Source organism: Streptomyces sp. NBC_01520, assembly GCF_045040375.1.
GTDB lineage: Bacteria > Actinomycetota > Actinomycetes > Streptomycetales > Streptomycetaceae > Streptomyces.
This window is the reverse complement of record NZ_CP109404.1, coordinates 2,870,222-2,983,377: the sequence shown is the minus strand read 5'-3', so window position 1 is coordinate 2,983,377 and position 113,156 is coordinate 2,870,222. Positions and strand designations below refer to the sequence as shown.

97 protein-coding genes, 10 tRNA genes and 3 pseudogenes (2 of these 110 running past the window's edge) are annotated in these 113,156 nt (G+C 70.9%); 44 read left to right on the top strand and 66 right to left on the bottom strand.

Features of this window, described 5'->3' with window-relative positions:
• On the top strand, positions 1-353 hold the end of the coding sequence (locus tag OG524_RS13465) for a hypothetical protein (protein ID WP_405810363.1). Its footprint begins 997 nt before the window's first position; the window shows 353 of its 1,350 coding nt (coding positions 998-1,350); its start codon lies off the left edge, out of view; the stop codon is at positions 351-353.
• 124 nt (positions 354-477) lie between these two features.
• Here the strand turns inward: OG524_RS13465 and OG524_RS13460 are convergent, their stop codons facing one another.
• From OG524_RS13460 to OG524_RS13445, 4 genes are all read right to left on the bottom strand, one after another.
• A complete protein-coding gene (locus OG524_RS13460) occupies positions 478-1,095 on the bottom strand; it encodes a HEPN domain-containing protein (protein WP_405810361.1) in 618 nt (205 codons plus the stop codon).
• An 11-nt stretch (positions 1,096-1,106) separates the two neighbouring features.
• Complete coding sequence (locus OG524_RS13455) at positions 1,107-2,330, bottom strand: DUF262 domain-containing protein (protein WP_405810359.1); 1,224 nt, start codon at positions 2,328-2,330, stop codon at positions 1,107-1,109.
• A gap of 36 nt (positions 2,331-2,366) precedes the next feature.
• Positions 2,367-5,504 (bottom strand): DUF3427 domain-containing protein, encoded by a 3,138-nt coding sequence (locus tag OG524_RS13450; protein WP_405810357.1) that lies wholly within the window; start codon positions 5,502-5,504, stop codon positions 2,367-2,369.
• 206 nt (positions 5,505-5,710) lie between these two features.
• On the bottom strand, positions 5,711-6,634 hold the full coding sequence (locus OG524_RS13445) for a TetR/AcrR family transcriptional regulator C-terminal domain-containing protein (protein WP_405810355.1): 924 nt from the start codon (positions 6,632-6,634) through the stop codon (positions 5,711-5,713).
• Positions 6,635-6,748: 114 nt separating this feature from the next.
• Here OG524_RS13445 and OG524_RS13440 point away from each other — a divergent pair, with 114 nt between their 5' ends.
• Entirely contained in the window at positions 6,749-8,314 is a 1,566-nt protein-coding gene (locus tag OG524_RS13440) for an MFS transporter (protein WP_405390593.1), read from the top strand.
• Positions 8,315-8,377: 63 nt separating this feature from the next.
• Here OG524_RS13440 and OG524_RS13435 read toward each other — a convergent pair whose 3' ends face one another.
• The 5 genes from OG524_RS13435 to OG524_RS13415 form a co-directional block, all read right to left on the bottom strand.
• Positions 8,378-8,920: an SMI1/KNR4 family protein gene (locus tag OG524_RS13435; RefSeq protein WP_405390594.1), complete on the bottom strand. Its 543-nt coding sequence runs from the start codon at positions 8,918-8,920 to the stop codon at positions 8,378-8,380.
• Between the two features lie 9 nt (positions 8,921-8,929).
• Positions 8,930-9,886, bottom strand: a complete 957-nt coding sequence (locus OG524_RS13430) for a hypothetical protein (protein WP_405810353.1) — start codon at positions 9,884-9,886, stop codon at positions 8,930-8,932.
• A 92-nt stretch (positions 9,887-9,978) separates the two neighbouring features.
• A complete protein-coding gene (locus OG524_RS13425) occupies positions 9,979-10,179 on the bottom strand; it encodes a DUF4287 domain-containing protein (RefSeq protein ID WP_405390596.1) in 201 nt (66 codons plus the stop codon).
• 202 nt (positions 10,180-10,381) lie between these two features.
• Entirely contained in the window at positions 10,382-11,389 is a 1,008-nt protein-coding gene (locus OG524_RS13420) for an SEC-C metal-binding domain-containing protein (protein WP_405810350.1), read from the bottom strand.
• Between the two features lie 171 nt (positions 11,390-11,560).
• Positions 11,561-12,970, bottom strand: a complete 1,410-nt coding sequence (locus OG524_RS13415) for an MFS transporter (protein WP_405810348.1) — start codon at positions 12,968-12,970, stop codon at positions 11,561-11,563.
• 150 nt (positions 12,971-13,120) lie between these two features.
• On the opposite strand from OG524_RS13415, the gene OG524_RS13410 reads away from it, so the two are divergent.
• The 3 genes from OG524_RS13410 to OG524_RS13400 all read left to right on the top strand — a co-directional run bounded on the left by OG524_RS13410 (position 13,121) and on the right by OG524_RS13400 (position 14,909).
• A complete protein-coding gene (locus OG524_RS13410; protein ID WP_405390599.1) occupies positions 13,121-13,651 on the top strand; it encodes a winged helix-turn-helix transcriptional regulator in 531 nt (176 codons plus the stop codon).
• Between the two features lie 57 nt (positions 13,652-13,708).
• Complete coding sequence (locus tag OG524_RS13405; RefSeq protein ID WP_405390600.1) at positions 13,709-14,050, top strand: DUF6412 domain-containing protein; 342 nt, start codon at positions 13,709-13,711, stop codon at positions 14,048-14,050.
• Between the two features lie 88 nt (positions 14,051-14,138).
• On the top strand, positions 14,139-14,909 hold the full coding sequence (locus OG524_RS13400) for a YidC/Oxa1 family membrane protein insertase (RefSeq protein ID WP_405390601.1): 771 nt from the start codon (positions 14,139-14,141) through the stop codon (positions 14,907-14,909).
• 73 nt (positions 14,910-14,982) lie between these two features.
• On the opposite strand, the gene OG524_RS13395 is transcribed toward OG524_RS13400, so the two are convergent.
• Entirely contained in the window at positions 14,983-15,327 is a 345-nt protein-coding gene (locus OG524_RS13395; RefSeq protein WP_405390603.1) for a hypothetical protein, read from the bottom strand.
• A 282-nt stretch (positions 15,328-15,609) separates the two neighbouring features.
• Between OG524_RS13395 and OG524_RS13390 the strand changes: the two genes are divergently transcribed.
• The gene (locus OG524_RS13390; protein ID WP_405390604.1) at positions 15,610-16,470 is read left to right on the top strand and encodes a fumarylacetoacetate hydrolase family protein; all 861 of its coding nucleotides are present in this window, start codon (positions 15,610-15,612) and stop codon (positions 16,468-16,470) included.
• Positions 16,471-16,576: 106 nt separating this feature from the next.
• On the opposite strand, the gene OG524_RS13385 is transcribed toward OG524_RS13390, so the two are convergent.
• Together OG524_RS13385 and OG524_RS13380 are read right to left on the bottom strand one after the other, a co-directional pair.
• Positions 16,577-17,056 (bottom strand): heme-degrading domain-containing protein, encoded by a 480-nt coding sequence (locus OG524_RS13385; RefSeq protein WP_405390605.1) that lies wholly within the window; start codon positions 17,054-17,056, stop codon positions 16,577-16,579.
• Entirely contained in the window at positions 17,053-18,159 is a 1,107-nt protein-coding gene (locus tag OG524_RS13380) for a Gfo/Idh/MocA family oxidoreductase (RefSeq protein WP_405810344.1), read from the bottom strand. The genes OG524_RS13385 and OG524_RS13380 overlap by 4 nt, the downstream gene beginning before the upstream one ends.
• A 56-nt stretch (positions 18,160-18,215) precedes the next feature.
• On the opposite strand from OG524_RS13380, the gene OG524_RS13375 reads away from it, so the two are divergent.
• The 6 genes from OG524_RS13375 to OG524_RS13350 all read left to right on the top strand — a co-directional run bounded on the left by OG524_RS13375 (position 18,216) and on the right by OG524_RS13350 (position 24,355).
• On the top strand, positions 18,216-19,346 hold the full coding sequence (locus tag OG524_RS13375) for an ROK family protein (protein WP_405390607.1): 1,131 nt from the start codon (positions 18,216-18,218) through the stop codon (positions 19,344-19,346).
• 520 nt (positions 19,347-19,866) lie between these two features.
• A complete protein-coding gene (locus OG524_RS13370; RefSeq protein ID WP_405390608.1) occupies positions 19,867-20,757 on the top strand; it encodes a hypothetical protein in 891 nt (296 codons plus the stop codon).
• Between the two features lie 195 nt (positions 20,758-20,952).
• A complete protein-coding gene (locus OG524_RS13365; protein WP_361884762.1) occupies positions 20,953-21,747 on the top strand; it encodes an HAD-IIA family hydrolase in 795 nt (264 codons plus the stop codon).
• 82 nt (positions 21,748-21,829) lie between these two features.
• The gene (locus OG524_RS13360) at positions 21,830-22,399 is read left to right on the top strand and encodes a hypothetical protein (protein WP_405810342.1); all 570 of its coding nucleotides are present in this window, start codon (positions 21,830-21,832) and stop codon (positions 22,397-22,399) included.
• 1 nt (position 22,400) lies between these two features.
• Positions 22,401-23,075 (top strand): class F sortase, encoded by a 675-nt coding sequence (locus tag OG524_RS13355; RefSeq protein WP_405390611.1) that lies wholly within the window; start codon positions 22,401-22,403, stop codon positions 23,073-23,075.
• 266 nt (positions 23,076-23,341) lie between these two features.
• Positions 23,342-24,355 carry a glycoside hydrolase family 6 protein gene (locus OG524_RS13350; RefSeq protein WP_405390612.1) on the top strand — a complete coding sequence of 338 codons (1,014 nt, stop codon included), beginning with the start codon at positions 23,342-23,344 and terminating at the stop codon, positions 24,353-24,355.
• A 699-nt stretch (positions 24,356-25,054) separates the two neighbouring features.
• Here OG524_RS13350 and OG524_RS13345 read toward each other — a convergent pair.
• Positions 25,055-25,128, bottom strand: a tRNA-Lys gene (locus OG524_RS13345).
• Between the two features lie 169 nt (positions 25,129-25,297).
• Here OG524_RS13345 and OG524_RS13340 point away from each other — a divergent pair.
• The 3 genes and pseudogenes from OG524_RS13340 (at position 25,298) to OG524_RS13330 (ending at position 29,049) form a co-directional block, all read left to right on the top strand.
• A pseudogene (locus OG524_RS13340) lies at positions 25,298-26,553 on the top strand (peptidoglycan-binding protein).
• Positions 26,554-26,590: 37 nt separating this feature from the next.
• Positions 26,591-28,297: an SPFH domain-containing protein gene (locus tag OG524_RS13335; protein ID WP_405810339.1), complete on the top strand. Its 1,707-nt coding sequence runs from the start codon at positions 26,591-26,593 to the stop codon at positions 28,295-28,297.
• 161 nt (positions 28,298-28,458) lie between these two features.
• Positions 28,459-29,049, top strand: a complete 591-nt coding sequence (locus OG524_RS13330; protein WP_405390616.1) for a lytic polysaccharide monooxygenase — start codon at positions 28,459-28,461, stop codon at positions 29,047-29,049.
• Between the two features lie 75 nt (positions 29,050-29,124).
• Here OG524_RS13330 and OG524_RS13325 read toward each other — a convergent pair.
• The 7 genes from OG524_RS13325 to OG524_RS13295 all read right to left on the bottom strand — a co-directional run bounded on the left by OG524_RS13325 (position 29,125) and on the right by OG524_RS13295 (position 34,762).
• Positions 29,125-29,198 (bottom strand) — tRNA-Lys (locus tag OG524_RS13325).
• A gap of 357 nt (positions 29,199-29,555) precedes the next feature.
• Positions 29,556-30,314 (bottom strand): IclR family transcriptional regulator C-terminal domain-containing protein, encoded by a 759-nt coding sequence (locus tag OG524_RS13320; protein WP_405390617.1) that lies wholly within the window; start codon positions 30,312-30,314, stop codon positions 29,556-29,558.
• A 167-nt stretch (positions 30,315-30,481) separates the two neighbouring features.
• Positions 30,482-31,315, bottom strand: coding sequence for an ectoine/hydroxyectoine ABC transporter ATP-binding protein EhuA (gene ehuA, locus OG524_RS13315; RefSeq protein ID WP_405810336.1), 834 nt, complete (start codon positions 31,313-31,315; stop codon positions 30,482-30,484).
• Positions 31,305-31,946: an ectoine/hydroxyectoine ABC transporter permease subunit EhuD gene (ehuD, locus tag OG524_RS13310; protein WP_405810334.1), complete on the bottom strand. Its 642-nt coding sequence runs from the start codon at positions 31,944-31,946 to the stop codon at positions 31,305-31,307. The genes ehuA and ehuD overlap by 11 nt, the downstream gene beginning before the upstream one ends.
• On the bottom strand, positions 31,943-32,674 hold the full coding sequence (ehuC, locus tag OG524_RS13305) for an ectoine/hydroxyectoine ABC transporter permease subunit EhuC (RefSeq protein ID WP_405810332.1): 732 nt from the start codon (positions 32,672-32,674) through the stop codon (positions 31,943-31,945). The genes ehuD and ehuC overlap by 4 nt, the downstream gene beginning before the upstream one ends.
• A gap of 19 nt (positions 32,675-32,693) precedes the next feature.
• A complete protein-coding gene (gene ehuB / locus OG524_RS13300; protein WP_405810331.1) occupies positions 32,694-33,596 on the bottom strand; it encodes an ectoine/hydroxyectoine ABC transporter substrate-binding protein EhuB in 903 nt (300 codons plus the stop codon).
• Between the two features lie 197 nt (positions 33,597-33,793).
• The gene (locus OG524_RS13295) at positions 33,794-34,762 is read right to left on the bottom strand and encodes a D-2-hydroxyacid dehydrogenase (RefSeq protein ID WP_405810329.1); all 969 of its coding nucleotides are present in this window, start codon (positions 34,760-34,762) and stop codon (positions 33,794-33,796) included.
• Between the two features lie 194 nt (positions 34,763-34,956).
• On the opposite strand from OG524_RS13295, the gene OG524_RS13290 reads away from it, so the two are divergent.
• A complete protein-coding gene (locus OG524_RS13290; RefSeq protein ID WP_405390624.1) occupies positions 34,957-35,721 on the top strand; it encodes a decarboxylase in 765 nt (254 codons plus the stop codon).
• A 117-nt stretch (positions 35,722-35,838) separates the two neighbouring features.
• Positions 35,839-36,978 carry an LLM class flavin-dependent oxidoreductase gene (locus OG524_RS13285; RefSeq protein WP_405390625.1) on the top strand — a complete coding sequence of 380 codons (1,140 nt, stop codon included), beginning with the start codon at positions 35,839-35,841 and terminating at the stop codon, positions 36,976-36,978.
• 43 nt (positions 36,979-37,021) lie between these two features.
• Here OG524_RS13285 and OG524_RS13280 read toward each other — a convergent pair whose 3' ends face one another.
• Entirely contained in the window at positions 37,022-38,938 is a 1,917-nt protein-coding gene (locus tag OG524_RS13280; protein ID WP_405810327.1) for a putative bifunctional diguanylate cyclase/phosphodiesterase, read from the bottom strand.
• Between the two features lie 389 nt (positions 38,939-39,327).
• On the opposite strand from OG524_RS13280, the gene OG524_RS13275 reads away from it, so the two are divergent.
• On the top strand, positions 39,328-40,569 hold the full coding sequence (locus OG524_RS13275) for a M6 family metalloprotease domain-containing protein (RefSeq protein ID WP_405812457.1): 1,242 nt from the start codon (positions 39,328-39,330) through the stop codon (positions 40,567-40,569).
• A gap of 55 nt (positions 40,570-40,624) precedes the next feature.
• Here OG524_RS13275 and OG524_RS13270 read toward each other — a convergent pair.
• The 7 genes from OG524_RS13270 to OG524_RS13240 all read right to left on the bottom strand — a co-directional run bounded on the left by OG524_RS13270 (position 40,625) and on the right by OG524_RS13240 (position 47,092).
• Positions 40,625-40,698: transfer RNA gene (locus tag OG524_RS13270), tRNA-Lys, on the bottom strand.
• On the bottom strand, positions 40,689-41,390 hold the full coding sequence (locus OG524_RS13265; RefSeq protein ID WP_405810325.1) for a bifunctional DNA primase/polymerase: 702 nt from the start codon (positions 41,388-41,390) through the stop codon (positions 40,689-40,691). Before OG524_RS13265 ends, OG524_RS13270 begins: the two co-directional genes overlap by 10 nt.
• A gap of 265 nt (positions 41,391-41,655) precedes the next feature.
• Positions 41,656-41,997: a hypothetical protein gene (locus tag OG524_RS13260; protein ID WP_405390630.1), complete on the bottom strand. Its 342-nt coding sequence runs from the start codon at positions 41,995-41,997 to the stop codon at positions 41,656-41,658.
• 107 nt (positions 41,998-42,104) lie between these two features.
• Positions 42,105-43,439 (bottom strand): AAA domain-containing protein, encoded by a 1,335-nt coding sequence (locus OG524_RS13255; protein WP_405390631.1) that lies wholly within the window; start codon positions 43,437-43,439, stop codon positions 42,105-42,107.
• Positions 43,436-45,070, bottom strand: a complete 1,635-nt coding sequence (locus tag OG524_RS13250; protein WP_405390632.1) for a hypothetical protein — start codon at positions 45,068-45,070, stop codon at positions 43,436-43,438. Before OG524_RS13250 ends, OG524_RS13255 begins: the two co-directional genes overlap by 4 nt.
• A complete protein-coding gene (locus tag OG524_RS13245; RefSeq protein WP_405810322.1) occupies positions 45,061-46,248 on the bottom strand; it encodes a hypothetical protein in 1,188 nt (395 codons plus the stop codon). The genes OG524_RS13250 and OG524_RS13245 overlap by 10 nt, the downstream gene beginning before the upstream one ends.
• The gene (locus OG524_RS13240) at positions 46,142-47,092 is read right to left on the bottom strand and encodes a phosphatase PAP2 family protein (RefSeq protein ID WP_405810320.1); all 951 of its coding nucleotides are present in this window, start codon (positions 47,090-47,092) and stop codon (positions 46,142-46,144) included. The genes OG524_RS13245 and OG524_RS13240 overlap by 107 nt, the downstream gene beginning before the upstream one ends.
• 307 nt (positions 47,093-47,399) lie before the next feature.
• On the opposite strand from OG524_RS13240, the gene OG524_RS13235 reads away from it, so the two are divergent.
• A complete protein-coding gene (locus OG524_RS13235; RefSeq protein ID WP_405390635.1) occupies positions 47,400-47,996 on the top strand; it encodes a histidine phosphatase family protein in 597 nt (198 codons plus the stop codon).
• Positions 47,997-48,017: 21 nt separating this feature from the next.
• Here the strand turns inward: OG524_RS13235 and OG524_RS13230 are convergent, their stop codons facing one another.
• Positions 48,018-49,373, bottom strand: a complete 1,356-nt coding sequence (locus tag OG524_RS13230; protein WP_405810318.1) for a tetratricopeptide repeat protein — start codon at positions 49,371-49,373, stop codon at positions 48,018-48,020.
• A gap of 241 nt (positions 49,374-49,614) precedes the next feature.
• Between OG524_RS13230 and OG524_RS13225 the strand changes: the two genes are divergently transcribed.
• Positions 49,615-49,986, top strand: a complete 372-nt coding sequence (locus OG524_RS13225; RefSeq protein WP_384499758.1) for a hypothetical protein — start codon at positions 49,615-49,617, stop codon at positions 49,984-49,986.
• 88 nt (positions 49,987-50,074) lie between these two features.
• The gene (locus tag OG524_RS13220) at positions 50,075-50,965 is read left to right on the top strand and encodes a spermidine synthase (protein WP_405390638.1); all 891 of its coding nucleotides are present in this window, start codon (positions 50,075-50,077) and stop codon (positions 50,963-50,965) included.
• A gap of 78 nt (positions 50,966-51,043) precedes the next feature.
• On the opposite strand, the gene OG524_RS13215 is transcribed toward OG524_RS13220, so the two are convergent.
• A complete protein-coding gene (locus OG524_RS13215; RefSeq protein WP_405390639.1) occupies positions 51,044-51,598 on the bottom strand; it encodes a hypothetical protein in 555 nt (184 codons plus the stop codon).
• A gap of 78 nt (positions 51,599-51,676) precedes the next feature.
• Here OG524_RS13215 and OG524_RS13210 point away from each other — a divergent pair, with 78 nt between their 5' ends.
• From OG524_RS13210 to OG524_RS13175, 8 genes are all read left to right on the top strand, one after another.
• On the top strand, positions 51,677-52,396 hold the full coding sequence (locus OG524_RS13210; protein WP_405810315.1) for a response regulator transcription factor: 720 nt from the start codon (positions 51,677-51,679) through the stop codon (positions 52,394-52,396).
• The gene (locus OG524_RS13205; protein WP_405390642.1) at positions 52,393-53,880 is read left to right on the top strand and encodes an ATP-binding protein; all 1,488 of its coding nucleotides are present in this window, start codon (positions 52,393-52,395) and stop codon (positions 53,878-53,880) included. Before OG524_RS13210 ends, OG524_RS13205 begins: the two co-directional genes overlap by 4 nt.
• 132 nt (positions 53,881-54,012) lie before the next feature.
• On the top strand, positions 54,013-55,485 hold the full coding sequence (locus OG524_RS13200; protein WP_405810313.1) for a cellulose binding domain-containing protein: 1,473 nt from the start codon (positions 54,013-54,015) through the stop codon (positions 55,483-55,485).
• Between the two features lie 874 nt (positions 55,486-56,359).
• A complete protein-coding gene (locus tag OG524_RS13195) occupies positions 56,360-57,682 on the top strand; it encodes an ABC transporter substrate-binding protein (protein WP_405390645.1) in 1,323 nt (440 codons plus the stop codon).
• Positions 57,683-57,849: 167 nt separating this feature from the next.
• Positions 57,850-58,848 carry a carbohydrate ABC transporter permease gene (locus OG524_RS13190; protein ID WP_405390646.1) on the top strand — a complete coding sequence of 333 codons (999 nt, stop codon included), beginning with the start codon at positions 57,850-57,852 and terminating at the stop codon, positions 58,846-58,848.
• Between the two features lie 15 nt (positions 58,849-58,863).
• Positions 58,864-59,787, top strand: a complete 924-nt coding sequence (locus OG524_RS13185) for a carbohydrate ABC transporter permease (RefSeq protein ID WP_405390648.1) — start codon at positions 58,864-58,866, stop codon at positions 59,785-59,787.
• Between the two features lie 144 nt (positions 59,788-59,931).
• Complete coding sequence (locus OG524_RS13180; protein WP_405390649.1) at positions 59,932-61,395, top strand: GH1 family beta-glucosidase; 1,464 nt, start codon at positions 59,932-59,934, stop codon at positions 61,393-61,395.
• Positions 61,396-61,609: 214 nt separating this feature from the next.
• Positions 61,610-62,653 (top strand): LacI family DNA-binding transcriptional regulator, encoded by a 1,044-nt coding sequence (locus OG524_RS13175; RefSeq protein ID WP_405390650.1) that lies wholly within the window; start codon positions 61,610-61,612, stop codon positions 62,651-62,653.
• A gap of 35 nt (positions 62,654-62,688) precedes the next feature.
• Here OG524_RS13175 and serS read toward each other — a convergent pair whose 3' ends face one another.
• The 3 genes from serS to OG524_RS13160 form a co-directional block, all read right to left on the bottom strand.
• Positions 62,689-63,975, bottom strand: coding sequence for a serine--tRNA ligase (gene serS, locus OG524_RS13170; RefSeq protein ID WP_405390651.1), 1,287 nt, complete (start codon positions 63,973-63,975; stop codon positions 62,689-62,691).
• 33 nt (positions 63,976-64,008) lie between these two features.
• Positions 64,009-64,096: transfer RNA gene (locus OG524_RS13165), tRNA-Glu, on the bottom strand.
• A gap of 87 nt (positions 64,097-64,183) precedes the next feature.
• Positions 64,184-65,587, bottom strand: coding sequence for a cation:proton antiporter (locus OG524_RS13160; RefSeq protein WP_405390653.1), 1,404 nt, complete (start codon positions 65,585-65,587; stop codon positions 64,184-64,186).
• A 113-nt stretch (positions 65,588-65,700) separates the two neighbouring features.
• Between OG524_RS13160 and OG524_RS13155 the strand changes: the two genes are divergently transcribed.
• Positions 65,701-66,450 (top strand): SDR family NAD(P)-dependent oxidoreductase, encoded by a 750-nt coding sequence (locus OG524_RS13155; RefSeq protein ID WP_405390654.1) that lies wholly within the window; start codon positions 65,701-65,703, stop codon positions 66,448-66,450.
• A gap of 44 nt (positions 66,451-66,494) precedes the next feature.
• Here OG524_RS13155 and OG524_RS13150 read toward each other — a convergent pair whose 3' ends face one another.
• The 6 genes from OG524_RS13150 to OG524_RS13125 form a co-directional block, all read right to left on the bottom strand.
• On the bottom strand, positions 66,495-67,916 hold the full coding sequence (locus tag OG524_RS13150) for an adenylosuccinate lyase family protein (RefSeq protein WP_405810309.1): 1,422 nt from the start codon (positions 67,914-67,916) through the stop codon (positions 66,495-66,497).
• 43 nt (positions 67,917-67,959) lie between these two features.
• Positions 67,960-69,123 carry a Glu/Leu/Phe/Val dehydrogenase dimerization domain-containing protein gene (locus OG524_RS13145; protein ID WP_405810307.1) on the bottom strand — a complete coding sequence of 388 codons (1,164 nt, stop codon included), beginning with the start codon at positions 69,121-69,123 and terminating at the stop codon, positions 67,960-67,962.
• Positions 69,124-69,174: 51 nt separating this feature from the next.
• Positions 69,175-70,521: a pyridoxal-phosphate dependent enzyme gene (locus OG524_RS13140; RefSeq protein ID WP_405393204.1), complete on the bottom strand. Its 1,347-nt coding sequence runs from the start codon at positions 70,519-70,521 to the stop codon at positions 69,175-69,177.
• A 77-nt stretch (positions 70,522-70,598) separates the two neighbouring features.
• The gene (locus OG524_RS13135; protein WP_405810305.1) at positions 70,599-72,290 is read right to left on the bottom strand and encodes a thiamine pyrophosphate-dependent enzyme; all 1,692 of its coding nucleotides are present in this window, start codon (positions 72,288-72,290) and stop codon (positions 70,599-70,601) included.
• Positions 72,291-72,324: 34 nt separating this feature from the next.
• Entirely contained in the window at positions 72,325-73,563 is a 1,239-nt protein-coding gene (locus OG524_RS13130; protein ID WP_405390660.1) for an ABC transporter substrate-binding protein, read from the bottom strand.
• Between the two features lie 27 nt (positions 73,564-73,590).
• The gene (locus OG524_RS13125; protein WP_405390662.1) at positions 73,591-74,748 is read right to left on the bottom strand and encodes a sulfotransferase family protein; all 1,158 of its coding nucleotides are present in this window, start codon (positions 74,746-74,748) and stop codon (positions 73,591-73,593) included.
• A gap of 251 nt (positions 74,749-74,999) precedes the next feature.
• Between OG524_RS13125 and OG524_RS13120 the strand changes: the two genes are divergently transcribed.
• The gene (locus tag OG524_RS13120) at positions 75,000-75,998 is read left to right on the top strand and encodes a bifunctional lysylphosphatidylglycerol flippase/synthetase MprF (protein ID WP_405390664.1); all 999 of its coding nucleotides are present in this window, start codon (positions 75,000-75,002) and stop codon (positions 75,996-75,998) included.
• A gap of 72 nt (positions 75,999-76,070) precedes the next feature.
• Entirely contained in the window at positions 76,071-76,232 is a 162-nt protein-coding gene (locus OG524_RS13115; RefSeq protein ID WP_405390665.1) for a hypothetical protein, read from the top strand.
• 54 nt (positions 76,233-76,286) lie between these two features.
• Here the strand turns inward: OG524_RS13115 and OG524_RS13110 are convergent, their stop codons facing one another.
• The 6 genes from OG524_RS13110 to OG524_RS13085 all read right to left on the bottom strand — a co-directional run bounded on the left by OG524_RS13110 (position 76,287) and on the right by OG524_RS13085 (position 81,283).
• A complete protein-coding gene (locus OG524_RS13110) occupies positions 76,287-77,474 on the bottom strand; it encodes a methylated-DNA--[protein]-cysteine S-methyltransferase (protein WP_405390666.1) in 1,188 nt (395 codons plus the stop codon).
• A 105-nt stretch (positions 77,475-77,579) separates the two neighbouring features.
• Complete coding sequence (locus tag OG524_RS13105; RefSeq protein WP_405390667.1) at positions 77,580-77,915, bottom strand: VOC family protein; 336 nt, start codon at positions 77,913-77,915, stop codon at positions 77,580-77,582.
• A gap of 67 nt (positions 77,916-77,982) precedes the next feature.
• The gene (locus OG524_RS13100; RefSeq protein WP_405390668.1) at positions 77,983-78,975 is read right to left on the bottom strand and encodes a VlmB-like protein; all 993 of its coding nucleotides are present in this window, start codon (positions 78,973-78,975) and stop codon (positions 77,983-77,985) included.
• Between the two features lie 17 nt (positions 78,976-78,992).
• Positions 78,993-79,574 (bottom strand): flavin reductase family protein, encoded by a 582-nt coding sequence (locus tag OG524_RS13095; protein WP_405390669.1) that lies wholly within the window; start codon positions 79,572-79,574, stop codon positions 78,993-78,995.
• Positions 79,571-80,098, bottom strand: a complete 528-nt coding sequence (locus OG524_RS13090) for a hypothetical protein (protein ID WP_405390670.1) — start codon at positions 80,096-80,098, stop codon at positions 79,571-79,573. The genes OG524_RS13095 and OG524_RS13090 overlap by 4 nt, the downstream gene beginning before the upstream one ends.
• A 45-nt stretch (positions 80,099-80,143) precedes the next feature.
• Complete coding sequence (locus tag OG524_RS13085; protein ID WP_405390671.1) at positions 80,144-81,283, bottom strand: acyl-CoA dehydrogenase family protein; 1,140 nt, start codon at positions 81,281-81,283, stop codon at positions 80,144-80,146.
• A 173-nt stretch (positions 81,284-81,456) separates the two neighbouring features.
• Between OG524_RS13085 and OG524_RS13080 the strand changes: the two genes are divergently transcribed.
• Both OG524_RS13080 and OG524_RS13075 read left to right on the top strand, forming a co-directional pair.
• On the top strand, positions 81,457-82,878 hold the full coding sequence (locus OG524_RS13080) for a pyridoxal phosphate-dependent decarboxylase family protein (RefSeq protein WP_405810300.1): 1,422 nt from the start codon (positions 81,457-81,459) through the stop codon (positions 82,876-82,878).
• A gap of 91 nt (positions 82,879-82,969) precedes the next feature.
• A complete protein-coding gene (locus OG524_RS13075) occupies positions 82,970-84,754 on the top strand; it encodes an asparagine synthetase B family protein (protein ID WP_405390673.1) in 1,785 nt (594 codons plus the stop codon).
• Positions 84,755-84,863: 109 nt separating this feature from the next.
• Here OG524_RS13075 and OG524_RS13070 read toward each other — a convergent pair whose 3' ends face one another.
• From OG524_RS13070 to OG524_RS13050, 5 genes are read right to left on the bottom strand one after another with little or no spacing between them, the layout of a single operon-like run.
• On the bottom strand, positions 84,864-85,319 hold the full coding sequence (locus tag OG524_RS13070; protein ID WP_405390674.1) for a nuclear transport factor 2 family protein: 456 nt from the start codon (positions 85,317-85,319) through the stop codon (positions 84,864-84,866).
• A gap of 40 nt (positions 85,320-85,359) precedes the next feature.
• Positions 85,360-86,136, bottom strand: a complete 777-nt coding sequence (locus OG524_RS13065) for a thioesterase II family protein (RefSeq protein ID WP_405390676.1) — start codon at positions 86,134-86,136, stop codon at positions 85,360-85,362.
• On the bottom strand, positions 86,133-87,704 hold the full coding sequence (locus OG524_RS13060) for a long-chain-fatty-acid--CoA ligase (protein ID WP_405390677.1): 1,572 nt from the start codon (positions 87,702-87,704) through the stop codon (positions 86,133-86,135). Before OG524_RS13060 ends, OG524_RS13065 begins: the two co-directional genes overlap by 4 nt.
• Positions 87,701-91,540 (bottom strand): type I polyketide synthase, encoded by a 3,840-nt coding sequence (locus OG524_RS13055; RefSeq protein WP_405810297.1) that lies wholly within the window; start codon positions 91,538-91,540, stop codon positions 87,701-87,703. The genes OG524_RS13060 and OG524_RS13055 overlap by 4 nt, the downstream gene beginning before the upstream one ends.
• A complete protein-coding gene (locus tag OG524_RS13050) occupies positions 91,527-91,748 on the bottom strand; it encodes an acyl carrier protein (RefSeq protein WP_405390680.1) in 222 nt (73 codons plus the stop codon). Before OG524_RS13050 ends, OG524_RS13055 begins: the two co-directional genes overlap by 14 nt.
• A gap of 323 nt (positions 91,749-92,071) precedes the next feature.
• On the opposite strand from OG524_RS13050, the gene OG524_RS13045 reads away from it, so the two are divergent.
• The 8 genes from OG524_RS13045 to OG524_RS13010 all read left to right on the top strand — a co-directional run bounded on the left by OG524_RS13045 (position 92,072) and on the right by OG524_RS13010 (position 99,033).
• Positions 92,072-92,156: transfer RNA gene (locus tag OG524_RS13045), tRNA-Glu, on the top strand.
• Positions 92,157-92,230: 74 nt separating this feature from the next.
• Positions 92,231-92,611, top strand: a complete 381-nt coding sequence (locus OG524_RS13040) for a hypothetical protein (protein ID WP_405390681.1) — start codon at positions 92,231-92,233, stop codon at positions 92,609-92,611.
• Between the two features lie 43 nt (positions 92,612-92,654).
• Complete coding sequence (locus OG524_RS13035) at positions 92,655-93,914, top strand: LLM class flavin-dependent oxidoreductase (RefSeq protein WP_405390683.1); 1,260 nt, start codon at positions 92,655-92,657, stop codon at positions 93,912-93,914.
• Positions 93,911-94,726 carry an alpha/beta fold hydrolase gene (locus OG524_RS13030; protein ID WP_405390684.1) on the top strand — a complete coding sequence of 272 codons (816 nt, stop codon included), beginning with the start codon at positions 93,911-93,913 and terminating at the stop codon, positions 94,724-94,726. The genes OG524_RS13035 and OG524_RS13030 overlap by 4 nt, the downstream gene beginning before the upstream one ends.
• Positions 94,723-95,568, top strand: a complete 846-nt coding sequence (locus tag OG524_RS13025; RefSeq protein WP_405390685.1) for an SDR family NAD(P)-dependent oxidoreductase — start codon at positions 94,723-94,725, stop codon at positions 95,566-95,568. The genes OG524_RS13030 and OG524_RS13025 overlap by 4 nt, the downstream gene beginning before the upstream one ends.
• Before the next feature lie 272 nt (positions 95,569-95,840).
• A complete protein-coding gene (locus OG524_RS13020; protein WP_405810294.1) occupies positions 95,841-96,488 on the top strand; it encodes a ScbR family autoregulator-binding transcription factor in 648 nt (215 codons plus the stop codon).
• Positions 96,489-97,577: 1,089 nt separating this feature from the next.
• A complete protein-coding gene (locus OG524_RS13015) occupies positions 97,578-98,372 on the top strand; it encodes a BTAD domain-containing putative transcriptional regulator (protein WP_405810293.1) in 795 nt (264 codons plus the stop codon).
• Between the two features lie 250 nt (positions 98,373-98,622).
• The gene (locus tag OG524_RS13010) at positions 98,623-99,033 is read left to right on the top strand and encodes an SRPBCC family protein (RefSeq protein WP_405390687.1); all 411 of its coding nucleotides are present in this window, start codon (positions 98,623-98,625) and stop codon (positions 99,031-99,033) included.
• A gap of 33 nt (positions 99,034-99,066) precedes the next feature.
• Here the strand turns inward: OG524_RS13010 and OG524_RS13005 are convergent.
• From OG524_RS13005 to OG524_RS12975, 7 genes are all read right to left on the bottom strand, one after another.
• Positions 99,067-99,158, bottom strand: a tRNA-Leu gene (locus tag OG524_RS13005).
• Between the two features lie 31 nt (positions 99,159-99,189).
• Positions 99,190-99,281, bottom strand: a tRNA-Leu gene (locus OG524_RS13000).
• 31 nt (positions 99,282-99,312) lie between these two features.
• Positions 99,313-99,404, bottom strand: a tRNA-Leu gene (locus OG524_RS12995).
• Between the two features lie 34 nt (positions 99,405-99,438).
• Positions 99,439-99,527 (bottom strand) — tRNA-Leu (locus OG524_RS12990).
• A gap of 156 nt (positions 99,528-99,683) precedes the next feature.
• A tRNA-His gene (locus OG524_RS12985) sits at positions 99,684-99,756 on the bottom strand.
• A gap of 136 nt (positions 99,757-99,892) precedes the next feature.
• Positions 99,893-100,498: an oligoribonuclease gene (gene orn / locus OG524_RS12980; RefSeq protein WP_405390688.1), complete on the bottom strand. Its 606-nt coding sequence runs from the start codon at positions 100,496-100,498 to the stop codon at positions 99,893-99,895.
• Between the two features lie 10 nt (positions 100,499-100,508).
• Positions 100,509-101,741 (bottom strand): helix-turn-helix domain-containing protein, encoded by a 1,233-nt coding sequence (locus OG524_RS12975; protein ID WP_405810291.1) that lies wholly within the window; start codon positions 101,739-101,741, stop codon positions 100,509-100,511.
• Between the two features lie 822 nt (positions 101,742-102,563).
• On the opposite strand from OG524_RS12975, the gene OG524_RS12970 reads away from it, so the two are divergent.
• Positions 102,564-103,085, top strand: a complete 522-nt coding sequence (locus OG524_RS12970; RefSeq protein ID WP_384497275.1) for a universal stress protein — start codon at positions 102,564-102,566, stop codon at positions 103,083-103,085.
• A gap of 218 nt (positions 103,086-103,303) precedes the next feature.
• Here OG524_RS12970 and glmS read toward each other — a convergent pair whose 3' ends face one another.
• The 3 genes and pseudogenes from glmS to OG524_RS12955 form a co-directional block, all read right to left on the bottom strand.
• Positions 103,304-105,133, bottom strand: coding sequence for a glutamine--fructose-6-phosphate transaminase (isomerizing) (gene glmS / locus OG524_RS12965; protein WP_405390692.1), 1,830 nt, complete (start codon positions 105,131-105,133; stop codon positions 103,304-103,306).
• A 58-nt stretch (positions 105,134-105,191) separates the two neighbouring features.
• Positions 105,192-105,467 (bottom strand): hypothetical protein, encoded by a 276-nt coding sequence (locus tag OG524_RS12960; protein ID WP_405390693.1) that lies wholly within the window; start codon positions 105,465-105,467, stop codon positions 105,192-105,194.
• 95 nt (positions 105,468-105,562) lie between these two features.
• Positions 105,563-106,399, bottom strand: a pseudogene (locus OG524_RS12955) (DUF4429 domain-containing protein).
• Positions 106,400-106,582: 183 nt separating this feature from the next.
• Between OG524_RS12955 and OG524_RS12950 the strand changes: the two are divergent.
• On the top strand, positions 106,583-106,750 hold the full coding sequence (locus OG524_RS12950; RefSeq protein WP_405810288.1) for a hypothetical protein: 168 nt from the start codon (positions 106,583-106,585) through the stop codon (positions 106,748-106,750).
• Between the two features lie 60 nt (positions 106,751-106,810).
• On the opposite strand, the pseudogene OG524_RS12945 reads toward OG524_RS12950, so the two are convergent.
• The 6 genes and pseudogenes from OG524_RS12945 to OG524_RS12920 all read right to left on the bottom strand — a co-directional run.
• Positions 106,811-107,011, bottom strand: a pseudogene (locus tag OG524_RS12945) (SIP domain-containing protein); the annotation flags it as partial.
• A 71-nt stretch (positions 107,012-107,082) separates the two neighbouring features.
• The gene (locus OG524_RS12940) at positions 107,083-108,111 is read right to left on the bottom strand and encodes an ABC transporter substrate-binding protein (protein ID WP_405390697.1); all 1,029 of its coding nucleotides are present in this window, start codon (positions 108,109-108,111) and stop codon (positions 107,083-107,085) included.
• Positions 108,112-108,436: 325 nt separating this feature from the next.
• Positions 108,437-109,603 carry an acyl-CoA dehydrogenase family protein gene (locus OG524_RS12935; RefSeq protein WP_405810286.1) on the bottom strand — a complete coding sequence of 389 codons (1,167 nt, stop codon included), beginning with the start codon at positions 109,601-109,603 and terminating at the stop codon, positions 108,437-108,439.
• Between the two features lie 6 nt (positions 109,604-109,609).
• Positions 109,610-110,557, bottom strand: a complete 948-nt coding sequence (locus OG524_RS12930; protein ID WP_405812456.1) for a hydroxymethylglutaryl-CoA lyase — start codon at positions 110,555-110,557, stop codon at positions 109,610-109,612.
• A 17-nt stretch (positions 110,558-110,574) separates the two neighbouring features.
• Positions 110,575-112,623 carry a biotin carboxylase N-terminal domain-containing protein gene (locus OG524_RS12925; protein ID WP_405390699.1) on the bottom strand — a complete coding sequence of 683 codons (2,049 nt, stop codon included), beginning with the start codon at positions 112,621-112,623 and terminating at the stop codon, positions 110,575-110,577.
• Positions 112,624-112,636: 13 nt separating this feature from the next.
• Positions 112,637-113,156, bottom strand: the 3' portion of a protein-coding gene (locus OG524_RS12920) for a carboxyl transferase domain-containing protein (RefSeq protein WP_405390700.1). 1,112 nt of this gene lie beyond the right edge of the window; 520 of the gene's 1,632 nt are visible here — the last part of the coding sequence; its start codon lies beyond the right edge, outside the window; the stop codon is at positions 112,637-112,639.

Sequence of the window (113,156 nt, the reverse complement as noted above, 5' to 3'; positions counted from 1 at the left end):
GGTACGACGAGACGGCGTACCAGTTCCACGTCGGCCATGTCCTCTACGAGACGAAGGACCTACCGGGGTCGATCGCCGCTCTGAAGACCTCGATCAGGACGCAACCCAAGCAGGAACGACAAGGACGCCTGCATGCCAACGCGGTGATGGCCCACCGACAATACGAACTGGGCCACATCGAGGAAGCGTGTGCCACCTGGGACACCTTCCTCGACGACTACGCGGGGTTGTCGACGGCCCGAGGCGACGACCACTTCGACACCATGCGGAAGCGGCTCGTTCCGTACCGCAGGGTGCGGGCGGTGCGGGAACTTGCTGAGCGGGCCCGGCAGGTGGCTGAGCTGAAAATCTAGCCCATGATTGAGAGTTCTGTGGCGTACGCGGAAGATTCGATCCCGGCGAGCTGACTGCCGAGTGGGGCCTCACTCGGCAGTCGGAGCTCATTTTGCGGACGCCCTTGATCTCAGCCTGAGATATCTATTTGCTATTTAGGATCCCGTCTATTCGTTTGAAACCCTTGAGTATTTCGCGAACCGTGTCTAGCTCGGATCGCGGATTTATCTGCACTTGCACTTTTGCGGAGGTGTGTGCGATCTCTCCCCTCGATGACGCCCAGCTCTCAGTTGCAGTCAGCCACGTTGAGTCGAACTCGTCCTTCGTCACGCCGAGCGGGAGGAGTAGGCGGAGGAGATTCCTTTCCTTTATTCCATGATTCTGTTTCTTTACGTAGTGAGTGTACTGGCGCTTTTCGAACTCGATTCGCGCATGAAGCGTTGGAAATTTCTGAACTCTGTCTGTGAGGTCGGAAATGGCATCTGGGATGTTCATTTTTGCTTCGCGGTGAGCCATTAACGCCAATAGGCAAGGGCGTATATCTCCACTCTTGCCCCAAATGACGTGTGCGTCGTTTACTACTTCGATAGCTCGATCTTCTACGTAGGATTCAAATTCAGCATGAGCGAGCACCCTGAATCCACGTGCACGTTCATAGACTCTGTTCGAGTACAACCCGATCGCGGAAAATTCGCGGGGCAGTAGATTCTCGCGGAGCTCGGATACTCGGCGCGAGAGAACCTTGAAGCGGACAGACGGCACGCTACGCCTCTCTACGCGAAGAGTCGATTGTCGCTGAAGCTGGGAATCTGAACCGGAGCGTCGATTTCTGCCGCAAGGCGGCCGCCCCAGCGAGCAAGGCGCCGGTGTGTTGCCGTGGGAGTTTTCGTGGTGGTTTGAATTGATTCAACGAATTCAGTGTCGCTCTCGCACAGATTCTTGAAAGCGCCCTCTACTGCTTCTTTCCTTGAAATCGCAAATTCTGCCACATTCTCGTCGGAGAAATAATAGGTCATGATGTCGAAAACCGCACGGTTGAACCTGCCCTCGTATCCGTCCTTTGACCAGCGGTAGAAGGCGTTTTCTCCGAAAATTTCAAATGTTGTTGCGATCGCCTTTTCGCAGCGTTTTGCAACCTCCTTGATGTCCTCTTCCTGATTCTCCCATGCGTCGTTCAGGTGATTGACTGTGCCATCAAGGAAAGCCTTGAGGTTTCCGCTGTACTCATTCAGTCGATATTGGAATGCAAAGAATCGCAGCATTATCTCCACGTCACGCATTCGGAAATCTGGCTTTTTGATTCGCAGCGCCTGCCTGAGCCATTCGCTGGCTGATGCGGCGTCGTCCAAGTAGTCAGTAAAGTTGCCGGGATGCAGTGCTTGGCGAAGTTCCTGCGGCGAAAGTTTCACGCTCCCTGTGTTGAGGCGCAGGAATACTAGATTCAAGAACTCTTCATTGGGCCAGCGTCGAACAACTACCGTGCGGATTGTTTCGTTCAGGAATGCGTTGAGATCATCGTCGAGTTCGCTGTCATTCTCCATCTTCGCGAGAGTCTTGAGCCTTAGATCCTTTCTGACATTTAGTGTTGTGAGGGGAAAGCCCTCGAAAGATTCGGATTCCTCTGGAGCGGCCAAGCTGGATCCCGTGGCGAATTGACGAAGGGCGAGGAGTCGTTGTTTCCCGTCAAGGACAATGAACTTCCCGCGGCGCTTTTTGTCCTCGGCCAGAACGATCTGGGGGATGGGGAGGCCTAGGATGAGTGATTCGATGAACTGACTTTTACGTGCCTTATCCCAAGCGTCGCGACGCTGGAATCGTGGGTTCAGTTGAATGTTTCCACGTCGCAGCTGGCTGAGAATAGTTTCTGTTGTCCAATCGGTGTCTGTTACGACGGCGCGTTGTACGTCGCTCGACGAGACTTCATCCGAAGAGTCGCTTTCCTCTCCGTCAAGGTCACCATAATTGTTTACATCGTCATTCTGTGAAGGGTATCCCACGAGCTTTCTCCTATCATTTATGCGTAAGTGTAAGGGCTAGGCGCTGGCTACGGTTGAATATGTCCAAACGTCAGCCGGCATTTGATGCTCGAGTTTCCAAGTGATGCCCATCGGCTTGCTTCCCTTGTGGCTGACATAGTTGGCTGGGCCAAGCAGCACCCATGGTTGAGGTCCGCCGATGTCTGTCTTCTTGTATCGTCGAACGAACAGCAGTACCTTGGTTCCCTTTTCGATGTGTGTCTGGTAGCGGATGCCAGTTGCCGAAGCTTCTGAGGTTGAGTTTTGGGATTCCCAATGAAATAGGGAGTCGTTGAGAGCGTAGTCCTTGTATCGGGTCTCCGGGGAGAAGTCCCGCTCGTCTTTCTCTAGCGTGACGAAGAGTGCGTCGGTCTCGATGCCAGGGCACCAGCGCACGCCTTCCTGGAAGTGCCCAGGCATGAAGCCTCCAACTGTCGACAGGCCGAGTGCTGGAAGGATCTCGGAGCGGCTGTACGAGGCGTGGACTGACAGAGGAAGGCTGGCATGCGCACCGAGGAGGGGGATAGGGACATGGTCCGCTTGATTGAGGACATGGGCGAGAACTTGGCGGAGTTCGTCACGGAAGACTCGCTGGGTGCGAAGGGTGTCGAAGCCATCCTGATAGCTGGCAAACCCTCCGCCCAGTGGCCAGAGCGAGAAGAAGAACATGCGGGCAAAAGCCTGGTCCTTCTCGGAGAGTTCGCCGTAGGAAGGAGCGTCATCGGCCAGGAGTTGGCTGTACACGGCGAGGCGTAGCGGGTCATCGACGTGGAGGAATGCCGAGACGCGCTTGAGGAGCGCCGCCTCACCGTCTGGTCCCGTTGCACCGAGGAGCTTGGCGCGACGGAGTAGCCCCGTCCAGGAGTTTCCGTTGCCTCGGTACAGCTCCCTGAGCTCCCGAGCACTCTCCCTGAGGTAGTCGGCAAGGAGAGGTTCGGCGTAGGAAGCTACCTCGCGGGCTAGCTGCGTGACGTTGACCCCGATTTGGTTGCGAATGTTGTCCATGATCAAGGTCTTGGCCTTGGCTTCGAGGATGATCTGGCAGCCAGATGGCAACTGCGGAAATCCTTGCTCGATGCTCGCCAGTAGACGATTACGCGTCTGGTTGGTAAGAGCGCGGAATTGCTCCTCGAAACGGAACTCCTTGCGGTGCTGTCCGATGAAGTCGAGAACTGTGAGCACCGCTTTTTCCTCAGTGCGGCGGAGCCCGCGTCCCAATTGCTGTAGAAAAACGGTGGCGCTGGAAGTAGGACGCAGAAGGAACAACGTGTCGACGTCTGGGATGTCCAGGCCTTCGTTGAACAGATCTACGGAGAAGATCACTTGCAGCGTGCCTGCTCGCAGCTCATCGAGGGCGGCCTTGCGCTCGTGACGTGGTGTCTCTCCAGAGAGAGCCAGCGCGTTGAGGCCGGCGCGGCGGAAGAAATCTGCCATGAAATGGGCATGGGCCACGGAGACGCAGAAACCCAACGCTCGCATGGAACCTGGGTCCGTAATCTTTTCCTTCACTGCCTGAATCACAAGCCTGGCGCGCGCGTCGTTCCCGGTGAATAGATTGCTGAGAGCCGTCGAGTCGTAGGCTCCACGTTTCCAAACGACCGCAGTCATATCGGTGTTGTCAGTGATGCCGAAGTAGTGGAATGGGCTGAGGAGGTCGTTTTCTAGGGCCTCCCAGAGTCTCATCTCAGCAGCGATCCGACCGTCGAAGAACTCGTCCTGGATGTTCTGACCATCCATACGCTCGGGAGTAGCGGTGAGGCCGAGGAGTTCCTGTGGCTTGAAGTGATCGAGGATCTTTCGGTAAGTAGGCGATGTGCCATGGTGAAACTCATCGATCACGATGACGTCGAAGTGATCGGGAGTGAACCGTTCTAGTGAACGTCCGTTGAGTGACTGGACGCTAGCGAAGACATGGGTCCAGTTTTCGGGAATCTCGCCAGAGAAGAAGAGCTCGCCAAAATTCGCGTCGACGAGGACGTTCTGGTAGACGCGGAGGGACTGTTCAAGGATCTCCTTGCGGTGAGCGACAAAGAGAAGACGTGGATCACGGCCGAGGCTCTGACGAAGGCGCTTGAAGTCCAGAGCGGCCATGACGGTCTTGCCGGTTCCTGTCGCGGCGACCAGCAGGTTGCGATGTCGGTCGTGCACGGTGCGTTCGACTTCGAGACGCTCAAGCATGTCCCGCTGATGTGGATACGGACGGACCTCCAGGCCGGAGAGGGTGATGCTTGTGCGGGCTAGCTGGTTCGTGCCGCCCGCGTGTGACAGCGCCTCGTCTAGTCGGTGGGCGTCGACGTCGGGGTTGTATGACTCGAAGGCCTGGTCACTCCAGTACGCGTCGAACGTAGCCTCGAACTTGCGTAGGACGGACGGCGTCGCAACGGATGACAGCCGTACATTCCATTCCAACCCGTCAAGGAGTGCAGCTTTGGACAGGTTCGAGCTGCCTACGTACGCCGTGTCGAATCCACTGTCTCGCCTGAAGAGCCATGCCTTGGCGTGGAGCCGGGTGGAGCGGAGTTCATAGTTGACCTTCACCTCTGCCCCAAAGTCGCGGACGAGCCGGTCCAAGGCGCGACGTTCTGTGGCACCGATGTACGTCGTTGTCAGCACCCTGATGGGTACGCCACGAGTGCGCGCGGAGGTTAGTGCCTGCTCGAGAACGCGGAGCCCATGCCACTTCACGAATGCGCAGAGAAGGTCAACACGATCGGCAGTGGCTAGCTCGGCTCGGAGCTCGAAGCCGAGACTGGGGTCCTCGGGCGAGTTGGTGATCAGTGCCGTGTCGGAGAGCGGGGTCGCCGGACGGATGGCGTACACGCCCGGAGCTTCCTGTTCAGCAACGGCGAGGAGTTGTCGTGGGCCCTCAGTGACGAGATCGACCCACTGTGTCGCGCCTTCAATGGTGTTGAGGGACTCCAGGATGTGGTTGGCGGCGAGCACTTGCTCCGCGGGCGACAACCCTTGAAGTACCTTCCGCACAGTGTTTCCGATGTGGCGCGAGAGCACATGTGGCGCAGATTCCGAGCCAACAAGGGCATCAACGGAGCGCCAGCCCGTGGCGTCGAACTGCTTCATTCGCTCTTCGAGTCGACGTGTGATGAGCGTTTCGTACAGCCCTACAACTGGCGCCGCATCTGAAAAGTCGCTGGGCATGGCCGAGTCCCCTCATCTCGTCACGAACTACGTATGCAGTTGTATCAAGAGGGGCTGACAGGACGAGCCATGGCGTCTATCGCATCGTTGGGAACGCGGTCCGCCTGGCCGGCGGTGACCGTGCCGAGGATGCGGCCTTGGTCTCCCAATGACGATGGCGCCGAGCTACGCCACCGGCCCCCGGTCACCCGCCCCGCCCCGCCGCGTCAGCCCCCCTCCGCCCGTACCCCCACCCCCGCCACCAGCACCGCCACCCCGTCCAGCACCCGGGCCAGTCCGAACTCGAAGAGGGTGCCCAGCTCCAGTTCGAAGCCGTCCTCGTCGAAGAGCGTGGACAGCACCGGGTAGGCCGTGGGCGTCTGGATCGCGTCCATGCGGGGCTCGATCGCCGTCATCCACTCGTCCGCCGTCATGCCGCTGTCCTGCCGTGCCTGGGTCTCCAGCTCCACGGCCATCGCGATGCCCTGGGCGTAACCGAGCACCGTGAGGTGGATGTGCAGCATCTGCTCCGGGGTGAGGCCGAGGCCGGTCAGGGCGCTCAGGACCCGCTCGGTGTACCGCATCGCGTTCGGGGAGGCCATCGGGCGGGTGAGGCCCGCCATGGCCCGGGCCAGCCAGGGGTGTCGCTCGTACTGCTTCCACAGCCAGCGTGCCTCCCGCTCCAGCAGCGGGCGCCAGCCCGTCGGCCGCGGGCCGCGCGGGCCGCTGCCGAACACCGCTTCCGACATCAGCCGGACGAGCTCACCCTTGTTCGGGACATGGCGGTAGAGCGCCATGGTGGAGGTGCCGAACTCCGTCGCGATCCGCCGCATCGAGAGTGCGGCCAGGCCCTCCGCGTCCACGAGCGCGATCGCCGTACGGATGACGCGTTCGCGGCTGAGCTGCGGGCCGTGCGTCGTGGCGCGCTCCCGGCCGCTCTCCGCGACCACGGTGCCGACGCCGGGCACCGCCCGCACCAGCCCTTCCTGGTTCAGTACGCCGAGGGCCTTCGTCGCGGTGGCCATCGCGACGCCCCACTCCTGCGTGATCCGGCGGGTGGAGGGGACCGGATCGCCCGGCGCGAGCTCGCGCGAGGCGATACGGCGGCGGATCTCCCCGGCGATGCGGAGGTAGGGCGGTTCGGCGGTCATGGCATCACCGTACTAGTGCACCTGCGCCGCCAGAACCCGCTTCAGCAAGTGATTTCGGCGGGTGCACTAGGCAGCTGTTTGCGGTGTACGTGGCGGCCCGGTTCCGTACCGGTCATGGAGAACACACCCGGTCCCCGCGCGGGCCGCAAGGAATGGACCGCCCTCGGCGTCCTGATGCTGCCGCTGCTCCTCGTCTCGATGGACGTGTCCGTCCTCTACTTCGCGATCCCGTACATCAGCGAGGATCTGGAGCCCAGCGCCACACAGCAGTTGTGGATCCTGGACATGTACGGCTTCGTGCTCGCCGGCCTGCTCATCGTCATGGGCGCCCTCGGCGACCGGATCGGGCGGCGCACGCTGGTCCTGGCGGGAGCCGCCGTCTTCGGTGCGGCCTCGGTGGCGGCGGCGTACGCGCACTCCGCCGAACTGCTCATCGGCGTACGTGCGTTGCTGGGACTCGGCGGGGCCGCGCTGATGCCCTCGACCCTCGCCCTGATCCGCAGTCTCTTCCACGACGCCAAGCAGCGCGGGAAGGCGGTGACCCTCTGGACGGGCGTCATGACCACGGGGATCTCGCTGGGGCCCGTCGTCAGCGGACTGCTGCTCGAACACTTCTGGTGGGGCTCGGTGTTCCTCATCAACCTGCCCGCCATGGTGCTGCTCCTCGTGCTGGTGCCCGTCCTGGTGCCCGAGACCGCGCACACGGTCCGTGGCCGCTTCGACCTGATCGGCGCCGTGCTCTCGCTCGGCGCCCTCCTCGCGGTCGTCCACGGCATCAAGGAGTGGGCCCGGCACGGCTACGAACCTTTGCCGGCGCTCTGCATCGCCGCCGGGCTGGTGCTCGGCCTCGTCTTCGTACGCCGCCAGAGGCGCGTCGACCACCCGCTGATCGACCTCGGCCTGCTCGGACGGCGGGCCTTCGGCGGGCCGGTGCTCGCCAATCTGCTCGCGATGTTCGCCACCGTCGGCATGGCCGTCTTCTTCACCCAGTACCTGCAGTCCGTGCTCGGCCAGAGCCCGCTCACCGCGGCGCTGTGGAGCCTCGTACCGGCCGCCGGTGTCGCCCTCATGGCGCCGACCGGGGCCGCGCTCGCCCAGCGGATCGACCGGGCGTACGTGATGGGCGGCGGATTCCTCGTCGCCGCCTGCGGATTCCTCTGGCTTTCGCAGCTGCGCACCGACTCGCCCCTGTGGTTCGTCCTCCTCGGCGGAGCCGTCTACGCGGGCGGACTGGTCGCCGCCATGACCCTCGCCAACGAACTCGCCCTGGGCGCCGCCCCGCCGGAGCGTGCCGGATCGGCGGCGGCCGTGCTGGAGTCGGGCCAGGAGCTGGGCGGAGCCCTGGGCATGGCGATCCTCGGCTCGATCGGCGCCGCGGTCTACAGCCGGGACATGGCCGACGCCCTGCCTGCCGGATTGCCGCAGGCCGACGCGGTACGCGAAACCCTGGGCGGCGCGGCAGCGGTCGCGGTCGGACTGCCGGCCGCGACGGCGGACACCGTGCTCTCGGCCGCGCGTGACGCCTTCACCCACGGGCTGGGCATCGCGGCGGTCGGCGCGGCCGTGGTCATGGCCGGAGCCGGTCTCCTCTCCGTCGGCTTCCTGCGAGGTGCGGCCGGGCGGACCCCCGCCGCACCGGCGGCCCCGGACCCCAGCCGTCCGACGGCATCAGCACGCTGAGCCGGCGTGCCCGCCCGCGGACTCACCGGCATCAGCACGCTGATCCGGCGTAGGCCCGCGGACTCACCGGCACAGCTTCTCGAGGTCCTCGTCGAACGTCGGGAACTCCGCCTGCGCCTCCGCGATGATCTCCCGGGCCGGCCGGCGCGGGGTCGTCGCGTGGCGGGCGGCGATTTCGGCCAGGGCGGGCAGGGCGGTGTCGGGGTATGACGTGTCGTCCTCCAGCACGACGACCTCGCACGGGCCGAGGCCGTCGGCCAGGACCCACAGGAAGTCGGAGAGGCTGCCCGCCACCACGCCGTTCTGCCCCTCCGAGCCCATGAACACCACCGGCTGGTCGACGAGCGGCAGTCCGGGGCGGGCGAGCCACAGGGCGGCGAGGCCGCCCGTGCCGTCCTGGCCGAAGACGCGGTAGGCGGAGCCGTCGAGCTCGTGGTTACCGGTCCAGTGGCGGAACCAGTCGGTGGTCGTCCCGGCGGAGGCGAAGGCCTCGTACGGCTCGAAGTCGATGCTGTGGTCGTCCTCGTAGGGGAACTCCGTCCGGGCCACCTCGGTCAGCGCGGGCGGGAAGCGGCGGTCGTCGTCGGTGCCGGTCGTCTCGGTCATGTGCGCAGACTAGGCGCGGCCACCGACATCGCCGGGCGACGGGGTCCGGCTCCTACGGCTCGACGGGCCGTGGGGGAAGGCCGGTACGTACAGCCGCAGCTCCGCGGCGACCTGCCGGCAGCTGTCCACGAAGTCCCGGGCCGCCTCGGGCGTGACCGACTCCGGCCGGTGCACAGCGATGTCACGCAGCCGGCGGAGTCCGGACAGCACCTCGTCGATGCGCCTCGGCATGCCCACCACGGTGAGGCCGTCCAGCAACCGCGGGATGTCGTGGGCGCCGAATCTGCTCCGGTCCACCGGGACGCCGTATTGCCTCAGGATGCCCGCACCGAGGTGTCCGAGCGTGGTCCACGCGGTGATCACGGCTCCGACGGGGGAGGCGGATGCCATGGCCGTGGCATCCGTGAACAGTTCCTCCGGCAGGACGTGTTCCTCGCGGCCGCGGGGCAGCATGCGCATCGACCCACGACGCTCGTCGCCCGCGACCGCCCACGGACTCGGAGCCCCCCGGGTTGCGGACGGGGGCCCGTCCCCGTACACCCAGCGGGGCGTCGGCGGCCCGGGGTCGGGCTGCGGCTGCCCGGAGCCCGGCTCCCCGCCCGGCGGGAACTCCGGCGGCGGGGGTACGTCCGTGTCCGTCACCGGTGCGGGGTCCGGCTCCGGCAGTGGTACGTGGACGGGTTCGGGGAGCGAGGCCGGGACCGGTTCCGGCAGCGGTGCGGGATCAGGCGGGGCGAGACCCGCCCCGTCCGGCCGACGCGACCGAGGGTCCGTCAGCCGCTGTGCCTCGTCCAGGAGTTCGCGGGCCTGCTGGGCGAACTCCAGGCTTCCCGCCGGTGTTTCGAGCCGTGTCAGGCGCCCGATGGCTTCCTTGATGTGCGCGCGAAGGCCCCAGGCCAGCGCCACGGTGACCAGCGGCCAGACGAGGGCCTCGACGTACTTCAGCACCAGCTCCGCGATCTCCACGGGTCCACCTTGGCGTGGATCACTCCCGCGCCCCGGCCGGTGCCGGAATCGTGACGGACACGAGACAGGCGGTCGTCCTTGACCCCGACGCCCTACTCGGCGAGCGTGTGCGCGACCAGGGCGTTGGCGTGGCCGTGCCCCAGGCCGTGTTCCGTCTTGAGCCAGGAGACCAGCTCCATGTGCTTGGTCAGGGGCGAGGCGCGGATGAGGTCCTTCCACTCCGCGATCGGGCGGCCGTGCTTCTTCTCGATCGACGGGAAGTAGCTCGCGGGGCCCTTTACCGGTTCGGCCATGTCGTCGCGTCCTGTCTGTTGTCGTTCGTCATCACCGGACGGCTGTCAGGTCAGGTCGAGCCCTGTTGCGCTTATGACTGCGGGCGCTCCCGAAAGTGAACGGCGATGCGCGTCCGATCCGCCCCCGCCGGATTCTCCGGTCAGACGGGGCGGATCGGGCGGGGCGGACAGGCTGGTGCGGGCCGGGGCTCCGGGCAGCCCCCTACGCGCCCCCGTGGCACTCCCGGTACGCGCGCCCCGAGCCGCACCAGCACGCCGCACTGCGCGCCGGCGGCCACGGGACGGCACGGCCGCGGGCCGCCAGGGTGGTGGCGTACTGGGGGAGCAGGTCCGGGTCCGAGGGGGACGCGGCCTCCGACGCGGCGAACGCCTCGTAGGAGGGGACCGTGCCCGTGACGATGCCCAGATTCGGGGTGCCCGTGGCGTGCAGGTCCCGCAACGCCGCCTCCAGGCGCGCCAGATGGTCCGCGTGGCCGGTGTACTCCTGATTCAACTCCGGGTACGCGGTGAGGAGTTCGCGCAGCTCACCCTCGGGCCAGTGCAGCACCGCCACCGGGAACGGGCGGGACAACGCCGTACGGTACGTGCCCAGTTCGGCGCGCAGGCGCGTGATCTCCGCCTGCAACTCGCCCGGATCCGACGAGCCCAGCGACCACAGACGCTTCGGGTCGTGCAGCTCGTCGAGGGGGACGGCGGCCGTGTGCAGGGTGTCGGCGAGCTCGTCCCACGCGTCGTGGCCGACGCCGAGAAGCCTGCGCACCCGGTGCCGTCCGATCAGCAACGACTGGGTGGCGTACGGGACTTCCTCGCCCGGTGTCAGGAGGAGTGTCAGAGCCGTCGAGAAGAAGTCGTGGGCCGACTCCAGCTCGTCATGGCCTTCCAGGGTCTCCGCGGCGATCTCCCACGGGGCTGCGTCGAGCGGGGCCGCGGCGCGGAGGCCGTCGATGATCGCACGGGCCTCCGCCTCGTGGCCGTACTCCCAGAGATTGGCCGCTTTGAGCGCTTTGACCAGGTGCGGGTTCTCGACGGTCTTTTCGGGGGATCCGAGCAGTTCGTCGTAGAGCGTGGTGGCGCGGGCGCGGTCTCCGGCGAGCTCCAGATGGGCCGCGGCCTGGAGGAACAGCGGTTCATGGTCCTCGGGATACTGCGCCGCGGTGCGCAGCAGGCGCTCGGCTTCGGTGGTGTGGTCGGCAGGCGTGTCGGGGCGCATGAAACACACCGTACTGCGGCACGGGGGCGAGGTGAGAGAGCGCGGGGTGGAGCGGTGGTGGAGGCCACAGGACCGTCGGGAGAACGGCCCGCACCCGCACGGGGCGGGTGGGGCCGGAGCTCCGCACGGGGGAGGCCGGAGCTCCGTGGGGACAGTGCGGCGGGCTCCCGGTCAGCGCTCCCGCAGGAACAGGACGCCCACCGTGGCCGCCAGGGCCAGCCCCACCGACACCAGCACCGCCGCGTCCGCGCCCGACGGCGTCGTCGCCACCGCGATGGTGACGGCGACACCGGCCGAGGAGCCGAGGTAGCGGGCCGTGTTGTTCGCGCCCGAACCCATGGCGGCGCGCTCCGGGGGTACGGACTCGACCGCGAGGCGCGGCAGCGCCGCGTTGAGCAGGCCGCTGCCGATACCGGCGACGATCAGTGCCGGCACCAGGCGCAGCCACACCGACACGCTCGCGCCCCCGGAGTCGCCGGTGAGCGTGCCCAGCAGCGGGAGCACCGCCAGCCCGTGCAGCAGGAATCCGGCCGCCAGCTGGTGGCGGGCCGCAACCCGGCCCGCCAGCCGGCGCGACTGGAGGGCCGTGACGAACGACGTACCGGACCAGAGCAGGAACAGCCACGCCGAGTCGAGCGCGGAGAAGGAGAGCGCGTGCTGGAGCAGCGTCGGCAGATAGCTGAACAGGCCGATGACCGCGAGCCCCGTGAACAGCCCGCCCGCCGCCGACACGAGGAACGCGCGGCTGCGGAACAGCGCAAGGTCGATCAGCGGCGCCGCCGCCCGGCGCTCCACCGCGGCGAACACCGCGGACAGGGCGAGCGCCGCCAGCAGCAACAGGCCCACGGGTGCGCGCAGCAAGCCCTCGCGGCCCAGCGTCAGGGCGGTCAGCAGCGCGGTCATCGCCAGGCCGAGCACGGCGGCGCCCGCCAGGTCCGGGCGCCCGGCCCGGGGTGCCCGGGACTCGGTGAGCACCCGGAAGGCGAAGCCGGCCGTGACGAGGGCGCCGAGCCCCAGGGCGACGTACGTCAGCCGCCAGTCGACGGTGCCGAGCGAGCTCGCGAGCAGCGGGCCGAGCGCGATCCCGGCACTCACGAACGCCCCCCACACGCCCATCGCCCTGACCCGCGCGTGACCGGCCGGGTACGCGCCGACCAGCAGGCCGAGGCTGGTGGCCAGGATCGCCGCACTCGCCGTGCCCTGGCCGACCCGGGCGAGGGTGAAGCCGAGCGTGGAGGTGGCGAGCGCGCCGAGTGTGGTGGTGACGCCGAGGCCCAGGGTGCCTATGAGGAAGAGCCTGCGGCGGCCGAAGTCGTCGGCGAGGCTGCCCGCCACCAGAAGGAGGACGGCGAGGCCCAGCGGGGTGCCGTTGAGCAGCCAGGCCTGGGCAGCGGCCGGGGTGCCGAGCGAGGCGGAGATGTCGGGGAGCGTCGTCATCGGCGCGGTGTAGTTCATCAGCGCGACGGTCGTGGCGGCGCTGGTCACGGCGAGGGTCGCGCCGGGGCGGTGCGCGCGGCCGGTCGGGCCGGGTGGTGTGCGCAGGGAAGGCGCGGCTCCGGTCCGTGCGGACTGCTGGGTCATGACGTCACTCCGGGGCTCGACCCGGTCCGGGTTCCGGACCCGGGTCCGGCCTCGGGCTCCGCACGGCGGGTTCGGTGAATGAACTCACTGGACGCGGCAACGCTAGCATGGTCAGTTCATTCAATGAACCTAGTCGGGTAAAGTGGTCGCATGGCTCTCGGCAAGGACTACGCGAACCAGCAGTGTTCGATCGCCCGCGCACTTGAGGTGATCGGCGAGCGCTGGACCCTGCTGGTGGTGCGCGACGCCTTCTTCGGGGTGCGCCGGTACAACGACTTCCTCGGCCACCTCGGCATCCCGCGCGCCGTGCTGGCCGCCCGGCTGCAGGCCCTCACCGAGGCCGGGGTGCTGGCCAGGCGCCGCTACCAGGACGCGCCCCCGCGCGACGAGTACGTCCTCACCGACAGCGGCAAGGCCCTCTGGCCCACCCTGCGCTCGCTCGGCCTCTGGGGCCGCGAACGCGTTCCCGGCGCCCTGCCCGTGCGGATCTTCATCCACGCCCCGTGCGGTACCGAACTGGGCGCCTACGGCGAGTGCCCGGCCTGCGGGATCGGCGTACCGCCCGAGGACGTGGAGGTGCGGCCCGGCCCCGGACTGGACCCCGACCCGGCCGATCCGGTCGCCCGGGCGCTGCTCGCCCCCCATCGACTCCTCCAGCCGCTGGAGACCGATCGTGTATAACGGCTGAAGGACATATCGCAGGCGCGTACGCGCCGCACACCACGAAGGGGGGCACCGATGAGCGGCACGGACCGTGTACGCCGCGGAGTCTCCCAGCTGCTCCGGCCCGTGCTCCGCCCCGCCGCGTTCCTCGTCCTGTTCCTCACCGAGGTCCTGCTCGCCGAGGGCGGCAGCCTCTCCGCCGCCGTAGCCCTCGCCGCCACCGCGGCCGCCGGATCGGCGCTCCTCGTCTGCTCCGTCATCAGCGCCCGCTGCGCGGCCCCCGTGCCCCGCACCAGGGTGCGGACCGCCATGCGCGACCGCGAGAAGCGCACCGCGTTCCTGCCCCAGCGCGACCCCGACGCCAAGGGCCGCACCAGGCCCCGAGCGCCCGGATCCGTCCTCCTGACGGCCGCGTAGGGACCAGCACCTCTTCGTACTCCCCGCGCGGGTCGTCCTGCCGAGTTCCACTCATCCCGGCACGACGAGACCCCCGGAGGGCTCACCCATGTCCGCTTTCATGTCCGCCTTCGCGAGCCTGGTCGGCTCGCTGGCCGATCTGCTCCAGCCGTTCTTCCAGACCGCGTCCACGGCCGCCGCGATCGTCCTGTTCACCGCCCTCGTACGGCTCGCCGTGCACCCCCTGTCGCGGGCTGCGGCACGCGGGCAGAAGGCCCGCACCAAGCTCCAGCCGCAGATCGCCGAGCTGCGCAGGAAGCACGGCAAGAACCCCGAGCGGATGCAGAAGGCGCTCATGGAGCTGCACGCGAAGGAGAAGGTCTCGCCGCTCTCCGGGTGCCTGCCCAGCCTGCTCCAGATGCCGGCCTTCTTCCTGCTCTACCACCTGTTCTCCAGCCAGAGGATCGGCGGCGAACCCAACTCGCTGCTCGGCCACGAGCTGTTCTCGGCCCCGCTCGGCGAGCGCTGGCACGACGCGCTGGCCGACGGCGGGCCGTTCGGCGCGCAGGGCCTGGTCTACCTGGGGCTCTTCGTGATCGTCGCCGCCGTCGCCACGTTCAACTACGGCCGCACGAAGCGTCAGATGGCGGCGAACCCGGTGACCCCGGCCACCGGCCCGGACGGACAGCCGGTGCCCGGCATGGGGGCGATGACGAAGGTCATGCCGCTGATGTCCTTCCTCACGCTCTTCTCCGTGGCCTTCGTGCCGCTGGCCGCGGCGCTGTACATCGTCACCAGCACCACCTGGACCGCGATCGAGCGGGCCTACCTCTACCGGGACACCCCGGCCACGGACGCCGCCCTGGCGCCCGCACTCTGAAGGTGTGGCGCATGGGAGGGCCCGGCCCCGCCCCGGTTGCCGGCCGCGCCGGCCCGTACCGGGGCGGGCGCGGTCAGCTGAAGACCACGGAGCGGACCTTCAGGCGGTCCGAGGCGCCGCCGCCGGGACGCAGCGTGTAGTAGATGTCGCCCTCGCAGTCGGCGGAGAGGAAGACCGTGGCCGACGCGTCCGTCAGGTTCTTCGGGGCGTACGCGGGCGGCAGTTCGTCGGAGCCGGCGCCGGGGAGGTTGACGCACACGCCGCTCGGCGGGTCGCTGAGGAAGCCGACCGCCTCGTAGCCCTCGTCGGTCCCGTACGTGTACCTGAACTGGCCCGAGGCGGCGGAGGCCGCGGTCGGAAGGGTGCCTACGAGGGCGAGGGCGCCGAGAGCGGCGACGACGGTGTGGCGAAGGCGCATGGAACAGTCCTCTGGAGGAAGGGGGCGGGTTCGGTCCCACGCTGCCCCGACTCGTGGTGGTGCGATGCGCACCACCACTCCAACGGCCGCAGGAGAAACCGTTCCTCCTCACCCGGACGGCCCTGCGGGCATGGCGTCACCCCTCGGCCGGCCACATGGCGAGCTGGTCCAGTAGGTGAACAAGGTCTTGCGGAGTGATCCGATGTCTTGGACGATCGACCAAGCCTTTCGCTGGCCGCAACCCACCGACGGGCTCGATCTCGACCAAGGGGAGATGGACCGTTGAAGCTGCTTCGAGTCGGTACGGCGGGCGCGGAGCGCCCTGCGCTGCTTGACCGTAACGAGACCTTGCGTGACCTCTCGGGCCTCGTCACCGATATCGACGGTGACCTGCTCGCCGACGCGTCGGCACTGGCCCGCGTGCGGGAGGCGGCGCAGACACCCGACGTGCTGCCGCCGATCGACGCGGACGGGCTGCGGATCGGGCCGCCGGTCGCCCGGATCGGCAAGATCGTGTGCATCGGACTGAACTACCACGACCACGCGGCCGAGACCGGGGCGGCGATCCCCCAGGAGCCGATCCTGTTCTTCAAGGCCCCCGACACGGTCGTGGGCCCCGAGGACACCGTGCTGGTGCCGCGCGGCAGCCGTAAGACCGACTGGGAGGTCGAGCTCGCGGTCGTCATCGGCCGCACCGCCCGCTACCTGGAATCCGCCGAGGAGGCGCTCGGACACGTCGCCGGATACGCGACGGCGCACGACGTCTCCGAGCGGGAGTTCCAGCTGGAGCGGGGCGGCACCTGGGACAAGGGCAAGAACTGCGAGACGTTCAACCCGCTGGGCCCGTGGCTTGTGACGGCGGACGAGGTGCTGGACCCGCAGGCGCTGCCGCTGAAGCTGTGGGTCAACGGCGAACTGAAGCAGGACGGCACGACGGCCGACCAGATCTTCCCGGTGGGAGAGGTCGTGCGCTACCTCAGCCACTTCATGACGCTCTACCCCGGCGACGTGATCAACACGGGTACGCCGGCCGGGGTGGCCATGGGCCACCCCGAACCGAAGCCGTACCTGCGGGCCGGTGACGTCGTCGAGCTGGAGATCGAAGGGCTGGGGCGGCAGCGCCAGGAGCTCAAGGACGCGTAAGGGAAAGCACCCGCCGGACCCTGTCCGGCCGTGTCCCCGACCGCCGTACGGCGCGGGGAATCACGCCGCACGGCAGACCGCGGCCGCCGTACGTGACGGTGCCCGGTCAGGACGGGCGGCGCGTCGCGAACTGCTCCAGGGCCTCGACCACCAGCGCGTGGTCCTCCGCCTGGGGAAGGCCCGACACGGTGACCGTGCCGATCACTCCCGCCCCCTCCACCGCGATCGGGAACGAACCGCCGTGCGCCGCATACGCGTCCGGGTCCAGACGGGAGGACTCCTCGAAGGTGGTGCCCTTCGCCCGGAAGCGCGTGCCGACCAGGTAGGAACTCTCGCCGTACCGCTCCACGACCTTGCGCTTGCGGTCGATCCAGGCGTCGTTGTCCGCGCTCGAACCGGGCAGCGCGGCATGGAACAGCTGCTGCGCGCCACGCCGGATGTCGATCGCGACCGGGGCGTGCCGGTCACGGGCCAGCGCGACCAGCAGACCGCCCAGCGCGTATGCGTCGTCGTAGCTGAAGTGAGGCAGCGTCAGGCGCCGCTCCTGCGCGATCAGCTCGGAGATGGTCGGAGCGATGGGGCTCATGCCCGCTCCTCCTCGTCGTGGTGCGGAAGAAGGGTGACGGACACACCTTCGCGGGCCGAGCGGCGCGCGGCCTCCAGGACGTCCAGCGCTGCGGCGGCCTGCAGGGCCGTCACCGGGTTCCCGCCCGTGCCGCGCAGGGCGGCGGCCACGGCCGCGTAGTACGCCGGGTAGTCGCCCGGCAGCGTGCGGACCGGGTCGCCGCCACCGGTCAGCGGCGACTCACCGGCGCCGAGGCGCCCCCACAGCTCCTTCGGCTCCTCGCCCCAGGGCGTGCCGGCCGCCGGCCGTCCGCCCTCGCGCAGGACGGCCTCCTGCGGGTCCAGGCCGTACTTCACATAGCCCGCCTTCGAGCCGAGCACCCGGAAGCGCGGGCCGAGCTGGGCCGTGGTGGCACTGGCGTACAGATGCGAACGGACCCCGTTCGTGTGCGTGATCGCGATGAAGGTGTCGTCGTCGGCAGCCGCACCGGGACGGCGTACGTCGGACTCCGCGTACACCTGGACCGCGGGGCCGAACAGGGTGAGCGCCTGGTCGACGACATGGCTGCCCAGGTCGTACAGCAGGCCGCCGATCTCCTCCGGGTCGCCCGACTCGCGCCAGCCGCCCTTGAGCTCCGGCCGCCACCGCTCGAAACGGGACTCGAAGCGCAGTACGTCGCCGAGCTCGCCGTCCTCGACGAGACGGGCCAGCGTCAGGAAGTCGTTGTCCCACCGGCGGTTCTGGAAGACCGACAGCAGCAGCCCCCGCTCGTCCGCCAGCGCGGCCAGCTCGCGCGCCCCGGCGGCCGTACCGGCCAGCGGCTTGTCCACGACCACCGGCAGTCCGGCCCGCAGCGCGGCCTTCGCGATCGGGACATGGGTCCTGTTCGGTGAGGCGATCACGACCAGGTCCAGCTCGTCCGCGCGCGCGAGGAGTTCGTCGGGCGAGTCCGCGAAGCGCACGTCGGGGAACTCGGCGCGGGCCTGCGCCCGCCGCTCCTCGTTCGACGTGACGACCGTGTCGAGGACGAGGCCCTCGGTCGCCGAGATCAGCGGGGCGTGGAATACGGAGCCCGCCAGGCCGTAGCCGACGAGCCCGACGCGAAGAGGAGAGTTGGCAGTCATGCCAACCACTTAAGCAACGCTGTTGCCAAAGTGCAAGCGATGGAGACAATGGTGTGGTGAACAGGAGCAACAGCTGGAGCGGCGGCGGGGCGAACCTGCCTGCCCTGCGCCACCACAACGCCTCGCTCGTGCTCGACCTGCTCCGGGCGGCCGGCGAGCGGGGGATCAGCCGGCTGGAGCTCGCCGAGCGCACCGGACTCACCCCGCAGGCCGTCAGCAAGATCACCACCCGGCTGCGGGCCGAGGGCCTCGCCGCCGAGGCCGGCCGGCTCGCCTCCACGGGAGGCAAGCCCCGCACCGTGCTGCGCCTCGTCCCGGACGCCGGATACGCGGTCGGGCTCCACCTGGACCGCGACGAGCTGACCGCCGTCCTGGCCGACCTCGCCGGCACCCCCGTCGTGACCCGGGCAGCCCCGCTCGACCTCGGCGCCCCGGCCGCCGAGGTCGTCGCGACGGCGGCCCACGCGGTGCAGACGGTACGGGCCGCCGCCCCCCGGACCGAGGACCACCGGGTCCTCGGCGTGGGCGTCGCACTGCCCGGACCGCTGGACCACCGCAGCGGGGTGCTCCACCGGGTCACCGGCTTCCCGCAGTGGGACGGCTACCCGCTGCGGGACGCCCTCGCCGAGGCCACCGGGCTGCCCGTCGTCGTCGACAAGGACACCAACGCGGCGACCCTCGGCCTCGCCCTGCGGGAGTGCGGCGAGGCCGACTTCGCGTACCTCCACCTGGGCACCGGCCTCGGCGCCGGGCTCGTCCTCGGCGGCACCCTGCACCGCGGAGCCCGTACCGGCGCCGGAGAGTTCGGCCACCAGACCCTCCAGCTGGACGGCCCGCCGTGCGGCTGCGGAGGGCGCGGCTGCATCGAGGCGCTCTGCCTGGCCGCCGCCGCCCGCGGCGACATCGCGGAGGCGGCCAGGGTCCTCGGGACGGGCGCCGCCAACCTCGTCGGGCTGCTGGACATCGACCGGCTGGTCCTCGGCGGCCGTACGGTCGCCGCCGACGAGGACGCGTACGTCGGCGGTGTGCGCGCCGTGATCGAGGAGCGCGCCCGCCGGGACGGCACCGGCGCCCCCGTGCCGGTCACCGTCGCGGGCGGCGGCGACCGCCCGGTCGCCGAGGGCGCTGCCCAGTTGGTCCTGGCACCGGTCTTCGGCCGGGCGGGCGAGGGCGGCGAACAGGACTGAGCGGGGCGAGGGCGGGCTCGGCTCCGACACGGACCGAACGGGGCAGGTCGGGTTCGCCCTCGGCCGCCCGGACCCGAACAGCCGCGTCAGGGCCGGGCTCGGTCGACGGCCCGGACGCGGACCGGGCAGGGCGGGGCGGGGCGGTGGCCGGGATCGGCCGGGTTCCGACACGGACCGAACGGGGCAGGGCGGGCTTGGCCTCGGCTCCGACACGGGCAGGGCGGGGCTTGGCCGGGCTCGGTCGACGGCCCGGACGCGGACCGAGCGGGGCACGGTCGACGGCCCGGACGCGGACCGGGGAGGGCGGTGGCGGGCCCGGCCTCCGCTCCGAGCGGACCGGACGGGCGAGGGACGGCTCGGTCGACGGCCCGGACGCGGCTGTTCGGGCGGACTTCTCCGCCCGAACGGGCGGAGTTCCCCGCCGGGTGGTGGCATCCCCCCTGCCCGCGTGGCAGCGTCGTCCGCGGCATCCGGCACCCCCCGTGCCGGTCGTTCGCGAGCAGCGAAGAGGTGTCCCCCCATGCCCCCCAAGCCCTCGGCACGACTGCGCGACGGCCGTGTCTTCTCCACCCTCGGGACGTTCGGCCTCGCGGCCGGATTCGCCGTACCCGCGGTCCTCCTCGGCGGCACCCAGGCGAGTGCCGCACCGGATGCCCCCGCCTCCGCCGTCGGCGTCCGGCAGCCCGCCTGCGGCGAACCGGACGCCGCGGACTTCCCGATCGAGACCCGGATCCACGGCGGCCCCGACACCTACGCCCCCGGCGGCGGATACGGCACCTGGTACCTCGACCTGACCAACACCACGGCCGAGACGTGCCGCGCCATCCACCCCGTACTGGTGCTCACCGACCGGGAGCGCACGCTCACCCCCTCCCAGATCCAGCTGGAGTTCTCCGAGGGCTCCGACCCGGACACCCGGCACCGCGCGACCTGGGAGACCACCGAACGGCACGAGCAGATCGGGGTGTTCGGCAGCGGCGAGGACGACGACTTCCCCGGCTTCACCGTCCAGGCGGGGGACACGGTCACCGTCCAGGTCCGGATGGCCTTCACCTCGGACACCGAACCGGGCCCGGTCACGGCCAACGCGGCCGTCGTCCAGCGGCTGTCCGGGGAGGCGAAGCGCGGCGGCGACGGGGACTGGGTGGGGGAGTCGGCCGACTACACCTTCGCCGTCGTCGAGGGGAACGCCGACGGCGGCACCGACGTGGAGCCCCGGACCGAGGAGGCCGGGGACACCGGCACGGGGACGGACGCCCCCCGCCGTGACGCGGCGGGCAACCCCCTCCCCGAGCTGGCCCGCACCGGCCAGGACAGGACGGCCGGGGCCGGGCTCACGGCCGGTGCACTCCTCCTCGGCGGGGTGGCCGCACTGGCCGGGGCGCGGAGGATCCGCCGGGTACGCGACTGACCTGCCCGAAGCACCGTCGTGCCGATGCCCGAAGCGTGTAGTGCCGACGGGCCGGTGAAGATCGGCCGCCGGTGACCGGGCGGTTCCGTCCGGATGGGCGGGCAGCCTAAAATCAGGGCGTCGGCGCTGCACAACGCGGTGCCGCCGGCGTCCGGCACCCCGAGTGCACAGTGCGTACGGCAGGAGCCCGTCAACATGGCAGAGCGCAAGCCGATCGAATCCTGGCTGACCGACATGGACGGGGTCCTCATCCACGAAGGCACCCCGATCCCCGGGGCCGACGCCTTCATCAAGCGGCTGCGGGACTCCGGTCTGCCGTTCCTGGTCCTCACCAACAACTCCATCTACACGGCCCGGGACCTGCACGCGCGCCTGAAGCGCATGGGCCTGGACGTGCCCGTGGAGAACATCTGGACCTCCGCCCTGGCCACCGCCCAGTTCCTGGACGACCAGCGGCCGCGCGGCACGGCCTACGTCATCGGCGAGGCCGGGCTCACCACCGCCCTGCACGACATCGGCTACGTCCTCACCGACCACGAGCCCGACTACGTCGTCCTCGGCGAGACGCGTACGTACAGCTTCGAGGCGCTCACCAAGGCCATCCGGCTGATCAACGGCGGCGCCCGCTTCATCTGCACCAACCCGGACGAGACCGGCCCGTCCGCCGAGGGACCGCTGCCCGCCACCGGCTCCGTCGCCGCGCTGATCACCAAGGCCACCGGCAAGTCCCCGTACTTCGCCGGCAAGCCCAACCCGCTGATGATGCGGACCGGGCTGAACGCCATCGGGGCCCACTCCGAGACCTCCGCCATGATCGGCGACAGGATGGACACGGACGTGCTCGCCGGACTGGAGGCCGGAATGCAGACGTTCCTCGTCCTCACGGGCCTCACCACGACCGCCGACATGGACCGCTATCCCTTCCGGCCGTCCACGGTCGTCGACTCGATCGCCGACCTGGTCGACCTCGTGGACCTGCCCGTGGAGTAGTGCTCCCGGCCCTCACCCGAACAGCCGTCAGCACGTGCGGTGGCTCCCCGGGCGCGTGAACCTTCCTTTCAGGAGGTTTACGATGCGTTCACTGCCCCTCACGTTCTGTGCCGCAGTGGCGGCCGCGACCATAGCCCTTCCCGCGTCCGCCGCACTGGCCGATTCCGAATCCGACAGGAAGGGTTCGGGATCGGTCTCGGTCAGCCCTTCCCGCGTCTCGCCCGGCGGGGAGGTGGAACTCCGGGTCGATGTCTGCGGCAAGGGCAAGTCGGCCAGGGGGAATTCCGAAGCCTTCGTCTCCGAAGCGCGCTTCGCCCCCGCCGACGGCAAAGGCCTCTACGCCGAGGCCCGGATCCGCTCCGACGCGGCCCCCGACGACTACGAGATCTGGGTGACCTGCAAGGACGGCCACGGCCGGGCCACCGGCACGGTCACCGTCGTCCACCACAGCCGCCCCTCGCCCGTCGCCCCCGTCCGGGCCGGTGGCGGAGGCACCGCCACCCTCGCCGCGGACCGGGCCGCCACCACCGCCTCCGCGGAGCGGACCGGCCCCGGCACCGAGCACGCGGTGATCGGACTGGCCCTGGGTGCCGTCGCGGCCGTCGCCGTCGCGCTCCGCAGCGCGCGCCGCCGCCGCTCGGCACTGGACTGACATGCCGGCCCCGGACCGCCCCGCCGGAACCGGGCGGCTGCTGACCGGAGTCGCCTGGGCCGTCCTCCTGCTGGGACTGTGGCTGTGGGGCCGCGAGGCCACCGGCGGCAACTCGGCCCCGACGACCGGCGACGTCGCGGCGGTCGGACGCCCCCTGGGCGTACCGCTGCCCCCGGCGCACGACCCGCTCGACGGGGCCGCGCCGGAGCGCGTCGAGATCCCCTCGATCGGGATCGAGGCGCCCGTCGTCCCGCGCGGTCTGGACTCCGAGGGGGCCATCGAGCCGCCGCCGTACGCGAAGCCGGGAACCGTCGGCTGGTACGGCAGCGGCACCGAACCCGGCACGGAGGGCGCCGCGCTCTTCGTCGGCCACGTCGACACGGAGACGAAACCGGCCGTGTTCTACGGGCTCAGTGCGGCACAGCCCGGCGAGAAGGTCCGGGTGAGCCGGTCCGACGGCACGATCGCCGAGTTCACCATCGACGACGTCCAGGTATTCACCCGGGAACGCTTCGACGCGCAGAAGGCGTACGGCCCCCGGAAGGACGGGCGGGCCGAACTCCGGCTCATCACCTGCGGCGGTACGTACGACCACAAGTCCCGGGCGTACACGGCGAACGTCGTCGTCTCCGCCTATCTGACGGGCGAGAAGAGCGGCGGGAAGAACTCCGTCTGACACCTGGCCCGGCCGGAAGTCCGCTCCCCCTCGGAGCCGCCGGCCGGGCCGGTCCTCGACCGCGATGTACGGGCTGCGGGAGTAGCCCGGCACGGCACGGGAGGTCGAGTGGTCGCCCTGACACGAAGGCACACTCTAGGGCGGACCGACGGTGCGGCCCAGAGAGTTCTTGGCAAGATGTCCGGATCCGGGCGGAACGGTCCCCGCCCGGACCGCTGTGCCAGGATGGATTTCGACCGGTGGTGCGTCGGTACGAGGGGGAATGGATGTACGGCAGTCATACCGGGTCGATGACGCGCGCGGCGGCCGGGATCGGGGCCGCCCTGCTCCTCGCCGGATGCTCCTTCGACGGTGACGGAGGCGGGGAGAAGGACGCGCCGGCGGTCGGCCAGCAGCCCGGGCGCGGCGACCCGTACTGGGTCAACCCCGACGGGAACGCCGCGAGGCAGGTCGCCGCCTACACGCGCGACGGCGAGAAGGCCGACGCCGACCTGATCCGGAAGATCGCCGAGCAGCCGGTCGGCGAGTGGATCGGACCGGACGATCCGCAGGGCGCCGCACAGGGCTTCACCGAGGCGGCGGAGGCCGTCGGCCGGGACGCGCTGCTGGTCCTCTACAACATCCCGCACCGGGACTGCGGCCAGTTCTCCAAGGGCGGGGCGGCGGACGGCGACGCGTACCGGACCTGGCTGGAGAACGTCGCCCAGGGCATCGGCGACCGTCGCGCCACGGTGATCCTCGAACCGGACGCGCTGCTGCACCTGGTGGACGGATGCACGCCCCAGGAGTTCCACGAGGAGCGGTACGACCTGCTGAAGGACGCGGTCCAGCGGCTGAAGCGGCTGCCGAACGCCACGGTGTACATGGACGCGGGCAACGCGGGATGGCAGACGCCCGACGCACTGTTCGAACCGTTGCGGCGGGCGGGCATCGGTGAGGCGGACGGCTTCGCGGTCAACGTGTCCAACTTCGAGACGACGGCGGCCAGTACGGACTTCGGCTGGCGACTGTCGGCGAAGACGGGCGGCAAGCCCTTCGTGATCGACACGAGCCGCAACGGCAACGGGCCCTACGCCGGGGGCGACCCCGCGGAGAACTGGTGCAACCCGCCGGGGCGGGCACTGGGCGAGGAACCGACGACGGACACCGGCGACGAACTGGTCGACGCCTACCTGTGGATCAAGCGGCCGGGGGAGTCCGACGGCGAATGCAAGGGCGGGCCGAAGGCCGGGGACTGGTATCCGGAGTACGCGCTCGACCTGGCCCGCGCCACGAAGTAACGGCCCTCCCCGGCCCCCTCCCCGGCCCCCTCGCCGGACTCCTCCCCAGGCCCCTCCCCGGACCCCTCGCCGGACTCGGCAACGGGGCCCGCAACGGGGCCCGCAACGGGGCTACTACGGGATCTCCACCCAGGTGCCCTCGGACGGGGTCCGAGAGGGGCGAGCGGTGGCCGACCCGGTACGGACGGTCCGGATCGGGCCGGGTCGGCGGTCCCGCGAGCCGGCTGTAGTGCTCGTAGTCGTCACCCGGCAGCGCCTTGGCCGCACCCCGCCGCGATTCCCCGTGCGCGGCCGCGGCGGTAACCGCAGCCGCACGGTCCGGTCAGGTACGTCGTGCCGCCGGTCGCCGGACGGCGTCGACGTCATGGTCATCCCCCCGCAGTCAGGATGTCTGCGGGGCCTCTGCGTAGCGGCTCGTGTGCGGGGCCCCACCCCGCGGACTCAGGGATCCGTGGACCTCCTGGAGTGGAGCACCAGGTCAGATTTTCCGATCTGTGGGGTGATCGCACGGGTGAAGCGGGCTGTTAACCAGTCATACGCACGATTTGGGAGACTCCCGTGAAGGGGCGTACGGGAGTGATCGGAGGTGCCCCGGAGGTGCCTCGGTGCCGGGGTGTGCGCGTTTCCGGGGTGGCGTGCGTGCCGGTACGTACACGAGCAAGGCCCCCTCACGCTCGGTGAGGGGGCCTTGCTGTTGCGTGCGCCGTCAGGGACTCGAACCCCGGACCCGCTGATTAAGAGTCAGCTGCTCTAACCAACTGAGCTAACGGCGCCTGCTGACCTGGAGAACTTTACCCGATGGTCAGGGGTGCTCCCAACCAATTCCCTCCGGGCCCGGCCTGTCGGATGGTCGTTTTTTACCTTTGGTCCGCCACCATGGGATATGTCGGGAAAGTTGAGATACGAAAGTTCTTGACGACTGCCGAGGGGAAGAGGAGTCGCATGACCGTGCCGGTCTTCGAGGAGTACGAGCCCGCCGCCGACTGCGGCGCACGGCCGCCGCGCTGCCCGTCCGGTACGGAGGGCATCCGGCCGCCCACGGTGCGCGGCGGGCACTGGTGCTGGTCACCGCGGCGGGGGTGGTCCTGTCCTGCGGGGCGGCCGAGGCCGCCGCCGTCGCGGCCGGCCGGGGCGCCCGGGCGGACACCGCCGCCGACCCGCAGCCGGCCCATCCGCAGGGTGCCGTCGGGCCCCTGGGCAGCGGCGGAGCCTCCGGGCCGCCCGCCGCCCCGGGCGCGGCACCGCGCACGACGACCCGGGCCGACATCATCAACCGCGCCAAGAAATGGGTGTCCGCGAAGGTGCCCTACAGCATGTCGACGTACTGGTCGGACGGATACCGGCAGGACTGCTCCGGCTATGTGTCGATGGCGTGGAACCTCGGCAGCAACGAGTGGACCGGCAGTCTCGCCGCGTACGGGACGAAGATCGCACGGGCGGATCTGCAGCCCGGCGACATGCTGCTCTTCCACAACCTGGCGGACCCGGCGGTGGGGTCGCACGTCACGATCTTCGGCGGCTGGACCGACCACACGCACAGTCACTACCTCGCCTACGAGCAGACCCGCCCGAACACGCGCGCGGCGACGACACCCATGGCCTACTGGAGCAACTCCTCCAAGTACGTGGCGTACCGCTACAACGGCCTCGTCAGCGGCACGGGCGGCAGCGGGTCGGCCACGGCGTTCCCGGGAGCGGGGAAATTCGGTTTCGGCGCGAACAACGCGCACGTGACCCGGCTCGGGAAGCTGCTCATCGCGCGGGGCGGCAAACGCTTCTACACGACGGGCGCGGGGCCGCGCTGGACCGCCGCGGACAAGCGTGCGACACAGGCGTTCCAGCTGGCTCAGGGGTGGCGGGGCAAGGAGGCGGACGGCATCCCCGGCCCCGACACCTGGAGCCTGCTGGTCAAGGGCACCGGACGGAATATCCCGGCCGGCGGGGCGGGCGGAGCCGAGAGCCCGGCGTACCCGGGGAAGGGCGTCTTCAAGCCGGGCCAGTCCAACAGCCATGTCCAAAGGCTCGGCGCCCAGTTGGTGAAGAAGGGATACGGCAAGCACTACGTGACGGGTCCCGGCCCGCGGTGGACGGAGGCGGACCGCCGCAATGTCGAAGCCTTCCAGCGGGCCCAGGGCTGGCGCGGAGGTGCGGCGGACGGATACCCGGGGCCGGAGACATGGCGCCGGCTCTTCGCGTGACGGCTGTGGTGACGGAACGGACATGACGGAGGCGGGAATGCGATCCACGGAGAACCAGCGGGACGAGTGGGACGGGCCGGACGGGTGGGGCGTACGGGGCGAGCAGGACGGCCCGGACAGGCGGGACGAGTGGGGTGCCGGGCCGGGCGGTGCGGTCGATGCGCCGGTCCCGGTCCCGGTCGACGCGGTGCCGTCGGAGGAGTCCGGCGAGACGCCGCCTCCCCCGACCCCGCTCCTGCCCTCCCTCTCGCTGCAGTGGGAGTCGGGGCCGGAGCCGGACGCCTGGTCCGGGGGAGGTGGCGTCGACCTCGGGAAGGCGCGGGCCCCGGACGCGGAAACCGGGACGGACCCGCGCGCGGCCGAGGAGGTGACGGCGGACTCCGACGAGGGCGCGCACGGCCTGGTGCGGCGGTCCGTGAACGTCGGCGCGGACGACCCGGTGGACCTGCGCCTGGACCTGGACCTCGACGTGGTGGACGCCGTGGCCGCGGTCGGCCGGGCAACCGCTGCCCCGGTGTTCCCGCCGGACCCGGACCCGGACCCGGACGCCGGGCAGCCGGACGGCGGGCAGCCGGACGCCGGGGCGCACGCCGCGGTCACCGTCTCCGTCGGCGACCCGGTCGCGTGGTGGGAGACCGGGCGCCGGCAGCCCGTCATCGCCAACGAGACCACCGCCCCCATCCCCGTACACCTGCTCTTCCGCGACGACGACAACCACGACCGCCCTCACGGGCACGGCGACGGGGCCACCGGTCCCGGCGGCCCGGAACGGCGGCCCGCCGTCCGGCGGCCGCCCATGCCCCGGGCGCAGCGGACGCCCACCCGGCCCGCGCCCCTCGCCGACCCCCGGCTCACCGAGCGGCCCGGACCCGTCCTGCCCGGCTGGGCCGCGCTGCTCACCGCGGCGGCCGCCACGGCCGCGGGGCTCGCGGTGCTGGGATGGCACGGCGCCCTGCCCGCCTCCGTGACCGGGCGGCTCGGGCTCGGCCCGCGCCCGTACGGCGGCCTCGGCGTCGAGGCCTGGGCACCACTCGCGCTGCTCGCGGTCGTGGTGCTCCTCGCGCTCGGCGGCATCGGACGCGGACGGGTCGGGTACGCCTCGGTCCTCACGCTCTTCGGCGACTACCGGGGCAGTGTCCGGCGCACCGGCCTGCTCTGGGTCTCCCCGCTCCTGCTGCGCCGGCACGTGGACGTACGGCTGCGGCACTGGCGCAGCGAGCCGCTGCCCGCCGTGGACGCGAGCGGCACCGCCCTGCGCGTCGTCGTCCTCGTCGTCTGGCGGGTCAGGGACACGGCGCGGGCCACGCTCGGCGTCGCGGACCACGAGCAGTATCTGCGCGACCAGGTGGAGGCGGCACTGGCGCGGGTGCTCTCGCAGCTGCCCGCCGACGCCTTCCACGAGGACACCCGCACCCTGCGCGACGCCGAGACCGTCGGCGACGCGCTGACCCGGATGCTGAAGGCGGACTGCGCGCCGGTGGGGGTCGAGGTCTACTCCGCGCAGCCGACCGGGATCGAGTACGCCCCCGAGGTCGCGGCGGCGATGCAGCGGCTGCGGGTGGCGGCCATCGACGCCAAGCACCGGGACGGGGTACTGACCTCCGTGGTCGACGCGGTCGACGACACGGTCGGCCGGCTGACCGCGCGCGGCATCGTCGAGCTCGACGACTACGAGCACAAGGCCCTGGTGAGGGACCTGACCGTGGCCTTCTACACCGGTCGCAGCGGCGGGGAAGGGGCCTGAAGGTCCTCGGGGGCCGGGCGGCGACGGCACGAAACGGTTCCCACATTGGTCTGGACATGTCTATGTCGCGTCAATAATCTGGGACTTGGTCTAGACCGCACAACCTGCGCGCAGCAGAGCCCGGAACGAACATCCCCCACGTTCTCTAGGAGCGACACAGTATGCGGAAAAGGGCAAGCGCGGCCGTCATCGGCCTTGCGATAGCGGGCGTCTCCATGTTCGCGACCGGCAGTGCCAGTAGCCACGGCTACACGGATTCCCCCATCAGCCGGCAGAAGCTCTGCGCCAACGGCACCGTCACCGGCTGCGGCAACATCCAGTGGGAGCCGCAGAGCGTCGAGGGCCCCAAGGGCTTCCCGGCGGCAGGACCTGCGGACGGCAAGATCTGTTCCGGAGGGAACAGCCAGTTCGCCCAGCTCGACGACCCCCGTGGCGGCGGCTGGCCCGCCACCAAGGTCACCGGCGGGCAGGGCTACAGCTTCCGCTGGCAGTTCACCGCACGTCACTCCACGTCCGACTTCCGCTACTACATCACCAAGGACGGCTGGAACTCCAGCCAGCCGCTCACCAGGGCCGCGCTTGAGTCGCAGCCCTTCATGACGGTGCCGTACGGGAACCAGCAGCCCCCGGCCACGCTGACCCACCAGGGCACCATCCCCACCCAGAAGACCGGGAAGCACATCATCCTGGCCGTCTGGAACGTCGCGGACACGACCAACGCGTTCTACGCGTGCTCCGATGTCCAGTTCTGAGGCGTAGCCGGGCGACCGGCAGCACAAAGCGCGGTGGGCGGTCTCCGTTTCCGGAAACCGCCCACCGCGTTGTCGTGCGCCGTCAGGGACTCGAACCCCGGACCCGCTGATTAAGAGTCAGCTGCTCTAACCAACTGAGCTAACGGCGCCTGCTGACTCGAAAATAATACCTGGTCCCCAGGGGTGCCGATGACACGTGCCCGCAGCACCTCCCGTGCCACCGTCCCCTGCCGCTCCGTGCCCTCGTCGCGTACCTCCGGATCTACGCCGACTCCTCCCCGGACGGATTCCGCTGCCTGCTGAACGTCTGGCGGAGCCGGTGGCCTGCCCCCGGGCGCGGAAGTCCTGCTCGCCGGCGCCCCGCTCCCGGACACGGCGGTGCGGCCGGCTCTCCAGTGCGGGGTTCCGTCCTCAATCACCGGACGGGCGGCACACTTCAAGCCCGTCCGGCGATTGAGGACACGAGCGATCCCGGGGCGCCCCCTGGACCCGCACGGGACCGGAACTCAGAGCGCCAGCGACAGGAGCACGGGCGCCGCCCGCCGGTTCAGCGTCGCCGCCGCCGCGCGCAGGCGGTGCGCGTCCTCGATCGGCAGGGACAGGGCCAGGCAGCCCGCGGACGAGCCCGCCGTCAGGGGGACCGCGGCGCACACCGTGCCCACGGCGTACTCCTGCAGGTCGAGCATCGGCACCGTCGCCGGCTGGCTGTCCAGCTTGGAGAACAGCACCTTCTCGTTCGTGATCGTCCGCGAGGTGAGCCGTGCGGTCCGGTGCCGGGAGAGGTGGTCCCGCCTGCCGTTGTGGTCGAGCTGCGTCAGCAGGCACTTGCCGATCGCGCTGGCGTGCGCCGCCGACCGGAAGTCCACCCACTCGTTGACCGCGGGCGTACGGGGACCGTCGGCCACCTGTGTGACCCGGATCTCCCCGTCGACGTACCGGCTGACGTAGACCGCCGCGCCGACCGAGTCGCGCAGCTGCACCAGTGTCTGCTGGAGCCTCGTCTCCAGGGCCTGCCTGCGGGCCGCGCCGGAGCCGAGGTCCAGGAGCGACACCCCGACGACATACGTGCCGTCGGCGACCTGCTCGACGTACCCCTCGCGGCGCAGTGTCAGCAGCAGGGAGGAGAGGTGCCCGAGCGGCAGGGCCGTCTCTCGGGACAGCTGCGCCTCGGTCACGCCGTCACTGTGCGTGGACACCGACTCGAGGACACGCAGGGCGTACTGCACCGAGTGGAACGACGCCTTCGGCTCGGGCTTCAACGCCACGGTTTCCCCCTACAAGGTTGTGACCGCAAGCTTTTGACCCACGATAGCCGCCAAGAGGCCCATGAGAAGAGGCTGTTGACGAGTTCATGGATGCGCCCCGGCCCTGTCGGCCGGGGCGCGTCCGCCTGGCATATGCCAGAGCCGTGGTCCCTGCGGCAAGGCCGAGGTCACAGCACCGCGTTGAGGAACTCGCGCGTACGTTCGTGCTCCGGATCGGAGAAGATCTTCTCCGGCGAACCGGACTCCACGACCCGGCCCGCGTCGAACATCAGTACCTTCTCCGATACGTCCCGGGCGAAGTTCATCTCGTGGGTCACACAGAGCATCGTGATGTCGGTGCTCCGGGCGATGTCGCAGAGCAGGTCCAGCACGCCCGCCACCAGCTCAGGGTCCAGCGCGGACGTCACCTCGTCGAGCAGCAGGATCTCCGGCCGCATCGCCAGCGCGCGGGCGATGGCGACCCGCTGCTGCTGGCCTCCGGAGAGCTGGGAGGGATGCGCGTCGACCTTCCCGGAGAGCCCGACCAGGTCCAGCAGGTCGACGGCACGCGCCTCGGCCTCCTCGCGGTCCATGCCCAGCACGTTCACCGGTGCCTCGGTGATGTTCCGGAGCACCTTCATGTTCGGGAAGAGATTGAACTGCTGGAAGACCATTCCGATCTTCTTCCGGGACTCCCGCAGCTGCTTCTCGCCCGCCGGCTTCAGCGAACCGCCCGGAGTCCGTACGTGCGACAGCGGCGAGCCGTCCACCCAGATCACACCGTCGCTGACCTTCTCCAGCGTCATCAGCAGCCGCAGGATGGTGGTCTTGCCGGAGCCGCTCGGCCCGATCAGCGTGACGTGCTCGCCGCGCCGCACGGTGAAGTCCAGCTCGTCCAGGACCACATGGTCGCCGTACCGCTTGACGACCCTGTCGAAGCGGACCAGCGGCTCGACGCCGGTCGACGCGGTGGCGGGCGTCGCGTCCGCGGGTTCCTTCAGGGGTGCAGAGTCAGTGGCCAAGGCGCTTCTCCAGCTTTCTCATCAGCAGCGAGGTGGGGTAGCTCGCGACCAGGAAGACAACTCCCGCGAGCGTGAACGCCTCGGTGTACGCGAAGTGGTCGGCCCCGTACTTCCGGGCCTCGAAGACCATTTCCTGCACCGTGATCACGGCGAGGAAGGGGGTCTCCTTGAACATCGAGATCGCGTAGTTCCCGAGGGCCGGCAGCACGTTGCGCACCGCCTGCGGCAGGATCACGGCCTGCCAGGTCCGCCGGGGCGACAGCGAGAGCGCCCGGCAGGCCTCCCACTGCCCCTTGGGCACACCGTCGATCCCGGCCCGGTACACCTCGGACGTGTACGTGGCGTAGTGGATGCCCAGCACCACGATGCCGGTGGTCAGCGGCTCCACGGACGTGAAGAGGGCCGCCGCGCCGACGAGCTGGACCAGCAGCGGGGTGGAACGGACGAACTCCATCACCGCCTTCACGGGCACCGTGACGAAGCGGGACGGCGCCCGCCCGGCCACCGCGATGGCGAGCCCGAGGACCGCCGCGACGAGCGTGCCGAGCACGGTCGCGAGGAGGGTGACCCGGAACCCTTCGAGCAGCAGGGGAAGGGCTTCCCCGACGGCATTCCGGTCGAACGTGTTCACCGGGCACCTCCGGTCGTGGCGGGCTGCGCGCTGCGCGTCCTGAGCAGGCTTCCCGCGCCGGTGTGCAGTCCGAGCCGCCGCTTGGCGCTCCGCTCCAGCAGGTTCATCAGCAGGGTCAGGGCGTAGGCGAGGACGAAGTAGGCGGCCAGCAGCGTGAGGTAGGCGGTGAGGGTCTCACCCGTGCGGTCACGGATCTGCTGGATCACGGTCATCAGGTCGGCCGCGGAGATCAGCCACAGCAGGGGGGTGCACTTCAGCAGCTGGATCAGCAGGTTGGTGAAGGAGGGGATCATCTGCACCCAGGCCTGCGGAAGGATGACCTTCCGCATCCGGTGGAAGGGGCTCATGTTCAGCGCCACGGCCGCCTCGTACTGTGCATGGGGCACGGAGTTGATCGCACCGCGCACGATCTCCGAGCCGTACGCGCCGTAGTTCAGGCCGAAGGCGACGATCCCGCAGAGCACCGGCGTCAGTTCGTACCCGGTGAGCTGCGGCATCGCGTAGTAGAGCCAGAACAGCTGGATGTAGAGCGAGGTGCCGCGGAAGAACTCCACGACCGCCCGGGAGACCCCGCGCACCAGGAGCAGCTTGCTGCCCGCCATCAGCCCGAGGGTGAAGGACAGCAGCAGGGCGAGCAGGGAGCCCAGGACGGTGGCCTGGAGCGTCACCCACAATCCCGCCCTCACCTGGGGGAACTCGTCGACGAGTGTGGAGAAGAAGTCACTCATACGGTGTGCTCCGTCCCCGTCAGCCCTTGCACAGATCGGCGGTCTTCAGGGTGGCCGGCGGGATCTCCGTCGCGCCGAAGCCGTACTCCTCCAGGAGACCCACGTAGCGGGACCTGTCCGAGACGATCTTCCTGAGCTCGCGGTTGAAGGAGTCCCGCAGGTCCTCGTTGCCCGTGCGGAAGACCGCGCCGCCCGGGGAGAACTGCTGCTTCCCGTCCAGCTCCGGGACGAAGGCCTCGGTGACCTCGGTGTCCGGGTTGGTCTTCGCGAGCCAGCGCAGCGAGATGCCGGTGAGCAGGAACGCGTCGATCCGGCCGCCCTTGACGGCGTCGGCGCCGTCCTGCGGCTTCTGCAGCGTCCTGATCTTCCCTTCGGCGATGCCCGCACCCTCGGCGTACGAGCCCTCGACGGCACCGGACATCACGCCGACGGTGACTCCGGCGGCCTTCGCGGACGCCAGGTCGGTGAGCTTCTCCGGGTTGCCCTTCCTCACCATCAGCGCGGTGGGGGAGATGAACTCCGGCTCGGAGAAGATGGCGTTGGCGCAGCGCTCGGGCGTGATGGCCATGCCCGCGCTGACCACGTCGTACTTCCCGGCCTGCAGACCGGGGATCAGGCCGTCCCACTCGGAGAGGGTGGGCTTCAGCTCGTCGACGCCGAGCGCCTTGAAGATCTCCCGGTGCAGGGTGGGCGCCTCGCCCTTCAGCTCCTTGCCCTCCAGGTAGCCGTACGGGGCCTCATTGGCGTACGCGACCCTGACGAAGCCCTGCTTGCGGAGCTTGTCGAGGGCTCCCTCGCCGTCCGCGGCACCGGCGTCGGTCCTGCTGCAGGCGGAGAGCAGACCGGGAACGACGAGCAGTCCGCCCACGGCTGCCGATCGGTTGAGGAAACCCCGGCGGGACAGGTTCGGGAAGTCAGCCATGGTTCGCAATCTCCTGGAGGCGTCGGACAGTCCGGACAAGGTGAGCGCCTGCCCGATCCCGTACGTCTATGCAGGAAGCGCTGCCATGTAACCGAACGGTGGCCGGAGGGTGACCTTCCCGTGTCTCGTCGCGGGCGGAGCGCGACCGAGGATGTGCGGGGCGTACTCCGCCAGGGTGCCTGGCTCTTGACTGCCCGTCAGGCAGGAATGTCCGTCGACGGTACGTAACCACGCTGTATGTCCACCACGTTGGGCAGCGCCTCCCCGGCTGCCCAGCGCTCGTACATCGAAACGAACTGCTCGCCCAGCCGGTCCCGCCAGCCGGCCGTGTCCCCGCTCATGTGCGGGGAGACCACCAGGCCGGGCGCGTCCCACAGCGGGCTGTCCTGGCCCAGCGGTTCCTCCTGGAACACGTCGAGGGCGGCACCCGCGATCCACCGCCTGCGCAGGGCCTCCGCCAGGTCGTCCTCGACCACCACCGGCCCGCGTCCCACATTGATGAACCGGGCGTACGGCTGGAGCAGACCGAAGAACCGCGCGTCGAACATCCCGCGCGTCGACTCCGTCAGCGGGGCCGCGCAGATCACCCAGTCGGCACCCGCCGCCAGCCGGTCCAGGTCCTCGGGGCCGTGGATCGAGCGCCGCGCGGTCCGCCCCACGAGCGCCACCCGGACACCCAGGCCGTGCAGCAGCCGCATGATCTCCCGGCCGATCGGCCCCGCGCCGACGACGACCGCACGGCTGCCGGAGAGCTGCCGGGTCTCCCGGTGGCGCCAGCGCCGCTGCCGCTGCAGTTCCAGCGTGCGCGGGAGGTCCTTCGCGAAGGCGAGGACCAGGCCCGCCACGTATTCGGCGACCGGCAGCTCGAAGACGCCCCGGGCGTTGGTGACCACGGTGCCGGAGGCCGCCAGCTCGGGGCACAGCAGCCGGTCCACCCCCGCGCTCGCCGTGTGCACCCAGCGGGGCCGCGGGCCGTCGCCCGGCCAGGCGGCGCGGACCGCGTCGGAGGTGAAGTCCCAGACCAGCAGCACATCCGCGGCGGGCAGCAGCTCGGCCAGATTCCGCCCGTCGGCGTACCGGACGCGGGCCCGCCCGGTCAGCCGGCCCAGGCGCGGTGACGGGGCGGCGTCCAGGACGAGGATCACGGGTTCGACGGGTTCGGCCATGAGGATTCCCCACGCTCGCACCCGGCCGTGCGGCCGTCAACACGGCCATGGGAAACCCCAGGTCACACCGGTTGCGGGCGGCGGCATGCGGCCATCGGAGGAATACTTGTCCCAGGCAGGGGCAGCGGTGACACGTCGCACGGGAAGCGACAGGCGGAACATGCGGGACATCCGGACGCGCAGGAAGGATGGACATGACGACCGTAGGACTTCTCTACCCGGGCCACGCCGCGGAGGACGACTTCCCGCGGATGGAGGTCATTCTCGACAGCGACATCAGACTGCCGCTGTTCCACACCGACATCGACGAGGACTCCCGCAGCGTCGAGGCACTGCGCGCGGCGGCCACCCCCGAACGCCTGGCCGCCGGTGTCGAGGAGCTGCGGATGGCGGGCGCCGAGTCGCTGGTCTGGGCCTGCACCGGTGGCAGTTTCGCCCACGGCTGGGAAGGGGCCCAGGAGCAGAACGCGGCCCTGGCCCGGACCGCGGGACTGCCCGCGTCCAGCACGTCCTTCGCCTTCACGCACGCGGTACGCGAGCTGGGCGCCACCAGGGTCGCGGTCGCCGCCACCTACCCCGAGGACATCGCGGCGCTCTTCGCCGGATTCCTGGAGGCCGGAGACGTCGAGGTGACCGCCACGCGGGGCAGCGGCATGATCACCGCCGCCGAGGCCGCCGACTGCGGACCGGAGCGGGTGAAGGAACTGGCCGTGGCCGGCGACCACCCCGACGCCGAGGTCGTGCTGCTCCCGGACAACGCCCTGCACACCGCGGCGTTCATCCCCGAGCTGGAGGAACTCCTCGGCAAGCCCGTGCTCACGGCGAACCAGGTGGCGGTCTGGGAAGGGCTCCGGCTCACCGACCGGCGGATCTGGGCACCCACGCTCGGCACGCTCTTCGCCACCCGCGAGCCCCCGCTCGGCACCGCCGAACACCGGGGGATCGAGGTGCGGGAGTGACGGGCGGCGGGGGTACGGGACCCGCGGTACCGTACGGCGGCCGGGAATAAGCGGAGCCGTCCTCCTGTTCGTACTCTCCGAACATACGCAGCCGCAGCATGGGAGAGGGCCGGACACGTGGACGAGAACCGAGGCGACGAGATTCGCGGCACCGCGAGCGGGACGGCATCCGTGCCCCTGTCCGTGCTCGATCTGGTGACCGTGGGCCAGGGCCGCACCGCGACCCAGGCACTGCGTACCAGCGTGGACATCGCGAAGCTCGCCGAGAACCGTGGCTTCCACCGCTTCTGGGTCGCCGAGCACCACTCGATGCCCGGCGTCGCCTCGTCGTCCCCGGCCGTGATCCTGGCCCACCTGGCCGCCCACACCGAGCGCATCAGGCTCGGCTCCGGCGGCGTGATGCTGCCCAACCACGCCCCGCTGGTGATCGCCGAGCAGTTCGGCACCCTGGAGGCGATGGCCCCCGGCCGGGTCGACCTCGGCCTCGGCCGCGCCCCCGGCACGGACGGTGCGACGGCGGCGGCCCTGCGCCGCACCGACCGGCTCAACGAAGGCGCAGTGGGGTCTCCCCTGCTCGAGCGGAGCCGAGAGCTCGGGGACGACTTCCCGCAGCAGCTCGCCGAGCTGACCCGTTTCCTGGACGACGACTTCCCGGACGGGCACCCCTACGGCCGTATCCACGCCGTTCCCGGCCCGGTGCAGGCCACCTCGCCCGGCGGCGTCCAGTCGGCGGGCCGGCCGCCCATCTGGCTGCTGGGCTCCTCCGGCTTCAGCGCCCGGCTGGCCGGCGTCCTCGGGCTGCCCTTCGCCTTCGCCCACCACTTCTCTGCCCAGAACACCGTGCCGGCGCTCGACCTCTACCGCGAGTCCTTCAAGCCGTCCGCCGTGCTCGATGCCCCGTACGCCCTGATCGGCGTCGCGGCGCTGGCCGCCGACGAGGAGCGCGAGGCCCGCCGCCAGGTGCTGACCGGCGCCCTGTCGATGGTCCGGCTCCGCACGGGCCGCCCGGGACTCGTGCCGAGCCCCGAAGAGGCGGAGGCGCACGACTTCAGCCCCATGGAGCGCGAATTCGTCGACGGCTGGCTGACCAACATCGTCCACGGCACGGCGGACGAGGTCCGCAGCGGCCTGGACGACCTGGCCAAGCGCACCGGCGCGGACGAGCTGATGATCACGGCCAACGCGCACGGCGGCGAGGCCCGGCTGCGCTCGTACGAGCTGATTGCGGACGCGTACGGGCTGCCGCGGGCGGCCTGACTCCGAGGGCCCGGCACGGCCGGACCCCGGTGGTCCGGCCGGCTCAGCTCTCCGGTGGCCTGGTGCCGATCATTTCCGCGATGCGCTCCGGGGCCACCGCGCGGGAATACAGCCAGCCCTGCCCGGTGTCGCAGCCGATCCGCCTCAGCCGCTCCGCCTGGCCCGAGGTCTCCACGCACTCCGCGGTGACCGTCAGGCCCAGGCGGTGCGCCAGCTGCACCATGGCCTCGACGATCGTCTCGTCGGCCGGGCTGGGGTGCGCGCCGTCCTCGTAGCGGAAGCCGCGTACGAAGGAGCCGTCCAGCTTCAGCACGGAGACGGGCAGCCGGCTCAGATAGGCGAGGTTGGAGTAGCCGGTGCCGAAGTCGTCGATCGCGATGCGGACGCCCATGTCGCTGAGCGACCGGAGCACCCGCAGCGGCCGGCCCGACGAACCCATCACGGCGGATTCGGTCAACTCCAGCTGCAGCAGGCCCGGTTCGAGACCGGTCTCGGCCAGGACCTCCGCCACGTCGGCGACCAGGTCGGAGTCCCGGACCTGGCGGACCGCGACGTTGACGCTGATGAACAGCGGTGGCTCGTCCGGGTGTTCGAGCTGCCAGCGGCGGGCCTGACGGCAGGCGGTACGCAGCACCCACCGGCCGAGCCGCACGATCGTGCCGTCCTCCTCGGCGATCGGGACGAACCGGTTCGGCGCCAGCATCCCGAACTGCGGGTGATTCCACCGGACCAGGGCCTCCACACCCCGTACGACCTCGTCGGCCATGCCGACCAGTGGCTGGTACTCCAGCGTGAACTCGCCTCGCTCCACGGCGGGCCTGAGCGTGGCCGACAGTGCCTGCCGGGTCATCCGGTGCGCGTTGCGCTCGGGGTCGAAGAGCGTCCAGCGGGCCCGGCCGTCGGCCTTCGCCCAGTACAGCGTGGTGTCCGCCGCCTGCATCAGCCAGGTGGGCGAGGTGCCGGCGGAGGCCCGCTCCACCACCCCGATCGAGGCGGAGACCGAGAGCCGCTGCCCGCCCAGGTCGAAGGGCCTCTGGAGCGCGGTCAGCACCGAGCGCGCGAGCTCGGTGAGCTGGTGCGTGCCCGCCGAGTCCTCGACCAGGATCGCGAACTCGTCACCGCCCAGGCGCGCCACGAGATGCCCGCCGGCCCGGTGATGGCCGTCGGCCTCCGCGCAGTCGGTGAGCCGGCCGGCGACGGCGGCGAGCAGCCGGTCGCCGGTGCCGTGTCCCAGGGTGTCGTTGACCGCCCTGAAACCGTCGAGATCCAGATAACAGAGGCCGATCCGGTCGTGCCGGGGCGGCGAGTCGTCCTGGAACGGCGGGGCCTCCAGAGCGAGGGAGAGCCGCTCGAAGAACAGCGTCCGGTTGGCCAGCCGGGTCACCGGATCATGCATCCGGAGATGGCGCAGCCGCTGCCGCAGCTCGCGCCGGTCGCTGATGTCCGCCACGGTCAGGAGCACGCTCCCGACGCCGGTGGAGGGCTCCTGCCCGGCGGTGATCCCCGTACCTGTGGAGGGTCCTTCACCGGCTGAGGGCTTCTGGCCGGCCGGGGCGTCGTCCCGCATCGGCACGACCGTGACCTCGACCCACATGGACCGGCCGTCGGAGTGCTTGAGGCGGCGGGTGCAGCGCAGCCGGGACCGCGTGCCGAGCAGGACCTCGCCGTACGCGTGCCAGGTGCGGTGGTCCGACGCCAGGTCGACGAGGTCGGCCGCGGGCCGGCGGACCAGCGCCCCGGGGTCGGCGCCGAGCAGCCCGCCCAGCGCCTCGTTCGCCCGGACGACCTCGCCCCGGTGGTCGACGACGGCCATCGGGAGGGCGGCCACCCGGAACGCCGCCCGGTAGTCGCGCAGCTCGGAGAGGCCGGAGCCTTGATGGTCACTTTCCGTGACAGCCGGTCGCCCGGCGCCCGGGGCAGTGTCCGCCGGGGGCATCTGCCCTTCGGAGGTTCCGCTCACCGCTCGCTCCCGCTGTGCAGATCGTCATGAACAGGCCGGTCGGGCAGGGGTCGTCGGGTGGAGTGCCGTGCCAGAGGCGGAAACCACCCAGGAAAGCGAGGTGAAGCATAGAGGGTGGCGCGTCGGCCGCTCCAGCGCGCCCGCCGATTCCGGCCCACTGCAGGCGCATGGCCCACGGCGGAGGGCGCCATCCTCTATGGCCAAGAATGTTTGCTTCTGTATTGATCTGTTCTTTTGTGTTGCTTGGGTGATTGATTGTGACTTTCTGTGAGTGAGATGTGAGAGGGGCCGCGACTCGCTGACCCGTGTGGGGCAGCACAACAGGGCGTACGGCACCGAACCGGCACAGGGTGAGGGGGATGTCCCGCATTCGCCACCCGGAGGTAGATGTGCCGCGTCAGCACGGACCCGGGGGAGTGGAGAGGCCGACTCTGCGCAGTGCGGCGGCCGCTCTCACCTCCCTCCTGGCGCTCGCCGCCACCGGACTCGTAGCCGGGCCCGCCGTGGGAGCCTCGCGGGACGCGGGCCCGTGCGCCCTGCCCAGGACCGGGGCCCACCACTCGCTCGGCCTGGACAGCTGGAACGAGGCCTATCCGCGCCCCGACCGCGGCCTCGACGCCGTCATGGTCTTCCTCTCGTTCCCGGACTCCGAACCCGTCGTGTCCCCCGAGGTGCTCGCCACCGACTACTTCCCCTCGACCACTCGCTTCTTCCAGCGGGCCTCGTACGGGAAATTCACCCTGCGCGCCCACCCGCAGCGGCAGTGGACCCGGATGCCGCACCCCTCCACCTGGTACGGGATACAGCGTGACTGGGGTGCCGAGCGGCGCAGCGACTACCTCCGCGACGCGATCGAGGCCGCCGACGGGCAGACCGACTTCTCCGCGTACGACATCGTCTACCTCGTCGCCGACCCGGACGCGCCGGGAGTCGACTCCGACGCCACGAAGGTCGTCAACTTCGACCGGCCGCTGCGGGCCGACGGTGCGGACATCAAGCGGGTGGTCACCCTCTTCGAGGAGCACCCGCCGGACCGGAACGTCCTCGCACACGAGACCGGGCACGTCTTCGACCTGGCGGACCTCTACCACCGGCCGGCGGACGGCAAGGGCGACTGGGACACCTTCGTCGGGGACTGGGACGTGATGGGCAGCCAGTTCGGACTCGCACCTGAACTGTTCGGCTGGCACAAGTGGAAGCTCGGCTGGCTGGGCCGGGGCCAGGTCGTCTGCGTGCAGGGCGGCGCCGACCTCACCCTGGAACCCCTGGCCGAGGTGCCGGTGCGCGGCGCGTCCCTCGGCACCCGGCTCGCGGTCGTCCGGACCGGTCCGGACAGCGCGCTGGCCATCGAGGCCCGCAGCGCCACCGGCAACGACCGGACGACCTGCACCGAAGGCGTCCTGATCTACCGCATCCGCAACGCGACACCGTCCGGCGGTGGCCCCGTCGAGGTGCTGGACACCCACCCCGGCTCCGACGCCTGCTGGGACCGGTCGGTCTACCCGCCCCTCGCGGACGCCCCGCTGCGCGAGGGTGAGCGCTACACCGTGCCCGGGGAGCGCATCCGGATCGATGTCGCCGACCGGACCCGGTCGGGCGCCTGGACCGTACGGATCACCACCGGCACCTGACCCGCGGGCACACGAAGAAACCCCCTCGCTTCCGCGAGGGGGTTTCTTCCGTCTGTGCGCCGTCAGGGACTCGAACCCCGGACCCGCTGATTAAGAGTCAGCTGCTCTAACCAACTGAGCTAACGGCGCCTGGTGACGTCGTAGACATTAGCACCCGGATCGGCCGGAGGAAAAATCGAAATCCCGGTGGTCGAGGGGGCCGCCGACCTGCCCACCCGTACACAGGCCCAGAGCAGCACGTCGGGGCCCGGCAGCCAGGGGTTTCCGGTGTCGGGGGCGACCACCCAGCGGGGCCCGCCGGTGTTCGATCCGGCCCTCAGCGGCGGGACGGTGACCGCGTCCCCGGCGCCGTGACACAGCAGCGGGGGCATGGAGGCCTGGTGGGCGCGGGGGCGGCCCGCGGAACCCGTGCCCCACTCCTCCCAGGCCAGCAGGGAGGGCAGTCGCTGGGCGGTGCCGGGCGAGGCGAACAGCAGCATCCGCCCCCGGTGCGTGGCGACCGGGCCGGACCCGGGGCCCTCGGCCCAGAGCCGCTCCAGCATGCGCCGGCCGAACAGGGCGGGCACATTCACCACATCGAACGAGGAACCGCACGGCAGGACGCCCGGAGAGCCGGGGCGGGACTCCCACTGCGAGAGCGTGCTGCGGGGGTAGGGCGTGGCTCCGGCCAGCCAGGCGGCTCCCGACGCGGTGACCTGGGCGGCCCGGTCGTCGGTCGTGCGGTTCTCGGTGCGGTCCCGCAGCAGGGCGAAGATGTCGACGCCATGGTGCGGTGCGGCACCGGTGTGCAGGGTCGTTTCGTCTTTCAGCCATGCGCTCATGACGTCAGGTCTACCCGCAGTGACGCTACTGTTTCCGAGAGTTGCCGAAAGCCGGACGCGGCGGGCCTCGAAGGGGTATCTTGCCCGACGGCATATGCCAGAGGCTGTACCCGGAGTGACGAAGCCCACGGCGGTGAGGCGGCGGCGACGCGACCGCTGCCCGTGGCGGGGCGGGCGGGCTTCCGGGCAGGGAGGCCAGGACCGGGGCCGTCAGGGCAGGTCGTCGGGCCAGGTCGTCCTCGGGGCAGGTTGTCCGGGCAGGCCGTCAGGGCTTGGGATCGTTGAGCAGGGACCGCCCGAACTCGATCATCTTCTTGGCATAGTCCTCGGTCCACTCCGCGCGCTCCGCTATGTCTGCGGCCGTGAGCCGGTCGAACCGGCGCGGATCGGCGAGCTGCGCGGCGGCCACGGCCTGGAACTCCAGGGCCCGGTCGGTCGCGGCCCGGAAGGCGAGCGTCAGCTCCGTCGCGCGGGCCAGCAGCTCCTTCGGGTCGTCCATCGACTCCAGGTCGAAGAAGTGCTCCGGATCCGCCGCCGCCTCCGACGGCTCGAAGAGCAGCGGTGCGGGGCGCAGCCTCTGCCGCTCGTTCCGCTCGGGGTGTGCCATGTGGTGTTCCTTCCTCGTACGGCCGGACGGCCACCTTCCATTGTCCGACCCGGCGCAAGAGCGCTTCCCGCGAACGGGCCACGCGATGCGTGCGGCGCGCCCCGGATTCACGGATTCCAGGGCACCCGGTGCTCCCGGAGGTGGGCCAGGACCGCGTGGTTCGCCTCCCACCCGTCGGGGAACTTCACCGTGACGCCCAGCTGCACGGGCTCCGTCGACGGGTGCTCGTCCAGCAGGTCCGCCACCCCCGCCCGGCACACCACGACGCAGGCGTGCCGGTGCCGTGAGGCCAGCACGCACAGGCGTCCCGTCTCCAGGTGGAAGGCCGTGGCGTCCGGGCGGCCCGACAGCGGGTGCAGGACCACCGTCACGTCGAACTCACGGCCCTGGAGCCTGTTCGCCGTGTCCACCGCCACACCCGTCACCCCCAGCTCCGCGAGCGCCGCCCGTACCGCCGCGGCCTGGTCGCGGTGGGCCGTACCGACCGCGACCCGGTCCGCCGTCACCGGGACCTGATCCGGGGACCGCTCGCTCGTCGCGGCGCCGCCCCGGTCGAGCAGCCTGCGGACCACCAGGGCCACCGCCCGCACCGCCTCCGGATCGGTGCGCGGGGTGTGGCGGGCCGGGAGCTCCAGCAGCCCCCAGCCGGACTCCGCCGCCTCGTCCAGCACCCGGTCCGGACCCGAGCCGTCCGAGGGGACGCCGAACGACATCCGCCGGTCGCCGTGGTCCGTGCCGCTGCGGAACGGCGTGAACGGGTAGAACGCGTCCGAGACGAGCGGCGCCGCCGACGCCGGCAGCCGCCAGGACACCGGCAGCCGGTGCTGGGGCAGCTCCGGATTGTGCGCGAGCAGGGTGGAGACCGCGCTCGCCGACGGGTCGTACGACAGCCCCGCCCACTGGTCAGCGCCCACGATCGAGAACGGGTCCAGCTGCCCCGGATCCCCGACGAACAGGGCCCGCTCGAACAGTCCGGCCACGGCCAGCAGCGCGTCCGACCGCATCTGGTACGCCTCGTCGACGATCGCGTGGCCCCACGGCTCCACGTTCTTCACGTGCGCCCACTTGGCGGCCGTGGAGATGACGATGTCCAGGCCTGCCAGATCCGAGGCCTTCGCCGACTTCCGTACGTGGTCCAGGCCGTCCAGGACCTTGTCGTACGGATCGGAGTCGCTGCTGTGCAGCCGGCCGACCGGCAGCCCGGGAGCCTTCTCGGCCAGCCGCACCACCAGGTCGTCCACCTGGGCGTTGGTCTGCGCGACCACCATCAGCGGGCTGCCCGCGGCGGCCAGTTCGAGCGCGGCACGCACCACCAGCGTCGACTTGCCCGCGCCCGGCGGCGAGTCCACGACGATGCCGCGCGCCGTACCGCGCAGGGTGTCGCCGAGGATCGCGTCGGTCGCCCGCGCCGCCGCGGCACCCGGGTCGAGAACGGCTGTCACAGGAGGTCCTCCGGCGTCACGGGATCGGGCTTCTCGGCGGGTCCGTCGGCCGCCGCACCCGGCGGGCCGCCATGGGTCCACGGGGTGTCCTCAGGGTCCGGCAGCTTCGGACCGCCCCGCTGGTCGTGCTCGAACAGCGTCCAGGCGATCCGGTCCCCGGGCTCCGGCACCGAACCGGGCGCGGGCTCCTTGCCGCGCCCCATCCGGTCCGTGATCCGCAGGACGAGAAGGATCTCCCCGTCCGGGTCCCCGCCCATGTCCCCGCCGTCCTCGGAGAGGCGCGCCACGAACTCCGCAGTCTGCGGCTTGCCGTCCAGCGAGCGGTACACCTTCGTCCGCTCGCCGAGATGCGGGCGCTCGTCCGTCCGCATCGTGACCAGGGGGCGGGGGGAGGGGCGCTTCGACTCGCTGTACGCCATCTCCACCTCCGTCACCACCCCGACGAACGCCTCGCCCGCCAGCCGCCGGCCGGCCAGCACCAGCGGATCGTCCAGCGCCTCCTGCGCCTCCAGCTGGGCCTGCGCGGTCTCCCGCGAGGCCAGCTTCTGCGCCGCCGTCACCGCGTCGTCCCGGCGCGGCTGCGGCGGCTCGCCCGCCCCCACCCGGTCCCGGTGCGCGGTGAACGACCAGCGGTCCCTGGTCCAGCGGTCCTGCGCCCTCGGCCCCTCCGGCAGCTCCGCCAGCAGGTCGAGCCCCCGCCACACGGCGTCCCACGTGGGCCGCAGCACCCCGGCGAGCCGGGACCTGATCTCCCGCTCGGCCCCGCTCAGCTCGACGAGCCCGGCATCGGCGGCCAGACCGTCCTCCGCGGCTGCCAGCGCCGTGCGCGCCCGGTCGTACCGCTCGATCGCGGGCGCCAGCAGCCGGTTGTCGAACGCCGGGTCCGTCGCCGGTCCGGCCGGCGGGCAGAGCAACTGTCCGGCACGGTCCCGCCCCGTCTCCGCACGGAGCGCGGCGGCGGCCCCCGACTCGCCCCCGGGCGGGTCGATCCAGGCGAGCAGCGCACCGAGGTGCTGGTCCTCCAGGCTGCTCTGGCCCGTCGCCCAGTGCCGGTTCAGCAGATCCGTCGCGGAGAGCAGCAGGGCGGAGCCCGGCACCCTGGCCCGCTCCCCGTAGTGCGTCAGCCAGCGGCCGAGCAGCGGGACGCGGGCGGGCGCCGGATACGGGGTGTCCGGATCGTCCTCGACGGTGCGCCGGAACCGCATGGACCGCCCCAGCAGCCGTACGAAGTCGACGCCCGCCCGGCTCGGCACGATCAGCTGGGCCGCGTCCGTGCAGAGCTCGACCTCGACCTTGGTCCTCTTCCCGGTCGCCGGATCGGCTTCATTGCGCTCGGCGGGCTCGACGGCGTCCGCGTACGACTCGATGTGCGGCAGCACCGCCTCCGCCAGCTCGGCCAGGAAGGCGAACCGCAGGTCGCGGTCGCGGGGCTGGGCCACCGTGAGCAGCTTCGGCTCCTCGCGGTCGGTGCCGACGAGCGCGCCGAGCGGGGCACCCGCCTCGCCCGCGGTGGTCAGCGGCACCAGCACGAGCGGCCGGGCGGTCAGATGCCGGTGGCGCACCGTGGTCAGCGGCTGGGCCCGCCCGCTGTCCACCGCCTCCAGCCGGGCCAGGGTGGTGATCAGTGACATGCCGCTCCGCCGCTCCGTGTCTCCAGCGCCTCGGCACGCAACGCCGCGGCCCGCCGCAGCGCGGCCACCGTCGGGTCCGCCGGGTCGCCCTCCTTGCCGGCCGCTGCGGCCAGCACCCCGGCAACCGTCGTCAGGCCGCCGAGCTCGCCCCGCACACTCCGGCCGAGGGTCTCCACGGCGCCCTCCGCGCGGGCCTTCGCCCGGCAGTGGAAGGCCAGCTCGCACGCCGCCAGGCACTCGGGGGCGTACGCCGCCGGGACCGCGTCGACCGCGCTGCCCAGCTCCTGGGGGGTGCACCCCGGGTCGAACGTCATGCCCTCGGGCAGGGTCGCCGCGATGTCCTCGATCCGGGTCAGCCTGGTCAGCTGGCGGCGGGTGACGGCGCGCTGCTTGCGGACGTCCACGACCGACGCGGTCGGCAGGTTGGAGAAGTCCTTCGGGCAGACCAGCAGGATCCGGTGTCCGACCTCGGCGCCCTCGGTGACGTCGGCGATCCGCTCCAGCGCCAGGACGTAGACCGCGGACTGGCGGGCCGCCGCCCCGACCTTCGCGGCGTCCGCCGAACTGTCGATCATGGGGAAGGACTTGATCTCGACGACCGTCCAGGTGCCGTCGGGGTGCACCACCACGGCGTCCGGCTCCAGATAGGCGGGGGAGCCCGCCACCTCCAGGGCCAGCATCGGATGGTCGAGCAGCGCCCAGCCGCCCGCCGCCGTGGCCTCGCGCAGCGCCAGGGCCGTGCGCGCGGCCCGGCCCTCCGGCCCGGCGGCCGACAGATCGGGCACGGCGGCCTCGCCCGGTGCGTCCGCCCCGCTGCCGAGCCGCTCGAACAGCAGGCGCAGCAGCTCCGTACCGCCGTCGGCCTTGACCTTCTTCTCGAAGGCGTTGCCCCGGACGAAGGCGAACTGCGACTGGCCGAACGCGGCGGGGGAGCCCAGCGAGCCGGCCAGCACGCCCTTGTCGACCCCCGCACCGTCGAGCAGGGCGCGCCGCTTGCAGCCGGGGTTCGCGGCGAGGGCGGCCAGCGCACGCGCGTCGAGCGGATGCGGCGCGACGGACGGGCCGCGCAGTTCAGCGAGCCGCTGCCGGAGCGTCGTCGCTGGCGGCTTCGGCAGCGGTGCCGGTGGCCGCGTCGCTGGAATCTGCGGAGGGGGTCCGCTGACCGGGGATTCGCTCACCCGCGGAAGTCTTGCATCCGTCACTGACAATCGTGGACCTCGCGGGCGGGACCGGGGCCGGAGCCGGGGCGGACACAACCCGCACACGGTCCTTGACGCGGTCCGCGATCCGCATGACGGGCCTGGTCAGCAGCGCTCCGACACCCATCACTGCGGCGCCCGCGACCGCGTCGAGGAAGTAGTGGTTCGCCGTGCCCATCACCACGAGCACGGTGATCAGCGGGTACGCGATGCCCGCCGCCCGCAGCAGCGGGTGGCGTCCGTGGCGCCACAGCAGGACCCCGCACCACACCGCCCAGCCGACATGGAGGCTCGGCATCGCGGCGTACTGGTTCGTCATCCCGCTGAGCCCGCGCGGGGCGCTCGCCCCCGCGCCCCACCAGCCGAACGCGCTGTACTGGGCCATCGTGTCGACGAATCCGTGGTGGGCGTCCAGGAGCCGGGGCGGGCAGGTCGGCACCAGCGTGAAGCCGATCAGCCCGATGAGCGTGGAGGTCATCAGCCAGGTGCGGGCCGCCCGGTAGGCGGCGGCCCGGCGCCGGAACATCCAGATGAGGACGGCCGGGGTGACCAGGTAGTGCAGGGAGGCGTACGCGAAGTCGGCGGGTATCCCCAGGTAGGGGTGTGCGGTCAGCAGCCGGTTGAGCGGGTGCTCGGCGTTGAGGAACAGCGCCTTCTCCAGGCGCAGTATGGCGAGCCCGTGCTCCACGGCCGCCGGTATGTCCTCCCGGACGAGCAGCCGGCCCGCCGAGTACAGCCCGTACACCACCGCTATCAGCGGCAGCTCCGTCCACCAGCGGGGCCGGTGGCCGAGGGCGGGTGTCCCGGCGGTGGCGTGCGGCATCCGATGGCTCTCCCCATGTTCATGCGGTCGACGGCGGGCGTTCAACCGTACGGCGGTCTTCCGCCCTGGATTTCCCCCGGGGTGTTTCCCCGCGGGCGCTCCCGGTCGTGCGGTGGGAGGGACGCCGACAGTGCCCCGCAGGTTGCCTTCGGGGGGCGTGAGAGATGATGGAGCGGGGCTTCGTCCGCACCGTCCCCCGGCGTGCCGACGTTGCCGCCCGTCGCTGTCCCGGACACCGCTGTCCCGGACCCATCAGATCCTAGGGTCCCCGGATCATCGGATCTCGGCATTTTCAGGGAGAGCCGTCATGGCACCGCGAATCCTGCTCGCCCGGCACGGCCAGACACAGTGGTCCGTCCAGGGCAATCACACCGGCAGGACCGACATTCCCCTTCTCGACACCGGCCGCGAGGGCGCCGAACTGCTCGGCGAGCGCCTGCACCGGGAGCCCTGGGGCGGGCTGCCCGGAGCCGAGGTGCGGACCAGCCCGCTCGTCCGGGCGGCCGAGACGTGCGCGATCGCCGGATTCGGTGAGCGGGCCGAGCCGTGGGACGCGCTCATGGAGTGGGACTACGGGGACTACGAAGGCCTGACCCCGGCACAGATCAAGGCGGACCGGCCTGACTGGCTGATCTGGCGGGACGGCGTCCCCGGGGGCGAGACCCTGGCCGAGGTCTCGGCCCGCGCGGACGAGGTCGTGGAATGGGTGCGCTCCTCGGACCGGGACGTCCTGGTCTTCGCCCACGGCCACATCCTGCGGACGCTGGGGGCGCGGTGGCTCGGCGAGGACATCTCCTTCGCCGCCCGGATCCGGCTGGAACCGACGTCGCTGTCGGTGCTGGGATGGGCGTACGGGATGCCGGCCCTGGAACGCTGGAACGACACGGGACACCTGGAGCGCTGACCCGGCCGTCCGGCCGCGTGCTCACACGCCGGGCGGCAGCTCCTCGTAGCGGTCCAGGAGCGCCGCGACCTCCGGGCCGCCCCGCGGCCTGAGCACCCGTACCGCGCTCGCCAGCATCCCCCGGATACGGGAGGACTGGACCCGGTCCAGGAGGTCGAGCACCTGGTGGCCCGCCGCGGACGCCTCGTCGGCCGTCCCCGCCCGCGCCAGGTCACCGGCCAGCTGCGCCCGGTACAGCGCGAGGTTCCGGGTGAAGTGCGGGTCCTGCAGCCGGGTGGCCCGGCGGGCGTGCCGGGCCGCCCTCGGCCAGTCGCCCAGCGCCGACCAGCACTGCGCCTCCAGCATCTCCAGCTCCGCCTCGCGGAAGAAGCTCATCCACTCCGGGTCGGCCGGGCACGAGCCCCGCTCGAACGCCCTGCGCGCCCGCCCGATCGCCTGCTCGCACCCCGTACGGTCCCCGAGCCAGGCCCGGCCGCCCGCCTCCCGCAGCGCCAGCAGCGCCAGCAGCCGTGGGGAGCCGAGCGGGCGGGCGGCACGGCCACCGGCCTCCGCGGCGCGGACCGCCTCCCGGGCCTTCCCCGTGTCCCTGGCCAGGAACGACGCGTTGCAGAAGGCGTGCGCCTCCAGAGCGGGGTCCCCGGCCAGCCGTGCCGTGGCGAGCGCCTCCGCGTAGTGCGAGCGCGCGTCCTCGAAGCGGCCCGAGTCGTGCGCCAGCCAGCCCACGGAGATGGCCAGCTCCCCGGCGCCCGCGTGCAGCCGGTCCGCGGTGCTGCGGCGGGCCGCGGTCCCCGCGTCGAGCAGGGCGTACGCGGCCCGTAGTGGCTCGGCGGCCCGCCGGTAGAGCCCGTCCGCACCGTGCCGGTCGTCGAGCAGCCGGATCTGCCGCACCGCCTCCTCGACGGCACTCACCTCGGCCTCGCCGACCCGGCGCTGCGGGGGAACGGTGATCGGGCCGGCGGCGGACGCTCCGCCGCCCAGGCCCAGGGACGCGGCCGCCACCGTGGCGGTGCCGCTCGTCATGAACACGCGACGCAGCACGTCGCACTCCTCGTCGATGTCACTGTCGAGCATGGGGGAAAGGGGGTCAGGGGCTGGACGGGGTGTCCGGTGTGCTCCCCGGCCGCGCACGCTCTCGCGGGCCGAGAAGCCCAGATCCGCCAGGGTCGCCCCGGGGAACATGTGCAGGAACACCCGTTCGTACGCGTAGTTGGGGCAGCGGATCTCGCCGGACTCCACGCGTCCGACGTACCGGGCGTCGCACGAGACCTGTTCACCGATCTCACGGGCGGCCCTGCGGACGGCCGCCGCGAACTCACCGGCGGAGCGCTGTCCGCGCAGCCGACGGAAGACGAGGTTGGGAACTGCCCGTGTCACCATGGCGGGGCCCTCTCTGGTGCAGCCGGGCGCCTGCTTCCGGTGTCCCGGCGGAGCAAGAACGTACCCGCTGTGACGAGACACGCATGCGGTGTTTCGCTACAAAGCAGACATCTCGTCCGTGATCCGCCATGAACTGCCACCCTTTGCGGCGGCATGGCGCCGTAGCCCTTGACGCCGTCGGCGCGTTGGTCCATGAGGAAACGGGGCGTAGCTCCGTTCGGCGACGAGAGGAGGGGTTCCCTTGCTGCACATCGGCCCGGAAACCGCACCGTGCGACCTGGTGACCGTCCCGGCACGTCAGGGCCTGGAGGCCGTGGACATCCTGCGCCGGGGCGCCGACCACGACGCCGTCGGCCCCGTCCTGCACGACGGGGCCTGCGCCACCCTCGGCTTCCTGGTGCCGCCCGGTACGGCCGACGCCTGGGACGTACCCGGCAGCGCCTGTACGCGGACGGACGGCCGCGGACTCCGCCTCCCCGCCGAGCCGCCCGTCACCGGCGGTGGCTGGCTCCTGCCGCCCGCCGAGGACTCCCAGGTCACCGACCCGGCCGTGCTCCGCGCCGCCCTCGACCAGGCGGCCCGGCTCATCGAGGCGGCCGACAACTGCCGCTGAGGCCATAATGGCCTGGTAGGCGGATCTCCCGCCGTCGCCGGTCCACCCCAGGGTCCGGCCCCGTACAGGCGAGCGAGGACGAGGGCGCGTGGCACGTCGAGGAGCGCCGGCCAAGGGTGCGAGCGCCCGGAAGCGGTCCGAGCGCCATCAGGAGCCCGTCGCCGAGACGGTGGACGGCGGTCTCGCCGAGCTCGTCCCCGACCGTGAACGCCCGCACGCCTGGACCCTGCTGCTGGACGGCGCCCCGCAGTCGCACGTGGACCTGGACGAACCCTCGTACCTCTCGTTCGAATACCAGCGCAGACTCGGTCATGTCATCGACCTCGCCGCGCCCCCGAGCCAGCCCCTCCAGGTCCTGCACCTGGGCGGTGGGGCCTTCACCCTCGCCCGGTACATCGCGGCGACCCGGCCCCGGTCCACCCAGCAGATCGTCGAGATCGACGCGGCACTCGTCCAACTGGTCCGCCGCGAACTGCCGTTGGACCCGCAGGCCCGGATACGGGTGCGCTCCGTGGACGCCCGCGCAGGGCTCGGCAGGATCCAGGACGGCTGGGCGGACCTCGTCGTCGCGGACGTCTTCAGCGGCGCCCGCACCCCCGCCCACCTCACCTCCGCGGAATTCCTCACGGAGGTACGCCGGGTGCTGAGGCCGGGCGGCCAGTACGCCGCCAACCTCGCCGACGGGCCGCCGCTCGCCCACCTCCGCGGCCAGGTCGCCACGGCCGCCTCGCTCTTCCCCGAACTGGCCCTGGCCGCAGACCCGACCGTCTGGCGGGGCCGCCGCTTCGGCAACGCGGTCCTGGTCGCCTCCGACCTGCCGATCGCCGTCGCCGAGCTGACCCGGCGGGTCGCGAGCGACCCGCATCCCGGCCGGGTCGAACACGGCCGGGCCCTCGCCGACTTCACCGGCGGCGCCGCCGTCGTCACCGACGAGGGGGCCCGGCCTTCACCCGTCCCGCCGCCCGGCGCCTTCTCGTAACGACCCGGTGCACGGACCGGTGCGCAACCCGGTGCACGGCCCGGTCCACGACGGGCGGCGGACGAGGCCGCCGACGGCCTACTGGTCGACGATCTGCACCGTCGGCGGATGGCCGTTCCACGTGCAGAAGACGGAGACCGTCGCCCCGGCCCCGTCGCTGAAGTCCACCCGGATCCACTCCGCCATCGTCCACACCTGCATCGACCAGTTCTGTTCCGGCGTGGCCGAGACCAGCTTCGCCGCGTCGCTCGCCAGCTCCAGCACCACCCGGCCGCCGCGCGTCGGATAGCTCCGCACATCACCCGAAGCCGCCGCGGGCGCCGAGGACCCGGGCGGGGCCTGACTGCTCGACGAGGGACGGGCGGAAGGCTTCTTCGACGGCCGCGGCGAGGGCGGCGACGTGGTGCGTGAGGCGGTCGCACCGGCCGAGGGCGACGGCAGGGCGCGGTGCGTCGACGAGGACACCGGCGCGTCCGTGGTCCCGCCGTCCAGTGCGCCCACGGAGATCGGCAGGGCGCGCGGAGGCTCGTACACCGTCCCGGACATCACCGTGTGCACACCCCACCACGACAGGGTGACCGCTGCACCGGTGGCGAGCGACCACGCGATCGCGTGTACGAATCCTCGTTGCATCGGGGACATCCTGCCCCACCCGCCCCGTTGCCGTCCCGGAGGGGACCGGGCTCCTCCGTATGGGCTACGGTGCCGCCCATGCCAAGTGTGCTCGTGGTCGAGGACGACCAGTTCGTACGTTCCGCCCTCATCCGGCACCTGACCGAGGCCTCCCACACGGTGCGGAGTGTAGGTACCGCGCTCGAAGCGCTGCGCGAAGTGGCGCACTTCCGCTTCGACGTCGTCATACTCGACCTCGGGCTGCCCGACCTCGACGGTGCAGAGGCCCTGAAGATGCTGCGGTCCATCACCGACGTACCCGTGATCATCGCGACCGCGCGCGACGACGAGGCCGAGATAGTCAGGCTGCTCAACGACGGCGCCGACGACTACCTGACCAAGCCCTTCTCGGTGGAGCACCTCTCCGCCCGCATGGCCGCCGTCCTGCGCCGCACGGGCGCCGGCGCCCAGGCACCGCCCCCGCGCGTCATCCAGGTCGGCGGGCTCTCCATCGACCCGCTGCGCCGCCAGGCCGAACTCGACGGCACGGCACTGGACCTGACCCGACGGGAATTCGACCTCCTCGCCTTCCTCGCCGGACGCCCCGGAGTCGTCGTCGCGCGCCGGGAACTGCTGGCCGAGGTCTGGCAGCAGTCCTACGGCGACGACCAGACCATCGACGTCCACCTCTCCTGGCTGCGCCGCAAACTGGGCGAGACCGCGGCCCGGCCGCGCTACCTGCACACCCTGCGCGGCGTCGGCGTGAAGCTCGAACCCCCGGAGCCCGCCCCCCGGGCGGCGCCGGAGCCGCCCGCATGAGATGGGCCCTGGTCAAGGTCTGCCTGGCCGTCACCGCCATGGTCGTGATCGCGTTCGCCGTGCCCCTCGGGCTCGTCATCAAGGAAATGGCCCGCGACCGCGCCTTCTCCGACGCCGAGCGGCAGGCCGCCACCATCGGCCCGACCCTCACCATCACCACCGACCGCGAGGAGCTGACCCGCGCGGTCCTCTCCACCGACCCGGGCGGCAGGGGACGGCTCGCCGTGCACGTCCCCGCCGCGGGCGAGCCGGACAGCCGGCGCCTGGAGATCGGCACCCGGCGCGCCACCCGCCAGGACCTGGAGACCGTACGGGAGTCGGGGCGCGCCTCCATCGCCGAGGTCGAGGGCGGTCACGCGCTGCTCCAGCCGACCGCCCTGGGCTCCGGGGACATCGCCGTCGTCGAGGTGTTCGTGCCGGAGGCCGAGGTCTCCAACGGCGTCGACACCGCCTGGCTGGTGCTGGCGGGTGTCGGCATCGCGCTGATCGTGGGCTCGGTGGCGGTCGCCGACCGGCTCGGCGTACGGATGGTGGAGCCCGCCCAACGCCTCGCCGGCGCCGCCCAGGACCTGGGGGAGGGGCGGCTGGGGACCAGGGTCCCGGAGGAGGGGCCGACCGAACTCCGGTCCGCGGCCGTCGCGTTCAACTCCATGGCCGACCAGGTCGTCCAACTGCTCGCCAACGAGCGCGAACTGGCCGCCGACCTCTCGCACCGGCTGCGCACCCCGCTGACCGTGCTCCGCCTCAACGCCGCCTCCCTGGGCGAGGGTCCCGCCGCCGATCAGACCCGGGCGGCGGTCGAGCAGCTGGAGCGCGAGGTCGACACGATCATCCGCACCGCCCGTGAGCAGCGGCCCCAGACCCAGGGCCTGCAGACGGGCGCGGGCGCCGGCTGCGACGCCTCCGAGGTGATCCGCGAACGCATGGGCTTCTGGTCCGCCCTGGCCGAGGACGAGGGGCGTACGGTCCGGCTCGCGGGAGTGGACCGTACGGTACGGATCCCGGTCGCCAGACCTGAACTGGCCGCCGCGCTCGACGCGTTGCTCGGCAACGTCTTCCGGCACACCCCGGAAGGCACCGCCTTCTCCGTCGACGTGCACCACAGCGGTGACGCGGTGCTCGTCCTGGTCTCGGACGCCGGACCCGGCATCCCCGACCCGAAGGCCGCCCTGGCACGGGGGGCCAGCGGACGGAGCGCCGGCGGCACCGTGGGCTCGACCGGACTCGGCCTGGACATCGTCCGCCGCGTCGCCGAATCCACCGGCGGCGACCTGCGGATCGGACGCTCGGTCCTCGGCGGTACGGAGGTACGCATCTGGATCGGGCTCGACGGCGGCCCGTCCGAGCGGGCGCGCCGGGGGCACCGGGTGGGGAAGCGGGGCGGGAAGCGGTTCGGCCGTCGCGTCGCCAGGGGAGCGGCGACGCGGAGTGACGGTCCGGAACACAGGGTCCAGGGAACCCCCGGTGCCGGCCCGAACCTTTAACCGGCACCGATGCACTCCTTAAGCCAGCCCTAAGAACACCGGCCCAGGTCCCAAGAGCGCCTTTTGCCCGGTTCGGGGCGGCTAGCGTGCAGACGCAACCACCACCCCCCGTACGACAGAGGCAGGAACGCGATGGGCACCAGCACGCACCGCCGCACGGCGAGCACCCGCACCAAGGCGGTCGGCGCCGTCGTCGCCGCAGCGGTCATCGGCGGCACGGTCTTCGCACTCACCGGCACGGCGCAGGCGGCGGCGGTCGGTGCCACGTACACCAGGACCAGTGGCTGGACCGGCGGCTACACCGGGCAGTACGTCGTCACCAACGAGACGGACAAGGTCCGGTCGGGCTGGACGCTCGAATTCGACCTCCCCGCCGGTACGAAGATCGACTCGCTCTGGAACGGTGAGCACACCGTCAGTGGTGACCACGTCACCGTGAAGCCCGCGAGCTGGAACAAGGACCTGGCCCCCGGGGCGTCCGTGACGGTCGGCTTCGTCACCGCCTCGTCCGGCACCGCCGGTGACCCGGCGGGCTGCCTCATCGACGACGCGACGTGCTCCGCCGGCACAGGGGCGACCCCGGAGCCCAGCGGGCGGCCCACGGGGAGCCCGACGGCCACGGCGGAACCCACCCCCACGGAGTCCGAGACGGCCGAACCGACGCCGGAGCCCTCGGAGACGTCCGGCGGCGGTGACGGCGGCGGCACGGCCACCGGTGCCGGATTCGCCCCGTACATCGACACCTCCCTCTACCCTGCGTACGACCTGCTGGACACCGCCGGTGCGACGGGCGTCAAGGAGTTCAACCTCGCGTTCATCACCTCGGGCGGCAGCTGCACCCCGCTGTGGGGCGGGGTGACCGGACTCGGCGACGACAAGGTGGCCGCCCAGATCGGCGCGCTGCGGGCCCGGGGCGGCGACGTCCGGGTCTCCTTCGGCGGTGCGGCGGGCGCGGAGCTGGCCCTGCACTGCTCCACCCCCGCGGAGCTCGCCACGGCGTACGGCAAGGTCATCGACACGTACGGGCTCACCAAGGTCGACTTCGACATCGAGGGCGGCGCACTGCCCGACACGGCGGCCAACTCACGCCGCTCGCAGGCCATCGCCCAGCTCCAGAAGTCCCACTCCGGCCTGGACGTCTCCTTCACCCTGCCGGTGATGCCCGAGGGGCTGACCCAGCCGGGCGTCGACCTGATAGCAGACGCGAAGAAGAACGGTGTCACGGTCGACGCGGTCAACATCATGGCCATGGACTACGGGGCCTCGTACAGCGGCGACATGGGTGACTATGCGACCCGGGCGGCCACCGCCACGCAGGCCCAGATCAAGGGCGTGCTGGGGCTCTCCGATGCGGCGGCCTGGGAAGCGGTGGCGGTCACCCCGATGATCGGCGTGAACGATGTCGTCACCGAGATCTTCACGGTCGAGGACGCCACGCAGCTGGTGAAGTTCGCTCAAGAGAAGGGTATCGGCCGGCTCGCGATGTGGTCCGGCACGCGAGACAAGGAGTGCGCGGGCGGCACGAAGCCGGCCGCCGACGCGACCTGCAGCTCGATCCTCCAGGAGCCGCTGGCCTTCACCAAGGCGTTCGGCGCCTTCAAGTAGCCCCGCACCCACCCCGGACCGGCCACCCCCGCCCCCCGTACGACTCGGACCACCTGACCTGCGGCACTCTCCCCGCACCTCTCGGACCCCCCTGCACCTCTCGGAACCCCCCCCGCACCTCTCGGACCGCCACAGCCGCACCTCTCGGCCACCCGCACCTCTCCGACCGCCACAGCCGCACCTCTCGGACCACCCCCCCCGCACCTCTCGGACCGCCACCCCCCGCGCGCATCCCGGCCGGCCCCACACCCCCCACACCCGGCCGGGGTGCGCCCCCTTTTCTCCTGCAGGCGCTTCGCTTCCGCCCCCGCCCCGCTCCGGCACGCAAACCCGCCCAAGCGGAACCTCCCCACCGTGAACCGGAGTTCGGGGAAAGAACGCGGAACCGCCCCCGGACCCCCCTGAGCACCCCCACGGCTCCGTGCCCCGTTCATTTTCCGGCGGGCGCTTTCCGGGTGGCGGCGGCGTCGGGCGCCCGTCCGAACCCCTCGCCGAAATTCCCCCCGCAGTCGGCCCGAATCGCGCGCGGAAGGCGGACCCCGCGCTCAACACCCCTGTGACCAGGGGGAATTCCAGGGTCGGCGATTCCCGCATGCAGGGCACCGGGGTTAACGCAAGCCCTCGGTCGGACACGTTCGCGTGACTTGCAGGACACACTCAGGCAACGGAAGCGTCTTCAACTCTTGACACCCACCCCCTTGAGGCAGCAATGTTCCGGCATCAGCGCATGGGAGCGCTCCCATATCGAACGAGGTTTTTCGCTCGTACGGGGACGACACAGCCCATGTCCTCTCCGTACCACTGGCACCGCACCACCAGCGCGTATGCCGAGCAGATTGAACGCCAGTCCCACCCTGGAACAAGGAGTAGTGGAATGCGCATCACCCGCACCGTCGCAGGTCGAAGCCGCAGAACCGCCGTCATGGCCACCACGGGCCTCACGGCCGCCGCCCTGCTGCTGACCGGCTGCAGCGATTCCGGTTCGGAGTCCGACGAGGCCGACGCGAACGGGAACATCACCCTGACCGTCGCCGACTTCGGACAGTTCGGCTACAAGGAGGCGGGGCTCTTCGAGAAGTACCACGAGCTCCACCCGAACATCACGGTCAAGGAAAACGTCACGGCCGACGAGAAGGTCTACTACCCCAAGTTCCTCCAGCAGCTCAACACGGGCAGCGGGCTGGCCGACGTACAGGGCATCGAGGTCGGCCGCGTCAAGGAGCTCGTCGACACCAAGGCGGACGCGTTCGCCGACCTCTCCAAGGTGATCGACACCAACGCGTGGGTGAACTGGAAGGCGCTGCAGGCGAGCACCGACGAGGGCAAGGTCATCGGCGCGGGCACCGACATCGGCCCGATGTCGATCTGTTACCGCCGTGACCTGTTCGAGCAGGCCGGTCTGCCGGCCGACCGCACCGAGGTCGCCGCGAAGCTCTCCGGCGGCTGGGAGGACTACCTCGCGCTCGGTGAGGAGTACAAGAAGAAGGCGCCCAAGGACACCTTCTTCATGGACTCCGCCAGCGCCATGTACAACGGCGTGGTCAGCTCCGACTCGGAGCAGTACTACTCCAAGGACGGCGAGCCGATCTACAAGGAGAGCGCCGGTGTGCAGGCGGGCTGGAAGCTCGCCGCCGAGGCGGTCGACAAGAAGCTGACCCAGGGCCTGGCCCAGTTCAGCCCGCCGTGGCAGGCGGCCCTGCGCAAGGGCAGCATCGCCACGGTCGCCTGCCCCGCATGGATGGCCGCGCAGATCTCCACGTACGCCGGTGACGAGTTCAAGGGCAAGTGGGACATCGCCCTCACCCCGGGCAAGACCGCGGCGAACTGGGGCGGTTCGTTCCTCTCCGTGCCCGCGAAGGGCAAGCACGTCAAGGAGGCCGGTGAGCTCGTCAAGTGGCTGACCGCGCCCGAGCAGCAGGCCGCCGTCTTCAAGACCGCCGGTCTCTTCCCGTCGAACAAGGGAGCCTACGAGCTCGCCGACGTGAAGACCGCCAAGCTGGAGTACTTCAACAACGCCCCGATCGGTGAGCTCTACGCCGAGGAGGCACAGCTCATCCCCGCGGCCGTGCTCGGCCCGAAGGACGGCGTCATCAAGGACACCATCTCCACCCAGATCAACAACATGGAGCAGCGCGGCACCAAGCCGGACGACGCCTGGAAGGCCGCCACCGAGGCCATCGACAAGGTGATCGGCTGACCCTCGCCGGTGCGGGCGGCCGGGACGACTTCCAGTCCCGGCCCGCCCGCACCGGTGCCGGTTCCCCTACCGGCACCGCGCACCTTCTCCGACACCTCCGCCGGACCTGACCAGAGGTCCGGCCTGCCCCTGCGGTGTCGGCACACCCCAGGGAAGGACTCCCGCCTGTGGCAACCTCGACCCCCACCCGGGCCGCACACGGATCGCGGCCCGGCCGTCGCGCTCCGAAGCCCATGACTCCCGGACGCCAGGCCTGGCGCAGCCGGCTGTGGCGATTCGACGACAAGGCGTCCCCGTACGCCTACATCGCGCCCTTCTTCCTCGTCTTCGGAGCCTTCGGGCTCTACCCGCTCATCTACACAGGCTGGATCGCGCTCCACCGCGTGGAGATGACCGGCCTCGACCAGATGGAATGGGTCGGCTGGGAGAACTTCAGCAACATCCTCCAGGACTCCGAGTTCTGGACCGCGGTCACCAACACCTTCGTCATCGGTGTCATCTCGACCGTCCCGCAGCTGATGATCGCGCTGGGCCTCGCCCACCTGCTGAACTACAAACTGCGGGCCAGCACCTTCTGGCGCACCGTGATCCTCACGCCCTACGCCACCTCGGTGGCCTCCGCGGCCCTCGTCTTCGCCCTGGTGTTCCGGGCCGACGGCGGTCTGCTGAACTGGGTCCTCGGCTTCTTCGGCGTGGGTGAGACGAACTGGGCCAACGGGCACTGGACGTCCAACATCGCCATCGCCGTCATCGTGATCTGGCGCTGGACGGGCTACAACACCCTGATCTACCTGGCCGCGATGCAGGCGGTCCCGTCCGATCTCTACGAGGCCGCCTCGCTCGACGGAGCCTCGCGCTGGCAGCAGTTCCGCAACGTGACGATTCCCGCGCTGCGGCCGACGATCCTCTTCACGATCGTCATCTCGACCATCGGATCCATGCAGCTGTTCGGTGAGCCCCTGCTGCTGGAGGGTGGTCAGATCGGAGCCCAGGGCGGCACCGAGCACCAGTACGAGACCCTCAGCATCTACCTCTACAACTACGGCTGGAACCTCGGACACCTCGGTCCGGCCGCCGCGGTCGCCTGGGCCATGCTCGTCCTGCTGCTGCTCATTGCCGCGATCAACTGGCTCATCGGGCGCTTCATGCGCAAGACCGCGGCCTGACGGGGAGCTATATCCATGACCACCACCAGTACCGTCACCGCTCCGGACCGCCGCCGCGTCTCCAAGGCCCCGGGCCGTAACGAGTCTCCGCGCCGCCTCCGCTTCAAGCCCGGAGCCGGCCGCCAGCACCACGCGGGTCCCTTCGCCTACTTCGCACTCACAGTCGTCGGCCTCGGCTCGCTGTTCCCGCTGTACTGGACGCTCGTCGCCGCGTCCCGTACCCAGGACGAGGTGCTGGACACCACTCCGCCGCTCATCCCCGGCGGGAACCTGTTCAACAACCTCGAGGCGGCCTGGGAGCAGGCCAACCTGGGCAAGGCCATCGTCAACACGGTGATCGTGTCCTCCAGCATCACCCTGGCGACCCTGTTCTTCTGCACCCTGGCCGGGTACGCCTTCGCCAAGATGCGCTTCAAGGGCCGCGGCGCGCTGATGACCATGGTCATCGCCACGCTGACGATCCCGCCGCAGCTCAGCGTCGTCCCGCTGTTCATGATGATGTCGGACATCGGCTGGAGCGGTCAGCTGGAGTCGGTGATCTTCCCGACCCTGGTGAGCGCGTTCGGCGTGTTCTTCATGCGCCAGTACCTGATCGAGGCACTGCCGTACGAGCTCATCGAAGCGGGCCGGGTGGACGGGGCGAACAACCTGCGCATCGTGTGGAGCATCGTGCTCCCGGTGGCCCGCCCGGCCATGATGGTGCTCGGCATGCTCACCTTCGTGCAGTCCTGGAACGACTTCTTCTGGCCGTACCTCGCGCTGAACCAGCAGAACCCCACGCTCCAGGTGGCCCTCGGCCAGCTGAGCGCCTCCTACGTGCCCGACCAGAGCATCGTCATGGCGGGTGCGCTGATCAGCACACTGCCGCTGCTCGTCGTCTTCGTGATCTTCGGTAAGCAGATCGTCGGCGGCATCATGTCCGGTGCGGTCAAGGGCTGAGCCGGGCCCCCGTTCCGTCCGCCGTTCCACCCCCGGTCCGACCCCGTCCGTCCCGTACGGCCTGTACCTGACCACAGGCCGTACGGGTCCCGGGGTCCCCGCACTTCCCTGTCCTTGTTCGTCCATTCTTGGGAGCGCTCCCGCATGACTGCAGTACGACCCGACATCACCCCGAAGCAGGCGCCCGAGGCAACGAACTTCCCCACGGGCTTCCTCTGGGGCGCGGCCACCGCCTCCTACCAGGTGGAGGGCGCCGCCGCCGAGGACGGCCGCACGCCGTCCATCTGGGACACCTTCAGCCGCACCCCCGGCAAGGTCCGCAACGGCGACACCGGTGACATCGCCGCCGACCACTACCACCGCTACCGCGACGACGTCGCGATGATGAAGCAGCTCGGCCTCAAGGCCTACCGCTTCTCCGTCTCCTGGTCCCGGGTCCAGCCCACCGGACGCGGCCCCGCCGTCGAGCGCGGCCTGGACTTCTACCGCAAGCTCGTCGACGAGCTCCTCGACGCCGGCATCATGCCCGTCGCCACCCTCTACCACTGGGACCTGCCCCAGGAGCTCGAGGACGCGGGCGGCTGGCCCGAGCGCGCGACCGCCGAGCGCTTCGCCGACTACGCCGCCATCGTCTCCGGCGCCCTCGGTGACCGCGTCGGCATGTGGACCACCCTCAACGAGCCGTGGTGCTCGGCCTTCCTCGGTTACGGATCCGGTGTGCACGCCCCCGGCCGCACCGAGCCCGCAGCGGCGCTGCAGGCGGCCCATCACCTCAACCTCGCCCATGGACGGGCGATCGAGGTTCTGCGCGCCCAACTCCCCGCTGCTGCGCAGACCTCGGTCACCCTCAATCTCCACCAGGTCCGCCCGTTGACCGACAGCGCGGGCGACGTGGACGCCGCCCGCCGGATCGACGCCGTCGGCAACCGTGTCTTCACCGGTCCGATGCTGCGCGGCGAGTACCCCGAGGACCTGATCGCCGACACCTCGCACCTGGTGGACTGGTCCAAGCTGGTCAAGGACGGCGACCTCACCACCATCTCGCGCCCGTTCGACGCCCTCGGCGTCAACTACTACACCCCGACGCTGGTCTCCACACCGGTGGAGGGGGAGGGCTACGCGCGCAGCGACGCCCACGGCGCCAGCGACCACTCCCCGTGGCCCGGTTCGGAGCACGTCGCCTTCCACCTCGCCGAGGGGAAGGAGCGCACCGCGATGGACTGGTCGATCGACCCCGAAGGGCTCTACGCCCTCCTCATGGACACCCACCGGGACCACCCCGGTCTCCCGCTGATGGTCACCGAGAACGGCGCGGCCTTCGACGACTACGTCTCGCCCGAGGGCAAGGTCGAGGACCCCGAGCGGATCTCCTACCTGCACGGGCACCTCGACGCCGTACAGCGCGCGATCGCCGACGGCGCGGACGTCCGCGGCTACTTCCTGTGGTCCCTGATGGACAACTTCGAGTGGGCGTACGGCTACTCGAAGCGATTCGGCGCCGTGTACGTCGACTACGCGTCCCAGCGCCGCATCCCCAAGGCGAGCGCCCACTGGTACTCCGACGTGATCCGCCGCCACGCCCTGCCCCAGGGCGACGGCACCGTCTGACCTGGACGGATCGCGGGGTCCGGCCGTCGGCCGGGCCCCGCTTCCCTGTGCCCGCCTTACCTGTTCGTCACAGTGACCCCGTAGGCTTGGGAGCGCTCCCAAGAGATGGCGCTACGAAGGGACCGGTCGGTCCTGACAAGTGTCAGGGATCGTACGGAGGGACTTGGTTTGCCTCGTCCCGCTGTGAGAAATTGACCGCGAACGGGAGGCAGCCATGGCGGCAGCGCGAGTACGGAGTGGCGGGCGGCCCACGCTCGAAGAAGTGGCGGCACGGGCCGGAGTGGGACGTGGCACGGCCTCACGCGTCATCAACGGCTCGCCGCGGGTCAGCGCACAGACCCGGGAGGCCGTCGAGGCGGCCGTCGCGGAGCTGGGATACGTACCCAACCGGGCGGCCCGCGCGCTCGCCGGGAACCGGACGGACGCCATCGCGCTCGTCGTCCCCGAGTCCGAGACACGGTTCTTCGCCGAGCCGTACTTCTCCGACATCGTGCGCGGGGTCGGGGCCGCCCTCGCGGACACCGAGATGCAGCTGCTGCTCACCCTCGCGGGCAACGACCGCGAGCGCCGCCGGCTGGCCCAGTACCTGACCGCGCACCGCGTCGACGGTGTCCTGCTCGTCTCCGTGCACGCGGACGACCCGCTGCCCGACCTGCTGGAGCAGCTCGGCATGCCCTCGGTGATCAGCGGCCGCAGGCACGCGACGGAGACACTGCCCTCGGTCGACTCCGACAACTTCGAGGGCGCCCGCGCCGCGGTCGACCACTTCATATCGCGGGGCCGCCGCTCCATCGCCACGATCACCGGACGCCTCGACGTGTACGGCGCGCAGCGCCGCCTCGACGGCTACCGCAAAGCCATCGCCGCCGCCGGGCTCGACCCGGACGAACGGCTCATCGCCCCCGCCGACTTCAGCGAGGAGGGCGGTGCCCGCGCCATGCGCGAGCTCCTGGTCCGCCGCCCCGACGTGGACGCGGTCTTCGCCGCATCCGACGTGATGGCCGCCGGCGCCCGCCAGGTCCTGCGCGAGTCCGGCCGCCGGATCCCGGACGACGTGGCCCTGATCGGCTTCGACGACTCCGCGGTGGCCCGTCACATGGACCCCCCGCTGACGAGCGTCCGCCAGCCGATCGAGGAGATGGGCCGCACGATGGCCCGGGTCCTGCTCCAGGAGATCGCGAACCGCTCGGAGGACCGGGCGGTGAAACGCCCGAGGATCGTGCTGCCCACCGAGCTGGTGGTGCGCGAGTCGTCCTGAGGACGGGCGATCCGGCGGCCCGCTCCGGGGACCGGTCAGGCGGGGACCGGAGTGCCGTCGGGTGCGATCGCGGTGAAGCCGGTGTACGGGACCAGTGCGGGCGGCACGGTGAGCGAGCCGTCCTCGCCCTGGTGCTGCTCCAGCAGGGCGACCAGGGTGCGGCCCAGCGGGAGGCCCGAGCCGTTGAGGGTGACCAGCGGTTCCTTGGCCGCGCCCGTGCGGACCGAGATCCGGGACCGGCGCGCCTGGAACGTGCCGCAGTCGGAGACGGAGGAGATCTCCCGGTACGCCTGCTGGCCCGGCAGCCACACCTCCAGGTCGAAGGTGCGGCGGGCCGAGAAGCCCAGGTCGCCCGCGCGCAGCTCCACCACGCGGTAGTGCAGTCCCAGGCGGCGCAGGCACTCCTCGGCATGGCCGAGGATCAGGTCCAGCTGGGTCTCGGCGTCGTCCGGGTGGCAGAGCCGGACCAGTTCGACCTTGGAGAACTGGTGCAGCCGGATCAGGCCCCGGGTGTCCCTGCCGTAGGAACCGGCCTCCGAGCGGTAGCACGTGGTGTGCGCGGTCAGGCCCATCGGCAGCTCGGCCGACGGCAGGGTCTCCTCGCGGAACAGGTTGACCAGCGGCACCTCGGCGGTCGGGATCAGGAAGAGCTCGCGCTCACCGACCGACGTCCGGAAGAGGTCCTCCTCGAACTTGGGGAGCTGCCCGGTGCCCGTCATCGTCTCCCGGGTCACCAGGTGCGGCAGGCTGTACTCGCGGTAGCCGTGCTCGCGGGTGTGCAGGTCCAGGAGGAACGCGGCCAGCGCGCGTTCCAGCGCGGCCCCCGCCCCGCGCAGCACCGCGAAGCGCGCCCCGGAGAGCTTGCCGGCCCGGTCCGGGTCGAAGAGGCCCTGGGAACGGGCGAGTTCGACGTGGTCGCGGGGGGTGAAGGAGAATTCGGGGACGCTGCCCCAGCGCCGTACCTCATGGGGTTCGTCCTGCGGGCCGCCGTCCGGCACCCGGTCGAGCGGGAGGTTCGGGACGGTGAGCAGATGCGTGTGCAGGGCCGTCTCGTGCTCCAGCCGCGCCCGGTCCGCCTCGCGCACCTCCGCCTTGCCCGCGCGTGCCTCCTGGGCGAGGCGCGGGCGGTCCGCCGCGGGGGCGTCCTGGATGGACCGGGTCAGCCGGTTCATCCGGGCCCGCAGCTCGTCGGCGCGGGTGATGCCGCGCACCCGTTCCTGGACCAGCTTCTCCAGCAGGGGTACGTCGAGTGCGTACCCCCGGCGCCCGAGCCGGCGCACGGATTCCTCGGCCGTGCCGATCAACGCGTTCGCGTCGTGCATGAGTGACACCTCACAAATTCGGCACCGCCACGGCGGAGAGGGCAGGATTCGAACCTGCGGAGGCCGTGAAGCCTTTCCATATGAAATACGGAACTCGTTGGGCCGCTACGAGAACCTCTCCCGGAAGCAATTTCCGCTTTCTTCCTGCTCCCGAAGACAACTATGACAGAGCCCGCTGCCACCGCGCTGACAGCGGGCTGACGAACCGTCAAGTCGCCTTGGGGTGCACCCCGGTGGGCACCGCGGGTGCCGTAGGCGGGGCGTCCGGGACGGGCGCCTGGGGCAGCAGCCTGCGCAGCAGCGGCCCGGTCATGGCGGTGGTGACCAGGGCCATGAAGACGAACATGGAGAACAGCTCGCCGTTCAGCACACCCAGTTGGACACCCACGCTCAGCACGATAAGTTCGGTCAGTCCCCGGCAATTCATCATCGCGCCGATCGCGAGCGACTCCCGTCTCGTGAACTCACCCGTGGCGGCGGCCGCCACGGTCGCACTCGCGACCTTCCCGAGAACGGCCACGGCGATGATCAGCAGGCACACCAGCCAGGTGCCGGCCCCGCTCAGGCTCCCCAGGTCGGTGCGGAGCCCCACCGTGACGAAGAACAGCGGCAGCAGGAACCACACGGTGACGCCCTGGATCCGGTGGGTCAGGTCCTCGATCACCCGGGAGCCGCGCGGCATGATCGCCCCCGCCATGAACGGCCCGAAGATCGCGTGCAGTCCCATCCGGTCGGTGGCGAACGCGCTCATCAGCACGAGGAAGACCAGCCCGGCGCAGAGCGCGTCCCTGGACAGCTCACCGGCGTCGGCCCGGGCCACCGCCTTGGCCACCAAGGGCTGCACCACCCCCAGCATGAGGACGGCGAAGAGGGTGACGTAGACGATGGAGAGCGCCGCCGCCGTCAGCGAGGTGCCGCGCACCGTCGAGATCACCGCGGCCAGCAGCACCCAGGCGGTCACGTCGCTGATCCCGGCGGACGTCATGCCCGTCGCCCCCAGCCGGGTGCCGAGGAGTCCCTGTTCGGCCAGGATCCGGGCCAGCACGGGGAACGCGGTGATCGACACGGCCAGCCCGATGAACAGCACGTACGCCGTCCGGCTGGAGTGCACCGGCGGATACCGGTCGATCAGCCACAGCCCCATGGCCGTGCCCATCGCGAAGGGCACCGCGATGGACGCGTGCCCGATGAGGATCCCGACACGTCCGCTGGTGCGCAGCGATCCCGAAGGCAGCTCCGCCCCGACCAGGAACATGAAGAAGACGACGCCGAACTGCGCCAGGGTGTCCAGGTGCGGCAGGACCGTGTCCGGGAAGAGCCACTCCTGCGGCCCCCGGGCCAGCGCGCCCAGCACCGACGGGCCGAGCGCGATACCGGCCGCCAGCTCACCGACCACCGCCGGCTGCCCGACCCGGCGCGCCAGCCAGCCGCCCAGCGCCGCCACCGCGACGACGGCCGCGGCGGCCAGCAGCAGCCGGTAGGCGGCCTCGGCCGACGAACCGGCCTGTGGAGCGGTGCCGCCCGAGCCGTCCGTGAGCCGGACCAGCAGCCAGGCGGCGACCGCACCGGGCACGATCACCGCGAGCGCGTACACACTGAAATATCTCTTCATACTCGAGCGCCTCTCAGGGAGTTGGCCGTAGATTGCGAGAACAGCTGTGCGCGGTCGCGGAGTCGGCCACGACCGCACGAGGCCCGCTCCGGAGCGGGCGGGGGAGGTTCGACGTGGGCACACTCGCGGTTGTCTCCGGTGGCGCCACCGGTATCGGGCGGGCGGTGGCGGAGCGCCTCGGAGCGGCGGGAGCGGACCTGGTGCTGATCGGCCGGCGCGCCGACCGGCTGCGGGAGGCCGCGGACGCGCTGGACAAGTCCTTCGGACGTGGGCGGACCCAGGTCGTGGTGGCCGACCTGAGCGTGCCCGAGGACGTGGAGCGGGCCGCCCGCGAGATCACCGCGCCGGGACGGCCCGTGGACGTGCTGGTCAACAACGCGGGCGGGAACCTCGCCGCGGCCCCGGCCGCCGACCTGGACGGCGTACGCCGGGACTGGACGGCCAACTTCACCGGCAACGTGCTCCCGGTGGTGCTGCTGACCCAGGCGCTGCTGCCCGCGCTGCGGCGGCCCGGCGGCCGGATCGTCACCGTCGGGTCGATCGCCGCGCTGCGGGGCTCGGGCTCCTACGGCGCGGCCAAGGCGGCCCTGCACCCGTGGTCCTGGGAGTTGGCCCTGCGCCTGGCGCCGGAGGGAATCACCTCGAACATCGTGGCGCCCGGCTACATCCAGGACACCGAGTTCTACGGCGACCGGATGTCCCCGGACTTCCACGCCGGACGTGCCGCGCAGGCCCCGATGGGCCGGGGCGGCACCGTCGACGAGGTCGCCGCGACCGTGGCCCACCTGGCCGGACCGGACGCCGGATACCTCACCGGGCAGATCGTCCAGATCAACGGCGCCGCCATGGCCGGGCGCGGCTGACACGACGGAGCCGCGCGCCCGGCGGGCCCGCGGCTCCGCCCGGCTCACACGGTGTCCATGACGGCCAGTCGTTTACGGGCGTCGGCCACCGCGCGCAGGGTCAGCACCGCGGAGGACCCCATGTAGCCGGATGCGTCGAAGATCTCGTCCAGCTCCGCGGAGGTCAGCATCCCGGCCGCACGCGTGTGCTCCTCCAGGACCTCCCGGACCGGCCGGCACTGCGTCTGCGCCTGCTGCGTGATGTCGTAGACCAGCTCGTGCGCCCGCTGCTTGCCCATCTGGCGGCCCAGCGACAGCATGAGCCGCTCCGACATGACCCGGTCGGCGGCGACCTCGGTGTTGTCCCGCAGCCGGTCCACGTGCACCTGGAGGCCGGTGGCACTCTCCAGCATCATGTCGCAGGCGGCCAGGCAGTAGTGCGACACATCGGGTACGCAGGACCACTCGATCCGCAGGGCGCGGGCGTCCCGCTCGTGGTCGCCGATCAGCGCGGCGAAGGAGGCGCTCGCCTGCGCGCCCGTCAGCCGGGCCATCACGACGACCTGTTCGAGGCGCTCGGGGTTGCGCTTGTGCGGCATGGTGCTGCTGCCGACCTTGCCGGGCCGCCACGCCTCGGACAGCTCCCCGAACTCGGGGCGCACCAGCGTGCGCACCTCGTCCGCGATCCGGCCGAGCGTGCCGGTGACCATCGCCAGGGTGCTGACGAACTCGGTGGGCCGGTCACGGGCCGCGTGCCAGCCGATCGTCGGGGTGTCCAGGCCGAGGCGGCGGGCGAACCGCTCCAGCAGGTCGGGGCCCTGGTCGCCGAAGCCCGCCATGGTGCCCGCGCCGCCGAACAGCTGCGCCACCAGCGCGCGTTCGCGCAGCTGCTCGACGCGCTCGTAGTGGCGCAACAGCTCGTCCGTCCAGCCGGCCACCTTCAGGCCGAAGCTCATCGGGAGGGCGGGCTGCGCGTGGGTGCGGCCCAGGGCCAGGGTCTCGGCGTGCCGCTCCGCCAGCGTGGCGAAGGTCGCGACGAGCGAGGTCAGCCGGGCCTGGAGCACGTCCAGCACATCGCGGATCTCCAGGCTCTGCCCGGTGTCCTGGATGTCCTGGGTGGTGGCCCCGTAGTGGATGTACTGCCCGGCGTCCGGGCCGCAGGCCTCCTCGAAGACGCGCAGCAGCCCGACCAGCGAGTGGCCCGAGCGCTCGATCTCCCGCTGCACGTCGTCGAGGTCGATGTGCTCCAGGCGGGCGGTGGCCGCGATGGTGTCCGCCATGTCCTGCGGGATCATGCCGATCTCGGCCTGCGCCAGCGCGAGCGCGGCCTCGATGTCGAGCCACCGCTGCTTGCGGCAGACGTCGCAGAAGATGCGGCGGCTGTCCGGCGAGGCGTAGCGGTTTCCGTAGAAGCGGGAGTCGGTGATGTGGCCGCGTTCGTGCCGACACGGCTCGGTCGCGGAATCCAGGTGGGTGTGGGTGGTCATGGCATCCCCTCAGGACGGGCGTCAGAGGCTGGAACGGGGTGGTTCAGAGGTCGCTCGGCTTGAGATACGGGCAGGTGCCGTACGGCGGGGCCGAGGCGTCGATCCGGGTGCGCTCCGCCAGGCGCAGTGCGGCCGAGCGCGGGCTCTCGGCGTGCCGGCGGGCCACCGTGAACAGCTCGTCCACCAGTTGGCGGGTCAGATGTGCGGACCGGGACAGCACCTGGGCGGCGCTCGGCACCGTACGGGCACCGAACAGCGCCTCCATGGACGCCGAACCGCCGATCCCGCCGATGAAGTCCGGTACGACGAGGACCCCCCGGGCGTGCAGGGCGTCCTCCGTCGCGTCGGTCAGCCCGTGGTTGGCGCCGACCGCGACAGCCGGGCAGCCGAGCTTCCCGGCCTGCTCCGCGTCGACGGCGTCGGCACCGGCGGCCAGCACCAGGACGTCGGCGGACACCCCGAACAGTGACGCGTTCCCCGGCAGGGTGCGCCCGGGGGCCAGCTCCGGGACGGGCGTGCCCGGGGCGCTGCGCAGCAGCCGCTCCAGGTCGAGGCCGGCCGGGTCCGCCGCACAGCCGTACTCGTCGGAGACCGCCGTGACCCGTACGCCCTCCTCCAGGAAGGTGCAGGCGGCTGCCCTGCCCAGGGTGCCGAAGCCCTGGAGGGCGACCGAGAGGTTCCCGGAGCCGCCGGCCGCCCGGGCGGCGCCGATCGCCGCGTGCGCCAGGACGTGGCCCGCCCGCCGGCCGCTCAGTGTGAGCAGCCCGGCCTGTTCGTCCAGGCTCGCCATGCGGGCGAAGAAGTCGTGGTCACTGAGGCGTTGGGCGGTCTTCACCGCGTACTTGACCGAGGGGATCCCCTGGCCGGCGGCGAGCCGCTGGAGGTCGTCCCACCGGGTCCCCATGTCCGAGCCCATGCTGAACCGTTGGTGCAGTTCGTCGTGCAGGAAGGCCAGGAAGCCGCTCATCGCCTCCTCGGCGTCGGCGGCCCTCGGGTCGTGGTCGACGCCGCACTTGGCGCCGTCGACGTTGAGGCCCAGCACCCGCTGCTTGAGCGTCATCCTCCCGGCCAGTCCGGCCAGTTCGGCCGCCCCCAGGCCCGGCCGCATCCGGCAGCCGCCGGCTGCCAGCGGGGCGGTGTCACCGTCGTACGCCAGCCAGCCCCGCACCCGGCCGGCGGGGTCCTCGTAGGAGAGGATCTGTGCCATGTCTGCCTCTTCTCGCCTTCGTCGCGTCAGGAAGCTGTCGATCGGTCGCCGTCACCCGAGGAGGGCCAGCACGTCCGCCTCGGTGACCAGGCCCTCGGGCAGGCCTCCGGCCACCGCGACGGCGGCGGTGGCCCCGGCCCCGGCGAGCGTGGCCAGCACGCCCGCCGCCAGCCGGCCGGTGCCCGCGGGCGGCGGCGGCGGATCCATGTGGTCGGCCACCTCGTCGTCCGGGCCGATCGCGCCCCGGGCCAGGCTCCTGGCGAGGGCGGCGGGCGTCAGCACGCCCTGGATCTCGGGGAGCCGCACCGGGGGCGGGGCCGAGGCGACCAGCAGATGGGTCAGGTCCCGCTCGCGCATCAGCTTCACCGCGGCCGCCACGGACTCGTGCGGATCCACGAACACCAGCTCGCGGCGCGGGGTCTGACGCTCCAGCAGATCGCTCACCCGGGGGCCTTCGCCGGGCTGGTCGGCGAAGCCGAAGCGCTCCGTCCAGGCCTCGTCGAAGATCTTCGAGAGGTAGCCGCGCCCGGAGTCCGGGACGAGTACGACCACGACGTCGTCGGGGCCCGCGTCACGGGCCGCCTCCAGGGCCGCCGCCACCGCCATGCCGCCCGAACCCCCCGTGAGGATGCCCTCCTCCCGGGCCAGCCGGCGGGTCATGGTGATGGAGTCGGCGTCCGAGACCTTGATGATCCGGTCCGGTACCGCCGGGTCGTAGGAGCCCGGCAGCGACGGCTGCCCGACGCCCTCCACGACGTAGGGGCGCCCGGTGCCGCCGGAGTAGACCGAGCCGTCCGGGTCGGCACCGATCACCTGCACCCGGCCGCCGGACACCTCCTTGAGATAGCGCCCGGTGCCCGAGATGGTGCCGCCGGTGCCGACGCCCGCCACGAAGTGGGTGACGCCGCCCCGGCTCCGGGACCAGATCTCCGGACCGGTGGTGCGGTAGTGGGACTCGGGGTTGGCCGCGTTGGCGTACTGGTTCGGCGAGAAGGCGCCGGGGATCTCGGCGGCCAGCCGGGCGGCCGTGCTGCGGTAGGAGTCCGGGTGGTCCATGGGGACCGAGGCGGGACAGATCCGCACCTCCGCGCCGTACGCCCGCAGGACCGCGATCTTGTCCGTCGACACCTTGTCCGGGCAGGTGAACAGGCAGCGGTAGCCACGCTGCTGGGCCACCAGGGCGAGCCCGACGCCGGTGTTGCCCGAGGTGGGCTCCACCACGGTGCCGCCGGGGCGCAGCAGCCCCGCCTCCTCGGCGTCGAGGATCATGCGCAGGGCGATGCGGTCCTTGGACGAGCCGCCCGGGTTGAAGTACTCCAGCTTCGCCACGACGGCCGGGGCCAGGCCTTCGGCCACCCGCCCCAGCCGCACCATCGGGGTGTCACCGATCAGGTCGATGACGGATTCGTGCCACCGTCCAGGGCCTTCAGGGCCTCCGGGGCTGCCGGAGTCCCTGGTGCCGTCCGTCGCCGCAGTCACGCTCGGTCCTCGCTCTCCGTCGGGCGGCGGTACGGGCTGAGGTGCCGCAGACTCGTGCGCACCTCCACCACCGCCGGTCCTCCATGGGCCAACGCCTTGGCCAGTACAGGGCGTACGTCCGCCGGGGTGCGGGCGGTCAGCCCCAGGGCGCCGAACGACTCGGCCAGCCGGGCGAAGTCCGGGTTCGCGAGATCGGTGGCGATCGTCCGGTCCGGGAAGGCCCGGTTCTGGTGGGCCCGGATGGTCCCGTAACTGCCGTTGTTCGAGACGATGTAGACGACCGGCAGGTCCAGGCTGCACGCGGTCATCAGCTCACCGCCGTTCATCAGGAAGCCGCCGTCGCCGACCACGGCCACCACCGGGGTGCCCTCGGCCCGCAGGGCGGCGCTCACCGCACCCCCCACGGAGAAGCCCATCGAGCTGGAGCTGATGCCCAGCAGCCGGCCGCGCTCCCCGAAGCGCAGATAGCGGTAGACCCAGCTGGTGAAGGTCCCGGAGTCGACGACCACGGTGACGTCGCCGTCCGTCAGCTCGTCCAGGGCCGCGGGCACGGCGCCGAACACCACGCCGTCCTCGGCCTCGACCGGCTCCCAGACGGCCTTGCGCACCTCGATGGAGTGCAGCTCGTCCCGCCAGGCCGTCCGGTCCGCGCCGGAGTCGGACCAGGTGGCCAGCTCCCGCAGGAAGGCCACCGGGTCGGCGGCGAAGCCGGCCTCGGGCCGGTGGAAGAGGCCGATCCGGCCCGGGTCCGGGTGGATGTGCACCAGCGGCTGCCGGTGCGCCGGGCCGGGCGCCGGGAATCGCCGCCCCTTCGTGGTGCTGGTGTCCAGCCGGGTGCCGACCGCCAGGACGAGATCCGCCCGGTCCAGGGCCGCGAGCTGGGCACCCTGGGTGGAGTTGTGCAGATGGCCGGCGTACGAGGGATGCCGGTTGGACAGCAGGTGCTGGTTCTTGTTGCTCGTGACGACCGGCAGGTGGTGCCGCTCCGCCACCGCCCGCAGCAACGCACGCCCTTCGGCGCCCTCCAGCCCCGTCCCGGCCAGCAGCAGCGGGCGGCGGGCCGCCGCCAGCAGCTCGCGGATCCGGCCGAGGCCCTCCGCGTCCGGCACGGCCGGACCGACGGTCCGTGCCCGTGAGGGCACGCCCACCGGGTCGGCCGCCGCCCACACGTCCTCCGGCACCCCGAGGACGACCGGGCCCGGGGTGCCGGACTCGGCGACCCGTATCGCACGGGCGACGAACTCGGCGGCGGACGACGGGTCCTGGAGCGTCCAGACCGCCTTGGCCGTGCCGCCGAACTGCCGCCCCAGGTCCATGCCCTGGAACGGCTCCCGGTCCGTCTCGTCCACCGGCACCTGGCCGACGACCAGGACGAGCGGCGAGCCGTCCTCGGCCGCCGCGTGCACGCCCACGGCGGCGTTCGCCGCGCCCGGACCGCGGCTGACCAGGCAGATGCCCGCCCGCCCGGTCAGCTTCGCGTCGGCCAGGGCCATGAAGGCGGCCGAGCCTTCGTGCCGGCAGGTCACCACATCGATCGACGGGGTGTCGTACAAGGCGTCGAGCGCGGGCAGATAGCTCTCCCCGGCCACGCAGAACACCCGGTCCACGCCATGGCCGCGCAGGCTCGCCACCACGGTGTGCGCCACCGTCGGGGGCCGGCCCAGGGGGCCTGTGGTCACTGTCGACACGCTGAGTCTCCTCGGCAGCAGAGGGTCGGGCCGGTCAGCCCGCGGAGGCGGACGACGGCGGCAGGTAGGCGGCGGTGGCGGTCTGCGGCGGGTGGATGATCGCCGAGTCGTCGAAGCTCTGCTGGTACTCCTGGTACTGGAGGAGTGCCAGCTCCGGCGTGTTGTGGTGCCAGTGGGCCGGGCCGCGGCCGAAGCGCAGCGGACCGCACCAGGTGTCGAACTCCATGGCCTCCAGCGCGTCCAGCAGGTCCTCCCGGCTGTCCGAGCGGGCCGCGTCCAGGGCGGCGGCGATGATGGTGACATCGGTGAAGTGGGTCAGCGCGGTGTCCGGCGGGAAGGTGCCGTAGCGCTCCACGTAGCGGTCGATGAACCACCGGCCGGTGTCGGTCAGGCCCTCCCACGACGGCCGGTAGCGCATGCCCGGCCACATCGTGCCGACGCCGTCCTTGCCCGACAGCCGCCAGAAGTCGTCGGAGCGCAGCGGGAACCCGAAGGTGACCATCATCGGCGTGTGCGGCCGCAGCCCGACCTCCGCCGCCTGCTCGACGATCATGTAGTTGGTCTTGATGACGGCGCCGTTGATGAACAGGTCCGGCTCGAAGTCCCTGATGGCGCTGAGCTGTTTGCGGAAGTCGGTGGTGTCGTCCTGCGGGAAGTCGAAGCGCAGGAACTCCATGCCGTACCGCTGGGTGCCGTACTCGACGAGGGTGTCGGCCATCTGCTGGCCGAAGACGGTGTCGGCGGCGATCAGCCCGATGCGGCGCATCCCGGCGGACTCGGCGAAGTCGAGCATCACCGGCACCCGGTCGGCGATCGAGAAGTAGGAGCGGAAGACGTTGCGCCGCTTCTCCGCCGTGATCAGGCTGTGCCCGTTCTCCACGAAGATCGGTACGCCGTACCGGGTCGCGACGTCCACCACCGACGGGGTGGTGCGCAGGTGCCACTGGCCGATCGCCGCGACCACGTCGTCCACGAGGGCCAGCTTGACCATCTGGGCGGCCGAGGACCGGGCCATGCCCTCCTGCTTCGCCGTCGCCTGGTCGTCGTAGAGCACGAACTCGACCTGCCGGCCGCCACGGATCCCGCCACGCTCACGGACGTACTCGGCACCCAGGCAGGCGCCCCGGGTCACCAGCTCACCGGCCGTGGGGTCGCCGGGCTCGTTCAGCGGGGTGACGATGCCGATGCGGACGGGGTTCTCACCGGCCAGTTTGTTGACCTCGTCGACGCCGGCCCGGGCGCGCTCTTCGAAGGTGGTCGGGGCGGTGGTCATCGCAGCTCCTCCTGGTAGATGGCGCATTCAGAGTTCGAACGTGGCGAGATAGGGGGCGAAACGCTCCTCGATGAGACGTTCGGTCAGGCCGAAGCTCTCCGGCGTGTACGCGTGGTGGCCGGTCGTCGCGTCGTTCTCGGCTGCCATGAACGCGGTCATGCGCGCACGGGCCTCGGCGGTCAGGGGCACACCGATGTAGTCGCACACCTTCTCCGCGGCACCGAGCGGATCCTTGACGACCTCGCGGAAGCCGAGGTCGAGCGGGGGCGTGGACATCGGACCGGCGCCGGGCCGCAGCCCGTTGAGCGCCCGGGAGGCGTGGTCCAGCCAGTACCGGCCGATCTCCTCCCGGTCCACCCGGTCGGACCGGGCGGAGCGGACGGCGGCGGTCAGGCTGCACACGCTGGGCACCGCCACCGTCGGAGAGCGGTGCAGCCGGACGACCTTGGCGTCCGGATACACCGCGGCCAGGTCCTCGGCGTGCCACAGGTGCGAGGGGCACTTCAGCAGCACGGGGGCGCCCGGGTCGCGGCGCAGCACGCACTGCAGCTGCTCCCGGTGGAAGGCGTAGGACTCCCGCATCGAGAGCCCGTCGAGCCGGCGGGCGTAGCCCGGTATCCGGTAGCGCAGCGCGTAGATCGAGTGCCGGAAGGAGTTCGCCGTCAACCGGTGGCATTCCTCGGGCAGTTCGGCCTTCAGCAGATGGATCGACCGGAAGTCGGGGGCCGCCCGGTAGTACTCCTCGATATACGCCTCGCACTCCCGGACCAGCTGCTCGGGCGCGGCGGCCGAGGCCGGCGCCATGGTCTCCCACAGCCGGGGCGCACGCAGACCCGGGTGCTGGGCCAGCAGGTGCTGGAGGAACGTCGTCCCGGTGCGCAGCAGACCGGTGATGAAGACCGGCCGCACCGGGACCTCGCGTACGGCGGGGTCGGCGGCGGTCATCCGGCCGACCCGGAGCTGGGTCACCAGGGCCGATCTGAGCGCCGCCCGGGTACGGATCCGGCCCGCCTCGTGCAGCCGGGCCTCCGCGTCGATACCGGCGGTGAGCTCCGCCAGGTCTGTCAGGAAGCGCAGCGGGGTGTCCTCGTCCACCCCCGCGATCCGCCGGGCCTCGGCCGCCAGCAGCACCGGGTCGAGGTCCGCGGGGTGTGCAGAGGTGGGATCGAATGCGTCCGGGCTCATGTACTCCTGCCTTCTGCGGGATGCCGTGCATTTCGCAGGTCTTTTTCGTACGTGAAACCGGCCGGTCCGGGTGATATTCACACCTGATTTCGATCCGGTCGGCAGACACCAACAATAGGCGTCGCGGCCTGACAAGCCGCTGACGCATACCTGACCATGTTCGGGACCGGAAAGCCTTGCGAGCGTATCCGCGGCTGTGCGATAACTGATGGAAAACTGAAGGTGTTGATCCGGCGTGAACGGAAGTGAACATGACTGACGTCATGGAAGAAACCGACAGCGTGCTGGATGCGATCCAGCGGTATACGGTCGCGGATAATCCCAGCGCATTTCTCGCACTGAACAGCGGCAACAGCTATTTCACATCCGAGAACTCCCCGGGTGTGATCGTCTATCGCACCACCGGCCGGTATCTGGTGCAGTTCGCCGGGCCTTTCGCCCCGGAGGAGACCCGCTCGCGGCTGCTGCGGGAGTTCACCGGGTTCGCCCGCGCACAGGACCGGAAGATCGTCGCGGTGCAGGTCCAGGCCGGCGACACCGCCCCGTACGTCGAGCAGGGATTCACGATCAACCAGATGGGGTCCTCGTTCGCGGTCGGCCTCGACGACTTCACCCTGCGCGGCACCGCGTTCATGCAGCTGCGCAACAAGATCTCCCGGTCGCTGCGCAGCGGCCTGGAGATCAAGGAGGTCCCGCTCGACTCCTGGTACGAGGAGATGCGCGCGCTGGACAAGCTCTGGCTGGGCACCAAGGGTGAGGAGGTCAAGCAGCTGGAGTTCCTCATAGGCCAGTACGGCGGCCGCTACCAGCACCTGCGGCGGCTGTTCGTCGGCGTCCTGGACGGCCGGCTCACCGGCTACATCACGTACTCCCCGGTCTACGGGCAGCAGGCCGGCTGGCTCCACGACCTGACCCGGCGCCACCCCGACTCCCCGCCCGGGGTGATGGAGGCGATCAACAAGGCCGCCATCGACACCTTCAAGGCGGAGGGCGTGCACTGGCTCCACTTCGGCTTCACGCCGTTCACCGCGCTGGAGGCCAGGCCGCCGCTGCCGGGGCACAACCGCGCGTTCCACTGGTTCATGGGCCACCTGTGGAAGCACGGCGAGGGCGTCTACCCGGCCCAGACGCAGCTGGCGTACAAGGAGAAGTGGGCCCCCGACCTCGTCACGCCCGAGTACCTGGCCTTCCAGGACGGGGCGAGCATCCCGGGACTGGTCCACATCTTCCGCGCCTGCAACGCCGTCTAGGACCTTCGTCCGGATCGGGCGATCCGGACGAGGCCTGGACGTCCACCCGGACAGAAATCAGGAGGAACGCAGATGTCGGAACAGATCGACGCGGCGGGGCAGCGGGTCTTCGAGATGTTCGGCGCCGTCGCCGGCGCCCCGGACGACGTGGCGGCGGGCCAGGAGGCCGACGCCTCGCTGGCCGCACTCGAAGCGCTGCTGGTCGAGGCGGGCGGCCCGGCCGGGGACCGGTGAGGGACACCCCCACCGGACACGTCATCCGGCAGGGGCCGTCGGTCCGGGCTCAGCTCAGGCCGACGGCCCCTGCTTCGCGCGTTCCACCGCCTCCCACAGATACCAGCAGGCCACCGTGCGGTACGGGCGCCACAGGACGCCTCGCTCCTCGATCTCGGCGCGCCCGGCCAGCTCCCGCAGACCGAAGGCCAGCGAGAAGCCGTTGCGGATGCCGTAGTCGTCCAGGGGCAGCACGTCGGGGCGGCCCAGCCGGAACATGAGGAACATCTGCGCGGTCCAGCGCCCGATGCCCCGTACGGCGGCGAGGCAGTCCACGACGTCCTCGTCGGCCATGCCCGTGATGGCGTCCAGCTCCGGCAGCCGGCCCGACTCCACCCGGGCGGCCAGGTCGTGCAGCGAGGCCGCCTTCGCGCGGGAGAGGCCCGCCGAGCGCAGCCGTTCCTCGGAGGCGCTCAGGATCTGCTCCGGGAGCAGCCCCTCGCTCGTCTCGGGGAACAGGGCGCGCAGCCGGCCGAAGATGGTGGCCGCGGCCTTGTTGGACAGCTGCTGGTAGACGACCGCCTCCGCGAGCGCCCCGAAGACGGTGGCCGCCTCGTTCACCCGCATGGCGAACGGGCCGACCTCGTCGATGAGGACACCGAGACCCGGGTCGGACCCGCGCAGATAGGCGAGGGCCGTGTCCGGATCGAACGGGAAGACATGGCCGTCCACGGGCCGTGCCCCGCCGGTCCCGGCCGCGCGCTCGACGGCCAGCAGCCCCAGCTTGGTGGTCACCCCGCCGTTCGCCGAGAAACCGCCCGGCCTCCCGCCCGCCGCGACCACCCGGTGACAGGGCACCACCAGCGCGAACGGATTGCGCGCGAGTGCCTGCCCCACGGCCCGGGCGCCGCCGGGCTGCCCGACCCGTTCCGCCAGCAGCCCGTAGGTGAGGGTCGTACCTGCGGGGATCCGCCGCGCCTCCTCGTACACCCGCCGGCGGAAGGGCGGCACCGCGGACAGGTCCAGCACGATCGAGCCGAGGTCCGCCGACGCGCCGCCGAAGTGCCGTACGAGCGCGTCGACGGCGACCCGCACGGCGGGCGGCGGTTTCCCCTCCACCCCGTCGGGCGCCGCAAGTGCCAGGCGGGCCCGGGTGCCCTCCTCGTCCGGCTCGGGCAACTGCACGCAGGTGACGCCGCGGTCGCTCCACGCGATCCCGCACCGGCCCACGGCCGAGTCGAACAACGCGAATCCAGGGTTCATCCGTCCACCGTTCTCTCTCACGTCTGCCTCATGCCCCGCAACGGGCGGCGGGGGCGGGCCGGCATGAGTGCCGACCCGCCCCCGCTCTCGTTCAGGCGCCCGGAATCAGGACGCGCAGATACAGAACTCGTTGCCGTCCAGGTCCTTCAGGACGACCCAGCCGTCGTAGGAAGCGACCTCGGTGGCGCCGAGGCTCTTGGCCCGCTTGGTCTCGCCCTCCAGATCACCCGTGAAGAGGTCCAGGTGCAGGCGGTTCTTGCCTTCCAGCTTCTCCGGGACGAGCTGCAGCGAGAAGCCGACAGCGTCCTTCTGCGGAGCCTCGAAGTACATGGTGCTCTCGTCGGCGGACGAGACCGTGTATCCGGTCACCTCCTGCCAGAATTTCGACGCCTTCTTCAGGTCGTTCGTGTCGATGCATACGTTGCCGATGGAGACGGCCATGTATTCCTCCTGGTACGGAATGTGCGAACGCCGCTATTTCTGGCGGCGCGTAACCCGACGGACAGTTCTACAGGATTCGGGGTGCCCGTGCACGCAGAAGATCGATGGCCTCCGGGATGCCCATGTACTTCAGGCGAGATTCGGCCAGTTCGTCGTTCCAGCGGGCCGCGAGATCCCATCGGGATTGCGGAGTGGTGTCGAGCATTCGACAGCCGGGGAACAGTTCGAAATCGGTGAGCAGATCCCGGTGCTGGAGCATGCCCTCCTGGAACAGTTCCTCGCGGTGCATGACGAATTCACGGTCGTTGATCTCGCCCCACAGCTCGCGTCCACGGCTCAGGATGTGCAGCACGTGCGCACGGTCCTCGGGGTGGCTGATCAGGTGTTCCCTGACGATCGAGCTGCCGACCGCGAGGTGGCGGATCTCGTCGATCGCCGCGCCCCGGGCGATCTCGCCGGCGACCGGGTCCAGGACCCCCCACTTGCGCTCGCTGAGCTCGGTGGAGGCGGCGAGCACGCCCTCGATGATGACGGCGAACGCCACGACCCCGCCGATGAAGTCGCCCTCCTCGCGCGTCACCGTCTGCGCGAACTCCTTGATCGGGGTGAGGACCGTCTTCTCGTACTCCCCGCCGACCTCCCGGACCCACGGCATCAGCCGGTCGGCGGACACCACCTCCAGGTCGAGGATGTGGTTGCGGAAGATCATGTGATGGCGGGCCTCGTCCAGCAGCTGGGTGGAGAAGAACTCCAGCTCGGGGATGCCGGGCGCGGTGGCGACGTAGTCGGCCAGCACGCGGGTGGCAGCCTCCTCGTCCAGCGCCCGGTAGGCCAGCTCCAGGCTCAGCGCCTCCCGCAGCGGGCCGGGCTCGCGCATGTGGGCGGGCGTGGTCACCTCGGGGGCGTACCCCAGCGGACGTCCCCGCAGGGTGCCCTGGGCCACCGCCGAGAACCAGTACGCCAGGTCGCACTGGTCGACCGTCAGGGACAGCGAGCCGGCTCCGTCCAGCAGGCCCGGCGCGTTCTCCCAGTCGGCCTCGATCGGTATGTCAACGGCCATCTCGGATCACTCCATGTCTAGTTGGTGGTCCGGGCGGACTGGCCGGCCCGGGTACTCGCGCCGAGGTCGGGTACGCCCTCGGGGTGCAGCCGCCCGGCGAAGGTGAGCAGAGGGCTTCCGCTTCCCGGCTCCCCGTCGAGCACGTCCGCCGTCAGCAGGTCGTGGTCGCCGATCTGCCGGCAGTCGGAGAGCGCGCAGGCCAGGTGGGCGAGGCTGCCGCCGATCAGCGGCGCCCCGGTCAGGGCGTCGGCCGTCCACTCGACGCCCTCGAACTGGGCGTCGCCGTGACTCCGGCCCGGAGCGGCGAACTGACGTGCCAGGTGACCCTGTTGGTCGTTGAGCACGTTGACCGAAAACACGCCTGCCTTGCGCACCATCGCGGTAAACGTGGACGAGGCCCGCAGGCACACCCCGACCACCAGAGGCGTGCGGGAGAGCGCCACCACGGCGCTCACCGTGGTGCCGTGCCGCAGGCCGTCGTTGTTGACGGTCAGCACGGTGACGCCTGCGGCCACCCGCCGCAGGGCGCGGCGGCCGCTCTCGGAGTCCAGCTCCTCCTGAGAGGCCGCCGCCGTCGTACCTGAGGAGAGGGAGGTCAAAGCCCGGCTCCCTGCGTGATGTCCGACGCGTCGTCGGGCACCGAGACCACGGGCACGCGCTCGGACAGCCCGGCCGCCCCCGCCCGGGTCCGCACCTGGTCCACCAGACGCTGGTAGAGCGGCTCGGAGACCGGCTCGAAGGGCAGCCCGAAGGGCTTGAGGAAGTTCCCGAACACCCCGCGGTCACCGAGGACATGGAACGGGATGGCGAGCAGCGCCCACTCGGGGCCGATCAGCCAGAGCCACAGTCCGACGACGGCGGCCTGGGTGATCAGGCTGTGCATGCTGTTGTAGAGCACGTAGAACACCTTGGGGATGCGCCCGTCGGAGCTCCGACGGAAGGCGATCGCCCCGGGTATGTAGCCGATCAGGTCGATGTAGGCGAACAGCGCGATGAACGGGATCCACCGGATCTCACCGAGGTGGATGATGATCAGTACGATCGAGAGTACGAAGCCCACGAGATATTCGGCCCGGTGCAGCTTGAATGTGTTGGGCGTCTCGAACGGGTTCTTCTGGTCCACGATTTCCTCCGCAGAATGGGTCGTGCGGCCCGTGCACAGCTGGGGTCAGGACAGGTGGAGCGGACCTCCCTCGAAATAGTCGACCAATTCCGTTGCGAGACTTCCGCGCGACGGTGGGTGAAAGGCCAGCGCACGGACCGCCGACGCCAGATAGGCCACGTCCGGCGAGCCGACGAACGCCATTCCGCCGAGCATCTCCGTCGCCGCGTCCACCGCGGCGGCGAGCAGGTCCTGGGTCGCGTACCGGGCCACCAGCACCAGGGCCACCGCCTCGTCGCCCTCGACGCCGTCCGCGATGGCGCGCGCCGCGCCCTCCTGGAGGTCCACGGCGGCCTGGAGCCGCACCGACAGCGCAGCCCGGTCGCTCACACTGCCGCGCTTGCGCTCCAGCACCTGGCCGACCAGCTGCGCGGCGACGCCCGTGTAGGCGGACGTGACCAGCAGCTCGAACCAGGTGAAACCGGAGGTCTGGAGGTCGTCCAGACGCTGCTGGTCCTCCGGTGTACTGCTGATGACCAGCTCCTGGGGCACGCGCACGTTCTCCAGCCGCACCAGATCGCTCTGCGCGGCGGCGAGCACGGGCGTGGACCAGAACGGCTCGACGCTGATCCCGGGCGAGTCCGCCGGGATGAGCAGCAGCGCGAGACTCGGACGGCCCGCGTCGTCGGTGACCGTGACACTCGCGGTCAGCAGGTCCATCGAGCGGGACAGACTGCACGGCTTCTTCTCGCCGTTGACCAGGTAGCCGTCGCCGTCGCGCTCCGCGACGACCGCCGGCAGCAGGATGTTCTGGTCCGTCCTGCCCTCCGCCCAGGCCGACGAGAGCAGCAGCCCGTCGGTCGCGACCGAGGAGAGCAGCTTCGACTGTGCCGAGGTGAGCCGGTCGGCGGAGGTCGCGAGGCTGAAGAGCATCGCGACCGTGAAGTGGTGCATGACCGTCGCCACGCCCAGAGAGGGGGACAGCGCACCCAGGGCACGCTGCACGCGCACGGCGTCGAGGGGTCCCGAGCCGTGGCCGCCGAATTCCTCCGGGACGAGCAGACCGGCGCCCGCATGGGCGCGGAAGATCTCCACGACCTGGCTGTCAGCCGATTCGCGTTCGGTCAGTGGAATGGCTTCGAGAGCCGCGATCAGACCCGGATGGAACTTCTCGGACGCGGCGCGTGCAGAAGCCAGGAATCGCATCGCTGTACCTCCTAGAACGGTGTAGCCATGGATGTGAGGCTGTCGCCGACGAAAAACGAGTATGTCAGCACTCGACTGACGTCCTGCTGACACTCAACTGACCCTCGAATCACCCGTGCCCGACGGTTATGGATGTCAGCGTGGAGTCAGCAACGTGCCTTACCTTCGGTGAAATGAATCTTGCGGAAAGGGAATTTCTCGCGCACGCGGCCGGCCAGGCCGCCGACTATGTCGCCGGGGTCTGTGAGCGCCCGGCCGGGGCCACCGCCGGAGCCGACGAACTGATGAAGCTGCTCGGCGGCCCGATGCCCGCCGGGCCCACCGAGCCCACCGAGACGATCGACCTGCTCGGCCGGGCCGCCGCCGAGGGCGGAGTCGTCGCCAGCTCCGGCCCCCGTTACTTCGGATACGTCGTCGGGGGCACCCTGCCCGTGGCGGTCGCCACCGACTGGATCGCCACCGCCTGGGACCAGAACAGCGGCATCTTCGACCTCGGGCCCGCGGTCGCCACCGCGGAACACATCGCCGCCGGCTGGCTCCTGGACCTGTTCGGACTGCCGGCGGGTACCTCGGTCGGCTTCCCGACCGGCTGCGCCATGGCCCACCTGACCGCACTGGCAGCCGCCCGCCACCACGTCCTCGCCGAGGCCGGCTGGGACGTCGAGCGGCAGGGGCTCCAGGGCGCGCCCACGGTCCAGGTGGTGGTCGGCGAACAACGCCACCTCACCATCGACCTGGCCCTGCGCTACCTCGGGTTCGGCTCCGACCAGCTCCGCGTCGTACCCGCCGACGGCGAGGGCCGGATGCGGGTCGAGGCACTGGCTGAGGTGCTCGACGCGTGCGAGGGACCCACGATCGTCTGCGCACAGATCGGGGACGTCAACTCCGGTGCCGTCGACCCGGTCTCCGAGATCTGCGACCTCGCCCACCGCCGCTCCGCCTGGGTCCATGTGGACGGCGCCTTCGGACTCTGGGCCGCGGCCAGCCCCACACTGCGCCACCTGATCGCCGGGGTGGAGAAGGCCGACTCCTGGGCCACCGACGCCCACAAATGGCTGAACGTGCCCTACGACTGCGGCCTCGTCTTCGTCTCACGCCCCGAGGCCCACAGCTCCGCGATGCTACGGACCCGCACCGACTACCTGCCCGCCGGTACCCCCGGTGAGCGCGACGCCATCGAGTGGGTGCCCGAGCTGTCCCGCCGGGCACGCAGCCTGCCGGTCTGGGCGGCGCTGCGAAGCCTCGGCCGGTCCGGCGTCGCCGGCATGATCGACGGCTGCTGCGCCCAGGCCCGCCGCTTCACCGAACTGCTCGGCGCCAGCGAGGGCGTCGAAGTCCTCAACGAGGCCGTGCTGAACCAGGTGCTCGTCCGGTTCGGCGACGACGACGCCGTCACCCGGGACGTGATCGCCCGCCTCCAGGACTGCGGCACCTGCTGGTTCGGCGGGACGACCTGGGGCGGCAGGGCCGCGATGCGGATCTCCGTCACCTCCTGGCGGACCACCGCCAAGGACGTGGACCTGTCCGTGGCGGAGATCCGCACGGCACTGGCCGGCGCCCTCGCGGCCGCGGGCGGCACGGAGGGCGGGAAATGACCGCCGCCCCGGCACACGCGTACCACCGTCACCCGGCCGGGCACGGTGCGGCACGCCTCCTCGGCGGCGGACGGTTCTGGGGGTGTTGTACGTGTCCCGACTGTTCGGTTCTCTCGCCGGAGAGGTGACCAGCGCGGAACTGGCCGCCGCCGCCAGCCGCCAGGCCCACGGAGGGCGCGACGGGCGGGGGGTGCTGCGGGGGCCCGGCTGGTCCCTCGGGTGCAACCGGCTCGCCGTGACGGAGGCCGCCCACGCGGGCCAGCCCTACCGGTCGCCGCAGGTCCCGGGCGTCGTCGCCGCTCTCGACGGCGAGCTGTACAACCACCGCGAACTCCGCCGCCGCCTGAGGGCCCGCGGATACGTCTTCCCCGACCGCTCCGACGGCTCCCTGCTGCCGGCCCTCTACGCCGAGTACGGACTGGGCTTCGCCCGGCACCTGGACGGCATGTTCGCGATCGCCGTGATCGACCAGCGGACCGAGCCCTCACTCGTCCTCGCCACGGACGAGTACGGCATCAAGACCCTGTACTGCCACACGGCACCGTCGGGGGCCGTCCGCTTCGCCTCCGAGCTGTCCGCGCTGCTCGCCTTCTCCCAGGTCCCGGCCGTGCGGCGCGACACTGGCCTCGACGAGTACCTGACCAACGGGGCCTGCCTCGGCAACCGGACGCTCCTCGAAGGCATCCGGGTCCTGCCGCCCGCCACCACCGCGTCGGCCACCGGCCGCCAGGGACTCGTCGTACGCCGCCGCGCCGAGCGCACCCCCGAGGCCGCACCGGATCCCGACGGGCCGGACGGCGACACCCCGCTCCAGCGGGAGGTCCTGCGGCTGACCGGGACGGACGCCCGGGTCTGCGCCGTCATGACCGAGGGCACCGACTCCCAGCTCGTCACCGCGCTGGCGGCCCGGCAGCTGAGGGAGGCGGGGGAGCCGCCGTTGCACACCTTCCACGTCTCCTACCGGGGCCGCAGGCCGGGCGGCCGGCAGGGATCGGCCCGCGCCGCGGCCCGCCGCAGCGGCACCACACACCACGAGATCGCCCTCGGCGGCACCGAGTTGGCCGACCTGCTGCCCCGCACCGTCTGGCACCTGGGCCAGCCCAACGCCGACCCGGCCGCCCTCAGCATGTACGCGCTGTTCCGGGAGGTGCGCGGCGCCGGGTTCACCGTCGCCCTGTCCGGCGAGGGCGGCAGCGAGATCCTCGCCGGCCACCCGCGCGTCGTCCGCGCCGAGCAGGACCCGCGCGGCAACGGCTGGATCGCCCCGTACGTCGACGCCGTCGCGGCCGTACCGCAGTGGCTGCGCGAGAGCCTGTACGCGGAGGACTACCGGGCCCATCTGCGCACCCAGGGCTCCGAGTCCGACCGGGTCGCCGCGTCCCTGCTCGCCGCCGACGGCGGGCGCCGCGAGACGCTCGCCGACTTCGAGACCCGCTACCGGCTGCCCGCCCACCGGCTGCGCCCGGTCGACCACCTCAGCGCCGCCTGGGCCGTGCAGGCCCGTATGCCGTACCTGCGCTCCGGGGTGCTGGCGTACGCCCGGCAGATCCGCACCGGGGAGGCCCCGGCACCCGCCGGACCGCGGTCGGAGCCGCGGCCGGACGGGCTCACGCCCGCGCAGATGCTGCTCGCCCCCGGCACCCCGCTGCTGCAACTGGCCTACGACACCCTCTCCTCCGAGCAGCCGTACGACGGCCGGCTGGATCCGGCGGCGGTGCGGCGGCTCCTGGCCGACCAGGTGCGCGCTTCCACCCCCGAGGGCGCGAGCGCCGTGTGGGCGCTGCTGGTGCACGAGCTGTGGAGCCAGGAACTGCGCATCATCGGCTCCGCCGAACCCCTCGTCCTGCTGCCCGCCGAGCCCGCCCTGGCGGCCTGACCCGTACCGCACAGCAGCCGGCGCCCGGAGACGGATCGTCTCCGGGCGCCGGCTGCTGTCTGGGGGTCCCGGGGGCCGGGCCGGGATACTCCCGGCCGCCGGGACCGGCTCAGTTACCGACCAGGGTGGGCTTCGCGGGACGCGTCACCCGGCCCGTCTCGTCGAAGCCGTCGTTGTAGACGAAGGCCGTGGGGATCTTCTCGTGGAACTGGTAGTCGGCCTGGATCAGGCCGTCCTCGGTGAGCACGACGGTGTTCTGGCCCGCCATCTGTATCTCCTTGGTCTCGTTGGAGACCATGACCCAGTTGAACCGCACGAGGTTGTGGTGGCCCACGGCGTTGTACGACGACTTGAAGTGGTAGCCGAGGGGGAAGTAGATCCCCTGGGTGTAGATGATCTGCTCGGTGATCACGTCGACGCCCTCGAACGGGTCGCGGCGGTACATGATGTAGGTGGCGTCCGGGGCGTACAGCTTCTCGACGCCTTCCCGCCGCCGGTCCGTGTCGGTCTCGTTCCACAGCGCGATGTACTGCTCCGCGAGCTGGTTGGGGGTGCGCTCGGACATCGTTTCCTCCTGGTGGTTACTACCGGAACGGTCGGGTCGGTCAGCTCGCACGGAGCCGGAGCAGTGTCTGCGCCAGATCGGTGGCGATGCCGGGACCCTGGTCATGGATGAAGAAGTGGCCGCCGGGGAACTCCCGGATGCCGAGGAAGTCGGCGCTGCGCGCACGCCAGGACTGCATCGCGCCGGGCGCCAGATACGGGTCCTCGCGCCCGGTGTAGGCGACCAGCGGGCAGTCGACGGACGCCCCGTCGTCCCGGAAGTCCGCGCACACGGCGAGATCAGCACGCATCGGGGCGAGCATCAGCGGGGAGAGCCGGTTGCCTTCGAACGCCTCGGCCGGTACGGAGCCGAGCTCACGCAGCAGCTGGACGACCGCCTCGTCCGTCTCGTGGGCGGCCTTCGCACTGATCGTCCGGAAGCCCTGCGGCGCCCACCCCGACACCCCGAGCAGCGCCGGACGTTCGTACCCCCGCCGGGCCATCGCGACGGCAACCCGGTAGGCGAGCATCGCCCCCATCGAGTGCCCGAACAGGGCGTACGGCCGGCCGTCCTGCTCCTTGGCCAGCACCTCGCACAACGCCTCGACGAGCGGGGCGAGCTCGGTGAACAGCGGTTCGGAAACCCGGTCCTGACGGCCCGGCAGCTGAACACGCCGGCAGTCCACGCTCGGCGGCAGCAGGGCCGGCCACCGGCTGTACATCGAGACGCCGCCCCCGCTGTAGTGGAAGAGGAAGACGGTCGCCCCGGCGTCGGGCGACGGCTCCGCCGGGCGGAGCCAGCCCGCCGGTTCCGACGGAGCCGGGGTGCGCGCGGTCACCGCTGCGCGGCCGACGGGGCGTACCGCTCCTTGAGTACCCTGCGCAGCACCTTGCCCGTGGGGTTGCGCGGCAGGGTGTCCAGGAACACATAGCCGTTCGGGATCTTGTAGTCGGCGATCCGGCCGCGCAGGAACACCATCAACTCCCGCTCGGTGGGCGTCTCCTGGCCCGGCCGGCGCACCACGGCGGCGCGTACGGCCTCGCCCCAGCGCGGGTCGGACACCCCGAAGACGGCGACGTCCATGACGTCGGGGTGCTCCCGGATCGCGTTCTCGATCTCCACGGGGTAGATGTTCTGGCCGGCGACGATGATCGTGTCGTTGATCCGGTCGCGCAGATACAGATAGCCGTTGTCGTCGAGATAGCCCGCGTCGCCCATGTGCAGCCAGTCGCCGACCATCATCTTCTCGGTGGCGTCCGGCTGCTGCCAGTAGCCGGCGAACCGGGCGGGGCTGCGCAGGCAGATCCGGCCGGTCGCGCCGGGCGGCAGCGTGTTGCCCTCGTCGTCGATGATCTTCACCTCGTTGCCGGGACAGACCCGGCCCGCGGAGGTGAGCACCGGGTTGCCGGGGATGTGCTCGGCCGCCGTCAGACAGGTCACGAAGCTGCCGGTCTCGGCCGCCGCGTACGCCTGCGCCAGCTCGCAGCCGCCGAACTCCTTGATGCAGCGCACCAGGAGCTCGTAGTCGATGGGCGAACCGCCGTAGACGATCTTGCGGAGGGAGGTGAAGGCCTCGGGGCTCGCCGCGGGCTCGTCCAGGATCATCCGCAGCATCGCCGGCGCCGCCCAGACGGTCGTCACCTTCTGCTCACGGATCAGCCTCACCGCGTCCTCGGCCACGAACATCCGCATGACGACACTGGTCGCCCCGACGTTGAAGCAGTGCAGGAACCACGCGTAACCGCCGGCGTGCAGCCCGGGGAAGCAGGTGAGACTGCGGTCCTCGGGCAGCCAGTCGATCCAGTCCGCCCCGTGCTTCTGCATGTTCTCGATGAAGGTGAAGAACGACCGGTGCGGCAGCACCACCCCCTTGGGCAGGCCGGTGGTACCGCTCGTGTACATCTGGGCGATCGGGTCCTCGGAGTCCGTCGGCAGGCCCGGGTCGGTCTCCGGCATCCCCGCCTTCCAGGCGAGGAATCCGGCGGCCCGCCCGTCCGTGGAATCCATCTCGACCACGGTCCGCAGCAGCGGCAGCTGCGGCCGCATCCGCTCCAGGACCTTGAGGAACTCCTCCTCGACGAAGATGATCTCGGCGCGCGAGTCCCGCAGGATGTGGTCCACCTCGGCCTTGATCAGCCGCCAGTTCACCGGTACGAGCACGGTCCTGCTCTTCGCGCAGGCGATCGCCAGCTCGTAGTAGTGCTCGGACTCCTTGCCCAGGTAGGCCACCCGGGCGCCGGGGGCCAGACCGGCGCCCAGCAGGGCGTGCGCGGTGCGGTTGCTCTCCCGGTGCAGCTCGGCGTACGTCACCTCGCGGTCGTCGGCGACCAGGGCCACGACGTCGGGGCGGAGCCGCGCGTGCAGGGCCGACCTCGCGGTGACCGTCTGTTCCATGGGATCGCTCATGTCCCCTCCTTGACCTTTCGCTCTTCCAGAAACTCCACGAGCTGCTCGATGGAGGGATGGTCGAAGACGACCGAGGCGGGCAGCCGCAGCCCGAGACCGGCCTCCAGCACGCCGCGCAGATCGGCCGCCGTCAACGAGTCCATGCCGAGATCCAGGAAGGCGGTGTCCGGGCCGATGTCCCCCGGGTCCTCCAGCCTCAGCAGCCTGGCGACCTCCGTGCGGACCAGCGCGGCCGTGGTGCCCTGTCCTGCCGCACCCCGCCCGGCACCGTTCGGGCGCCCCGCCGCGGGCCGTTCCCCGCCCCGGTCCGCCGGGACGGGAGCCAGCCGGCGGAAGGCCATGCCCGTGATCGTCAGCACCGGCTCCCCGCCCTCCAGCAGCAGGGCGTCGACCAGGAACGCCGTACCGGCGTCATCGCCCGGACGCCGCCGCAGCACCGCCCGCAGCCGCGCCGCGCGGGGCTTCTTGAACACCCGTACGCGTCCCATGCCGACGGCCATGTACGCCGATCCGTCGTCCGCCAGGGCCGCCAGGCCCTGGGTCGCCGCGTCCAGCAGCGGCGGCGGCAGATGCTCGGCCGCCGGGACGTCCCGCCCGTCCACCTCACTGATCGCGATGTCCTCACCGAAGCGCTCGACCCACCGCACCCGGGAGAACTGCGGGCCGTAGTCCAGCCCGGCCGCCGCGTACGCCGCACGGACCTCGTCGGCCTCCAGACGCCGCACCGGTTCCCCGCCACGCTCCGCCTCCGCGCCCAGCCGCCGGACGAGGTCGTCGGCCGGCCCGTCCTGGACGGGAGCTCCGATCACGGCGGTGGCGTGCAGCCGCTCCGGACCGCCGTCGGCCGCCCGGCCGACGATCTCCACCGCACCGTCGCCGGTCAGCCGGGTACGCAGCTCGACCGGCCGGTCCCCGAGGAAGAGCGCCTCGTGGAAGCGCAGATCCTTCACCGGCCGCGCGGTGCTGCCGTGCACCGCGTCCATCAGGGCGAGCACCGTCTCCACATAGGCACCGGCGGCCACGAACGGCCGCCCGCGCGAGGTGTGGTCGGCGAAGTACGCGGGCGTCCGCGCACCGACCCGGGTGACGAACTCCCGTACGCCGTCCTCCCGGGGGACCTCCGTACCCAGCAGCGGATGCGTCGCCGAACCCCCGCCGAGCCCGTGCCGGCCCACCTGGTCGGGCAGCCAGTAGCGGGTGCGCTCGAAGGCGTACGTCGGCAGCGCGACCCGCCGGCCCGCCCCGGAGGCGTACACGGCGGCCCAGTCGACAGTCAGCCCGGCGCCGTACGCGTCGGCCAGTGCCTGGTGGATCGTGGCACCCTCGTCGTCCGACGGGCGCAGGCTGGTCAGCCAGCGGTGCCGGTCCGGCGCCACGCACCGCCGGCCCAGCGGTCCGAGCGCCGCCGACGGGCCGATCTCCAGGAACACATGGCGCCCCCGGCCCGCCAGCGTGCCCATGGCACCGGCGAAGTCGACCGTCTCGCGGACATGACGCACCCAGTACTCCGGGTCCGACAGCTCCCCGCGGGTCGCGACCGCGCCCGTCAGACACGAGACCAGCGGCAGGGACGGCTCGCGGAACTCAACCCCGGCGAGCACCTCGCGCAGCGGGCCGAGGATCTCGTCCATCAACGGCGAGTGGAAGGCGGAGGACACCCGCAGAGGCGTCACCCGCACGCCCCGCGCGCGCAGGGTCTCACCGACCTCGGCCAGCGACCGCGCGCCACCCGAGATCACACACTGCTGAGGCGAGTTGACCGCGCAGACACTCAGATCGGGCACCTGGGCCAGCACGGGCAGGACCTCGTCCACGGGCGCGGCCACGGCCGCCATGCCACCCGGTGCCGACACCGACTGGATCAGCCGTGCCCGGGCCACCAGGAACGCCACCCCGTCGGCCGGGGTGAACAGACCCGCGACCGTGGCGGCGACGACCTCGCCGACACTGTGGCCCGCGACCACGTGCGGCCGGACGCCCCAGGACCGCCACAGCCCGGCCAGCGCGTACTCCAGCAGGAACAGCGAGGCGTGGACGTAGACCGTCTCGGTGAGCCGCTCCTCGGCGTCCGGTGCGGTGCCCAGCATCACGTCCCGCACTGACCGGCCCAAATGCCGGACGAAGAGCTCGTCGCAGGCGTCGACCCGCTCACGGAACTCCGGGAACCGCCGGTAGAGCGGCGCGCCCATACCGACGTACTGCGAGCCCGACCCGGTGAACAGGAACGCCGCCTTGCGCAGATCACTCGCCGGGTGCGCGTCCTCGGCCAGCTTGCGTGCCGCGCGCTCCAGCAGCGCCCCGGCCTCCCCGCTGTCGCGCACGACACCGGCGACGCGGTGCGGGAAGTGGGCACGGCCCGTGTTGCGCGTACGGCACAGGTCGGCCGCCGGCAGTTCGGGGTGCCCGGCCAGGAAGTCCCGCATCCGCTCGACCTGGCGGGCCAGCGCCGGGCGGCTCTTCGCCGACAGCGTCAGCACCTGGGGCCCCGCGGCGGCCGGGTCCGTGGCGGAGGGCGTACCGGCGTGCGCGGGGGCCTCCTCCAGGACGGCCACACCGATGGCGCCCGCCACACCGAAGCTGTTGACCACCGCTCGGCGGACCGGTGCCTTCCACTCCACGCACTCCGTCGGCACGACCACCGGATAGGTGTCCCAGGGGATCCGCCCGGACGGCGTCGCGTACAGATGCGGATAGATCACGCCCGCACGCATCTGGAGGATCACCTTGATGATCCCGCCGAGCCCGGCGACCGGCTCCATGTGCCCGAGGTTCGACTTCACCGAGCCGACCGTCAGCGGCTCGCCGTCCCGGTGGGCGGCGCCGAACACCCCGTTGATCGAACCCATCTCGATCGGGTCGCCCAGCGGGGTGCCGGTGCCGTGCGCCTCGACGTACTGGATGTCGCCCGGCTCCAGCCCGGCCGCCGCCAGTGCCCGGCGCATCACGACTTCCTGGGACTTCCCGTTGGGGGCGGTCAGCCCGGCGCTCTCGCCGTTGTGGCCGATCGCGGTGGAGCGCACCAGAGCCAGCACCCGGTCGCCGTCCCGCCTGGCGTCCGACAGCCGCTTCAGGACGATCACCCCGCAGCCCTCGGCGCGCGCGTAGCCGTCGGCGGTCTCGTCGAAGGTCTTGCAGTGCCCGTCGGCCGCCAGCATCTGCCCCTGCGAGAGGATCGCGAAGATCTTCGGGTGGTGCAGCGCGTTGACCCCGCCGCACAGGGCCACCGAGCACTCACCGCCGCGCAGCCCCGCGACCGCCATGTGCAGGGCCGTCAGCGTGGACGCGCACGCGGTGTCCGTGGTGAGGCTCGGCCCGTGCCAGCGCAGGAAGTACGACAGCCGGCCGGACATGGGGTAGGCCCCCATCCCGGTGGCCAGCGTCCCGTCCAGCTTGTCGTACGGCACCGAGTCCAGCTCCAGCGCCTGGTCGAAGGGGGTGGCCCCGACGTAGACGCCGCCGTCGGACACCAGGGTCGGATCGATGCCCGCGTCCTCCAGTGCCTCCCAGGCCGTCTGCAGGAGCAGCCGCTGCTGAGGGTCGATGTACGGCGCCTGCTTGGGCGCGATGTTGAAGAACCGCGGGTCGAACTCGTCGATCCGGTCGAGGAATCCACCCCCCGCCGTACGGATCGCACCCCGCGCCTCCGGATCGTCGGAGGTGAACGCGTCCACGTCCCACCGGTCGCGCGGCAGCGGCGATATCCCGCTGGACCCGGCGCGCAGGAAGGCGTCGAACGCGTCGGGCGTGTCATTGCCCCCGGGAAAGCGCAGGCCCATACCGACGACGGCGATCGCGCCGCCGTCCCGGTCCGTACCCGGCGAATCAGGCACCCGCATCGGGACTCTCCGCGAAGAGATCGGCGAGCAGATCGCTCATCAGGTACTCCACGAGCTGCTCGGCCGTCGGGTTGTTGAACAGGACGGTCGAACTGATCGAGCACCCCAGGCGCTGCTCCAGGCGTTCCTTGGCCTCGGTGACCCGCAGCGAGGTGAAGCCCATGTCGAAGAAGCTCTCGGACATGGGGAACTCTTCGTCGGCGGTCATGAGAAGTGTGTCCTTGAACTCCTGGACGACGATTTCCTCAAGGGCCTCGGGCCGCTCGGATCTAGGTAGCTCTCTAATATTCGGCGGAGCCGAGAATGAATCTGTCATCAGCCTCTACCCATTTCTGATACGGGTCGCTGGCGAGAGGTGCCGGTACGGATTCAGATTGAAGCAGAGCACGGTGACATACGGCTGATAAGGCACTGACGAAAGAGTCGCCGGCGCCCGGGAGTCGGCATCAGAAGCGCATCAGTGCGGCGTCAGTGGTGCGTGCCATAGTTTTCGCAGCACCAACGGAACACGGCGGCAGGCCGGTTCCGTCGGGAGAGGTAGCCGTAGCGGCCTAACGGATCTGCTTCTCGAAGCGGAAGGGCTCTGCCCTCGCAGGTTCGAATCCTGCCCTCTCCGCAACGCTGGTGGGCCGAATTCTCGGCCCACCAGCGCATTGTGGTGTCAATGGTGGCTCTCAGAAGGAGAAACAGATGTCGGCCGAGGCGACCCGCACGATCGTTGTCACGCGGATGTTCACGGACGAGGCGGGGGAGACCCACTTCGCCGAGGAGAAGGTCGAGGTGACGGAGAAGAACTTCGCGCCGCCGGCCCCCGCGATGTTCATGTCCAACCCGGCGGAGGCAAAGGCGAGCGTCTACCTGCTGCTGCCCGACGGCTACTTCGGCGACCTGCACCCCGCCCCCCGGCGCCAGATCATGACGCTCGTCCAGGGCGAGCTGGAGGTCGGAGTCAGCGACGGCGAGAAGCGGCAGTTCCTCCCCGGCGGCAGCGTCCTGGTCGAGGACACCACGGGCAAGGGCCACTCCACCCGGAGCGTCGGCGAATCGATCGTCCTCGTCGCCCAGCTGTGAGGTCCGGCCCGTCGTGCACGTGTGTGAAGTCGTTGGAGGGTAGATGAAGGTCACCATGTTCGAGCAGGCGCCTTACAGGTTCCTGTCACCGGACTTCGAGCAGCATCACGATTCGGTGTGTTCGACGCCGTACGGGCTGACGACCCCGGAGGGCGTCTACACGTCGATGCGGGACCACATCGACGAACTCATGATCGGCGCACGGGCCGGACTCGACGGCGTCGCCCTGACCGAGCACGGCCAGAGCTCGTACGACCTCATGCCGAACCCGGACCTCGTGGCCGCCGCCCTCGCCTACGCCACCGAGGCCGAAGGGCTCGACGTGGCGATCTTCCCGATGGGGCGCTCGCTGGGGAAGTCGCGGGAACCGGTGCGGGTGGCCGAGGAACAGGCCATGCTCGACGTCATCAGCGGCGGCCGGCTCATCTCGGGCTTCCCGGTCGGCCTGAGCTACGACGCCAGCATCAACAACGGGGTGCCTCCGGTGGAGGTCAGGGGCCGGTTCGAGGAGAACCTCGAACTGGTCCTGCGCGCGTGGAGCGACCGCGAGCCGTTCCCCTGGAACGGGCGCTACCACCAGTACCCGCAGGTCAACATATGGCCGCGGCCCCTCCAGGACCGCCCGCCGGTCTGGGTCACCGGCATCGGCAACCCGCGCACGATGCGGCTCACCCTGGAACGCGACTTCGGCTTCAACTACTTCGGTTTCGCCGGGGCGAAGCTCACCGGGAAGCGCATCTTCGACCGCTTCTGGGAAATCGCGGACGAACTCGGTCTGGAACGCAACCCGTATCGCGTGGGATTCCTCCAGACCATCGCGGTGAGCGAGACGGACGCGCAGGCCGAGAAGGACTACGGAAAGCACGTCGAATACACGTACCGCAAGGGCCTGGGCGCCATTCCCATGGAGAAGCTGAGCCTGCCCGGCGGAATTAACATCCACGGTGTCAAGGCCCTTATCAAGGACCCCGCCGACTTCGGTATGTACAGCAAGATGCGTACGTCGAGCTATGCGGAACTCGCCGAGGCGGGAACGGTCATCGCCGGCAGCCCGGAAACCGTACGCGACCAGCTCGTCGAATACTGCAAGACCTACGGCATCGGAAACCTCCACGCGATGCTCGGATTCGGCTCGATGCCGAAGGAGCTGGTGGAGAAGAACGTGACCCTGTTCGCCACCGAGGTGCTGCCCCACCTGCGCAAGATCTGGCAGGACGACGGATTCACCCACCACTGGTGGCCCAAGAGGCTGGGCGGCTCGCCCCGATCCACGACGCAGAAGGTCGAGGTACAGGCATCGTGACGACGGAAACCGCGCAGTTGCCCTTCCGTGAGGAGACGGCCGAGGTCTGGGGCGGGAAGCTCACCCTCCGGGTCAAGGTCGCGGGCACGGGTCCCGCACTCCTGTACCTGCACGGGTCGATGGGCCTGGTCTGGGACCCGTTCCTGTCCCGGCTCGCCGAGAACCACACCGTGTACGCCCCGGAGTTCCCCGGCACCAGCCCGGCGGACGTCGACGCCGTGCACACCATCGACCAGCTCTCCGACATCGTCCTCGCCCATGAGGAGCTGGTGCGGACGCTGATCGCCGACGGCCCGCTGATCGTCGTCGGACACGACTTCGGTGGCATGATCGCCGCCGAACTCGCCTCCCACTTCCCGCTGTTGGCAGACCGCCTGGTGCTGATCGCGCCGCTCGGCCTGTGGCGGGACGACGCCCCCGTCGCCTCCCTGGCCGCGGCGGCGCAAACGGAGGTGCCCGGTCTGCTCTTCCACGACCCGGCCGGCGAGGTCGCCCAGGCGGCCCTGTCCTTCCCGGCCGACCCGGAGGCCGCCGTCGAGGCGGCCGCCGGCATGGTCTGGTCGCTCGGCAGCACCGGCAAGTACCTCTGGCCGATCCCGGACCGGGGCCTCAGGGCGCGCCTGCACCGGGTGGCGGCCCGGACGCTGATCGTCTGGGGCCGGGAGGACCGTCTCGCGGACGCCTCCTACGCGGACGACTTCGCCGGACTCATAGCGACCAGCGAGGTCGCGATCATCGACGAGAGCGGACACCTGCCCCAGGCGGAACGGTTCAAGGAAACCGTCGCCAGGATCGAGGAGTTCCTGCGATGACGCAGGATGTGGACCAACTGTTCGGCCTGGGTGGCAAGACGGCTCTGGTGACGGGGGCCTCGCGCGGCATCGGCCGCGCGATCGCCCTGGCGTACGCCGAGGCCGGAGCCGATGTCGCCCTCCTCGCGCGCGGCGTCGACAACCTGGAGGCGGTCGCCGAGGAAGTACGGCAGCGGGGCCGGCGGGCTCTCGTGCTCGCCTGCGACGTCCACGAACCCGACCAGGTCGAGGACAGCGTACGGCGGGCAGCCGAGGAGCTCGGTCCGCTGGACATCGTGGTGAACAACGCGGGCGGTATCACCAGCGCCGGCCCCTTCCTGGAATCCTCCCAGGAGCAGTGGCAGCGCGAAATGCGGCTCAATTTCGATTCGGTTCTCCAGGTGTGCCGGATCGTGGGCGGCGCGATGACCGGGAGAGGTCGGGGATCCATCATCAACATGTCCTCGATCGCCGGTGAATCAGGGCTTCCGAATTTCTCCCCCTACGCCGTCGCGAAAGCCGCCGTCACCGCGCTCACCCATTCACTCGCCGCCGAATGGGCGAACTCGGGCGTGCGGGTCAACGCGATTACGGCGGGCTGGCTGCACACGGATCTCACCGATGTGCTCGTCACCGACGAGGAGTTGTCGGGGCGCCTTCTGGACGTGGTGCCCATGGGCAGGTTCGGCACCCCGCAGGACATGGTCGGCCTGGCCGTCTACCTGGCCAGTGACGCCTCGCGCTTCATGACCGGCGCGGCCGTCGTCATCGACGGCGGGGTCTCCTCGTTCTACGGCGGCTCCGCCATGCTGCGGCCCCCGGGGAACGAGCTGGTCTCCACGGTTTCGGGGAGTGGTCTGTGACCCGTTACCCGCGCAGAAATCGCCCCTGAGCGGGCAATTCGCGCACGCCTCATCTGTCTGGCCCATCACCGGTACGCCGGTGATGGGCCAGTGGCGTACCCGCCCCCGTGCCACACGGGCCGGGGCCCGGGTGACCGCTATTCGAAAATAGATACATGAGTTTCGGCCATATATGCACGTAGAAGGTCACAGATGGTCTGGTCAGGTTCCTTCGGCTCTGAATTGCCGCTATTTTATGCGAACCAATCCGCCTTTCTCCACCGGAGGATCCGATGGCCATGCAGGAGCGAGCCGTCCGGACGAAACAGTTATTGATCGTCTCGGCCGCGGAAATATTCACACACGACGGATTCGCCTCTTCCTCGCTCGCAGAAATCAGTTCACGGGCGGGTGTCAGTGGAGGCGCGCTGCACTTTCACTTCAAGAACAAGCAAGTATTGGGTGAGGCGGTGGAGTCCGCCGCGCTGCATATGCTGCACGAAATAATGAAGAGCACTTCCGTCGACGGCCCGAGCCCTTTGCAGATCGTCATCGACGCATCGCACCTCCTGGCGCAGCGGGTCGCCGACGACGTGATTCTCCGGGCCGGGATGCGCCTCAGCAGCGACGCCACCTGGAAGGGCCGTGTCGAGCTCTGGCGGGAGTGGCGCTCCTGGGTGCAGACGATCCTGATCGACGCGGGGGAACAGGGGAACCTGGCGTCCGACATCGAGCTGAGTGACGCTGTGTGCGCGATCACGGCGACCGTGGCGGGTCTGGAGATGCTGGGCCGGATCGACGGCGACACCGACACGCAGTGGTGCTCGCGGGACACGATCACCCGGTTCTGGTACCTGATCCTCCCGCGCCTGGCCTCGGAGGCCGCCAAGCCCGCACTCGTCGCCGAGGGCCCACAGGCGGGCGACCGGCTGGCCGTCTGACGCCGGCCCGGGGCGCGCGGTCCGGGGGAGCGCCCGCGCCCCTGAGCCCGCGGTCCGGGGGAGCGCCCGTGCCCCGGAACCGCGCCCCGGAGCCCGCGGTGCGCGGCCGGCGCGCGCCCGGATCGCGGCCCGTTCGCGCCCGGTTCGCGGCCCGTTCGCGCCCGGTTCGCGGCCCGTTCGCGCCCGGTTCGCGCCCGGATGCCGGTAGCGCCGGTGCGCGAGTGGCGCGGGGGGCGATGCATCTCGGCCAGCTGCCCTGATCGATGCGCGGCGCCGACGGAAGCGGAACGGTGACAGGGTGCCCGTCGGCTGCGGTCCAGGACCGGCCGGTCGCACCGGGAGCGCCCTTCGGAATCTCGAACGCGCGCGGGCCGCGGCCCGGCTGTGCAATCGCTTTCGGTCATTCCTACCGGTCCGATGAACCTCCTCACCCGGTCAATGGCGGTCGTCGAATGAGTGGCCCGTGCTGCCTCGCCGTGACCCCTGTGCACCATGCAATAGGTGCACGCAACAGCGTCGGTGGAGTATTGCGGGAGTATTGCAGGACGGAGGGGAACGAATCTTCGAGGAGTCCTATACAAGAAACCGATTGAATGGTTTCCTTTGAAGTCGGACCGGAGTCGGCCGCGAGTCGACCTCTCAGAGCTGATCGTCCTCCGTTGGAAAGGGTGATGGAAGCATGCTCCGAACATCTGCTCCGCTGCCAAGCGGAGGCAGGGAATCCGTCTACCCGCTCGTAGGGGGGCGTTCCGGGCCTTCGTCCGTGCCGATCGACGCCGCCCGGGAGGAAACCGAGGGCACGGACCGAGGTGCGGGACCGGGGGTGCCCACGACCGACCCGTAGGCGTTCTCGGAGTACCCGGCGTGTGTACGTAGCAACGGGGAGATGAGCAGGTCGCGAAGGGAAACGTGACGTGGGGGAGCGCCGCCCGTGTTGACCGCACGGACGGCTGCCGGCGTCACGGTCCGTGTACCCGGGGAGCGGTGAGCCCTGTGTGTGCCGTCCCGGCAGGCGCCCTGATCGGGCACGATGGTCATCCACCCTGACGTCTTCTCAAATGACCGAACGTGCCATTTCGCGGAGGGGTTATGCACTTCTTCATTCTCGGGCCCTCGGAAATAAAATCCGGTGACCATGTCGCCCAGCCGAAGGGCGCGATGCAACAATTGTTGTTCGCTTCTTTCATGGCGGTGGCCGGCAGGCTGGTAACGGTGGAAACCCTGGCGGATGAATTATGGGGAACGACACCGCCGAACAAGATGAACAATGCTTTGCAGGCTCAGATAAGCAGACTCCGGCGTACTTTGGTCCGCGTGGACGGCGGAGCGGCCGACCGAATCATTACGACGGTATCGGGATATCAATTCAACATCCACCCCGGTGAACTCGACGCCCAGGTGTTCCTGGATTCGGTCGGATCCATCCGTGCGAGTTCCGAAGCGGACCCCTGTCGCAGCGCGGCGGAATTGCGGCGGGCCATCAGGCTCTGGCGCGGACCGGTGTTCGGCGGGGTGGCCGGGGGGCCTCTCTGCCGTACCGCGGCCTCCAAGTACGAGGAGGCCAGGCTGTCCGCCCTGGAGCTCCTCTATGAGATCGAACTGAGGTCCGGCGAGTACGCGAGGATCGTGCCGGAGCTCACGGAGACCCTCTCGCAGAACCCGATGCAGGAGCAGTTCTGCGGGCTGCTGATGATCGCCCTGTACCGGTCGGGCCGCCAGATCGACGCCCTCCAGACCTACCGGCAGTTCCGCCACCGGCTCAACGAGGAGCTGGGCGTGGAACCCTCACCGATGCTGCACTCCTACGAGAGCGCCATCCTGGAGCACGACGAGGCCCTACTGGCGCGGACGGCCTCGCTGCGCTCGCTGAGCCTGCGCACCTGACGGTGAGCGGCCGGTTCGCTCCCGGCTCGCCGGGAGCGGGTGCTGCCGCCCCCCGCCGCGTCACGGGGCGACGGGGGTCCTCGTACGGGTGATCATGCGGCTCCGAACGGGTGGCGGCGGACGCAGGGGTCCGCCGCCGATCCTACGATCGAGCGGTCCGGCGCGGGCGTGACGCGCCCCCCGATCGACCACCTGAGCCCGGAGTCCTTGTGAGCCCCTTCGTATCCTGCCGGCCTGCCCTCCGGGCGGCGTGACCGTGGCCTCCGTCATCAGAGAGATCACCATCGAGGCCAGTGCCGACGACGTCTGGGAGGTCATCGGGGACTTCGCCGAGGGGCCGCCTCGCATGGCACCCGATTTCGTGGTCAGGACGGAACTGGCGTCCGCCGACGTACGAGTCGTGACCTTCGCGAACGGTGTGGTGGCCCGTGAACGGCTGATCTCCCGGGACGACGAGGCGCACCGCATCGCCTGGGCCGTCATCGGCGACACGACGTGTCCCGTTCACGACAACGCGTCGTTCCAGGTCCTTGCCGAGGGGGAGCACCGCAGCCGCCTGGTGTGGATCCGCGACGTGCTGCCGGACGAGATCGCCCCGTCGTTCGCCGCGACGATGGACCAGGGACTCCAGGTCATCCGCGAGACGCTGGCGGCCACCTGAGCCGGGTGGGCCCAGGTGGCACGGTGAGCGAGCTGGCGGAGAGGGCAGGATTCGAACCTGCGCAAGCTGTGAGGCTTCTCCCGGCTTGCGCCGGGATCCCGTTGGGCCGCTACGGGAACCTCTCCTTGGTGGTGCGTGGTGCTGTGCGGGTGGTGCTGGCGGAGAGGGCAGGATTCGAACCTGCGCAAGCTGTGAGGCTTCTCCCGGCTTGCGCCGGGATCCCGTTGGGCCGCTACGGGAACCTCTCCTTGGTGGTGCGTGGTGCTGTGCGGGTGGTGCTGGCGGAGAGGGCAGGATTCGAACCTGCGCAAGCTGTGAGGCTTCTCCCGGCTTGCGCCGGGATCCCGTTGGGCCGCTACGGGAACCTCTCCTTGGTGGTGCGTGGTGCTGTGCGGGTGGTACTCGCGGAGAGGGCAGGATTCGAACCTGCGCAAGCTGTGAGGCTTCTCCCGGCTTGCGCCGGGATCCCGTTGGGCCGCTACGGGAACCTCTCCTTGGTGGTGCGCCTTGCTGTTCTGAGAACAACTATGGCAGAGCGCTCTGTCACCACGCTGATACGCAGCTGATACCCCCGGACAGGCCCGCGGCAGGTGCCTCCGGACACGATGAAGGCCCGGCCTGCTTTCGCAGACCGGGCCTTCATCGATGAGGGTGAGTAACGGGACTTGAACCCGCGACATCCTGGACCACAACCAGGTGCTCTGCCAGCTGAGCTATACCCACCATGTCGTCCGGTCGTTTCCGACCGGCCGAGAAAAAGTGTACAGGGTCCGGGAGGGTGCTCGCGCACCCCTTTTCCCCGGGCCGGCCCGGCGCCCCCGGGAGCCCCCGCAAGGGGCTGTGACCAGGGGCGTCGCCGCTACTGCCCGGCGGGGCCGGTGTGGCGCGCCGCGATCTCCTTGGCGCGTGCCGAGTCCGGGCCGGGCTGCGGTACGAAGACCGCCTCCCGGTAGTAGCGCAGCTCCGTGATGGAGTCACGGATGTCCGCGAGCGCCCGGTGGTTCCCGTTCTTGTCCGGACTGTTGAAGTACGCCCTGGGGTACCAGCGGCGCGCCAGCTCCTTGACGGAGGACACATCGACGATCCGGTAGTGGAGGTAGCCCTCCAGTGACGGCATGTCCCGCGACAGGAAGCCGCGGTCGGTGCCGACCGAATTCCCGCACAGCGGGGCCTTGCCCGGCTCCTTCACGTGTTCGCGTACGTAGGCCAGGACCCGCTCCTCCGCGTCGGCCAGGGTCGTGCCCCCGGCCAGCTCGTCGAGGAGGCCCGAGGCGGTGTGCATCTGCCGCACCACCTCGGGCATGGTCTCCAGGGCCGCGTCCGGCGGGCGGATCACGATGTCCACCCCTTCGCCGAGCACGTTCAGTTCCGAGTCGGTGACCAGTGCGGCCACCTCGATGAGTGCGTCGTCCGTCAGCGAGAGCCCGGTCATCTCGCAGTCGATCCACACCATGCGGTCGTTCATGGCCCCCACCCTACGGGGCACTCCGCTGCCCCGGCAGGGTCGGGCGCCCGGGAACGTACGCCTCGGCACCCGTCCTGAGGTGCTCCGCCGCGCCGCCGGAGGCCCCTGTCGCGACGGCCGGGGACGGGCCGGGGGAGGCCGCCGCAGCGGCCCGCCGGCTCGATGCCGTGTCCTGGACGGGCACGGACGCCTCGATCATCGTGGTGGCACCCTCCAGCCCTCCGCCCTGCGGACGACGGGCCCGATAGGCGGCCCGGTACGCGGCGGGGGAGGAGCCCAGCTGGCGGCGGAAGTGCCCGCGCAGCGCGACCGGCGAGCGGAAGCCGCAGCGGCCCGCGACCTCGTCGACGGAATAGTCGGAGGTCTCGAGCAGACGCTGCGCCTGCAGCACGCGCTGGGTGATGAGCCACTGGAGCGGTGCGCTGCCTGTGAGCGAACGGAACCTGCGGTCGAAGGTCCGCCTGCTCATGTAGGCGCGCGCGGCCAGTGTCTCCACGTCGAACTGCTCGTGGAGATGCTCCAGCGCCCAGGCCACGACCTCGGCGAGCGGGTCGGAGCCGATCTCTTCAGGCAGAGACCTGTCCAGGTAGCGCTCCTGACCGCCACTGCGCCGCGGCGGTACGACGAGCCGGCGAGCCAGTGCGCCGGCCGCCTCCGTGCCGTGGTCGGTACGGACTATGTGGAGGCACAGATCGATTCCGGCCGCGGTCCCGGCCGAGGTGAGCACATCGCCGTCGTCGACGAACAGCTCACGCGGATCGACGTGCACCGACGGGTAGCGCTTGGCCAGCGTCGGTGCGTACATCCAGTGTGTGGTGGCCGGGCGGCCGTCCAGCAGACCGGCCGCCGCGAGCACGAAGGCTCCCGTGCACAGTCCGACGATGCGCGCGCCCTCCTCATGGGCACGCCGCAGCGCGTCCAGTGCCTCGGCGGGCGGCGGCGAGGTGATGGACCGCCAGGCGGGTACCACCACCGTGCCGGCCCTGCTGATGGCCTCCAGGCCGTACGGCGCGCTGAGTTCGAGCCCGCCGGTGGTGCGCAGCGGCCCATCCTCGCCGCCGCAGACCAGCAGGCGGTAGCGCGGAACTCCCGCGTCCTGCCGGTCGATTCCGAAAACGGAGAGCGGGATGGAGCTCTCGAAGATAGGGCCGCCACTGAACAGCAGTACGGCTACGACTTCCCGGCGTCGCCGCCCGGTCAGTTTCCGTGCGGCCTCCGTTGCGGTGGCGGAGTCCTGGCTCATGACGCTAAGCCCCCCTCGGTGTTCGCGTCTCCCTGGTCCCTACGGGCCTGTCGCTCCTGCACGTTTCCCCTCGGTCTCGCACGCGTCCCCAGTCTTCGACACTCATGATCGAATCTACTGTGTTCCGTGGTGCCGACGTGACACGTTCCCCCACCGGCACTATGTCGACAAGGCAACTTGGCGCGAAGCATTCGATCACGAAGCGTTCCACTCGCGAGCCCCACAGGGAAGTGCGCCTGACGATCATGGCCCGTCCGCGTTGGTTCAAAGCGTACCGCGCGGTCTATTCCTGCCTGCTGGCACGTGGGTTGGTCGGCCGGAACGCCAGGAATCAGGGTCCTGGGGGAAGTTGGCTGAAAACCAGCGGTTGTGTGCGCGTATTCCAGTCATGCCACCGGCGCACCACCTCAATGACGGACAGCTTCCATGCGCCCCTTCGGTCTCTGTGGACCATCCTGCCCCGGGACGGGTGCGAAGAGGAGTCGTCCGATGGCGCGGTGTGACGCCGGGGTCGGTGGGGCTTGTGATGCTTTCGGCCGCCCGGCCCGGATCCGGTCGTGGGTGCCGGAAGGGCCGAGTGCGGTGAGCGCCGGCGTTCCACGAGCTGGATGTACGACACAGCCGGCATTGCCATACGGGGCGGTGTCCGGCATGCTCCCTCCATTACCGCAAGCGCTTTGCGAGGGCTGGGCGGTGAAGGAGTGGCGCCGTACCCTTGGGGGTAGGGGGTTGGGAAGATGCTTCCCGGACACAGCTTCATCGCTCGCAGGCACACCTCCACACCGCTCTCTCCTCACGAGGACTCTCTTCGCCGAGACATCGATGGCCGGTCACGAAATCCCTGAACCCGCAGACCGCAAGCAGGTAGCCGACCCACGGTCGGACCCTCGGACGGTCGAAGAGTCGCGCCCTTCATGCGATCCCGCCTTCCGGCATGGGGTCGTGGTCGGTTTCGACGGATCCATGTCCAGCGAGCGAGCCCTCGCGTACGCCATCGGTATGGCGAGCAGGCTGGGCTCGGGGCTGATCATCGTCCATGTGGCCAACCGGCTGCCGACCACCGTCTGGGCGGGCTGCGAGCCTCCCGTCTTCGTCGACGTGCCCGATCACCGCACCGAGGTCCTCGGCCTGGAGCTGGCCTGCGCGGACTATCTGGCGGAGGTGCCGTGGGTGCTCGTCGAGCGCGGCGGGGACATCTGTCACGAGCTGGAGGAGGTCGGCCGGGAGTATTCGGCCGACGCGATCGTGGTGGGCTCCACGCACGGCATCGTGGGCCGGATCTTCGGCTCGGTGGCCGGCCGGCTCGCCCGTCGCGCCCAGCGCCCCGTCATCGTCATCCCCTGAGCCCTGAGCCCTGAGCCCTGAGCCTGCGGCCGGTGCCCCTGGGCGGGTGCCCGGCCCGTGCGGGCTGCCCGGCGGGTCCCCTCGGTCGCCGTAGGGCTCCTGAGGGGCCGTCAAGCGGCCCTGTAAGCCGGTGAGTCGAGCGGCCCGCCGGACGGAGAACGGCCCCCGCATCCGCGATGGCGTGATGCGAGGGCCGCTGCCCGGTGCGGACCGCGGGTCTACTCGACGGTGACCGACTTCGCCAGGTTGCGCGGCTTGTCGATGTCACGGCCCATGGCGAGCGCCGTGTGGTAGGCGAACAGCTGCAGCGGGATGCCCATCAGGATCGGGTCCAGCTCGTTCTCGTTCTTCGGGACGAGGATCGTGTGGTCGGCCTTCTCCTGCTCGCGGTGCGCCACGGCCAGGATGCGGCCGCTACGGGCCTTGATCTCCTCCAGTGCCGCACGGTTCTTCTCCAGCAGGTCGTCGTCCGGGACGATCGCGACCGTGGGAAGCGCCGGCTCGATGAGCGCGAGCGGACCGTGCTTGAGCTCCGAGGCGGGGTAGGCCTCGGCGTGGATGTACGAGATCTCCTTGAGCTTCAGGGAGGCCTCCAGTGCGACGGGGTAACCCCGGACGCGGCCGATGAACATCATCGACTGCGCGCCCGCGTACTCCTCGGCCAGCTTCTTGATCTCGTCCTCCGACTCCAGGATCTGACCGATCTGCTCCGGCAGCCGGCGCAGCCCCTCGATGATCCGCTTGCCGTCGGCGACCGACAGGTCGCGGATGCGGCCCAGGTGCAGGGCGAGCAGCGCGAAGGCGACCACGGTGTTGGTGAAGCACTTGGTGGAGACGACGCAGACCTCGGGGCCCGCGTGGACGTACATCCCGCCGTCGGCCTCACGGGCGATCGCCGAGCCGACGACGTTCACGACGCCGAGGACGCGGGCGCCCTTGCGCTTCAGCTCCTGGACGGCGGCCAGCACGTCGTAGGTCTCACCGGACTGGGAGACGGCGACGTACAGGGTGTCGGGGTCCACGACCGGGTTGCGGTAGCGGAACTCGGAGGCGGGCTCGGCGTCCGCGGGGATGCGGGCCAGCTCCTCGATGAGGCCGGCGCCGATCATGCCCGCGTGGTACGAGGTGCCGCAGCCCAGGATCTTGATCCGGCGGACCCCGCGCGCCTCACGGGCGTCCAGGTTCAGGCCGCCCAGGTGCACGGTGGAGAAGCGGTCGTCGATGCGGCCGCGCAGCACGCGGTCCACGGCGTCGGCCTGCTCGGAGATCTCCTTGTGCATGTACGTGTCGTGGCCGCCCATGTCGTACGACTCGGCCTCCCACTCCACGGTCGTGGGCGTGGCCGTCGTGGTCGAGCCCTCGGTGGTGTACGTACGGAAGTCGTCGGCCTTGAGGGTGGCCATCTCGCCGTCGTCCAGCGTGACGATCTGACGGGTGTGTGTGACGAGGGCCGCGACGTCGGAGGCGACGAACATCTCCTTCTCGCCGATACCGAGCACGACCGGGGAGCCGTTGCGCGCGACGACGATGCGGTCGTTGAAGTCGGCGTGCAGGACGGCGATGCCGTACGTGCCCTCGACGGACTTCAGCGCCTCGCGGACCTTCTCCTCCAGGGTGACGGCCTGCGAGCGGGCGATCAGGTGGACCAGCACCTCGGTGTCGGTCTCGGAGAGGAAGACGATGCCGTCGGCGACCAGCTTCGCGCGGAGCTCGGAGGCGTTGTCGATGATGCCGTTGTGGACGACGGCGACCTTGTTCTCCGCGTCCAGGTGCGGGTGCGCGTTCTCGTCGCTCGGGGCGCCGTGGGTGGCCCAGCGGGTGTGGGCGATCCCGGTGGTGCCGGCGAACCGCTTGGGTACGCGGGCCTCCAGCTCACGGACCCGGCCCTTGGCCTTGACCGTCTTCAGGGTGCCCGGCCTGCCTGCGGCGGCCTTGCCCGTGATGACGATGCCCGCCGAGTCGTACCCCCGGTACTCCAGCCGCTGCAGGCCTTCCAGCAGCAGTGGAGCCACGTCACGCTTCCCGATGTAACCGACGATTCCGCACATAGAGTCTCTGCCCCTCCATCGACGTACACAATGAGTGCTCGGCCCGCCCGGGCCCGGCTCAGCCGTAGACGATGCGGCGAAGCTGCCGGAGCGAGAGCTCCTGCGGCGCCACAGCGCGGTACGGCAGCTCGGCCGTGATCCGCTCGAAGATCTCCGTGTTCACCAGGCCGCCGGACTGCAGTTCGCGGTGGCGGCGGCGGACGAAGTCCTCGGTCGTCTCGTCGAAGTACGCCAGGACATCGAGGATCACCCTGGCGGCCTCGCCGCGCTGGAGCGCGGTGGAGCGTACGAGGTGGTCGATGAGGTCGTCGTGCGACGGGCGGCGTTCGAGCACTCGTCGATATTGCGTGGTGCGGGCGCGTAGCGCAAGAAATCTGCCCGATATCGGGCAGGGGTCACAGAAATGCGCTGCCGATCCGCCCGATCCGCTCAGAGGCGCTTGAGGACAGCCTGCTTCGCGGTGCTGAACCCGTCGTCGGTGAGGGCCCCCGCCCGATGCGGCTCGCCGAGCTCACGCAGGCTGCGCAGCAGCACGTCGTGATCGTCGGCGGGCGGCACGGCGGCCCCGACGGGCGCCGCCTCCACCGAGGCCCCGGTCTCCGGCAGCCGCGCCAGGACGGCCGCGGCGACGAGCACGGCCGCGTACTCCTTCTTCGACAGCCCCCACAGCTCCAGCGCGTACGGGCCGAACCTGGCAGGTCCCGATGTGGGGCCGCGGCCGTTCTCGAATCGCAGCCGGCCGTTCTCAAGGCCGAGGGCCGGCAGCCGGCGCACGCCCGTCACCCGCGACACCGGGAAGGCGACCGCGCCGCCGGACAGCTTCGACTCCGCGGCCTTCCCGTTCCAGGTGAGCCGCACGGTCTCCCCGTCGAACGACGCCGTACCGTCCCCGCCGCCCCGGAGACCGGCAGGGCGGGCCCCGGCAGCAGGAAGCGGTCCACCGGCCCGTCGGGCACCTGCTCGATCAGCAGGGCGCTGCGCACCTCGTCGACGAGGTACTCGGCCACGCCCGTGCGGTCCTTCTCCATGACGAGCTGATACGGGTCGGAGGCTTCCTTGGGCCTGCCGTCCGCCGCGCGCAGCACCCGGCACGCCCCGGTGCGCAGCCGCAGTCGGCCGCCCTTGCGGTCCGGCTCGAACGAGATCCCGGCCAGCGCCCGCAGCGGGACGGCGAACTCACCCAGGTCCTGCCGTACGGGGTGGACCTTGCTGCCCCGGCGCGACGCGTACTGCGTCCCCGTCGAAGTTCCACGACCCGTCCCGCATGATGATGTCCGCTTTGCGGCGGATTCTGCCAGCCGCGCCACCGGCGGACCCCGCCCGTGTCCGGGCCGGTGCCCGCTGTGGAAGTGGCTCGATCACGCCGGCCGGTCGGCCGGACCAGCCGGATCCCGGCCGCGACCCGGGCGTACACGGTGTTCGTCCACGCCGAAACCCGGCCGTCCGTTGTTGGCGACGAAGTACGGGTGCCCCTCGGCCGAACCCGTACCGACGGACCCGAATCCGGCCGCGACAGGTTCGGTCGCGGTGGTCGGTTTCCTGGTCGTCCCGCAGGCGGTTCCGGCCAGCGGCGACGAGATCCGCTCCCGCCCCGTCGTCGGCCCCGTCGTGGGGTAACCGACCGAACGGTCCGGTTGAATCCGACGCCGGGCCGTGGCCCAGCGGCGCCCGATCCTCCTACGCCGCGGTCCGGGAAGCCTGCTCCCTCAGCTGCTCCTCGCTGAGCCCGCGTCGCCAGCAGCCGACGAACGTGACCTGCTTGCGGTCCGTCCGCCGCTCCCGGACGAGATGGCGGCGCAGCGCCCGTACCTCGGACGACTCGCCCGCGATCCAGGCGTACGGCGGGGCTCCTCCCCGGAGCCGATCCAGGCGTACGGCGGGGCTCCTCCCCGGAGCAGGGAACAACGGCCGCGGCCCGGCCCGGAGTCGCTCCGTGCCGGGCCGATTCGTCAGCTGACCTTCTTGGCCTTCTCGATGGCCTCGGCGAGGTCCTCCAGGATCGGCGCGCACTTGTCGTACGAGTAGATGGGCTCCGTCGTACGCGGGATGACCTGCCCGGCCTTGACGGCGGGCAGCTGGGCCCACGTCGGCTTGGACGTCAGGGCGTCGGGCTGCAGGGCCGAGGACCGGTTGTCCATCATGATGATGTCGGCCTCGTACTTGTCCACGTTCTCCCAGCTCAGCTCCTCGAAGAAGCCAGCCGCGTTGACCTTGGGCTCGACGAACTGCACGCCGAGCTCCTGGAAGTACAGGGTGTCCGCGGAGGTCTTGGCGAGCGAGACGTAGAAGAGGTCCTGACTGGCCGAGCCGATCATGACCTTGATGTCCGGCTGGGACCTGGCTGCGGCGCGGAGCCGGGCGGCAGCCGTCTCGAAGCGGGTCTTGGCCTCGGATATCTTCGTGGCCCTGACGTCCGCGCCGAGGGAGGCCGCGAGGTCCTCGTGGCGCTGGATCGCCTTCGGGACGGTGGTCTGCGCGGCCCACAGGGCCACGCTCGGGGCCAGCTTGAGGATCTTGTCCTTCGACTCGTCCGGCACGTACCAGAGGGCGTCCTTCTCCCACATGGCGGTGACGAGCAGCTCCGGCGCGAGTCCGGTGTACTTCTCGACGTTGAACTCGCCCCAGACGTTGCCCAGCACCTCGACCTTGCTGATGTCGAGGTTGCCGGCCTGCACATCGGCCTTCCCGTCGGCGGTCTTCGTCGGGCCGAAGACCCCCTTGCACTCGATGCCGTAGTCGTGGAGGGCGGCGGCGACACCGATGAAGGCGACGATGTTCTTCGGGGTGGAGTCCGTCTTCGCGGTCAGACCGCGGTCGTCCTTGAAGGTCCAGGGACCGGAGTCGGCGGCGCCGGACGACTCCTTCGCGGAGTCGCTGTCGCCGTCACCGCAGGCGGCGAGCACCGCGCTGAGGCCGACGGCTCCGCCCGCGGCCAGCAGGCCGCGGCGGGAAAGGGAGAGGGTCCGGACGTTGGGCATGGGCTGTCTGCTTTCCTGCGGGGTCATGGCTGGCCACCGACGATTCGAAAGGTAGGTTAGCCTAACCTCAGACAGCAGGGTTTTGGGGGTGGGAAAGGCCGCCCCCTCCCGTTACCGGAATGAGAGCGGCCTGTTCGCCGGACAGCCGGACAGCCGGACAGCCGGACAGCCGGACAGCCGGACAGCCGGACAGCCGGACAGCCGGACAGCCGGACAGCCGGACAGCCGGACAGCCGGGTCGGGGACGACGCGTGACGGTGCGGCGGACAGCCGGGCAGCCGGGTCGGGGACGACGCGTGACGGTGCGGCGGACAGCCGCGGACCGTCAGGCCTGCATCCCCAACTCCCGCGCGATCAGCATCCGCTGGACCTCGCTCGTGCCCTCGCCGATCTCCAGGATCTTGGAGTCGCGCCACATCCGGGCCACCGGGTACTCGTTCATGAAGCCGTAGCCGCCGTGGATCTGCGTCGCCTCCCGCGCGTTGTCCACCGCCACCGTCGACGAGTACAGCTTCGCGATCGCCGCCTCCTTCTTGAACGGCTCGCCCGCCAGCAGCCGCGAGGCCGCGTCCCGCCAGCCGATCCGTGCCATGTGCGCCCGCATCTCCATGTCGGCGATCTTGAACTGAATGGCCTGGTTGGCGCCGATCGGCTTCCCGAAGGCGTGCCGCTCCCGCGCGTACTTCACCGACTCGTCCACACAGCCCTGCGCCAGGCCCGTCGACAGCGCCGAGATCGCGATCCTGCCCTCGTCCAGGATCCGCAGGAACTGCGCGTACCCACGGCCCTTCTCGCCCAGCAGGTTCGCCGCCGGGACGCGCACGTCGGAGAAGGACAGCTCACGGGTGTCCGAGGCGTTCCAGCCGACCTTGGAGTACGGGGCGGCGACCGTGAAGCCCGGGGTGCCCGACGGGACGATGATCGAGGAGATGAGCGGGGCGCCGTTCTCCTTGCGGCCGGTCACCGCCGTGACCGTGACCAGCTCGGTGATGTCCGTACCGGAGTTGGTGATGAAGCACTTGGAGCCGTTGATCACCCACTCGTCCGTGGCTTCGTCCAGCACCGCCGTCGTCCGGGTGCCGCCCGCGTCCGACCCGCAGTCCGGCTCCGTCAGCCCGAACGCGCCCAGCGCCTCGCCCGCGCAGAGCTTCGGCAGCCACCGCCGCTTCTGCTCCTCCGTGCCGAAGCGGAAGACCGGCATCGCGCCCAGCGAGACCCCGGCCTCCAGGGTGATCGCCACCGAGGAGTCGACCCGGGCCAGCTCCTCCAGGGCGATCCCGAGGGCGAGGTAGTCCCCGCCCATCCCGCCGTACTCCTCCGGGAACGGCAGGCCGAACAGGCCCATCCGTCCCATCTCCCGCACGATCTCGTACGGGAACTCATGGCGCTCGTAGAAGTCGCCGATCTTCGGCGCGATGACGTCGTTGGCGAACTCCTCGACGGTACGGCGCAGTTCCTCGTGCTCGGCGGTCAGCCGGTGGTCCAGGGACATGGGACGTCACTCCTTGTGGGACGGCGCTTGTGACGCCGAGAGCGCTTTGACGGTTCGGGACGGGCTGGGCCGTCCCAGCTGTTCGGCCATCCACACGCTCGTGGCGGTGAGTGCGCCGAGATCGACCCCGGTTTCGACACCGAGGCCGTCGAGCATCCACACGAGATCCTCGGTGGCGAGATTTCCGGTCGCGCTCTTCGCGTACGGGCAGCCGCCGAGGCCGCCCGCGGAGGCGTCCACCGTCGTCACCCCCTGCTGGAGCGCGGCCAGGGTGTTGGAGAGCGCCTGGCCGTACGTGTCGTGGAAGTGCACCCCGATCATGTCCATGGGCACTCCCGCCCCGTTCAGCTCGGCGAGCAGGGCCACCACATGACCCGGAGTGGCGACGCCGATCGTGTCCCCGAGGGAGAGCTCGTCGCAGCCGAGGTCCCGCAGGGCCCGCGCGACCCGGACCACCTGGGCGAGCGGCACGGCACCCTCCCACGGGTCCCCGAAGCACATCGACAGATAGCCCCGCACATGGACCTTGTCCGCCTTCGCCCGGGCCACGACCGGCTCGAACATGGCGAGCGACTCGTCCACGGTGCGGTTGAGATTACGGGCGGCGAACGTCTCCGTCGCCGACCCGAACACCGCCACCGACCGGGCGCCGAGCGCCAGCGCCCGGTCCAGGCCGCGTTCGTTCGGCACGAGGACGGGCAGCGCCACGTCCCCGACGTCCGCGATCTCCCCCAGCAGCGGGAACAGCCGCTCCGCGTCGGCGAGCTGGGGCACCCACTTCGGGTGCACGAAGCTGGTCGCCTCGATCGTGGAGAGCCCGGCGACGGCCAGCCGGCGGATGAACTCCGCCTTCACCTCGGTCGGCACGACGGTCTTCTCGTTCTGCAGCCCGTCGCGGGCCCCGACCTCATGGATACGGACCCGGGTGGGCAGCCCCGCAGCGGGCACGGTCATGGGCAGTGGGGTGTCGGTCACGATTCCTCCCTCGGGGCCACCACGGCCAGGATCTGGTCCATGGCGACCGTGGCACCGGCGGTCACGTCCAGTTCGGTGACCGTGCCGGCGTGCGGGGCGGAGATGACGTGCTCCATCTTCATCGCCTCCACGACCAGCAGGCTCTGCCCGGCCGCGACCTCGTCCCCGACCGCGACCTTCACCACCGTGACCGTCCCCGGCATGGGCGCAGCGAGCGTGTCGGCCCCGGACCGGGCGGCGCCGCTGAGCGAGGCCTCCACCGGATCGTGGTCCTGGACGTGCCAGGTGTCTCCGTCCCGGCCGAGCCAGACCCCCTCCGGAGAGGCCGCGCGGCTGAACGTATGGGTGAGGCCGTCGAGTTCGACGGTGACGCGCTGCGCGGTCGCCCCGACGACCCGGGACGCCTGCGCACCGGGCAGTGAGGGCACCGGCCCGCACGCGTCGGTCCGCTCGTCCCGGTCCCCGGCGTGGCCGAACGCCAGCTCGGCCGTGCCCCCCGCAGCCGTGCGCAGGCTCACCCGCACCGGATCATGGCCCGGTACGCGGAAGTGGTGGAAGGTCGCGGCGGGCGTGCCGCCGAGGCGCCAGCCGTCGGCCACGGAGAACGGATCGACCCAGCCGGAGGTGCTCCCGGGCATCGGCTGCCGCAGCAGCGCCGCCGCCGCGTACACCTCCTCCGGCACTCCGTCCGGCACCAGGCCGTCCGCCTCGCGCTCCACCAGCCCGGTGTCCAGATCACCCGCGACCACCGCCGGATGGGCCAGCAGCCGCCGCAGGAAGCCCGCGTTCGTCGGGACGCCCAGCACCACGGTGCCCGCCAGCGCCGCCCGCAGCCGGCGCAGTGCCGTGGCGCGGTCGGGGCCGTACGCGATGACCTTCGACAGCATCGGGTCGTACGTGCTGCCGACCGGGACGCCCTCGCTGAGCCCCGAGTCCGTGCGGACCCCGCCACCCTGCGGCTCGTCCAGGGCGAGCACCGTCCCACCGGACGGCAGGAAGCCGCGCGCCGGGTCCTCCGCACAGATCCGGGCCTCGATCGCGTGCCCGGTCAGTGTGATGCCGTCCTGGGTGTGCGCGAGCCGCTCACCCGAGGCGACCCGCAGCTGCCACTCCACCAGGTCGAGACCGGTGATCAGCTCGGTGACCGGGTGCTCGACCTGGAGGCGGGTGTTCATCTCCATGAAGTAGTACGAGGCGGGGTCGCTGCCCGGGACGATGAACTCCACGGTGCCCGCGCCCACGTACCCGCAGGACCGGGCCGCCTGGACCGCCGCCTCACCCATCGCCGCCCGGGTCCGCCCGTCGAGCAGGACCGAGGGCGCCTCCTCGATGATCTTCTGGTGGCGGCGCTGCAGCGAGCACTCGCGCTCGCCGAGATGCACCACGTTGCCGTGCCCGTCGGCCAGGACCTGGATCTCGATGTGACGCGGCCGGTCGATCCACCGCTCCACCAGGAGCGTGTCGTCACCGAACGAGGCGCGCGCCTCGCGCCGGGCCGCCGCGATCTCGTCCGCGAGCAGCGCCGCCTCGCGCACCAGCCGCATGCCCTTGCCGCCACCGCCCGCCGACGGTTTCAGCAGGACGGGCATCCCGATCTCCCGGGCGGCCTCGGCCAGTTGCCCGTCCGTGAGCCCGCTGCCGGACGACCCGGGAACCACCGGGACCCCGGCCGCCGCAACCGTCTCCTTGGCGCGGATCTTGTCGCCCATCAGCGAGATCGCCGAGGCGGGCGGGCCGATGAAGACGAGCCCGGCATCCGCGCAGGCCTGCGCGAAGTGGGCGTTCTCCGCGAGGAAGCCGTATCCCGGATGGACGGCCTCGGCCCCGGTGCGGCGGGCCGCGTCCAGGAGCCGTTCCACGGAGAGATAACTCATCGAGGCGGGCGCGGGCCCGATGCGTACCGCCGTGTCGGCCTCCCGGACATGCCGGGCGTCCGCGTCCGCGTCGCTGAAGACGGCGACCGACCGTACGCCGAGCTCGCGCAGGGTCCGGATGACCCGGACCGCGATCTCGCCACGGTTGGCGACCAGAACAGTGCTGAACATGAAAGTCCTCACCTCACATCCGGAAGACGCCGAAGCCCGGGCCGCCCGGATCCTTCTGGGGCAGCGGGGCGTTGGCACAGGCCGTCAGGGCGAGCCCCAGCACCTGCCGGGTCTCCATCGGGTCGATCACACCGTCGTCCCAGAGCCGGGCGGTGGCGTAGTAGGCGTTGCCCTGCTGCTCGTACTGCGCGCGGACCGGATCCTTGAACGCCTCCTCGTCCTCGGCGGGCCACTGCTCGCCGCGCCCCTCGATCTGGTCCCGCTTCACCGTGGCCAGCACCGAGGCCGCCTGCTCGCCGCCCATGACGGAGATCTTGGCGTTGGGCCACATCCACAGGAAGCGCGGCGAATAGGCCCGGCCGCACATGGAGTAGTTGCCCGCGCCGTACGAACCGCCGACGACGACGGTCAGCTTCGGTACCCGGGTGCACGCCACGGCCGTCACCATCTTGGCGCCGTGCTTGGCGATGCCACCCGCCTCGTAGTCCCGGCCGACCATGAAGCCGGAGATGTTCTGCAGGAAGACCAGGGGG

What these genes read in the sequence shown, in the direction of transcription:
- OG524_RS13235 (WP_405390635.1), top strand. Translation starts at nt 47,400, where the DNA reads ATGGCACCGCGAATCCTGCTCGCCCGGCACGGCCAGACACAGTGGTCC.
- glmS (WP_405390692.1), bottom strand. Translation starts at nt 105,133, where the DNA reads ATGTGCGGAATCGTCGGTTACATCGGGAAGCGTGACGTGGCTCCACTG.
- OG524_RS12935 (WP_405810286.1), bottom strand. Translation starts at nt 109,603, where the DNA reads ATGTCCCTGGACCACCGGCTGACCGCCGAGCACGAGGAACTGCGCCGT.
- ehuB (WP_405810331.1), bottom strand. Translation starts at nt 33,596, where the DNA reads ATGGCTGACTTCCCGAACCTGTCCCGCCGGGGTTTCCTCAACCGATCG.
- OG524_RS13070 (WP_405390674.1), bottom strand. Translation starts at nt 85,319, where the DNA reads ATGTCCGAGCGCACCCCCAACCAGCTCGCGGAGCAGTACATCGCGCTG.
- OG524_RS12970 (WP_384497275.1), top strand. Translation starts at nt 102,564, where the DNA reads ATGGCCGGTCACGAAATCCCTGAACCCGCAGACCGCAAGCAGGTAGCC.
- OG524_RS13150 (WP_405810309.1), bottom strand. Translation starts at nt 67,916, where the DNA reads ATGACCACCCACACCCACCTGGATTCCGCGACCGAGCCGTGTCGGCAC.
- OG524_RS13040 (WP_405390681.1), top strand. Translation starts at nt 92,231, where the DNA reads ATGTCGGCCGAGGCGACCCGCACGATCGTTGTCACGCGGATGTTCACG.
- OG524_RS13185 (WP_405390648.1), top strand. Translation starts at nt 58,864, where the DNA reads ATGACCACCACCAGTACCGTCACCGCTCCGGACCGCCGCCGCGTCTCC.
- OG524_RS13160 (WP_405390653.1), bottom strand. Translation starts at nt 65,587, where the DNA reads ATGAAGAGATATTTCAGTGTGTACGCGCTCGCGGTGATCGTGCCCGGT.
- OG524_RS13125 (WP_405390662.1), bottom strand. Translation starts at nt 74,748, where the DNA reads ATGAGCCCGGACGCATTCGATCCCACCTCTGCACACCCCGCGGACCTC.
- OG524_RS13380 (WP_405810344.1), bottom strand. Translation starts at nt 18,159, where the DNA reads ATGACTGCCAACTCTCCTCTTCGCGTCGGGCTCGTCGGCTACGGCCTG.
- OG524_RS13420 (WP_405810350.1), bottom strand. Translation starts at nt 11,389, where the DNA reads ATGCGCCCCGACACGCCTGCCGACCACACCACCGAAGCCGAGCGCCTG.
- OG524_RS13120 (WP_405390664.1), top strand. Translation starts at nt 75,000, where the DNA reads ATGACTGACGTCATGGAAGAAACCGACAGCGTGCTGGATGCGATCCAG.
- OG524_RS13435 (WP_405390594.1), bottom strand. Translation starts at nt 8,920, where the DNA reads ATGACCGAGACGACCGGCACCGACGACGACCGCCGCTTCCCGCCCGCG.
- OG524_RS13100 (WP_405390668.1), bottom strand. Translation starts at nt 78,975, where the DNA reads ATGGCCGTTGACATACCGATCGAGGCCGACTGGGAGAACGCGCCGGGC.
- OG524_RS13020 (WP_405810294.1), top strand. Translation starts at nt 95,841, where the DNA reads ATGGCCATGCAGGAGCGAGCCGTCCGGACGAAACAGTTATTGATCGTC.
- OG524_RS13415 (WP_405810348.1), bottom strand. Translation starts at nt 12,970, where the DNA reads ATGACCCAGCAGTCCGCACGGACCGGAGCCGCGCCTTCCCTGCGCACA.
- OG524_RS13055 (WP_405810297.1), bottom strand. Translation starts at nt 91,540, where the DNA reads ATGCGGGTGCCTGATTCGCCGGGTACGGACCGGGACGGCGGCGCGATC.
- OG524_RS13105 (WP_405390667.1), bottom strand. Translation starts at nt 77,915, where the DNA reads ATGGCCGTCTCCATCGGCAACGTATGCATCGACACGAACGACCTGAAG.
- OG524_RS12925 (WP_405390699.1), bottom strand. Translation starts at nt 112,623, where the DNA reads ATGTTCAGCACTGTTCTGGTCGCCAACCGTGGCGAGATCGCGGTCCGG.
- OG524_RS13145 (WP_405810307.1), bottom strand. Translation starts at nt 69,123, where the DNA reads ATGGCACAGATCCTCTCCTACGAGGACCCCGCCGGCCGGGTGCGGGGC.
- OG524_RS13230 (WP_405810318.1), bottom strand. Translation starts at nt 49,373, where the DNA reads ATGGTGACACGGGCAGTTCCCAACCTCGTCTTCCGTCGGCTGCGCGGA.
- OG524_RS13450 (WP_405810357.1), bottom strand. Translation starts at nt 5,504, where the DNA reads ATGCCCAGCGACTTTTCAGATGCGGCGCCAGTTGTAGGGCTGTACGAA.
- OG524_RS13440 (WP_405390593.1), top strand. Translation starts at nt 6,749, where the DNA reads ATGGAGAACACACCCGGTCCCCGCGCGGGCCGCAAGGAATGGACCGCC.
- OG524_RS13385 (WP_405390605.1), bottom strand. Translation starts at nt 17,056, where the DNA reads ATGAGCCCCATCGCTCCGACCATCTCCGAGCTGATCGCGCAGGAGCGG.
- OG524_RS13060 (WP_405390677.1), bottom strand. Translation starts at nt 87,704, where the DNA reads ATGAGCGATCCCATGGAACAGACGGTCACCGCGAGGTCGGCCCTGCAC.
- OG524_RS13360 (WP_405810342.1), top strand. Translation starts at nt 21,830, where the DNA reads ATGCGTTCACTGCCCCTCACGTTCTGTGCCGCAGTGGCGGCCGCGACC.
- OG524_RS13050 (WP_405390680.1), bottom strand. Translation starts at nt 91,748, where the DNA reads ATGACCGCCGACGAAGAGTTCCCCATGTCCGAGAGCTTCTTCGACATG.
- OG524_RS12930 (WP_405812456.1), bottom strand. Translation starts at nt 110,557, where the DNA reads ATGACCGTGCCCGCTGCGGGGCTGCCCACCCGGGTCCGTATCCATGAG.
- OG524_RS13410 (WP_405390599.1), top strand. Translation starts at nt 13,121, where the DNA reads ATGGCTCTCGGCAAGGACTACGCGAACCAGCAGTGTTCGATCGCCCGC.
- OG524_RS13405 (WP_405390600.1), top strand. Translation starts at nt 13,709, where the DNA reads ATGAGCGGCACGGACCGTGTACGCCGCGGAGTCTCCCAGCTGCTCCGG.
- OG524_RS13295 (WP_405810329.1), bottom strand. Translation starts at nt 34,762, where the DNA reads ATGGCCGAACCCGTCGAACCCGTGATCCTCGTCCTGGACGCCGCCCCG.
- OG524_RS12975 (WP_405810291.1), bottom strand. Translation starts at nt 101,741, where the DNA reads ATGAGCCAGGACTCCGCCACCGCAACGGAGGCCGCACGGAAACTGACC.
- ehuC (WP_405810332.1), bottom strand. Translation starts at nt 32,674, where the DNA reads ATGAGTGACTTCTTCTCCACACTCGTCGACGAGTTCCCCCAGGTGAGG.
- OG524_RS13085 (WP_405390671.1), bottom strand. Translation starts at nt 81,283, where the DNA reads ATGCGATTCCTGGCTTCTGCACGCGCCGCGTCCGAGAAGTTCCATCCG.
- OG524_RS13195 (WP_405390645.1), top strand. Translation starts at nt 56,360, where the DNA reads ATGCGCATCACCCGCACCGTCGCAGGTCGAAGCCGCAGAACCGCCGTC.
- OG524_RS13015 (WP_405810293.1), top strand. Translation starts at nt 97,578, where the DNA reads ATGCACTTCTTCATTCTCGGGCCCTCGGAAATAAAATCCGGTGACCAT.
- OG524_RS13335 (WP_405810339.1), top strand. Translation starts at nt 26,591, where the DNA reads ATGCGATCCACGGAGAACCAGCGGGACGAGTGGGACGGGCCGGACGGG.
- serS (WP_405390651.1), bottom strand. Translation starts at nt 63,975, where the DNA reads ATGCACGACGCGAACGCGTTGATCGGCACGGCCGAGGAATCCGTGCGC.
- OG524_RS13035 (WP_405390683.1), top strand. Translation starts at nt 92,655, where the DNA reads ATGAAGGTCACCATGTTCGAGCAGGCGCCTTACAGGTTCCTGTCACCG.
- orn (WP_405390688.1), bottom strand. Translation starts at nt 100,498, where the DNA reads ATGAACGACCGCATGGTGTGGATCGACTGCGAGATGACCGGGCTCTCG.
- OG524_RS13130 (WP_405390660.1), bottom strand. Translation starts at nt 73,563, where the DNA reads ATGACCACCGCCCCGACCACCTTCGAAGAGCGCGCCCGGGCCGGCGTC.
- OG524_RS13110 (WP_405390666.1), bottom strand. Translation starts at nt 77,474, where the DNA reads ATGAACCCTGGATTCGCGTTGTTCGACTCGGCCGTGGGCCGGTGCGGG.
- OG524_RS13180 (WP_405390649.1), top strand. Translation starts at nt 59,932, where the DNA reads ATGACTGCAGTACGACCCGACATCACCCCGAAGCAGGCGCCCGAGGCA.
- OG524_RS13425 (WP_405390596.1), bottom strand. Translation starts at nt 10,179, where the DNA reads ATGGCCGAACCGGTAAAGGGCCCCGCGAGCTACTTCCCGTCGATCGAG.
- OG524_RS13080 (WP_405810300.1), top strand. Translation starts at nt 81,457, where the DNA reads ATGAATCTTGCGGAAAGGGAATTTCTCGCGCACGCGGCCGGCCAGGCC.
- OG524_RS13200 (WP_405810313.1), top strand. Translation starts at nt 54,013, where the DNA reads ATGGGCACCAGCACGCACCGCCGCACGGCGAGCACCCGCACCAAGGCG.
- OG524_RS13025 (WP_405390685.1), top strand. Translation starts at nt 94,723, where the DNA reads ATGACGCAGGATGTGGACCAACTGTTCGGCCTGGGTGGCAAGACGGCT.
- OG524_RS13205 (WP_405390642.1), top strand. Translation starts at nt 52,393, where the DNA reads ATGAGATGGGCCCTGGTCAAGGTCTGCCTGGCCGTCACCGCCATGGTC.
- OG524_RS13215 (WP_405390639.1), bottom strand. Translation starts at nt 51,598, where the DNA reads ATGCAACGAGGATTCGTACACGCGATCGCGTGGTCGCTCGCCACCGGT.
- OG524_RS13365 (WP_361884762.1), top strand. Translation starts at nt 20,953, where the DNA reads ATGGCAGAGCGCAAGCCGATCGAATCCTGGCTGACCGACATGGACGGG.
- OG524_RS13210 (WP_405810315.1), top strand. Translation starts at nt 51,677, where the DNA reads ATGCCAAGTGTGCTCGTGGTCGAGGACGACCAGTTCGTACGTTCCGCC.
- OG524_RS13265 (WP_405810325.1), bottom strand. Translation starts at nt 41,390, where the DNA reads ATGAGCGCATGGCTGAAAGACGAAACGACCCTGCACACCGGTGCCGCA.
- OG524_RS13290 (WP_405390624.1), top strand. Translation starts at nt 34,957, where the DNA reads ATGACGACCGTAGGACTTCTCTACCCGGGCCACGCCGCGGAGGACGAC.
- OG524_RS13395 (WP_405390603.1), bottom strand. Translation starts at nt 15,327, where the DNA reads ATGCGCCTTCGCCACACCGTCGTCGCCGCTCTCGGCGCCCTCGCCCTC.
- OG524_RS13240 (WP_405810320.1), bottom strand. Translation starts at nt 47,092, where the DNA reads ATGCCGCACGCCACCGCCGGGACACCCGCCCTCGGCCACCGGCCCCGC.
- OG524_RS13370 (WP_405390608.1), top strand. Translation starts at nt 19,867, where the DNA reads ATGCCCCCCAAGCCCTCGGCACGACTGCGCGACGGCCGTGTCTTCTCC.
- OG524_RS13355 (WP_405390611.1), top strand. Translation starts at nt 22,401, where the DNA reads ATGCCGGCCCCGGACCGCCCCGCCGGAACCGGGCGGCTGCTGACCGGA.
- OG524_RS13445 (WP_405810355.1), bottom strand. Translation starts at nt 6,634, where the DNA reads ATGACCGCCGAACCGCCCTACCTCCGCATCGCCGGGGAGATCCGCCGC.
- OG524_RS13350 (WP_405390612.1), top strand. Translation starts at nt 23,342, where the DNA reads ATGTACGGCAGTCATACCGGGTCGATGACGCGCGCGGCGGCCGGGATC.
- OG524_RS13115 (WP_405390665.1), top strand. Translation starts at nt 76,071, where the DNA reads ATGTCGGAACAGATCGACGCGGCGGGGCAGCGGGTCTTCGAGATGTTC.
- OG524_RS13330 (WP_405390616.1), top strand. Translation starts at nt 28,459, where the DNA reads ATGCGGAAAAGGGCAAGCGCGGCCGTCATCGGCCTTGCGATAGCGGGC.
- OG524_RS12940 (WP_405390697.1), bottom strand. Translation starts at nt 108,111, where the DNA reads ATGCCCAACGTCCGGACCCTCTCCCTTTCCCGCCGCGGCCTGCTGGCC.
- OG524_RS13250 (WP_405390632.1), bottom strand. Translation starts at nt 45,070, where the DNA reads ATGTCACTGATCACCACCCTGGCCCGGCTGGAGGCGGTGGACAGCGGG.
- OG524_RS13400 (WP_405390601.1), top strand. Translation starts at nt 14,139, where the DNA reads ATGTCCGCTTTCATGTCCGCCTTCGCGAGCCTGGTCGGCTCGCTGGCC.
- OG524_RS13260 (WP_405390630.1), bottom strand. Translation starts at nt 41,997, where the DNA reads ATGGCACACCCCGAGCGGAACGAGCGGCAGAGGCTGCGCCCCGCACCG.
- OG524_RS13175 (WP_405390650.1), top strand. Translation starts at nt 61,610, where the DNA reads ATGGCGGCAGCGCGAGTACGGAGTGGCGGGCGGCCCACGCTCGAAGAA.